The sequence below is a fragment of the Marinobacter sp. B-21 genome (genome assembly GCF_056857895.1).
This window is the reverse complement of sequence record NZ_JBSXNZ010000074.1, coordinates 1-110,526: the sequence shown is the minus strand read 5'-3', so window position 1 is coordinate 110,526 and position 110,526 is coordinate 1. Positions and strand designations below refer to the sequence as shown.

General features: G+C 59.9%; 101 protein-coding genes. 52 read left to right on the top strand and 49 right to left on the bottom strand.

All coding sequences use genetic code 11. The annotated features are described in order from the left end of the window. From AC13C0_RS11580 to AC13C0_RS11570, 3 genes are all read left to right on the top strand, one after another. The coding region (locus AC13C0_RS11580) for a hypothetical protein (RefSeq protein ID WP_482954409.1) at positions 1–181 on the top strand (181 nt) is incomplete at its 5' end. Positions 182–344: 163 nt separating this feature from the next. Continuing rightward, positions 345–1,442 (top strand): efflux RND transporter periplasmic adaptor subunit, encoded by a 1,098-nt coding sequence (locus AC13C0_RS11575; protein WP_117618582.1) that lies wholly within the window; start codon positions 345–347, stop codon positions 1,440–1,442. Beyond that, positions 1,442–4,537: an efflux RND transporter permease subunit gene (locus AC13C0_RS11570; RefSeq protein ID WP_117618583.1), complete on the top strand. Its 3,096-nt coding sequence runs from the start codon at positions 1,442–1,444 to the stop codon at positions 4,535–4,537. Before AC13C0_RS11575 ends, AC13C0_RS11570 begins: the two co-directional genes overlap by 1 nt. Positions 4,538–4,603: 66 nt before the next feature. Here AC13C0_RS11570 and AC13C0_RS11565 read toward each other — a convergent pair whose 3' ends face one another. The 9 genes from AC13C0_RS11565 to AC13C0_RS11525 all read right to left on the bottom strand — a co-directional run bounded on the left by AC13C0_RS11565 (position 4,604) and on the right by AC13C0_RS11525 (position 17,167). Continuing rightward, positions 4,604–5,569 (bottom strand): helix-turn-helix domain-containing protein, encoded by a 966-nt coding sequence (locus AC13C0_RS11565; protein ID WP_482954408.1) that lies wholly within the window; start codon positions 5,567–5,569, stop codon positions 4,604–4,606. A 113-nt stretch (positions 5,570–5,682) separates the two neighbouring features. Continuing rightward, positions 5,683–7,350, bottom strand: coding sequence for a putative bifunctional diguanylate cyclase/phosphodiesterase (locus AC13C0_RS11560; protein WP_482954407.1), 1,668 nt, complete (start codon positions 7,348–7,350; stop codon positions 5,683–5,685). Between the two features lie 258 nt (positions 7,351–7,608). Next, the gene (locus AC13C0_RS11555) at positions 7,609–9,939 is read right to left on the bottom strand and encodes a heavy metal translocating P-type ATPase (protein ID WP_303285896.1); all 2,331 of its coding nucleotides are present in this window, start codon (positions 9,937–9,939) and stop codon (positions 7,609–7,611) included. 76 nt (positions 9,940–10,015) lie between these two features. Then, the gene (locus AC13C0_RS11550) at positions 10,016–10,639 is read right to left on the bottom strand and encodes a hypothetical protein (protein WP_303285899.1); all 624 of its coding nucleotides are present in this window, start codon (positions 10,637–10,639) and stop codon (positions 10,016–10,018) included. 122 nt (positions 10,640–10,761) lie between these two features. Then, entirely contained in the window at positions 10,762–11,172 is a 411-nt protein-coding gene (locus AC13C0_RS11545; RefSeq protein WP_303285901.1) for a diacylglycerol kinase, read from the bottom strand. Between the two features lie 111 nt (positions 11,173–11,283). Next, positions 11,284–11,634 (bottom strand): P-II family nitrogen regulator, encoded by a 351-nt coding sequence (locus tag AC13C0_RS11540; protein WP_303285903.1) that lies wholly within the window; start codon positions 11,632–11,634, stop codon positions 11,284–11,286. After that, positions 11,601–14,693 (bottom strand): efflux RND transporter permease subunit, encoded by a 3,093-nt coding sequence (locus AC13C0_RS11535; protein ID WP_482954406.1) that lies wholly within the window; start codon positions 14,691–14,693, stop codon positions 11,601–11,603. Before AC13C0_RS11535 ends, AC13C0_RS11540 begins: the two co-directional genes overlap by 34 nt. Before the next feature lie 12 nt (positions 14,694–14,705). Continuing rightward, positions 14,706–15,842 (bottom strand): efflux RND transporter periplasmic adaptor subunit, encoded by a 1,137-nt coding sequence (locus tag AC13C0_RS11530; RefSeq protein WP_339750980.1) that lies wholly within the window; start codon positions 15,840–15,842, stop codon positions 14,706–14,708. Positions 15,843–15,874: 32 nt separating this feature from the next. Beyond that, positions 15,875–17,167: a TolC family protein gene (locus AC13C0_RS11525; RefSeq protein ID WP_482954405.1), complete on the bottom strand. Its 1,293-nt coding sequence runs from the start codon at positions 17,165–17,167 to the stop codon at positions 15,875–15,877. A gap of 393 nt (positions 17,168–17,560) precedes the next feature. Between AC13C0_RS11525 and AC13C0_RS11520 the strand changes: the two genes are divergently transcribed. From AC13C0_RS11520 to AC13C0_RS11505, 4 genes are all read left to right on the top strand, one after another. Beyond that, a complete protein-coding gene (locus tag AC13C0_RS11520) occupies positions 17,561–17,875 on the top strand; it encodes a DUF3301 domain-containing protein (RefSeq protein WP_303285908.1) in 315 nt (104 codons plus the stop codon). 139 nt (positions 17,876–18,014) lie between these two features. Beyond that, positions 18,015–18,941, top strand: coding sequence for an esterase/lipase family protein (locus AC13C0_RS11515; protein ID WP_303285909.1), 927 nt, complete (start codon positions 18,015–18,017; stop codon positions 18,939–18,941). Between the two features lie 7 nt (positions 18,942–18,948). Further along, positions 18,949–20,043, top strand: coding sequence for a lipase secretion chaperone (locus AC13C0_RS11510; RefSeq protein WP_303285911.1), 1,095 nt, complete (start codon positions 18,949–18,951; stop codon positions 20,041–20,043). Between the two features lie 79 nt (positions 20,044–20,122). After that, positions 20,123–21,517: a sensor histidine kinase gene (locus AC13C0_RS11505; RefSeq protein WP_303285912.1), complete on the top strand. Its 1,395-nt coding sequence runs from the start codon at positions 20,123–20,125 to the stop codon at positions 21,515–21,517. On the opposite strand, the gene AC13C0_RS11500 is transcribed toward AC13C0_RS11505, so the two are convergent. Next, complete coding sequence (locus tag AC13C0_RS11500; RefSeq protein WP_303285913.1) at positions 21,450–22,109, bottom strand: response regulator transcription factor; 660 nt, start codon at positions 22,107–22,109, stop codon at positions 21,450–21,452. The two genes, AC13C0_RS11505 and AC13C0_RS11500, sit on opposite strands and share 68 nt — an antisense overlap. Positions 22,110–22,318: 209 nt before the next feature. Between AC13C0_RS11500 and AC13C0_RS11495 the strand changes: the two genes are divergently transcribed. The 3 genes from AC13C0_RS11495 (at position 22,319) to AC13C0_RS11485 (ending at position 25,943) form a co-directional block, all read left to right on the top strand. Continuing rightward, positions 22,319–23,641: a substrate-binding domain-containing protein gene (locus AC13C0_RS11495; protein ID WP_482954404.1), complete on the top strand. Its 1,323-nt coding sequence runs from the start codon at positions 22,319–22,321 to the stop codon at positions 23,639–23,641. Between the two features lie 125 nt (positions 23,642–23,766). After that, positions 23,767–25,062: a pyridoxal phosphate-dependent aminotransferase gene (locus AC13C0_RS11490; RefSeq protein ID WP_482954403.1), complete on the top strand. Its 1,296-nt coding sequence runs from the start codon at positions 23,767–23,769 to the stop codon at positions 25,060–25,062. Between the two features lie 56 nt (positions 25,063–25,118). Then, positions 25,119–25,943: an inositol monophosphatase family protein gene (locus tag AC13C0_RS11485; protein WP_482954402.1), complete on the top strand. Its 825-nt coding sequence runs from the start codon at positions 25,119–25,121 to the stop codon at positions 25,941–25,943. A 181-nt stretch (positions 25,944–26,124) separates the two neighbouring features. Here AC13C0_RS11485 and slmA read toward each other — a convergent pair whose 3' ends face one another. The 9 genes from slmA to AC13C0_RS11440 form a co-directional block, all read right to left on the bottom strand. Continuing rightward, a complete protein-coding gene (gene slmA, locus AC13C0_RS11480; protein ID WP_303285921.1) occupies positions 26,125–26,712 on the bottom strand; it encodes a nucleoid occlusion factor SlmA in 588 nt (195 codons plus the stop codon). Between the two features lie 152 nt (positions 26,713–26,864). Then, positions 26,865–27,674, bottom strand: coding sequence for a thiazole synthase (locus tag AC13C0_RS11475; protein WP_482954401.1), 810 nt, complete (start codon positions 27,672–27,674; stop codon positions 26,865–26,867). Between the two features lie 79 nt (positions 27,675–27,753). Further along, positions 27,754–27,954, bottom strand: a complete 201-nt coding sequence (gene thiS / locus AC13C0_RS11470) for a sulfur carrier protein ThiS (protein ID WP_303285923.1) — start codon at positions 27,952–27,954, stop codon at positions 27,754–27,756. A gap of 24 nt (positions 27,955–27,978) precedes the next feature. Continuing rightward, the gene (locus AC13C0_RS11465; protein ID WP_303286137.1) at positions 27,979–28,338 is read right to left on the bottom strand and encodes a DUF423 domain-containing protein; all 360 of its coding nucleotides are present in this window, start codon (positions 28,336–28,338) and stop codon (positions 27,979–27,981) included. Between the two features lie 43 nt (positions 28,339–28,381). Continuing rightward, positions 28,382–29,182, bottom strand: a complete 801-nt coding sequence (locus AC13C0_RS11460) for a symmetrical bis(5'-nucleosyl)-tetraphosphatase (protein ID WP_303285924.1) — start codon at positions 29,180–29,182, stop codon at positions 28,382–28,384. After that, positions 29,175–30,005 (bottom strand): 16S rRNA (adenine(1518)-N(6)/adenine(1519)-N(6))-dimethyltransferase RsmA, encoded by an 831-nt coding sequence (rsmA, locus tag AC13C0_RS11455; RefSeq protein WP_482954400.1) that lies wholly within the window; start codon positions 30,003–30,005, stop codon positions 29,175–29,177. The genes AC13C0_RS11460 and rsmA overlap by 8 nt, the downstream gene beginning before the upstream one ends. Beyond that, complete coding sequence (gene pdxA / locus AC13C0_RS11450; protein WP_482954399.1) at positions 30,002–31,012, bottom strand: 4-hydroxythreonine-4-phosphate dehydrogenase PdxA; 1,011 nt, start codon at positions 31,010–31,012, stop codon at positions 30,002–30,004. The genes rsmA and pdxA overlap by 4 nt, the downstream gene beginning before the upstream one ends. Beyond that, on the bottom strand, positions 31,012–32,352 hold the full coding sequence (locus AC13C0_RS11445; protein WP_482954398.1) for a peptidylprolyl isomerase: 1,341 nt from the start codon (positions 32,350–32,352) through the stop codon (positions 31,012–31,014). The genes pdxA and AC13C0_RS11445 overlap by 1 nt, the downstream gene beginning before the upstream one ends. A 76-nt stretch (positions 32,353–32,428) precedes the next feature. After that, entirely contained in the window at positions 32,429–34,750 is a 2,322-nt protein-coding gene (locus AC13C0_RS11440; protein WP_482954411.1) for an LPS-assembly protein LptD, read from the bottom strand. A gap of 246 nt (positions 34,751–34,996) precedes the next feature. Here AC13C0_RS11440 and AC13C0_RS11435 point away from each other — a divergent pair, with 246 nt between their 5' ends. From AC13C0_RS11435 to AC13C0_RS11425, 3 genes are read left to right on the top strand one after another with little or no spacing between them, the layout of a single operon-like run. Beyond that, complete coding sequence (locus tag AC13C0_RS11435) at positions 34,997–36,037, top strand: aminoglycoside phosphotransferase family protein (RefSeq protein WP_482954397.1); 1,041 nt, start codon at positions 34,997–34,999, stop codon at positions 36,035–36,037. Continuing rightward, a complete protein-coding gene (gene murU / locus AC13C0_RS11430; protein ID WP_482954396.1) occupies positions 36,034–36,732 on the top strand; it encodes an N-acetylmuramate alpha-1-phosphate uridylyltransferase MurU in 699 nt (232 codons plus the stop codon). The genes AC13C0_RS11435 and murU overlap by 4 nt, the downstream gene beginning before the upstream one ends. Continuing rightward, positions 36,719–37,483 carry a DnaJ domain-containing protein gene (locus AC13C0_RS11425; RefSeq protein ID WP_482954395.1) on the top strand — a complete coding sequence of 255 codons (765 nt, stop codon included), beginning with the start codon at positions 36,719–36,721 and terminating at the stop codon, positions 37,481–37,483. Before murU ends, AC13C0_RS11425 begins: the two co-directional genes overlap by 14 nt. Positions 37,484–37,485: 2 nt before the next feature. Here the strand turns inward: AC13C0_RS11425 and AC13C0_RS11420 are convergent, their stop codons facing one another. Next, on the bottom strand, positions 37,486–38,433 hold the full coding sequence (locus AC13C0_RS11420; protein WP_117618599.1) for a DUF3530 family protein: 948 nt from the start codon (positions 38,431–38,433) through the stop codon (positions 37,486–37,488). Between the two features lie 117 nt (positions 38,434–38,550). Here AC13C0_RS11420 and rpe point away from each other — a divergent pair, with 117 nt between their 5' ends. The 6 genes from rpe (at position 38,551) to trpC (ending at position 44,076) form a co-directional block, all read left to right on the top strand. Continuing rightward, positions 38,551–39,237, top strand: coding sequence for a ribulose-phosphate 3-epimerase (gene rpe / locus AC13C0_RS11415; protein ID WP_117618600.1), 687 nt, complete (start codon positions 38,551–38,553; stop codon positions 39,235–39,237). Continuing rightward, positions 39,234–39,923 carry a phosphoglycolate phosphatase gene (locus AC13C0_RS11410; RefSeq protein WP_117618601.1) on the top strand — a complete coding sequence of 230 codons (690 nt, stop codon included), beginning with the start codon at positions 39,234–39,236 and terminating at the stop codon, positions 39,921–39,923. Before rpe ends, AC13C0_RS11410 begins: the two co-directional genes overlap by 4 nt. A gap of 31 nt (positions 39,924–39,954) precedes the next feature. Beyond that, positions 39,955–41,442, top strand: coding sequence for an anthranilate synthase component I (gene trpE / locus AC13C0_RS11405; protein ID WP_117618602.1), 1,488 nt, complete (start codon positions 39,955–39,957; stop codon positions 41,440–41,442). A 16-nt stretch (positions 41,443–41,458) separates the two neighbouring features. Continuing rightward, entirely contained in the window at positions 41,459–42,040 is a 582-nt protein-coding gene (locus AC13C0_RS11400; RefSeq protein WP_117618603.1) for an aminodeoxychorismate/anthranilate synthase component II, read from the top strand. An 11-nt stretch (positions 42,041–42,051) separates the two neighbouring features. Next, a complete protein-coding gene (trpD, locus tag AC13C0_RS11395; RefSeq protein ID WP_117618604.1) occupies positions 42,052–43,080 on the top strand; it encodes an anthranilate phosphoribosyltransferase in 1,029 nt (342 codons plus the stop codon). 174 nt (positions 43,081–43,254) lie between these two features. Beyond that, positions 43,255–44,076 carry an indole-3-glycerol phosphate synthase TrpC gene (gene trpC, locus AC13C0_RS11390; protein WP_482954394.1) on the top strand — a complete coding sequence of 274 codons (822 nt, stop codon included), beginning with the start codon at positions 43,255–43,257 and terminating at the stop codon, positions 44,074–44,076. 149 nt (positions 44,077–44,225) lie between these two features. On the opposite strand, the gene AC13C0_RS11385 is transcribed toward trpC, so the two are convergent. The 3 genes from AC13C0_RS11385 to AC13C0_RS11375 form a co-directional block, all read right to left on the bottom strand. Then, entirely contained in the window at positions 44,226–44,840 is a 615-nt protein-coding gene (locus AC13C0_RS11385; protein WP_482954393.1) for a DUF4202 domain-containing protein, read from the bottom strand. Between the two features lie 99 nt (positions 44,841–44,939). Further along, positions 44,940–45,557 carry a glutathione S-transferase family protein gene (locus AC13C0_RS11380; protein ID WP_117618607.1) on the bottom strand — a complete coding sequence of 206 codons (618 nt, stop codon included), beginning with the start codon at positions 45,555–45,557 and terminating at the stop codon, positions 44,940–44,942. Between the two features lie 93 nt (positions 45,558–45,650). Further along, a complete protein-coding gene (locus AC13C0_RS11375; RefSeq protein WP_117618608.1) occupies positions 45,651–46,385 on the bottom strand; it encodes an alpha/beta fold hydrolase in 735 nt (244 codons plus the stop codon). A gap of 417 nt (positions 46,386–46,802) precedes the next feature. Between AC13C0_RS11375 and AC13C0_RS11370 the strand changes: the two genes are divergently transcribed. The 4 genes from AC13C0_RS11370 (at position 46,803) to AC13C0_RS11355 (ending at position 50,897) form a co-directional block, all read left to right on the top strand. Continuing rightward, positions 46,803–47,771 carry an ABC transporter substrate-binding protein gene (locus AC13C0_RS11370; protein ID WP_117618609.1) on the top strand — a complete coding sequence of 323 codons (969 nt, stop codon included), beginning with the start codon at positions 46,803–46,805 and terminating at the stop codon, positions 47,769–47,771. A 98-nt stretch (positions 47,772–47,869) separates the two neighbouring features. Next, a complete protein-coding gene (locus AC13C0_RS11365; RefSeq protein ID WP_117618610.1) occupies positions 47,870–48,904 on the top strand; it encodes an ABC transporter permease in 1,035 nt (344 codons plus the stop codon). Positions 48,905–48,914: 10 nt separating this feature from the next. Beyond that, on the top strand, positions 48,915–49,973 hold the full coding sequence (locus tag AC13C0_RS11360) for a quaternary amine ABC transporter ATP-binding protein (RefSeq protein WP_117618611.1): 1,059 nt from the start codon (positions 48,915–48,917) through the stop codon (positions 49,971–49,973). A gap of 84 nt (positions 49,974–50,057) precedes the next feature. Continuing rightward, positions 50,058–50,897, top strand: coding sequence for a substrate-binding periplasmic protein (locus AC13C0_RS11355; protein WP_117618612.1), 840 nt, complete (start codon positions 50,058–50,060; stop codon positions 50,895–50,897). Here the strand turns inward: AC13C0_RS11355 and AC13C0_RS11350 are convergent. Continuing rightward, positions 50,873–51,847: an META domain-containing protein gene (locus AC13C0_RS11350; protein WP_227539258.1), complete on the bottom strand. Its 975-nt coding sequence runs from the start codon at positions 51,845–51,847 to the stop codon at positions 50,873–50,875. The genes AC13C0_RS11355 and AC13C0_RS11350 overlap by 25 nt on opposite strands. Positions 51,848–51,991: 144 nt before the next feature. On the opposite strand from AC13C0_RS11350, the gene AC13C0_RS11345 reads away from it, so the two are divergent. The 5 genes from AC13C0_RS11345 to modC all read left to right on the top strand — a co-directional run bounded on the left by AC13C0_RS11345 (position 51,992) and on the right by modC (position 56,405). Beyond that, positions 51,992–52,729 carry a glutathione S-transferase family protein gene (locus AC13C0_RS11345; protein WP_117618614.1) on the top strand — a complete coding sequence of 246 codons (738 nt, stop codon included), beginning with the start codon at positions 51,992–51,994 and terminating at the stop codon, positions 52,727–52,729. 220 nt (positions 52,730–52,949) lie between these two features. Next, positions 52,950–53,882, top strand: a complete 933-nt coding sequence (locus tag AC13C0_RS11340; protein ID WP_117618615.1) for an alpha/beta hydrolase — start codon at positions 52,950–52,952, stop codon at positions 53,880–53,882. Beyond that, positions 53,816–54,625 (top strand): molybdate ABC transporter substrate-binding protein, encoded by an 810-nt coding sequence (gene modA / locus AC13C0_RS11335; RefSeq protein ID WP_117618616.1) that lies wholly within the window; start codon positions 53,816–53,818, stop codon positions 54,623–54,625. Before AC13C0_RS11340 ends, modA begins: the two co-directional genes overlap by 67 nt. 32 nt (positions 54,626–54,657) lie before the next feature. Then, positions 54,658–55,335 carry a molybdate ABC transporter permease subunit gene (gene modB / locus AC13C0_RS11330; RefSeq protein WP_117618617.1) on the top strand — a complete coding sequence of 226 codons (678 nt, stop codon included), beginning with the start codon at positions 54,658–54,660 and terminating at the stop codon, positions 55,333–55,335. Further along, positions 55,332–56,405 (top strand): molybdenum ABC transporter ATP-binding protein, encoded by a 1,074-nt coding sequence (gene modC, locus AC13C0_RS11325; protein WP_341580774.1) that lies wholly within the window; start codon positions 55,332–55,334, stop codon positions 56,403–56,405. The genes modB and modC overlap by 4 nt, the downstream gene beginning before the upstream one ends. Before the next feature lie 23 nt (positions 56,406–56,428). Here modC and crp read toward each other — a convergent pair whose 3' ends face one another. Further along, positions 56,429–57,070 (bottom strand): cAMP-activated global transcriptional regulator CRP, encoded by a 642-nt coding sequence (gene crp, locus AC13C0_RS11320; RefSeq protein WP_007153756.1) that lies wholly within the window; start codon positions 57,068–57,070, stop codon positions 56,429–56,431. Between the two features lie 264 nt (positions 57,071–57,334). Here crp and AC13C0_RS11315 point away from each other — a divergent pair, with 264 nt between their 5' ends. From AC13C0_RS11315 to AC13C0_RS11305, 3 genes are all read left to right on the top strand, one after another. Then, on the top strand, positions 57,335–57,757 hold the full coding sequence (locus AC13C0_RS11315) for an OsmC family protein (RefSeq protein ID WP_117618619.1): 423 nt from the start codon (positions 57,335–57,337) through the stop codon (positions 57,755–57,757). A gap of 260 nt (positions 57,758–58,017) precedes the next feature. Continuing rightward, positions 58,018–58,812 carry an adenosylmethionine decarboxylase gene (gene speD, locus AC13C0_RS11310; protein WP_482954392.1) on the top strand — a complete coding sequence of 265 codons (795 nt, stop codon included), beginning with the start codon at positions 58,018–58,020 and terminating at the stop codon, positions 58,810–58,812. A 136-nt stretch (positions 58,813–58,948) separates the two neighbouring features. Continuing rightward, positions 58,949–59,794 (top strand): pirin family protein, encoded by an 846-nt coding sequence (locus tag AC13C0_RS11305; RefSeq protein ID WP_482954391.1) that lies wholly within the window; start codon positions 58,949–58,951, stop codon positions 59,792–59,794. A 13-nt stretch (positions 59,795–59,807) separates the two neighbouring features. On the opposite strand, the gene AC13C0_RS11300 is transcribed toward AC13C0_RS11305, so the two are convergent. Together AC13C0_RS11300 and AC13C0_RS11295 are read right to left on the bottom strand one after the other, a co-directional pair. Continuing rightward, positions 59,808–60,674, bottom strand: a complete 867-nt coding sequence (locus tag AC13C0_RS11300) for a phosphoribulokinase (protein WP_117618622.1) — start codon at positions 60,672–60,674, stop codon at positions 59,808–59,810. An 18-nt stretch (positions 60,675–60,692) separates the two neighbouring features. Beyond that, on the bottom strand, positions 60,693–64,457 hold the full coding sequence (locus AC13C0_RS11295; protein WP_482954390.1) for a DUF1631 family protein: 3,765 nt from the start codon (positions 64,455–64,457) through the stop codon (positions 60,693–60,695). A gap of 168 nt (positions 64,458–64,625) precedes the next feature. Between AC13C0_RS11295 and AC13C0_RS11290 the strand changes: the two genes are divergently transcribed. Continuing rightward, a complete protein-coding gene (locus AC13C0_RS11290) occupies positions 64,626–65,696 on the top strand; it encodes an aminopeptidase (protein ID WP_117618624.1) in 1,071 nt (356 codons plus the stop codon). On the opposite strand, the gene argA is transcribed toward AC13C0_RS11290, so the two are convergent. From argA to coaBC, 7 genes are all read right to left on the bottom strand, one after another. Continuing rightward, complete coding sequence (gene argA, locus AC13C0_RS11285) at positions 65,670–66,977, bottom strand: amino-acid N-acetyltransferase (RefSeq protein ID WP_117618625.1); 1,308 nt, start codon at positions 66,975–66,977, stop codon at positions 65,670–65,672. The genes AC13C0_RS11290 and argA overlap by 27 nt on opposite strands. 187 nt (positions 66,978–67,164) lie before the next feature. After that, positions 67,165–68,334 (bottom strand): acetylornithine deacetylase, encoded by a 1,170-nt coding sequence (gene argE / locus AC13C0_RS11280; protein ID WP_117618626.1) that lies wholly within the window; start codon positions 68,332–68,334, stop codon positions 67,165–67,167. Positions 68,335–68,360: 26 nt separating this feature from the next. Next, positions 68,361–69,611, bottom strand: a complete 1,251-nt coding sequence (locus AC13C0_RS11275; RefSeq protein WP_482954389.1) for an acetylornithine deacetylase — start codon at positions 69,609–69,611, stop codon at positions 68,361–68,363. 23 nt (positions 69,612–69,634) lie between these two features. Then, positions 69,635–70,531: an acetylglutamate kinase gene (gene argB, locus AC13C0_RS11270; protein WP_117618628.1), complete on the bottom strand. Its 897-nt coding sequence runs from the start codon at positions 70,529–70,531 to the stop codon at positions 69,635–69,637. Positions 70,532–70,590: 59 nt separating this feature from the next. Further along, on the bottom strand, positions 70,591–73,233 hold the full coding sequence (locus AC13C0_RS11265) for a phosphomannomutase/phosphoglucomutase (RefSeq protein ID WP_117618629.1): 2,643 nt from the start codon (positions 73,231–73,233) through the stop codon (positions 70,591–70,593). 95 nt (positions 73,234–73,328) lie between these two features. Next, the gene (gene dut / locus AC13C0_RS11260) at positions 73,329–73,790 is read right to left on the bottom strand and encodes a dUTP diphosphatase (RefSeq protein WP_117618630.1); all 462 of its coding nucleotides are present in this window, start codon (positions 73,788–73,790) and stop codon (positions 73,329–73,331) included. Further along, the gene (gene coaBC / locus AC13C0_RS11255) at positions 73,787–74,989 is read right to left on the bottom strand and encodes a bifunctional phosphopantothenoylcysteine decarboxylase/phosphopantothenate--cysteine ligase CoaBC (RefSeq protein WP_341580777.1); all 1,203 of its coding nucleotides are present in this window, start codon (positions 74,987–74,989) and stop codon (positions 73,787–73,789) included. Before coaBC ends, dut begins: the two co-directional genes overlap by 4 nt. Positions 74,990–75,175: 186 nt before the next feature. Between coaBC and radC the strand changes: the two genes are divergently transcribed. The 3 genes from radC to rpmG all read left to right on the top strand — a co-directional run bounded on the left by radC (position 75,176) and on the right by rpmG (position 76,471). Continuing rightward, a complete protein-coding gene (gene radC / locus AC13C0_RS11250) occupies positions 75,176–75,850 on the top strand; it encodes a RadC family protein (RefSeq protein ID WP_341580778.1) in 675 nt (224 codons plus the stop codon). A gap of 217 nt (positions 75,851–76,067) precedes the next feature. Beyond that, a complete protein-coding gene (rpmB, locus tag AC13C0_RS11245) occupies positions 76,068–76,304 on the top strand; it encodes a 50S ribosomal protein L28 (RefSeq protein ID WP_091988362.1) in 237 nt (78 codons plus the stop codon). An 11-nt stretch (positions 76,305–76,315) separates the two neighbouring features. Beyond that, a complete protein-coding gene (rpmG, locus tag AC13C0_RS11240) occupies positions 76,316–76,471 on the top strand; it encodes a 50S ribosomal protein L33 (protein WP_008173465.1) in 156 nt (51 codons plus the stop codon). 65 nt (positions 76,472–76,536) lie between these two features. On the opposite strand, the gene AC13C0_RS11235 is transcribed toward rpmG, so the two are convergent. The 3 genes from AC13C0_RS11235 to AC13C0_RS11225 all read right to left on the bottom strand — a co-directional run bounded on the left by AC13C0_RS11235 (position 76,537) and on the right by AC13C0_RS11225 (position 78,856). After that, on the bottom strand, positions 76,537–77,397 hold the full coding sequence (locus tag AC13C0_RS11235; protein ID WP_117618633.1) for an endonuclease/exonuclease/phosphatase family protein: 861 nt from the start codon (positions 77,395–77,397) through the stop codon (positions 76,537–76,539). Positions 77,398–77,467: 70 nt separating this feature from the next. Further along, entirely contained in the window at positions 77,468–78,103 is a 636-nt protein-coding gene (locus AC13C0_RS11230) for a thiol:disulfide interchange protein DsbA/DsbL (protein ID WP_117618634.1), read from the bottom strand. A gap of 144 nt (positions 78,104–78,247) precedes the next feature. Then, complete coding sequence (locus AC13C0_RS11225) at positions 78,248–78,856, bottom strand: c-type cytochrome (protein ID WP_117618635.1); 609 nt, start codon at positions 78,854–78,856, stop codon at positions 78,248–78,250. A 177-nt stretch (positions 78,857–79,033) separates the two neighbouring features. Between AC13C0_RS11225 and yihA the strand changes: the two genes are divergently transcribed. Beyond that, entirely contained in the window at positions 79,034–79,681 is a 648-nt protein-coding gene (gene yihA, locus AC13C0_RS11220; RefSeq protein ID WP_117618636.1) for a ribosome biogenesis GTP-binding protein YihA/YsxC, read from the top strand. Positions 79,682–79,869: 188 nt separating this feature from the next. Here the strand turns inward: yihA and AC13C0_RS11215 are convergent, their stop codons facing one another. Next, on the bottom strand, positions 79,870–80,556 hold the full coding sequence (locus AC13C0_RS11215) for a TetR/AcrR family transcriptional regulator (protein ID WP_117618637.1): 687 nt from the start codon (positions 80,554–80,556) through the stop codon (positions 79,870–79,872). 192 nt (positions 80,557–80,748) lie between these two features. Here AC13C0_RS11215 and AC13C0_RS11210 point away from each other — a divergent pair, with 192 nt between their 5' ends. The 3 genes from AC13C0_RS11210 (at position 80,749) to coaD (ending at position 83,440) form a co-directional block, all read left to right on the top strand. After that, positions 80,749–82,194, top strand: a complete 1,446-nt coding sequence (locus tag AC13C0_RS11210; RefSeq protein WP_117618638.1) for a coniferyl aldehyde dehydrogenase — start codon at positions 80,749–80,751, stop codon at positions 82,192–82,194. 36 nt (positions 82,195–82,230) lie between these two features. After that, entirely contained in the window at positions 82,231–82,674 is a 444-nt protein-coding gene (locus AC13C0_RS11205; protein ID WP_227539259.1) for a GMC family oxidoreductase N-terminal domain-containing protein, read from the top strand. A 283-nt stretch (positions 82,675–82,957) separates the two neighbouring features. Then, positions 82,958–83,440: a pantetheine-phosphate adenylyltransferase gene (gene coaD, locus AC13C0_RS11200; protein ID WP_117618639.1), complete on the top strand. Its 483-nt coding sequence runs from the start codon at positions 82,958–82,960 to the stop codon at positions 83,438–83,440. A gap of 50 nt (positions 83,441–83,490) precedes the next feature. Here the strand turns inward: coaD and AC13C0_RS11195 are convergent, their stop codons facing one another. The 5 genes from AC13C0_RS11195 to AC13C0_RS11175 form a co-directional block, all read right to left on the bottom strand. Beyond that, positions 83,491–84,780 carry a DUF945 family protein gene (locus tag AC13C0_RS11195; protein WP_117618640.1) on the bottom strand — a complete coding sequence of 430 codons (1,290 nt, stop codon included), beginning with the start codon at positions 84,778–84,780 and terminating at the stop codon, positions 83,491–83,493. Between the two features lie 22 nt (positions 84,781–84,802). Then, positions 84,803–86,944 (bottom strand): polyphosphate kinase 1, encoded by a 2,142-nt coding sequence (gene ppk1, locus AC13C0_RS11190; protein ID WP_117618641.1) that lies wholly within the window; start codon positions 86,942–86,944, stop codon positions 84,803–84,805. 67 nt (positions 86,945–87,011) lie between these two features. Next, positions 87,012–88,028, bottom strand: a complete 1,017-nt coding sequence (hemB, locus tag AC13C0_RS11185) for a porphobilinogen synthase (protein WP_117618642.1) — start codon at positions 88,026–88,028, stop codon at positions 87,012–87,014. 141 nt (positions 88,029–88,169) lie between these two features. Beyond that, complete coding sequence (locus tag AC13C0_RS11180) at positions 88,170–89,201, bottom strand: lipase secretion chaperone (protein WP_117620358.1); 1,032 nt, start codon at positions 89,199–89,201, stop codon at positions 88,170–88,172. 158 nt (positions 89,202–89,359) lie between these two features. Further along, complete coding sequence (locus tag AC13C0_RS11175) at positions 89,360–89,581, bottom strand: hypothetical protein (RefSeq protein WP_482954410.1); 222 nt, start codon at positions 89,579–89,581, stop codon at positions 89,360–89,362. 272 nt (positions 89,582–89,853) lie between these two features. On the opposite strand from AC13C0_RS11175, the gene AC13C0_RS11170 reads away from it, so the two are divergent. The 4 genes from AC13C0_RS11170 (at position 89,854) to panP (ending at position 94,609) form a co-directional block, all read left to right on the top strand. Then, positions 89,854–90,486 carry a TetR/AcrR family transcriptional regulator gene (locus tag AC13C0_RS11170; protein WP_117618643.1) on the top strand — a complete coding sequence of 211 codons (633 nt, stop codon included), beginning with the start codon at positions 89,854–89,856 and terminating at the stop codon, positions 90,484–90,486. Positions 90,487–90,488: 2 nt separating this feature from the next. Then, entirely contained in the window at positions 90,489–92,189 is a 1,701-nt protein-coding gene (locus AC13C0_RS11165) for an isovaleryl-CoA dehydrogenase (RefSeq protein ID WP_117618644.1), read from the top strand. A gap of 202 nt (positions 92,190–92,391) precedes the next feature. Further along, on the top strand, positions 92,392–92,736 hold the full coding sequence (locus tag AC13C0_RS11160; RefSeq protein ID WP_117620360.1) for a DUF503 domain-containing protein: 345 nt from the start codon (positions 92,392–92,394) through the stop codon (positions 92,734–92,736). A 196-nt stretch (positions 92,737–92,932) separates the two neighbouring features. Then, positions 92,933–94,609 carry a pyridoxal-dependent aspartate 1-decarboxylase PanP gene (gene panP, locus AC13C0_RS11155; protein WP_117618645.1) on the top strand — a complete coding sequence of 559 codons (1,677 nt, stop codon included), beginning with the start codon at positions 92,933–92,935 and terminating at the stop codon, positions 94,607–94,609. A 132-nt stretch (positions 94,610–94,741) separates the two neighbouring features. Here the strand turns inward: panP and AC13C0_RS11150 are convergent, their stop codons facing one another. Both AC13C0_RS11150 and AC13C0_RS11145 read right to left on the bottom strand, forming a co-directional pair. Then, positions 94,742–95,008: a hypothetical protein gene (locus tag AC13C0_RS11150; RefSeq protein ID WP_117618646.1), complete on the bottom strand. Its 267-nt coding sequence runs from the start codon at positions 95,006–95,008 to the stop codon at positions 94,742–94,744. A 95-nt stretch (positions 95,009–95,103) separates the two neighbouring features. After that, complete coding sequence (locus AC13C0_RS11145) at positions 95,104–96,663, bottom strand: inorganic phosphate transporter (protein ID WP_117618647.1); 1,560 nt, start codon at positions 96,661–96,663, stop codon at positions 95,104–95,106. A 210-nt stretch (positions 96,664–96,873) separates the two neighbouring features. Here AC13C0_RS11145 and AC13C0_RS11140 point away from each other — a divergent pair, with 210 nt between their 5' ends. The 3 genes from AC13C0_RS11140 (at position 96,874) to AC13C0_RS11130 (ending at position 101,176) form a co-directional block, all read left to right on the top strand. Next, on the top strand, positions 96,874–97,977 hold the full coding sequence (locus AC13C0_RS11140) for a GGDEF domain-containing protein (RefSeq protein ID WP_117618648.1): 1,104 nt from the start codon (positions 96,874–96,876) through the stop codon (positions 97,975–97,977). A 94-nt stretch (positions 97,978–98,071) separates the two neighbouring features. Then, a complete protein-coding gene (locus AC13C0_RS11135; protein WP_117618649.1) occupies positions 98,072–98,518 on the top strand; it encodes a flavodoxin in 447 nt (148 codons plus the stop codon). Positions 98,519–98,569: 51 nt separating this feature from the next. After that, positions 98,570–101,176 carry an EAL domain-containing protein gene (locus tag AC13C0_RS11130; RefSeq protein WP_341580786.1) on the top strand — a complete coding sequence of 869 codons (2,607 nt, stop codon included), beginning with the start codon at positions 98,570–98,572 and terminating at the stop codon, positions 101,174–101,176. Between the two features lie 8 nt (positions 101,177–101,184). On the opposite strand, the gene AC13C0_RS11125 is transcribed toward AC13C0_RS11130, so the two are convergent. From AC13C0_RS11125 to AC13C0_RS11115, 3 genes are all read right to left on the bottom strand, one after another. Beyond that, positions 101,185–102,039, bottom strand: a complete 855-nt coding sequence (locus tag AC13C0_RS11125; protein ID WP_117618651.1) for an acyl-CoA thioesterase — start codon at positions 102,037–102,039, stop codon at positions 101,185–101,187. A 133-nt stretch (positions 102,040–102,172) separates the two neighbouring features. After that, entirely contained in the window at positions 102,173–103,327 is a 1,155-nt protein-coding gene (locus tag AC13C0_RS11120) for an NAD(P)/FAD-dependent oxidoreductase (protein WP_482954388.1), read from the bottom strand. Between the two features lie 38 nt (positions 103,328–103,365). Next, positions 103,366–103,533: a rubredoxin gene (locus AC13C0_RS11115; RefSeq protein WP_008173532.1), complete on the bottom strand. Its 168-nt coding sequence runs from the start codon at positions 103,531–103,533 to the stop codon at positions 103,366–103,368. Between the two features lie 266 nt (positions 103,534–103,799). On the opposite strand from AC13C0_RS11115, the gene AC13C0_RS11110 reads away from it, so the two are divergent. From AC13C0_RS11110 to phoR, 5 genes are all read left to right on the top strand, one after another. Beyond that, complete coding sequence (locus AC13C0_RS11110) at positions 103,800–104,357, top strand: hypoxanthine-guanine phosphoribosyltransferase (RefSeq protein ID WP_117618653.1); 558 nt, start codon at positions 103,800–103,802, stop codon at positions 104,355–104,357. Beyond that, positions 104,338–104,922 (top strand): chorismate--pyruvate lyase family protein, encoded by a 585-nt coding sequence (locus AC13C0_RS11105; RefSeq protein ID WP_205422178.1) that lies wholly within the window; start codon positions 104,338–104,340, stop codon positions 104,920–104,922. The genes AC13C0_RS11110 and AC13C0_RS11105 overlap by 20 nt, the downstream gene beginning before the upstream one ends. Positions 104,923–104,992: 70 nt before the next feature. Beyond that, positions 104,993–105,880: a 4-hydroxybenzoate octaprenyltransferase gene (gene ubiA, locus AC13C0_RS11100; RefSeq protein WP_117618654.1), complete on the top strand. Its 888-nt coding sequence runs from the start codon at positions 104,993–104,995 to the stop codon at positions 105,878–105,880. A gap of 76 nt (positions 105,881–105,956) precedes the next feature. Then, positions 105,957–106,649, top strand: coding sequence for a phosphate regulon transcriptional regulator PhoB (phoB, locus tag AC13C0_RS11095; protein ID WP_117618655.1), 693 nt, complete (start codon positions 105,957–105,959; stop codon positions 106,647–106,649). A 53-nt stretch (positions 106,650–106,702) separates the two neighbouring features. After that, the gene (gene phoR, locus AC13C0_RS11090; protein ID WP_482954387.1) at positions 106,703–108,022 is read left to right on the top strand and encodes a phosphate regulon sensor histidine kinase PhoR; all 1,320 of its coding nucleotides are present in this window, start codon (positions 106,703–106,705) and stop codon (positions 108,020–108,022) included. On the opposite strand, the gene AC13C0_RS11085 is transcribed toward phoR, so the two are convergent. Beyond that, positions 108,019–108,903, bottom strand: a complete 885-nt coding sequence (locus AC13C0_RS11085; RefSeq protein ID WP_482954386.1) for a response regulator — start codon at positions 108,901–108,903, stop codon at positions 108,019–108,021. The genes phoR and AC13C0_RS11085 overlap by 4 nt on opposite strands. A gap of 230 nt (positions 108,904–109,133) precedes the next feature. On the opposite strand from AC13C0_RS11085, the gene AC13C0_RS11080 reads away from it, so the two are divergent. Then, the gene (locus AC13C0_RS11080) at positions 109,134–110,384 is read left to right on the top strand and encodes a lytic murein transglycosylase (RefSeq protein WP_117618658.1); all 1,251 of its coding nucleotides are present in this window, start codon (positions 109,134–109,136) and stop codon (positions 110,382–110,384) included. Positions 110,385–110,526 lie beyond the last annotated feature (142 nt).

Genomic DNA, 110,526 nt, shown 5'->3' with positions numbered 1-110,526 from the left:
ATTGTCACCTCCGCGGGTTTTTGGTTGTTCTTTTGTTTCAATGGCTTGCGACAAAGAATACCATTTTCCGCTGGAGGTTTCCCTCTCGGTTACTGAATTTTCCTGTTTAATATCAGCTTTTTATGTTTATGGATGGAAACTAGCTAGAAATACTTACAACCCGGTGACAATGGCGACCTGAATTTTGTAGGATGCTATGCTTTGTCAAACATGAATGATTCACGTATTCAATCAGTCCGTCGTCGGGCAATGGATCGGCAAGGGAGCACAGATCGCCAGCCTCCCTGTATATTCACCGATACTTGAATCGCAACGGCCGGACTCAGATTTCCAGGACCTGAACTATGCGCACTGCTTCCCGCTTTCTGATCGTCATCATTTTCCTCGGCGTGGTGTTCGGAGGTATCTTCGGCTACAAGTTCTACCAGTTTGGCCAGATGCAGGAGCAGATGTCCCAGCCCCAGCCGCCCGCCCAGATCTCCGCAACCAAGGCACAGACCGAAAGCTGGACACCCGCCATCAAGGCGGTGGGCAGCATTGAGGCGGTTAACGGCATTGAGGTTGCCAACGAGGTGCCCGGTGTTGTTGAGACCATCAATTTCGAGTCCGGTGACGTGGTTAAACAGGGCGACATATTGATCCGCATCGATGCCGCCATCGATGAGGCGGCCCTGCGCACACGCCGCGCCGAGGCACAACTGGCGGAGCAGGAGTTCAAGCGGGTTTCCGACCTGCTTCCCAGGCGCGCCGTTTCCCAGTCCCAGTACGATGAATCCAAGGCCAACTTCGATGCCGCCCGGGCCCGGGTTAACGAAGCCGAGGCCCAGCTCAGCAAGAAAATCATCCGCGCTCCGTTCGATGGCACCCTCGGCATCCGGATGGTCGACCAGGGCGAATACATTGCCACCGGCACCCCTATTGTCGAGATCAACATGCTTGATCCGATCTATGTGGATTACACCCTGTCTGAGAAAAACCTGCCAAACGCGAAGCCGGGTTATGCGGTGGTCGCCAAAGTGGCGGCGGTGCCCGAACAGGATTTCGAGGGCGCGGTCAGCGCCATCAACACGTCGGTCAACCCGGAGACCCGGACCGTTCGCGTTCGCGCCACCCTGGATAATCCCGAGAGCCTGCTGCGCCCGGGCATGTTTGCAACGGTCCTGACCCGACAACCGGGAGACAATGACGTGGTAACCGTGCCGCGGACCGCAATCTCCTATAACACCTACGGCGACTTCGTGTTTGTTGTTGAGGAAAACGACGAGGGTAATCTGGTCGTCAGCCGACGCACCGTCACCACCGGTGAGACCCGGAACACCCGCGTCGCCGTGCTTTCCGGCCTGGAAGCGGGTGAGACCATTGTCGCCAAGGGACTGCTGCGGCTGCGCGCCGGGCAAAAGGTCGCCATTCAGGACGAAGAGCCGCAGGAGGCACCTGAGTAATGCGCTTCACTGACATTTTTATCCACCGCCCGGTACTGGCGACGGTGGTCAGCCTGCTGATTCTGCTCCTTGGCGCAAGGGCCGCCATGGAAATGGAGATCCGGCAGTATCCGGAACTCGAGAGCACCACTGTGACGGTGACAACCGCCTATCCGGGTGCCAGCTCAGATCTGATCAAGGGCTTTATCACCACCCCCCTGCAACAGGCGATAGCGGAAGCCAGTGGTATCGACTACCTGACCTCCACCAGTTCCCAGGGCATCTCCACCATCGAAGCCAAGATGGTGCTGAACTATGACGCCAATGCGGCCCTGGCGGAGATTCAGGCCAAAGTGGCCAGCCAGCGCAATGTGCTGCCTGCCGAAGCCGAGGACCCGGTGATCACCTCTACCACCGGCGATTCCACGGCGCTGATGTACATTGCCTTCTACAGTACCGAGCTGGCAGTGCCCCAGATCACCGATTACCTGACCCGGGTTGTCCAGCCCCGGCTTCAGGCGCTCTCCGGTGTCGGTAAAGCCGAGCTGCTGGGCCGGAAATTCGCCCTTCGGGTCTGGCTGGACCCCGAACGCCTGGCCGCCGTGGATATGACACCCCCGGAAGTGGTGGCGAGGCTGCGTGCCAACAACTATCAGGCCGCCGTAGGCAACACCAAGGGCACCTACACCGAAATCAGCATGACCAGCGACACCGATGTGGCGGACCCGGACCAGTTCCGGAATCTGGTCATCAAACAGGCCGATGGCACCCAGATCCGCCTGCAGGATATTGCCCGTGTCGAGCTGGGCTCGGAAACCTATGATCAGTTGGCCCTGTACAAAGGGCAGCCAGCCACCTACGTGGCCATTGAACTGGCCCCCGGCGCCAACCCGCTGACCGTCGCAGGCCTGGTAAAGGGCGAACTGCCGGATATCGAGAGCCAGTTACCCTCCGGCCTGAACGTGCGACTGGCCTATGACGCCTCGGACTTCATTGAGGACTCCATCAATGAGGTGATCCAGACGCTGCTGGAGGCCATGATCATCGTTCTGGTGGTGGTATTCCTGTGTCTCGGCTCGGTACGCGCATCCATCGTGCCTTCCGTCGCCGTGCCACTGTCATTGATCGGTGGCGCCTTCATCATGCTGATGTTCGGTTTCTCGCTGAACCTGCTCACCCTGCTGTCCCTGGTGCTGGCCATCGGCCTGGTGGTGGATGACGCCATCATCATGGTTGAGAACGTGCACCGCCACATCGAGCAGGGCGAATCCCGCTTTGAGGCGGCAATCAATGGCGCGCGGGAGATGGCGGTGCCGATCATTGCCATGACCACAACGCTGGTGGCGGTTTATGCCCCCATTGGCTTTATGGGTGGCCTGGTCGGTTCACTGTTCACGGAGTTTGCCTTCACCCTGGCCGGCACCGTTGTCATTTCAGGCATTGTCGCCCTGACACTCTCGCCCATGCTGTCAGGGAAGGTGCTGAAGCCTCACGGTAACTCCGGGAAATTCGAGAGCCTGGTCGAGCGCAGCTTCAACGGCCTGGCGGCGGGTTACAAGTCTGCCCTGAGTTCACTGATGCAGACCAGGTCGGTGGTGGTGTTCTTTGCAATCGTGGTACTTGTGTCCATCTACTTCATGGTAACGATGAGCCAGAACGAACTGGCACCCACCGAGGATCAGGGCATTCTGTTCTATCAGGGCCTCGGGCCCCAGACCTCAACCCTCGACTACCTGCTGGAGCATGGTGATGAAATTCAGGAACGCATGTCTGCCGTTCCGGGGTACAACGAAGACTTCATGATCATCGGCATCACCGGCCCCAACGCGGTATTCGGTGGCTTCAAGATGGCGCCCTGGAGCGAACGGGACATCAGCCAGTTCGAAGCCCAGCCGCTGCTGGACGCTGAGCTGAAAAAGGTAACCGGTCTGCAGACCGCCGTATTCCCGCGGCCGTCCCTGCCTGGCTCCGGTGGCGGGTTGCCCTTCCAGTTCGTGATCACCACGGGCAGCAGTTACGAGCAACTGGACCAGGTGGCCGACGAGATGCTGGGTAAGGCCATGGCCAGTGGCAACTTTATGTTCCTGCAGAAGTCCATCAACTTCGACCGCCCGATTACCCGCATCAATGTGGACCGGGACCGGGTTGCGGATCTGGGTCTGTCGATGCAGGACGTTGGCCAGAGCCTGTCGAGCATGCTGGGAGGCGGTTACATCAACCGGTTCAGTATGGAAGGACGGTCCTATCAGGTTATTCCGCAGGTTGACCAGCAGTTCCGTCTGGACGCCCAGGCGCTCAATGAGTACTACATCCGTGCCGATAACGGTGCACTGGTACCACTGGGGAGTGTCGTGAGCTTCAGCCAGCAGGTTGAGCCGTCAAACCGGACCCAGTTCAATCAGCAGAACTCGCTGACCCTCCAGGGTGTGGTCATGCCCGGCGTTGCCGCCGGTAGCGCCATGGATTTCATGGAACGTACGGCGGAAGAGGTTTTCCCCCAGGGCTTCACGTATGACTACACCGGTCAGAGCCGCCAGCTTGCCACTCAGGGCAGCGCCCTGATGGTGACCTTCTTCCTGTCGCTGCTGGTGATCTACCTGGTTCTGGCGGCCCAGTTCGAGAGCTGGCGCGATCCGTTCATCATTCTGGTCTCGGTACCCATGTCGGTGGCCGGCGCCATGGCGTTTATCGTGCTCGGCTTCGCCACCATGAACATCTACACCCAGGTCGGGCTGATCACGCTGATCGGCGTGGTGTCCAAGAACGGCATCCTGATTGTCGAGTTTGCCAATCAGCTGCAAAAGGAACGTGGGCTGAACAAGTTTGATGCCGTGGTGGAAGCCGCCGCGATCCGTCTGCGGCCGATCATTATGACGTCCCTGGCGCTGATCTTTGCCATGGTGCCCCTGTTGATTGCGATCGGCCCGGGCGCGGAAAGCCGCTTTGCCATTGGCCTGACCATCAGTGCCGGCCTGGGTATCGGCACGCTGTTTACCATCTTCGTACTGCCCGCGTTCTATATCCTGCTGGGGCGGGACCACCATGGTTCGGGAGCCGACGAGTACTCGGACACGTCCGATGGTGACGATAACGGTAAGCCGGCAACGGCTCACTAAATCCGGCAACTGGAAAAACCCCGGCCACCATTCAGTGAGCCGGGTTCTTTATTGCCGTTCCGGAATTCAGTCCAGCGCCGGGGCCGGGGCAGAGACTGGCTTCCGGTGCCGGAGGTTGCGACGCCACTGCACGGTCTCACTGGGCAGCTCTCCAAAATGCTCCCGATAGAGGGCCGCGAACCGGCCAAGGTGAGAGAAACCCTCATCAGCTGCATACCAGGAAATATGGGGCACCTCACACTGGCAGTCCACCAGCCTGCGCCGCACCCTGATCAACCGGTTGCGCTGGTAAAACCGGTAGGGCGTCGTCCCGGTTTCCCGCTTCATCAGGTAGTAGAGGTTTCGCTCGCTGACGCCGGAATGGCTGGCCAGCTCCCGCAGGTTGAAGTCCCAGGCAGGTTCCTGCCGGATTTTTTCGATCATCCGGACTATCCGGCGATCAAGTCCGGGGCGTCCGCGAGGTGGCGCGCCCTCATTGCTCGCCGTCGCCGCCAGTTGTCGGAAGAGGTCATCGGTCAGCTCTCTTGCGTGAGCGTCGTCCCTGAAAAAGGGCGAGTTAAGCAGATACGCCGTGATCAGATCCTGGCAGTCGGCAAGGCGTTTGCCGCCTTCGTCTCTGATCAGGCTGTCCGGAATTCCGGCTGCCGGCCGGAGAATCATGACCCGGCCATTCCGGGGCAGGCGCAGCCTGAACCGGTCTGAGGATCGGGCAGCCGTTAAATGCAGCATGGGCTGCCCCGGCTTGCCCTGCAGAGCGATCTCCGGGTCGCCGGCCAGCGGCAGCAGAAACACCGGATCTGACGCACTCCAGCAAGTGATCTCCATGGCCTGACTGGCCTGGATACAAACCACCCTGCCCAGACCGGACGTCAGTGCCGACAGGGCACCAGCCGTGCCACTGCCTGAGTGCAGCTGACACTCCACACCATCCCAACCAGAGAGCTTTCGCAGGGCGACAAGCCACTCTCCGGGAAACGCCCGGTTGAGTCGCAGATAGGCATCAAGTTCTTGATCGGGTGCTTTGTTTGGCATAAGTTTCGGGAGGAAAGTGGTTTTTACCCACTATCAGGGCAACCCGGGCGTTTCCAGTAGCCAGATGTTGCAAAACCCCCTGAAACCGGCGCTTTTTTTGCCTGTTATTGATGTTAATCAACCAGTGCACTGCCCAATGCCTGCCAGGGCAACGGTCTGGCCATTAGAAATCCCTGTCCCCGGTGGCACTTCAGTTCACGCAACCGGCTGTGCTGATCCTCGCTCTCGATGCCCTCTGCAACCACCTCCAGGCCAAGGGCCTCGGCAATCCCCAGAATCGCCGCGACAATCCGCGAATCCCCGGACTTGCCGCCAAGCCGCCAGGTGAACTGCCGGTCAATCTTGAGCACCTGAACCGGCAGGGTATGAAGGTAAGCCAGTGACGAGTAACCGGTCCCGAAATCATCAATTGCCACACCCACCCCCTGATGACCGAATTCCCGCAGCCGGTTCAGGCATTGCGGGGAAAGGTTCATCAGGTGGGTTTCGGTAATCTCGATTTCCGGCCGCCAGCCTATCCGCCGAATGCGGCAAAAGAGCGGACCAAGCAGCCCCTCCAGACGTGAATCGGTGATCTGACGGGCGGAGATATTGATTGCCAGCCGAAGGTCCCGGGGCAGCAATCCCGGGGAATCCGGGAGGTCGGCGAGGATACAGCGCACCAAATGCCCCGTCAGCTCGTGAATATGACCACGCTGTTCGGCAATAGGGACAAACTCGGCGGGCGAGACAACGCCAAACTCCGGATGCCGCCAGCGCAGCAGCGCCTCCAGTCCCGCGATGCGACCACTGTCAAGCCAATACTGGGGCTGGTAGACCACACTGAATTCTTCCGGAGCGGTTTTCAGGGAAGCCATCAGGGCCTCCGACAGGCGCTGTTCACGCCGGCCCTGCTCCGTAGCCACTTCGCTGTAGAGGCGGTAACAGGCCCGGCCAGCGAGCTTTGCCGTGTACATGGCCCTGTCTGCGTTCTGCAGCAACTCACTGCCTGTTTTGCCGTGCTCCGGATAAACCGCCGCGCCAACAGACGCTGAAAGAAAATACTCACGGTGATCGACCACCATCGGGGCCTGGAAAATGTGGATCATGCGTTGACAGACACCGTCCAGATCGTCCCCGGACTGCAACTCTATAATGGCCGAAAACTCATCGCCCGACAGCCTCGCCACCACGTCACCCCTTCTCAGAACGCTCTGGATACAGTAGGCGGCGTGCTGCAGCACGCGATCCCCGCATTCGTGGCCGTGGAGATCATTAACCGACTTGAAGAAATCAAGATCCACAAACAGCACGGCGAACCGGCGACTGTCACGGGCGCGCTGGGCCACACGGGCCTTGAGGAACTCCTGGAACAGGGCGCGGTTCGGCAGCTCGGTGAGGGGGTCGTAGTAAGCCAGCGAGGCCAGACGCTCGTCGCCCGCCGCCACATCGCCAACATCCGTGAACACACCGGCCCAGAATCGACGATTTCCCCGCTCCACGGGATAGATTGTCAGCCACTGGGGATAAGTCTCACCGCTCTTTCGGCGGTTCCAGATCAGTCCCTCCCAGCGACCGTGTCGCTCAAGGCTTTCCCACATAGCCTGATAGAACTCGGGCGAGTGCAAGCCCGAACTCAGTAACGAAGGTGACTGTCCGAGAACCTCATCTGCCTGGTATCCGGTGACAGCGCGAAACATCCTATTGACGTAGGCGATTCGTGGTTCTGTCGTGGACAGCATGATCGCCCTGGGATGGTTATCCACCAGCGTCCTGAAATCCTGTTGTTGTACTACCTGCATCCGCCGCTTTCTCCTTTCAGCGAACCCTGAACCCGATCCTGACAGTTCAGGCACCAGCTTAAGCTGTATATGTCGCCACCATAGCCACATATTGCAAAAACAGCGGAGTTCAGACCAAAGAACGAGAAAAACTGAGGATTCATTCAATTATTGCAATAACCGGTAACCGGATATCCAAGCGCCCGGGTGCGGTTGATAAACAGACAGATATCGCGACTCAGCCATCAATCATGGTGCCATGCTCTCTTCCCCCAACCGTCACACAGCTCGTTCCGGGTAACCCAGCAGGCGCAGGGCGTTGAACACCACCACCAGCGTCGAGCCCTCATGGACGATGACCGCCGGGCCGATACCCGCTAGGCCAGTAAGTGTTGCAGGGATCAACAGCGCCACGATTCCGAGCGAAAGCCATAAGTTCTGGCGAATGATGTGCCGGGCGGCGCGTGACAGGCCCACGGCGAACGGCAGCTTTGACAGGTCGTCAGCCATCAGGGCGACATCCGCTGTCTCCAGTGCCACGTCGGTACCGGCACCGCCCATGGCGATACCCACCGTGGCGCGCGCCAGCGCCGGCGCGTCGTTGACACCGTCGCCGATCATGGCCACCTGACCTTCGCGCCGCAGCAATTCATCGACCGCTGCAACCTTGTCCTCGGGTAACAGGCTGGCACGCACTTCGTCCAGGCCGACAGCCTGGCCGATGGCCTGACCTACCCGTTCGTTGTCGCCGGTCAGCATGATGGTCTTGCGGATACCCAGGCGGTGCAGTCGCGCCAACATCTCAGCCACACCCTCCCGCGGCGTGTCGGCCAGGGCCAACACGCCCAGAAAACGATCACCGGCCTGAACCACCATGGTGGTCTTACCCTCGGCCTCCAGGCGGCTAACCGTGTCGCGCACCGAGCCAGGAATCGCCACGCCGTCAAACAACTTAAGGTTGCCGATACTGACGGTCTTGCCGTCAAGTTGCGCGCGCACGCCCTTGCCAGTCACGGACTCCACGTCACCGGCCTCTGCCCAGTGCAGGCCCCGCGCCTGCGCGGCGGCGACGATAGCCAGGGCCAGGGGATGACCGCTACGGCTCTCCACCGCCGTCGCGGTCGCGAGCAGCATGGCTTCATCGCCTTCGAAGGCCACCACGTCAGTCACCGCCGGTTCGCCGCGGGTGACAGTGCCGGTCTTGTCGAAAGCGATGGCACGCAGGGTGCCGAGATTCTCCAGGTGCGCGCCGCCCTTGATCAGCACCCCACCGCGCGCTGCGCGCGCCACCCCCGACAGCACCGCCGCCGGCGTAGCGATAGCCAGCGCGCAGGGCGAGGCCGCCACCAGCACCGCCATGGCGCGGTAAAAGGATTCGGCGAACGGAAAACCGAACAACGGCGGTACGGCAATAAGCAAGGCCGCACCGACCAGCACCACGGGTACAAAGATGCGTTCGAAACGCTCGGTGAAGCGCTGGGTCGGCGAGCGCTGGGCGCCCGCTTCGGCGACCAGCTTCACCATACGGCTCAGGGTGCTTTCGCGGGCCAGGCGGGTGACCCGAATCTCCAGGGTCGCCTCACCGTTGACGGTGCCGGCAAACACCGCATCGCCCGCCTGCTTGTCCACGGGCATGGATTCACCGGTAATGGGTGCCTGGTCGACGGCGGAGACGCCGGCCAGCACTTCGCCGTCGGCGGGGATGCGCTGGCCGGGCTTGACGATGACCCGCTCCTCGCGCGCCAGCGCCTCCACCGGCACTTCCTCCTCGCCGCCGTCGCGGCGCACAAGCGCCGTTTTCGGCGCCATCTCCGCCAGCGCCTCGATGGCGCGGCGTGCTCGGCCCATGGCGGTATGTTCCAGTGCATGGCCCAGGCTGAACAGAAACAACAGCAATGCGCCCTCTGCCCAGGCGCCAAGCGCGGCGGCACCGGCGGCGGCGATGATCATCAGGGTGTCGATATCAAAACGGCCCTGGCGCAGACTCTGCCAGGCATCACGCAGCGCGAAGAAGCCGCCTGTGATATAGGCACCGACGAACAGAGCCAAGGACAGTGCGGCGGGTGCCGCCGTAAATTCCAGCAACCAGCCGACGAGCAGTAACAACCCGGCAGCCAGGCTCAGAAGCAGCTCGCGGTGCTCGGCCCACCAACCCGGTGCCTGACCTTTTTCAATCACGCCATAACCCAACGCCCGTATACGTTCCCGCACGGCATCGAGCGAGGTCTTTTCGGTATCGAACTCCAGACGCAGCCGCTCCGCACCGTAACTGACGCTCGCCTCCAGCACGCCGTCCATGCGCTCCAGGGCATGTTCAATCACGGTCGCGCAGGTGGGGCAATCCATGCCGTCTATGCGCAGGCTTTCATGATGATAACGCTTGCCGATCCGGACGCCGGCCGCCTGCACCAGGCTGCGCACCTGACTGACGCTGAACTGCTCGAGATCATAGTGCAGGCACAGGCGCGCCGCACCGTCTTCGTCAACCACATGCGCTTTCGCCAGCCCCTCGGCTTCGAGCAATTCAGTCAGGCGCCCGACACAGGCGTCCCGCTCATCCGGGGCCTCGGGCAAGGCCAGGTCCAAATCCAGGGTCAATTTCTCATTCATATGAACCTCCGGTGCATTCCACCTGCCTCCGTAAGCTGTCGAACGATTGGCCGGTAGCAGATAAACCAAGCGGCCATCAGCGATCCGCCCGGGTTATTAACCGCAGCTCTACCCGTCCGTCTGATCGGCGCGTGAGCGTGAGATCGACAGCTTCCCCGGCGCGCACGAAGCGGTGTTGCTCCGCCTCGGGTGCAGCCGTAATGACCTCTTGGGTGTACCCGGCGGCAGCGAAGCCCTGGGTGTAATACTTCAACACCGCCTCGAATGACGCGCGTCCGCTATAGCGCGCCTCCAGTGTTTTTGCGTCGCGTGCGAAATAGGTGCGCACCAGCCCGGGAAAACGTGGCACCGGGCCGATATCGACGCCGCTGACATCATTGGCCGGAAGCGCCTCGCTTTCTCCCGGCAGCCAACGGTCAAGCTGCTGCTTCACACCCGGCGCCCACTGTTCCACCTCCTTCTTGAGTCCCGGCGCCGACTGTTCGAACTGGGTGATGGCGCCGCCGGCCAGACGTTTGCCCGCCTCGCTCATCGCCGGCGCCTCGGCCCACAGCCAGGACAATAGCGCCATGCCGGCCCAGAACAAAAGTGCGACGAAACCGAGCGCCACCGCGACGAATATCAGCCAGGTGCGGGTGCGAATCGTACACAACCTCGATACGGCCCGCTCCAACGGGATGAATTTGTTCAAATCCTTCATACGTCACACCCCAAAAAGATAACCATGAAACGCCACGCCAACAGTCACGGAAAGCTCCGGACATTGCCCCAAACAACCATAGCGGCGCACCTTTGAATTCTTCCTGCCGCGGTTATCGGGCGTCACCGGCGTATGATTGCCGAAAACAAGTCGGTCCCGGTAAGCAGCTCATACAAGACAATAGTGAGGACAACATACCAGATAAAAATAGCGATAAACGTGGCGCCGGCCGCCATATCCTTGATTTGTTTAATCCTCAGGTCATGGTCCGCTTGTACGTAATCGCACAGGGACTCAATGGCGGTATTAAGCACCTCCGCGACCAGCATCAGGCCGGTCACGGCGAGCACGAACAGAAAATGAAACAGCGTCTCGAACAGCCCAGCCAGCGCAAGAAACATCACTGACAGGACCAGCTTGTAGCGCACACTGAAGTCCTTGAGCACTGCGTTCGAGACGCCCGAGAGGGCGATGCGTATCTTGCGCACGGGATGGTACCCCGTGCCGGCACGGCGCGAATAGGGTTCGCTCATACTGCTTTACCCTCTAAACATGCGGCTTTCACTCACCCGGCCGGAGCGCCTGGCCGCGACCAGGACAAAACCTGGCGCCGGGAGACGCTTCCGCGCCACGGCACCGGCCTTTCAGTGGTCGTCGATGGGCAGCGCCGCCTGGATCTCGCTGATGTAGATCCAGCCCGCCCTGGATTGACCGGTCCTGGCGTTGTCCCGAATGAGGCGCACCGCCTCGGTGGCGCTGCTCTCGTCCTCGCAGACCAGCTCCAGCTTGACCTCGGTGATGATCTCCGCGCCCAGCTCGATGGAGTAGTTACGCTCCTGTTCGTCCAGCGCAGCGAGCATGCCCTTGACGTCAACCACCGACAGATTGGTGTAGCCCGCGCCCCTCAGGGCGCGAACTACGTCGGCGGCGCGATTGCGGTGAATGAAGGCCTTGATCTCTTTCATGGGTTTTTCTCCTTTCTGGATTCGAGCCATTCGTAGATGACCGGCAGTAGTACTAACGTTAGCAGGGTGGAGGTGATGAGCCCGCCCACCACCACGGAGGCCAGCGGCCGTTGGGTCTCAGCGCCCACTCCGGTGGAGAGCAGCATCGGGATCAGGCCGAGGATGGCCACGCTGGCCGTCATCAGCACCGGCCGCAGCCTCATCTCACAGCCGCGGCGCACCGCCTCGGCGACGCTCAGGCCCCTCTCGCGCAGCTCGTTGATGAAGCTCACCAGCACGATACCGTTCAGCATCGCCACACCGAACACGGCAATGAAACCGATGGCCGAGGGGACGGACAGATACTGGCCACTGATGAACAGCGCCACCAGGCCACCAATGGTCGCGAACGGTACGTTGGCGATGATGAGCGTGGCGTATTTCATCGAGTTGAAGGCGGTGTACAGCAACACGAAGATGAAAAAGATGGTCAATGGGACGATGATGGCCAGCCGCTTGAGAGCACGCTGCTGGTTCTCGAAGGCTCCACCCCACTCGATCCAGTAGCCGGGCGGTAGTTTCACCTGCTGCTCGATGGCGGCATTGGCATCTTTCACGAAGCCGTCCACGTCGCGGCCGCGCACGTCCATCTGAATCACCGCGTAGCGTTGTAATTGCTCGCGGCGCACGAAGGAATAGCCCTCCGCCGTGGTCACCTCGGCCACCTTGCCAAGCGGCACGATGGCACCGGCGGCCGTGCGTAACGGGATGTCACGGATGGCCTGTACCGAAGCCTTGGAGGCATCCGCGATACGCGCGGTGATGTCGAAGCGCTTGACGCCATCGATCAGTGTCGACACAGGCTGGTTACCGATGCCGGTGCGCACCACGGTGAACACGTCGTCCGCATTGAGTCCATAGCGGGCCAATGCTTCCCGGTCCACCTTGATACGGATCTGCGGCTTGCCGAGGTTGGCTTCCAGCGCCAGATCGGCCACACCGGGCACCTTGGCGACGGCATTCTTGATCTCGTTACTCAAGCGGTCGAGTTCGCCCAGATCCTCACCGTAGAGTTTGGCGGCCAGGGTAGAGCGCACGCCGGAGATCAGTTCTTCCACCCGCATCTGGATAGGCTGGGTAAAGGCGATGACGGAAGTGGGCACGGTTTTCTCCAGTTCCTCGCGCATGGCCTCGGCCAGTTCCTCGACCGAACGTTCCCGCTCTTCCTTGGGCTTGAGCCCGGTGTAGATCTCCATGTAGTTCACGTCCGCGGTCTCACCCTTCTCGGCGCGGCCGATCATGGCGATGGTGGTTTCGACTTCCGGAAACTCGCCCAACGTCTTTTCGATCTTCTTGGAGATCTCGATGGATTGTTCCAGGGAGGTGGAAGGGATCGAGGTCACCCGCCACATGATGGAGCCCTCCTGCAACTGCGGCATGAACTCCTTGCCCAACAGCGGGAACAGCGCCAGGCTTGCGACCAGCAGCACTATGGCACTGACCACCACGGTCTTCTTGTTGGCCAGCGACCAGGCCAACAGCGGCAGGTAGCCACGCTTGACCCAACGCACCAGCAACGTGTCGCGTTCCTCCTTGGGCTTGAGAATCAACGCCGCCAGCACCGGAATGATCGTGAGCGTCAACAGCAGCGAGCCAGCCATGGCAAAGCTGATGTTGAAAGCCATGGGCTTGAACAACTTGCCTTCCAACCCTTGCAGGCTGAACAGCGGCAGGAACACCACGATAATAATAATGATGGCGAACGTGATGGGATTGGCGACTTCACGCGCTGCTGTCAGCACCGCGGCGCTACGGTCGACCTTTTCGCCCTTCTCGCGCCATTCGGCCATGATGCGGAAGGCGTTTTCGGTCATCACCACCGCACCGTCCACCATCATGCCGATGCCGATCGCCAGCCCCGCCAACGACATCAGGTTGGCCGACAGCCCCATCTGCTCCATAAAAATGAAGGCAATCAGCATAGCCAGCGGCAGCGCCGCGATCACCACAATGGCCGAACGCAGCTCACCGAGGAACAGGAACAACACAATAGCCACCAGAATAGAGCCCTCGATCAGCGCCCGTTCGGCAGTCGAGACAGCCTTCTCCACCAGTTCGGTGCGCTCGTAGACAGGCTCGATCTTCACGTTATCAGGCAACGCCGACTGAGCGATGGCCACTTTTTTCTTGACCTCTTTAACCACGTCAGCAGCGTTGGTACCGATGCGCGCCAGCGTCATACCCAGCACCACCTCTTTACCGTCACGGGTCACGGCGCCGAAACGCAACGCCGGCGCCTGCTCGATCATGGCAATATTGCGCAAGTACACCGGGGTTCCGTCAACCACCTTGACCATGATATTGCCGATATCGCGCTCGTCGGCCACCAGTCCCAGCCCGCGCACCAGGTATTGCTCTGGACCGAGATTGACGTACTGCCCGCCCACCTGGCGGTTATTGGCCTCGATGACGGCCATCACCTCTTTATACCCTAAGCCGTACTTGATCAAACGCAAGGGGTCGATCACCACCTGGAACTGACGCTCCTGTCCGCCCCAGGACATCACGTCATCGACCCCCGGAGCGGTGCGCAGAATCAGCCGTACGGTCCAATCCTGGATAGTACGCAAATCCATATCGCTCAGCCCCCCATTCAACTTCTCATCGGCGCGTTCCACCGTATACCAGAACACCTGGCCCAGACCTGAGGTGTTCGGCCCCATCTCCGGGCGGCCATATTCCTGCGGCATTCGGTTGCTGACTTCCTGCAGCCGCTCCATCACCAGCCGACGGGCGAAATAAATGTCCATATTGTCTTCGAAGTACACCGATACATAGGACAAGCCAAACAGACTGACCGAACGGATTTGGGTCACGCCGGGCAGGCCCGCCATGCCGGACTCCACCGGAAAGGTCAGTAACTGCTCTACGTCCTCGGCGGCCAGACCAGGCGACTCAGTGTAAATATTGACCTGCACCGGCGTTACATCCGGAAACGCGTCGATGGGAATGGTGCTGACCGCCCGCCAGCCCAGAAAACCAACCACCAGAAAAAAAATGATTACCAGAAATTTATAGCGTAACGACGCTTCAACCAGTTTATTCAGCATGATGTAACATCCTTAGTGCCCGTCGCCTTCGCCCATCTGTGATTTAAGCGCCAGGGATTTCAATAAAAACGCACCCTTGACGACAATCTCATCACCCTCGGCCAGCCCGGCTTTGATTTCGGTCCAGCCCGCACGTGTCATCCCGGTCTCCACCGGCTGCGGATGAAGTTCATCGCCCTCAACTTTAAATACCGTGGGCGAGCCCTGCATCAGCAGCACGGATTCCTGTGGAACAGCGACACGTGCCTCGCTATCAGCGGTCTCAATCAACACGTCCGCGTAGTCACCCGGCGACAACTGGCCGGCCTCGTTGTTTACCTCGATACGTACCGCCTTTGTGCGGGTGCCCTCGTCAACGCGTTGATGCAGCTGCACCACCTTGCCGTCCAGCCAGCGTTCGCCATGCACCCTCACTTGCGCACGCGTGCCAACGGTCACCTTCACCGCCTGTTCCGGGCGTAGTTGCGCGTCCACCCAGAGCCGCGAGATATCACTCACCTCGAACAGCACCCGCCCCGGCTCGACCACCTCGCCGATCACGAAGTCGTCACTGATCACCGTGCCGACCTGAGGGCTGAGCAGCTCGAAGGAGCCGGTGGCGCGGGAGGCATCGCCGTCGGCCAGGAGGCGCTCGATCTGCACCTCGGTCATGCCGTACGCGCGCACCGTGGCGTACGCGCGCTGGCGCGCCACCTGGACGGCGACATAGCGCTTATCGGACACCACCTCACGGCCGAGCTTGCGCACGCGGCTCCACTCTCGATCAGCCTCGACGAGCGCACCTTGGGCCCCGGCCATCTCGACGCTGGAGAGTGTCACCAACGGTTGGTCCTTCTCGACCTGCTCACCGAGGCGCGCGTGGCGGGCGACCACCTGGGCACCAATACGCGGCGTCACCTGGGCAGACGCGTAGGCGTTCATGCGCACCTCACCCGGAGCGATGACGGCATCGGACAGCGTGCGCCGCGCGACCCTCTCGGCACGGATTCCCTGCGCCTCCCGCTCGGCCGCCGCCATCTTCAAGGCGCCTCCTTCCTCGTGGCCGCCTGCCTCTCCGGGGCCCTGCTCGGCCAGTGCGACAGAAACCGGCAAACCCAGACCCGCGAGCATCAGGCTTAACAACAGTGCCCGTGTGAACGTTATCTTCATGTTTTGTATCTCCAGAATTCGTGCGTGAAAGTTTAAGGTTCAGCGCGCATCGCGCCGCCAAGCCAGGCATCCACCTGGCCGCTGGCCACCAGCCAGTCAGCCCAGGCCCCCCACAGGCGACCCTGGACCTCCAGGGCATTCATGCGCGTATCAAGCGTCTGGTTGAGCTGTACCAGGTAGTCCGCCGTGCTCATCTCGCCGGACCGCCAGATACGCTCTAGCAGCGCCACCTGGCTACCGAGGCTGGCCTGGCCACTGGCTTGCCAGGCCAGCCAGGCGCCGCGGCTCAGTCGATAGCGCTCGGCGGCGGACAACAACTGCGCCCGCGCCCGGCGATAGACGTCCTGCAGGGACTGTTCAGCTCGCGTCTGTTCGGCATAGGCGGCCTTTACCTCGGCCCTGAAGCTATTGCGGACATACAAGGGAATGCTAAAGGTCAGACCAGTGAGGCCATAGGCATCGCCGTTGCCGTTGCGGAAGGCACGTTCCTGGCCGGCGCGCACGCCGATCGTCGGATCGGGCCGGCGCTCGCGGCTGCGCAAGGTGACGGTGGAGCGGGCGGCGGCGACCCGCGCCTGTTGGGCGCGTAATGCCGGCAGATTCTTGAGCAGCGTGTCCGCATCGACCGTTTGCAACACGGGCAGATCATCCGGTAACAGCGGCCAGTTCCGGCGCGGGTTGCCGGTGATGGCGATGAGGGCCTGCTCTGCGTCGGCCAGATCCGAGGCCATCTGGGACAACTGGAGCGTAGCCTGGGTGTGTGCGAGGCTGGCCAGGTCCAGCTCGACCTGATTGATGTCCCCGGCCTGGCGACGCTGTTCCGCCAAATCCAGAAACCGTCGCATCAGCTCCTGGCGTTGCTGCGCGAGTCGCTGAATGTCTGCGGCGGTGTGATAGCGCCCCAGTGCAGCGAGCAACTCGCCAGCCAGCTGTTGGCGCACGGCCGCATACTCCGTCCGCACGGTATCAAGCTCGGCATCCGCCACTGCGGTGCGCGCTCCGCGTTTGTCGGCCCAGTCGATGGCCTGGCTCAGGCCCAGGGTACCGGTACGGGTCTCGGCCTGCTCGGCATTTAGCTGCAGCTCCGGGTTGTAGAGAGGCCGGCCCGCGCCCCGGGCGCGGGCCTCAGCGGCTTCCACTGCGGCGCGCGCGGCCTGCACGCCGGGGTTCCGCTCCAGCGTCTCGCTAAGCAATTGCCGCAGCACCGGCGAGGTCCGCAGGGTTGTAGGTTCATCTTGCGCTGTGGCCGTGCCAACAGCAGCAAATGACAAGAGTATGCTCAGCAGCCGGACCAGCACCGGCCACTGCATTCGCAGTGTATACATGTATTCGAAATCTCCATTCGACAGACCAAGGTTGTGCGCTCGCATACGCGCGAGGCGTTATAGCAACGGATCATAAGATGGCCGCTGCCCATGCAGCTACCAGTGCGGTCGTGGTGGTGCCGCCCAGCAATAGAACTGGCCAAGCATACTACGACAAGCCAGTCAAACCACCTTTCTTAAGTCAACGCAACTATACAACTGCCTGCCCTTAAAAAGCTTAAAAAGTCCTTAAAAAGCCCGGTTAATTACCTTCCGGTGCCGACATAAAAGCCGGCCCCCTCGAATGAGCGGAAATAGCCGGAAAACACGCAACGATTCCCCGAGCCGATGCGATAAGGTAGTCTGGCGATCAACACTCTGAATAATTGTGCACCGTGGAAGATCGCTGAAACCGTGACTCTTGGAACCCTGTTCTGGCTGTTTGTGGCCGGATTCGCTGTCTGGTACTGGTGGCGCGCCAAAGCCATCAAGGATTTCGTGCTTCAGGCCGCCCACCGCTACTGCAAGCGCATGGATGTCATGCTCCTGGACGACGCCGTATTCCTTCGGGGGCTCTGGTTCAAGCGCGATGACCAGGGCAGGCTCCGGGTATGGCGCAGGTTCCTGTTTGATTTCACCTCCACCGGTGAGGAGCGCTATACCGGCCGGATCATCATGCTCGGCCAGCGTATCCAGCACATGGAGCTGGAGCCTCACCGGTTTTCCTGAGCACTCAGCCATGCCCCGGTTTCATGCCCTCACCCAAATGGGCGATTCCCGCCCGCCCCCTTGGCCCGAATAATCGACAACGCATTGACGACCGTCGGCTTCATAACGCAGCCGTCAACAAAAACAACAGGAGTCAACCATGCGTATCCGATTTACCGCAGCAATCATGCTGGGGCTGGCCATGCTGTCCGCCTCGTTTCTCAGTCACGCCGGTTACACCCAGACCCGCTACCCCATCGTTCTGGTCCATGGCGTTACCGGCTTCAACACCATTGGTGGGCTGGTCAACTACTTCCACACCATTCCCTGGAACCTGGAACGCAGTGGCGCAAAGGTCTATACCGCCAGCGTTTCATTCGTCAACAGCAGTGAGCAACGGGGCCAGCAACTGGCCAACTATGTCAACAGCCTGGGCTATGCCAAGGTCAACCTGATGGCCCACAGTCAGGGTGCCCCCACTTCCCGGGTAACCGCCGCACTGATTCCCCAGCGGATTGCCTCGATCACCTCCATCGACGGCGTCAACAAAGGCTCCAAAGTGGCAGACGTGGTTCGCGGTATTCTTCCGCCCGGCAGCTACGTGGAGGGCGGGGCGGACGCCATTGCCAACGCCCTCGGCGGGCTGATCAACGCCCTGTCCGGCGCCAACAACCCACAAGACGGACTGGCCGCACTGGAGACCCTGACAACGCCCGGCACCACCAGCCTGAACGATGCGCTGGGGTGGAAAGGGGTTAACCGCAACGCCTGCGCCGGCACCAGCGAGGATGTGTGGATTAACGGCAACCGCATCAAATTCTTTTCCTGGACCGGCCGGGGCGTCTGGACCAACGTCTTTGACATCACCGACCCCTTCCTGGGCATTACTGCCCTGGTCTTCGGCAGCGAGCCGAACGACGGGCTGGTCGGCGTCTGTTCGACCATGATGGGTAACGTGATCGGCACCCAGTACGACATGAACCACGTGGACGCCATCAACCATCTGCTGGGCGCCCGGTCCCTGTGGACCAATCCGGTGACGCTCTACCGCACCCAAGCCAACCGCCTGAAAAACCGCGGGCTGTGAGGTGATCATGAAACAGCCCCTCATCGGTTACCGCCGATGGCTGTTTCCCGTTGCCCTGTCGGCCATTCTGGCCGGCAGTGGCCTCTGGTACGGCATAAACTATTACCCGCCTTTGCCAACAGCCGAAGCGCCGCTTTCCAGTGCGGAGCAAGCCGGGCCCGCGCTGCCTTCACCGGCGAGCCTTCCCGCAGCCGCGACAGCGGAGACCCGGGTTCCGCAGGCACGCAACACCACCCCCAGCTCGCTTGGCCCAGACCCCTTCGCGCCTTCCCTGGCCGGCACTGATATCGACGGAGCCCTGCAAGCGGACGCGAACGGTCAACTGGTCATCAACCTGCAGGTCCGTGACTTCTTCGACTATTTCCTCAGTACCGTTGGTGAGGTCTCACCGGAAACGGCCATCCGCCAGATTGAGCGGATGGCCCGGACGCATTTGCCAGAGCCCGCTTCCGGGCAGGCACTGGCACTGCTTGACCAGTACCTGGCTTACAAGCAGGCCTCCCTGACCGTGATGCAAGCGAGCCTGGACCCGGCCCGCCGGGAAGACCCAGCCTATCAGTTGGCAGCGCTGGGCGATGCCCTTGCACAGTTAAAGACACTCCGGCAATCCACCTTCGATGCCGACGTTCACCAGGCCTTCTTCGGGCTTGAGGAAGCCTACAGCGAATACACCCTGGCCACGCTGGCCATCCAGCAACGGGACGACCTGAGCGAGCAAGGCAAGCAGGCATTGGTTGAATGGCACCGGAACCAGCTGCCGACGACTCTGAAAACAACCGAACAAGACCTGCATGCCAGCACCCGCCAGCAACAGGCGCGGGTTGCCGCCATCAACTCCGCCAGTTCACCAGACGCTGCCGGCCAGCAGCTCAGGGAACTGGGCCTGGACCCAGACGGCGCAGAGAGCGTGGTGAAGTACCTCAAACACCGTGAGCGTTTTGATGAGCGCTTTGAAAGCTTTCAGGAGGCGCTGAGTCAGAACGGCTCATCCGGACTGGCCACGCAGGATCTCGCGAACCAAAGAGAAGAACTCTTGCTCCGGCATTTCCCGGACGAGCAGGACCGAACCTGGGCCCGCCTTAAAATGCTCGATAGCAGTTGACAGGAATGTGCTCAGGCTCGCGAAAGCGCGGGCCTGAGCCCGCTACAATCCGGGGACTGGCGCGCCATTGGATACGGTGATGAATACCGAGCAGCTCAGACACCAGCAGGCAACCGGTTTCCCGCGACTGCGCTTTGCACCTGATCTTGAACAGAGTTACCGGAAAACCCGCGCATCGCTGATCCGACAGCGGGCACGGCCCGTTTCCATCGCGGGCCTGATCCTGTTCCTGATCTACGCCGCCATGGATGTGCTGACCCTGCCCGCCGAGCTGGCCCGGGTCACCGTGTCCATCCGGCTGGCTATCACCTGCCCGGTTATCGCCATCGTGGCCTGGCTGGCTTTTCGCCCTGCGCCTTCAGACAGGACCTTTGAGCAACTCTATACACTGGCTTATTTCCTGGGCGGCCTCAGCGTAATTGCAATTATCGGCGTGGCCCGGCACATGGCATTTCCGCTGCCCTACGAGGGTATGATCCTGATTCTGATGTTCGGCTACTTTGCCATGGGGCTGCCGTTCATTAGCGCTTCCCTGGTCTCACTGGCCCTGGTTTTCAGCTATTTCATGACTGAGCTCTGGAGTGGGATGCCAGGCCCTGCCATCATGAGCAATCTGTTTTTCCTGATGACCGCCAACATCATCGGAATGGTGGGTGCCTGGACCAGCGAGTACCGTCACAGGGCCCATTTTCTCGACCGCCAGTTACTGGATCTGATGCACCAGGCGGCCAGGGACGAGAGTCGGCGTAAAACCGAACTCATCACCGCCGCCAGCCATGACCTGCGCCAACCCCTGAATGTGATCGACATAACACTGGAAAACCTCTCGCCGGGTTCCGGGGAGCCTGGCGAAAATCCGGTAATGACCCAGTTAAAAGACACCATCCGGCATCTTCGCCGCCTGCTCGGCACCGTGTTCGACAGCGCCAGACTGAACGAAGGGATGGTGCAGGCGGATATCCGGCAGACGCCGCTGGCACCGATTTTTCGTGACATGGATGATTTCCTGGCCGATTCCCTGGGCAGCCAGGCGGTGGAACTGCAGATCGACCACCACTCCGCTGATCTTCACGTTCTGGCCGATCCGTCCCTTCTGTTGCGGGTGCTCCAGAACCTGGTTTTTAATGCAGTGGAACACAGCGGGGGCAGTACCATTCGCCTTTTTGCGGAAGCCATAGACCAACAGGTGCGTCTGCAGGTCACGGACAACGGCGCGGGGCTGCCACCAGAACTGGAGGGAACCCTGTTTGCACCTTATGTCCGGGGGCAGGGTCCGACTGAACGGCCCGGCCTGGGTCTTGGCCTGACCATCGTTCGGGAATTCGTTGCCCTGATGCACGGAACCTGCGGCGTAGAGACAGAACCCGGCCGGGGCTCGGCGTTCTGGGTACTGCTGCCGGCCCCTGTCACAACCACCCCTGGGAGCGGGCAAGGTTCACGCACTCTGTCCGGTTATGAACGCCAAGCTGTGTGAAAATCGCCTTGAGATGGGTTTTCACGGTGTGCTCGGTGAGGTTGAGACTCTGGCAGATTCGCTTGTTGGGGAAGCCCTGGCCCAGCAGCAGGAGAACGTCCATCTGCCGCGGTGTTAGCGGCAGATCCGGCCCCGCTGACTCAAGACCACCCGGAAAGTAGCTGTCGCCACGGGTCACTGCACGAACCATGCTCACCAGGGCGGACCGCCCGGCAGACTTTGCAAGAAACCCACTTGCGCCCGCCGCTTGTGCTGCCCGCACTGTCGTTTCGTCTTCACTGCTGGAGATAATTACCACCGGGGGTGATGTCCGGTAACTGGCCAGTCGCGGCAGCAACGCCAGGCCCGTCTCACCCTGCAGCGCGATGTCCAGCAGGATCAGCTCGAAGCCATCCTGACGGGCCAGCAGGCTGGCGGCGGCCTCCACCGTTCTGACCGTGGTAACAGACCCTGCCAGCCCTTCCTGCTGGATAAGACCCGCCAACCCTTGAGAAAACAGGACATGATCATCCACCAGCAGCACTCTCGCCAGGGGAAGTGGCTGTGCAGGACGGGCAACGGATTGCTCCGGTTCTGATCTGATGGCATCCATGGGTACGCCTCTCCCGGTGTGTTTATTTTTGTTACCGCGGACACAGCACTATAGGCCAGCCGAACCTTTCACTCCGCGGCCTGATTAACATTTTTACACGAACGCCCCCAATCGCCGGCATTGGGCATTCCGAATGAAATACAAATGTCACATTTCTGAAGCATCCTTATTGGCTCTCAACCACCTGTCTTGGAAAGGTTTTTCTTATAATGCCGAGATTCAAAAGGAAGATTGTCACAGTATCGGGACTCTTGCTGCCGGCCATTCTGGCGTTTCAGACCCAGGCCTATGAGCTGGAAATCCACGGCTCCAATACGGTAGGCGCGACCCTGGCCCCGATGCTGGTCAGAGGGTATCTGGAGGAACACAGTGACAACCGGGTCACATCCATAGGTACTGGTGTGGAAAACGAGCAGGTCTTGCAAGCCCGGATGAACAACAACACGACGGAGGTGCTGGTCGCAGCCCATGGGTCAAGTACCGGTTTCAGGGCGCTGGCCGCCGGACAGGCCGACATCTGGGCCTCGTCCCGCCCGGTAAAGTCGGAAGAAGCACAGCAACTTCAGGCCCGGGCAGACCTCACGGCACTGGAGAGCGAACATGTCATCGCCATTGATGGCCTGGCCATTCTGGTACATCCCTCCAACCCCGTTAGCCAGATGAGCATTGACACCCTTGGCCGGGTATTCTCCGGTCAGATCCGCCGCTGGTCAGAGCTCGGCGGGCCGGACCGGCCAATCCACCTGTACGCGAGGGACCAGCGTTCCGGCACCTGGGATACCTTTAAAACCCTGGTTCTGGGCAAGCAATTCAAACTGGACGAAAAGGCAAAACGTTACGAATCCAACGATCAGCTCTCGGATGATGTCAGCCAGGATCCATCAGGGGTTGGTTTCTCCGGCCTCGCCTCGGTCCGCGACAGCAAGCTCCTGGCTATCTCCGAAGGCAATGCACCGGCACTCCGGCCCAATCAGCTGACCGTGGCAAGCGAGGACTACCCTCTGTCCCGACGGCTCTTCATGTACACAGCCGGTCGTGAAATACCACCTCTGGCGGCCGGACTGATCGAGTTCTCGCTCGGCCAAAAGGGCCAGGCTCTGGTGGCCGAGTCCGGATTCATTTCTCAGAACCCCATCGCCGTAAAGCCAGTATTTGACGATGCGACACCGGAGAGCTTTCGTCGCCTGACCAGCAACTACCAGCGTCTGACGGTCAATTTCCGCTTTTCCGAAGGCCGGACAAAGCTCGACAACAAAGCCCGAAGGGATCTGCAGCGGGTTCAGCAGTACCTGGTGCAACAGGGCCGGTCCGCCGACGACCTGCTACTGATCGGATTTGCCGACACCCAGAGCAACGAGTTGCGGGCCCAGATGATCTCTGAGCTTCGCGCCCTGTCGGTTCGCAAGGCTCTGCAGGAGGTGGATGTCGAAGATGTTGCCTACACCGGCTATGGTCAGTATATGCCCGTTGGCGGCAGTGGCAGCCCTCGCAATGGCCGTGTGGAGGTCTGGATCAAATCCCGACAACCATGACCGGTGATGGCGTCGCCGCCAAAGTATGACCCAGAACTGCGGCAATCACCTATCCGCCGCGGCGTCACAGTTATGTTTGGGTTTTCTATACTAACGGTGTCATTTCCAACCAACAGACAGGGGCAATGGACATCCAAAACGACCACCGTTTCGCGATCAACCTGAACGTTCGGGGCATCCAGCCCTCAGCCACCCTTCGCATCAACGAGCTGAGCAACCAGCTCAAGTCCGAAGGCAAGGACATCATCAAGCTCGGGCTGGGGCAATCGCCCTTCCCGGTTCCTGATCGCGTGGTGGAGGCGCTCAGAGCGCACGCCCACGAAAAGGACTACCTGCCGGTCAAGGGCCTCAAGGGCCTGCGTGAAGCCATTGCCGGCTACATCCAACGCAGTGAGCGCATGCGCTGTACCTGGGAAGACGTTCTGATTGGCCCGGGTTCGAAAGAGCTGCTGTTCATGCTGCAACTGGCCTATTACGGCGATTTGCTGATTCCGCGCCCGAGCTGGGTGTCCTATGCCCCGCAGGCGCGGATCATCGGCCGCTCGGTACACTGGCTGCCGACCCACGCCGAAAATAACTGGCAGCTGACCGCCGAGGAACTGGACATCGTCTGCCGCGACGACCCGTCCCGGCCCCGGATCCTGATCCTGAACTACCCGTCCAATCCGACTGGCTGCACCTACACCGACGACCAGCTGCTGGCCATTGCCAACATCGCCCGCAAATACCGGCTCATACTGCTCTCGGACGAGATCTACGGTGAGGTGCATTTCGAGGGCAGGCACAAATCCATCGCCCGCTACTACCCGGAAGGCACCATCATCAGTACCGGCCTGAGCAAGTGGGCCGGTGCCGGTGGCTGGCGTCTCGGTACCTTTATTTTCCCGCCGGAACTCCGTCCGCTGCAGGATGCCATGGCCATCATCGCCAGCGAAACCTACACCGCCACCAGTGCGCCCGTTCAGCACGCGGCCATCGCTGCGTTCAACGGCGGTGAAGATATTGATGAATACCTCAGGCAGTCCCGCCGGGTTCTGAAAGTGGTGGGCGAATACATGCACCGTCGCCTGAGCGAGATGGGCGCGGTCATCCAGAAGCCGGAGGGCGCCTTCTACCTGTTCCCCGACTTTTCCGGATTCCGGGACCAACTGGCCAGGAAAGATATCAAGACCAGCCAGGCTTTCTGCCAGGCCCTGCTGGAGAATACCGGCGTGGCCATTCTGCCCGCCAGCGATTTCGGCTTCGTACCGGATCACCTGGCGGCCCGTCTGGCCTTTGTGGATTTCGAGGGCGCCGAATCCCTGCAACTGGCGGGCGGCGACGACGCGGATCAGGAACTGGGCGACGACTTCGTCAAACAGGCCTGCCCGCGCCTGGTCAAGGCCATGGACAGGATGGAGCAGTGGCTGAACAGCCTCTGATCCTGCCGTGTTAGACTGGCGCCCTCATTCTCTTACGGGATATCCACGAGGGTGCCATGTCTGATTCTGCTTCCCTGCTCGAGATTACCGACTTTGCCGAAAACCTGTCTCGCGAGGCAGGCGAACTGATCCGCCGCGAGCGTGCAGGCAATGCCTTGCGTACCGACTACAAACACCAGACCGAACTGGTGACCCATGCCGATGTGATGGCCGATGAGTTCATCACCGGCGCTATCCGCAAGCGATTCCCTGGCCATCGCATCCTTTCCGAGGAAACCATGCCGGACCTGAGCCAGGCCGAGGAGCTTGAGACGCCGCTGTGGATCGTGGACCCCATCGACGGCACGGTGAACTACGCCTACGGCCATCCCCAGGTGGCGGTATCGATTGCCTATGCCGAAAAGGGCCGGGTACAGGCCGGGGTTGTGCACGCGCCGTTTTCCGGCGAAACCTTCCGGGCGACCCGTTCAGAAGGCGCCACCCTCAATCATCGTCCTATCCGCCACAGTGGCGCCACGGTTCCCCGGGACTCACTGTTCGCCACCGGTTTTCCGTATACCAAGGACAATCTCGAGCCACTGGTCAAACGCCTGGACGCGATGCTTCACCAGTGCCGGGATCTGCGCCGCATCGGTTCAGCGGCGCTGGACATCTGCTGGGTGGCCTGCGGACGCCTGGACATCTATTACGAAAACGTCAGCCCCTGGGACTTCGCCGCTGCCCGCCTGATCGCCCTGGAAGCCGGCGCCACAGCGGGTCATTTCAGCGAAGTACCGGACGGCTACCCCGCCGACCTCTGGGGCCGGGACATCCTGATTTCGGCACCGGCGGTCTGGGAGCCGGTTCGCGGGATTCTTCGTGCGGCTTCCGGGTATGAGTGAGGTTTCGGAGCCAGTCTCTGTTGTGCAGCCTGCCGGCTTTAGAGGCAGGCATGGAATGGGAGCCTTCTTCCCGGAACCGCTACAAGCACATCCATGTGCTCGTAGCGGTTCTGTGCAGGGCAATCCCACCAATCCCCTGCGCCACAAGCATCAGGCTACGAACCAGAAGCCAACTCGAAGCTTAGCCCCAAACACCTTCAGCAACCAACCCCCAACTCTCGTCGAAGTCGGTCGAAGGCAACCGCGAAAACGAGGACCGGACAAACCGTTGGATTCGGCCTTCCACGAACACCAGGACATAATCCGCCCCCCGGGCGGCACTGGTTCGGGGCCTCAGGCCCTGGCGGATTTCGCCTTCCTTGAGGGTCTGGCGCACCTGGGTTTCCAGGCGTTCGAAAAACTGCGACGCGCGTCTGCGCAGGGCGTCGTTCTCGCCCATCAGGGCATCGCCGGTCAGCACGCAGCACAGACCCGGATTGCGTTCGGCGAACACCAGTACCAGATGCACCAGTTGTTGCAGCCGAACCCGCACATCCTCCTGCTCCTGGAGGATCACCTGGCAGCGTGAGAAAACCGCTTCTTCGGCAAACTCAATCAGCGCCTCGAACATTTTCCGCTTGCTCGGAAAATGACGGTACAGCGCCGCCTCGGTGACGCCCACGGACCGGGCAAGGCCGGCGGTGGTGATGCGGGCTCCCGGGTCGGTCTCCAGGAGTTCCACAAGGGCATGGAGAATCGCCTCACGGCGACTGGGTTTCTGGTCAGTCATGGCAGGACAGCAGCGCTCTGATTTACGTTGTCGGGGCCGGATGAACGCTTCCACCTGACTCCAATTTCAGCCGGGGTCAGATGAACGCTTCCACCTGACTCCAATTTCAGCCGGGGTCAGATGAACGCTTTCATCTGACCCCAATTTCAGCCTTAAAAGAAAGTGCCATCAATCGGCGACGATGCGCTGGCATAGAGTTTCTTGGGCATCCGGCCGGCCAGGTAGGCTTCACGGCCGGCTTCAATAGCCAGGCGCATGGCGTTGGCCATTTTAATCGGGTCCTTGGCCTGGGCGATCGCGGTATTCATCAGCACCCCGTCGCAACCCAGCTCCATGGCAATGGTGGCGTCGGATGCAGTGCCAACGCCGGCGTCGACCAGCACGGGAACGCTGGCATTCTCGACAATCAGGCGGATGTTGTAGCGGTTCTGGATGCCAAGCCCGGAACCAATGGGCGCGCCCAGGGGCATGATTGCAATACACCCCATCTCTTCAAGGCGCTTGGCCAGCAATGGGTCGTCGGAGCAGTAGACCATCACCTTGAAGCCGTCCCGGATCAGTTCCTCGGCCGCCACCAGTGTTTCGGTCATGTTCGGGTAGAGGGTCTTTTCCTCGCCCAGCACTTCCAGTTTCACCAGGTCGTGACCATTGAGGAGTTCCCGGGCCAGCTTGCAGGTGCGCACCGCATCTTTGGCCGTATAGCAACCGGCGGTGTTGGGCAGGATGGTGTAGCGTTCCGGAGAAATCACATCCAGCAGGTTTGGCTCATCCGGGTTCTGGCCCAGGTTGGTCCGGCGAACGGCAACGGTGACAATTTCCGCACCACTGGCCTCAATGGCATGACCGGTTTCCATGAGGTCGCGGTATTTGCCGGTACCCACCAGCAATCGGGACTGGTAAACCCGGCCGGCGATTTCGAGGGATCTGTCTTCGGGAAGCTGGAGTTTGGATGTTTCTGTCATAGTGTTCCTGGGTATCTTGAATTCGGGACGACGGAAACCGTCGGTACCATTGGTTCAATCAGTGGCAAGCGCACTATCGTCAGCCGCCACCAATGGCGTGAACGACTTCCACACGGTCGCCATCGTTCAGGGTAAATTCCGGGTGCCGGCTCCGGGGGACGATGTCCTCATTAACCTCGACAGCCAGCCGTTTGCCGCCGAGGGCCATTTTATCGATCAGCGTGGCAATGGTTGCGCCTGCCGGCAACTCCATCGCATCGCCATTTACCTGAACCTGCATGTGTGCTGCACCTCTGTACATTTATCATTTGTTCCGGCGTAGCGCCGATATTACCAACAGCGCCCAACCAACCATAAAGCACACCCCGCCGAGCGGAGTGACCGGACCAATCCAGCGGATGCCGGTCAGAACCAGCAGGTAAAGGCTGCCACTGAACAGCAGGATTCCAGCCAGATAAAACCCCGCGGCCCAGCGCAGAAGTTTTCTGGACAGGCCCAGCCCGGACAACACCGCTACCAGGACCAGAGCAATGGAATGGTACATCTGATAGCTGACGGCGGTCTGGAAAACTTCAAGACCCCGCTCACTGACCAGGCCGCGCAGGCCATGGGCGCCAAAGGCACCGGCCATCACCGCCAGAAGTGCCAGAAAGCCGCCTGCGATCAGGGGGAACCCTAAAACGCGTCTTTCGCCCCCAGGTACGGGTTCAGCAGTCACAGTGGATCTTTTCCCCGGAATCCAGATTCATCATGGTCAGTGCGCCGCCCCAGACACAGCCGGTATCCAGGCCGATGAACCGATCAACTCCGGTGTTGCCTTCCAATGCGGCCCAGTGCCCGAATACCACACGCGTATCGTCACCACGAGGGTAACGGAACCAGGGGGCAAAGCCTTCCGGCGCACTATCCGCGGATTCCTTGGTGGTCAGCTCCAGTGTGCCGTCCCCGGCAATAAATCGCATGCGGGTGAAATAATTGGTGATAACCCGCCAGCGGTCCATACCCGCCAGGCCTTCATCCCAGCACTCCGGCTGATTGCCATACATGTGGGTGAAGTAGTCTTCCGCCCCATGGCCACGGATCACCTCTTCCACCTCACGGGCACAGCGCATGGCCTGGTCCACAGACCAGATATGGGGCAGACCGGCGTGAGCCATGACCAGGTTGCGGGCCGGATCGTGAATACAGAGAGACTGTTGCCGGAGCCAGTCCACGAGCCGGTCGTAATCCGGCGCTTCGAGGATGTCGGCCAGGGTGTCTTTACGACGGGTCTCATGGCCACCCAGAGCCACCGCCAGCAGATGCAGGTCGTGATTGCCGAGCACCACCTCCGCAGAGGCCCCCAGGCTTTCAATGTATCTCAGGGTTTCCAGTGAGGAAGGGCCCCGGTTGATCAGGTCCCCCGCCACCCACAGACGGTCCCGTGAGGGTGAGAAGTCCACCTTGGCCAGAACATCCCTCAGGCGGTCGTAACAGCCCTGAATATCGCCAATGGCGTAGTCAGTCATTACTTACCTCGCTTGCCGTTTTAGCCACGCCTTTCTCATTCACCAACAGATCGGCAATGGCCACGTAATCGGCCAGGCCCAGGTTTTCAGGGCGCAGGCCGTCGTTGATTCCCAGACTCTGCAGCTGTGCCACTGACACCATACCCCCGAGGGCCTTGCGCAGGGTTTTCCGGCGGGCGTTGAAGGCGGCCCGCACCACGGCCTGCAGGGTGGTCAGATCCCGGGCCGGGTGCGGCAGGGTCTCGTGAGGAACCAGACGGACAATGGCCGAATCCACTTTCGGTGCCGGCCGGAAAGCGCCGGGGCCGACGTCAAATAACGGCTGCACCTTGCAGAAATACTGGGTCATAATGCCCAGGCGCCCGTAATTGTTGTCCCCCGGCACCGCCGCCATCCGCTGCACCACCTCTTTCTGGAGCATGAAGTGCATGTCCTGCACGACACCTGCCTGCCCCAGCAGGTGGAAAATCAATGGCGTGGATATGTTGTACGGCAGGTTACCGATAATCCTCAGGGGCCGGTCAACCATCAGTTGGCTGAAATCAAACTTAAGCGCATCCGCCTCGTGGATCCGGAATTCCGGGTAGTTGAAGAATTTGGTGCGCAGTACCGGAATCAGGTCCCGGTCCAGCTCCACGACCTGGAGCCCTGGGTTCACCGCCAGGATTTCCTCGGTCAGGGCGCCCAGGCCAGGGCCGATTTCGATGATCGAGTCATCCGGCCCGGGGTTAATGGCGCGGATGATGCGCTCGATAACGCCCGGATCGTGCAGGAAGTTCTGGCCAAACCGCTTTCTGGCCTGGTGGCCGGCTTTGTTACTCACAAACGTGTCTCTAGACTGGAAGATTTGCGACAGCGGGCCATTTGCTCACCCACTTTGATGGCCGTATGCAGGCTGCCGGAATCGGCCCGGCCGGTGCCGGCCAGGTCCAGGGCCGTCCCGTGGTCCACGGAAGTGCGCACAATGGGCAGGCCCAGGGTAATATTCACGGCACGCCCGAAACCCTGGAATTTCAGCACCGGCAGCCCCTGATCATGATACATCGCCAGGACGGCATCGGCCTGACCGAGCCAGTGTGGCGTGAACAGGGTATCGGCCGGAAGCGGCCCGGTCAGTGACATACCCTCACCCCGGAGCTTGTCCAGGGTTGGTTCGATAGTTTCAATTTCCTCACGGCCAAGATAACCACCCTCACCGGCATGGGGGTTCAGTCCGGCCACCAGAATCCGCGGTTTTTCGATCCCGAAGAACCGTTTCAGGTCGGCATCGAGAATCCGGGTAACCTGGGACAAACGCTCCGGGGTAATGGCTGCCGAAACGTTCTTGAGCGGTAAGTGGGTGGTTACCAGCGCCACACGCAGCTGCTCGGTGGCGAGCATCATCACCACCCGCCGGACCCCGCACAGTTCCTGCAGAAATTCGGTGTGGCCACTGAATGGGACACCGGCATCATTGATCACCCCTTTGTGAACCGGGGCCGTGACCATGCCATCAAAATCCCCGCCCAGACAGCCGTTACCGGCGATTTCCAGGGTTTTGAGCACATAGGCGCTGCTGGCAGGGTCCGGCCTTCCCGCCTGGTGACTGGCACAACCCTCCACGTGCAGCACGGACACATGGCCCGCCTCCATTCGGGGTGCCTCACCCGGGCGCCAGGGATGCAGCACAACCGGCAAATCCATTTGTCGCGCACGGGCTTCCAGCAGCGGCTGGCTTGCAACCACCACAATTCCGGCCATCCGGATCTCCAGCGCAAGCTGAAGGCACAGCTCCGGACCAATGCCGGCCGGCTCGCCGGCCGTCAGTGCCAGCACCATGGGGTCAGCCATCAGGAAACCGGCTCTTCTTCCGTGGGGGCATCATTGGCGTACTCACCCTTGAACTCGACGAAGGCCTCGCCGCGGATTTCCCGGAGCCAGTTCTGCAATTCGGTCTCGAACTTGCGGCGGTAGATTGCCTGGCGTGCCTCGGTCTCCCGCACTTCAGCACTGATGTCCTTCTGACGGCGCTCCTGAACCTGAAGGATGTGCCAGCCAAACTGGGACCGGAAAGGCCCGCGAAACTCGCCGACATCAGCCTCAATCATGGCCTGCCCAAACGCCGGCACCATCTGGCCCGGGCTCACCCAGCCGAGATTGCCGCCGTCGGAGCCGGAGACCGGGTCATCGGAATACTCCTTAGCCAGGGAGCTGAAATCGGCACCATTCTGAAGCTGTTGGTAGAGATCCCGGATCCTGGCTTCTGCCTGGCTGTCGGTTATCGCTTCGGACGGCCGAACCAGAATATGACGAACGCGATGCTGCTGAATGACCTGCTGCTGCTCACCGCCGCGTTTGCCCATCACCATCACCAGGTGAAAGCCACTGTTGTTTTCCAACACCGGCGAGGGCTCTCCCACAGCCAGATCCGGCACCACCGGAGCGACCAGAGAGGGCAGTTGCCCCTCGGCCCGCCAGCCCATGTCACCACCTTCAAGGGCATTGCTGGCATCGGATTCCGCGACAGCAGCTTCGCGGAAATCGCGCCCTTGTGCAATCTCGCCGCGCAGACGCTCAGCCTTTTCCCGGGCGGCTGCCATTTCAGCGTCATCGGAGGGATTGTCAACGCTAATGAAAATATAGGCCAGCCGATATTCCGCACCGTTGTTTCCGCGGGCTTCCTGGCTCTCCAGATAGTTCTCGACCTCCCGGTCACTCACCCGGACCCGGTTACCCACCTGCCGCTGCTGCACCCGGCTGGTCAGCATTTCCTTGCGGATCTGCTCCCGGGCCTGGTTATAGGTAACCCCTTCCGCTTCCAGTTGCGCTTCAAACTCGGACAAAGCCATGCCGTTGCGCTCGGCAATATTGGCCATGGTTTCGTTCAGTTCGTTATCGCTGATGCGCATGCCGGCCCGTTCCGCCATCTGCATCTGAATCGAGTCGGTGATCAGTTGGTCAAGAACCCGTTCTTCCAGCAACTGTCTCCGCGGCAGTTCGGTACCCTGGGCCCTGAGCCGGCTGGCGATGGTGTTAATCCGGGCCTCCAGCTCGGTCTGGAGAATGACATCCTCATCCACGATGGCCACCACCTGATCCAGCAGTTTTCGCTCTGCCTGCACGGTCAGCGGTGCCAGAACGGCAAGAAGAACCAGTAACGCCTGAACACAATGGCGAAGAGTCGCCTTCATAATCACCTCTGCAAATAGAATATGAGCCTGCACGCCGTTACCGAACTCCCTGACCGGGGCTTAGTCCCGTTCCTGATCAGGGAGTTCCGTAACGGCGACGCTCCCTTTCGTCAAACCCGTAAATCGCCTCGGCAACCCTGGCCGAGGCACCACCACTGCCACCCAGTCCTTTCATCTGAATCTGAAACAGTATGCGCCCCTGAAGCTCCCGGTCGGCAGTCAGGTAATTCTGGTGAACCACCTGAATGCTCCAGCAGCAGTTGTTGTATTCAAGGCCGGCCAGGGACCCCACGGTCCGATTAAGATCCGAATCATAGACCCAGCGGCCGATCAGACTAACACGGTCCGTCACCGGGAAAACCGTCGCAATGTCTGCCTGTTCAATCTCGCCCCGACTGTAAGTGTGCCCCAGACTGGCGAGGTAGCGGTAATCACTGGAATGGAAAATCAGCTGACTTCGGCCTTCCTCGGTATTACCGGTGTCGGGATCCCACAGACCAGATGACCGGATCTCCAGGGTATCAAGCGGGTTGAGCACCACCTCACCCGCCAACGGAGAGCGGCTCCGGGTTCCGCCCCCCTCACCAAACAGGGTTACCTTACGGTCGTCAAAATACTGCACCTGGCCGATACTGAACCTGGCCCGCTCGGCACCGGTTAGCAGGTCATTGAAACGGCTGGTCAGGGCCACGGTCAACTGGTTGGCGTCACCTACCCGATCACCGCCGGTAAAGCGATCCGGCTGAAACAGCTGGTCGAACCGGAAGGTCTGGAGGTCGGTGTCAAAGTCAGGAATGTCATTCTGATCCGCGTTCGCATCGGCCCATACGTAGTACAGCCGGGGCTCAAGGGTCTGGTTGTAGGGCACATCAAACAGACTGCCCTGACGGTCGAAATAAAGCCCATTATCCCACTCGGCAACCGGCACCGTGCGATCAAACGCGCCATCACCGAGATCGTAATCGTCAAGATCATAGCGGGTGTAATCCACGCTCACCGAGGGGCGGCTGAAGCCCCATAACGCCCGCACTGGCATAGCCAGTTCCGGCCGGGCACGGAACCGCTGACCGTTGGCCTGGTCCAGACCAGTCAGTCCTTCGTTATCACGGTAAAAAACGGTGTACTGACTCTCAAGATTTGCTTCCAGGATACCCACGCCCGCCTGTCCCGCGTAAATTATTTCAGGCAACTGGGCATAGGGCTTATCCGCATTGGCGATACTTTCACTGATGGTCTGGTAATCGTTAAGGTAGGCCTCAAAATACTGCTGGTCACTCCGGTAGGTGACCCCCCCCTTTCTTTGCAGGTGGGTTGCCTGGTCAATCTCCAGGTTACGGTTCAGGTCGCTGAAATAGTCCTGGTCACTCACTGCGGAAAAATCACCGTAGCCAGACCAGCCACCGCCGAACACCGCCCTCGTGGTGGCATCCAGAGCCCAGCGCTCACCGGATTCGCCGGGATTCTCGGCCGCAAACTCCGAATCGCTGCCAATGTAGCCCAATTGCAGCGTCGTCTCGCCCAGCGAACTGAGATAGCGGCCCTCGGCCTCGTTGAACAGGCCCCGGCCAGTCATGTACTGAGGCGTGAGCGTGGCGTCATAATGGGGCGCAAGATTCAGATAATAAGGTAGCGCGAGAAAACCTCCGCTACCGGCCGTGGAAGAACCGAACTGGGGATACAGAAAACCGGATTTCCGGCGGTCATCAATAGAAAAACTGGCCCAGGGCCAATAGAAAACCGGCACATCCAGAACTTCGAGGCGAACGTGCCGGGCAGTGCCAAAACCCTCCGCCCGATTCAGCCTGATATCCGAGGCGACAATGGCCCAGTCGTTCTGCCCCGGACCACAGGTGGTCAGTAACCCGTCTTCCATCACGACCTGTTGCTCGCTGAGCCGTGACAGACTGCCGGCCCGGCCACGCATTTCCGGCCCATGGAGCAGAAAAGTGGCGGTATTGACGTCGAGGCGTCCGGTCTCGACGTTGTAATTCGCGCTGTTACCGGTCAGCAGGAAGTCGCTGCCCCGGCTTACCAGAGGCCCCAGAACCGACACCGCCCCCTCGGCCTGGCGGTATCTTGCTTCCGTACCCGTTACCTGGAACTGGCCCTGTCGAATGCGGACATCGCCCTGGAGAAAGAGTTCCTGGTCTATCTCGTAGCGGGCATTCAGGCCACTGGCTTCCAGAGGCTGTTCCGCGTCAACGCCTCCGGCAAATGCACCGCCTGCGCCTTCACCATTGCCGGATGGCAGGTAGCCGCCGTCACAGAACGCGGGCAATGCCAACCGGGTCTTTTCCGGCAGCTCGGCCCTGGGCCGCCAGTCAATCTCCGCCGCCGAGGGGGCCGTTTCAGCATGGCCAGTGGCCCATCCGAGCCCCAGCGTGCCAGCCACCAGCAATAGGCCATACCGGTGCTGCTGCCGGTTTTCCGGCCTCTGCAGAGGGCGTTCTGGACATGGCACAGTAGCTGAATCCTGTTCCGGGTGAATGTGGGGACGGGCAACCTATACAGCGGGCTAGTTTACACGCGCCCTCCGGGGTTGTTAACGGAAACTCCGCTGCAAAACCGTTTTACCCTCTTTATACTCGTCTGCTAACTTTTGCTGTCAGCGACAACTTAATTTACAAGGATCGCAACCCGAGCCATGGACACCCGCCAGCAGTTGCTGACCGACTGGGTCAGACAGTTTCCAGGACTTGAACAGAGCAAACCCGAACCGGTTTCCGGCGACGCCAGTTTTCGCCGCTATTTCCGGGTCTGGCGGCGCGTGGGCCAGGATGAGCACACGCCTTTTATCGTGATGGATGCGCCGCCGGAACACGAGGATTGCGTGCCCTTTGTCGCCATTGCCCGACACTGGCACCGGCACGGCGTGGCGGTTCCGGACCTCGTGCAGGCCGATCTGAAACAGGGCTTTGCGCTGCTGGAGGATTTTGGCGACCAGCTGATGCTCGGGCAACTGAACAATGACTCTGCCGACCGGCTCTACCGGAATGCGATGGATGAGCTGATCCTGATTGCCCGGCAGACCTCGCCTGCCAACTATCCGCTGCCACCCTACGATGTCACGCTGCTTGAGCGGGAAATGGCCCTGTTCCCGGACTGGTTGCTGGAGCAGCAGTTGGGCATAACTCTCGAAAACAGCGACAAAGCCCTGCTGGACACCACATTTTCCATGCTCCGTGAAAGTGCGCTGGCTCAGCCGGAAGTTACCGTCCACCGGGACTATCACTCCCGCAACCTGCTGGTGCGCCCGGGCCAGGCCCGCCCCGGCGTCATCGACTTTCAGGATGCGGTGACCGGACCGGTGACCTACGATGTGGTCTCACTGCTCAAGGATTGCTATATCCAGTGGCCGGAAGATCGCATCTGCGACTGGCTGGAGGTATTTCGCCAAAACAGCCTTGAAGCCGGGCTACACCGGGCAGACCCGGAAACGTTCCGCCAGTGGTTTGAACTGATGGGCATGCAGCGCCACCTGAAGGCAGCCGGGATATTCGCACGGCTGTCCATCCGGGATGGCAAGCACGCCTACCTCAAGGACATTCCCCGCACGGTGCAGTACCTGATTGTGGCCAGCAGCCGCCAGCCGGCGCTGCGCCATTTTCACGAATGGCTCAGCGACCGGGTAATGCCCCTCATCGAGGCCAGTGTCGGCCCGGAACAGGAGCATTCACCTCAGTGAAAGCCATGATTCTCGCCGCTGGCAAAGGTGAACGCATGCGGCCGCTGACGCTGTCCACCCCCAAACCCCTGCTTTACGCCGGAGGTAAACCGCTGATTGTTCACCACCTTGAACACCTGCGCCGGGCGGGATTCCGCGAGGTGATCATCAATCACGCCTGGCTGGGCGACCAGATTGAAGAAACCCTGGGCACTGGCGAGCAGTTTGGCCTGTGCCTGCGTTACTCCCGGGAGGGTGAGCCCCTTGAAACCGCCGGAGGCATCGTCCGCGCACTTCCCCTGGTCACTGCGGGCGAATCCGACTGGTTTGTGGTAATTAATGGCGATATCTGGAGCGACTTCGAACTGACGAAACTCAAACCACCCGAGCAGTCAGACGCACTGCTGGTGGTCACCGACAATCCGCCACACCATCCGGGGGGCGACTTTTGCCTGACGTCACAGGGTGTATTGGCCGAATCCGGCCCTGACAGGTTGACCTTCACCGGCATCAGCCTGTTGCACCGCCGCCTGTTTGAGGGCCTGACGGATCAGGCCGGCAAGCTGGGGCCGGTCCTGCGCAAAGCCATGGGCGAAGGCCACGTGAAGGGCCTCTACCATCCGGGCCAATGGGTGGATGTGGGAACTCCGGAACGACTGAGAGCGCTGGACCGGCAACTTCACAGCGGGGAGCCCGGAAACCATGGCAAGCGGTGACAAACAACCCGTGCTGCCGGCCCGAATGGAAGCCGAATTTTCCAGCCTGATGCGGGAACTCTCAGCGTGCGGCCATCAGGCAACCACCCTGATCGAGCGGGCCCGCTTACCCCGGTGGTGCCGGCGCCCGCTGTTCTTTTTCCTGGGCTACATTGCCAGGGCGGAAGGGCGGGTCACCGAAGCCGACATTGGCTACGCCGAATCGCTGATCAAAGCCATGAGACTGTCGGCTCGCCAGCGCCGGCGCGCCATCAACTGGTTTCAGCAGGGCAAGGCCGCCGGGCAGCTACCCGTTATCCGGGGGCTTGCCCTGAGGCTGTCCCGACGCCTCTGGCCGGCACCGGCACTGAAAACCGCCATCTGCCTGTGTCACGCCAGCCAGCTCAGCGGCCGCCCCGGTAAACTGCGGCGCTACCGCTGCGAGGATGCCATCGACCAGATTGGTCTGCCCGTGGGTGTCAGCGACGACATTTTTGACAGCTACGCCAGCAAGGTCTGGGCTCGACACACAGAAAGCCAATCCAAGCCAATTAGTTACCAGCAGGCGTGCGAACTGCTGGGGGTCACCCGGCGGGATTCACTGAAGGTGATCAAACGGGCCTACCGCAAAAAAGTGTCCGAATGCCATCCGGATAAGCTGGCGCAGCAGCAAGTCAGTACCAGCGAAAAAAATCTGGCCAAGGAACGGCTGCTGAATTATCAGCAGGCCTGGGAACTGATAAAACGGCACCACGCCGCCAGCCGACCATGATTTCACCGGGATTCCAGCCAGGCCGCAACGCGGCTGGCGATAGTATCGCCAAATGCCGCCGACGGCGGGCCGAACCCGGGAATCGGTTGCCGCTGGTAGCCGTCAGCCCCTGCCCGAAGCAGCTTCTCACCGGTACTCCAGCCCGGCTCACCACCGCCTGAGCCTGCCGGATGAAGGTCCAGCAATGCCGTGCCGAGCGAAGTGAGGCGCTCCGGCAAGTCCGCGCGGTCAGAGGGATAAAATTGGGGCGCGACCCAGACCAGGGCCGAGACGCTCGCCCCCTCCAGGATTCGGTTGGTCACATGAATGCTCGCCCGGCCAATACCCATAAGTGCCGGCGCCTCGTAGCCCCGCTCTACCAGCTCCGCCAGTCCTGCCTCCAGGGCCTGGCTGATCCGGTTGCGGTAGCGGGCCTCCAGATCATCCGCATTTTCCGGTGCCATCACGTCAATCATCACCGACTCGGTGGGCGCTTCATCATTCGCCTCCGGTCCCGGGGCACTCACAACTGGTCCCGCCAGCATTCTTTGCAAGGCAGGAGACGGGGCTTCCAGGCCAAGCGTCAGCACCGCCCACCCTCTCGCAGCCAATGCCCTGGCCACCGCTCCCGCCAATCCGGATGCGGCAGTTTCACCTTCATCAGCCAGAACCACCAGGGCACCCTGCGCCGGCAGCCTGGTCTCGGGGTAAAACAGCCCCAACGCGCGCACGCCCTCTTCAAGCTCCAGCCAGACGGCAGCCTCGGGAAATGCCTGACTCAGCCCCCGCTCGCCGATGCCCGTCCAGACCAGGGACCGACTGGCGGAACCGGCGCCTGAGCCCGCCTGCTCTGGCTTGGCGTTCGTCCGCGGGTCTTGACCCTGGGCAAGTGCGGGTGACACAACGGTTACGATCACGGCAATCACAACAAACCACCACAACCGGGGCCGGCAATTCTCGACTCTGAGCACAGATCCTGATCCTTTGACTGCGAAAAAACGCGACTGAGCTGTTAGACTAGCATTCACTTTGAATGTGCGGCAGGGACCGCTGACTACGCCATTATCAATTGTTTTGAGAGAGCCGTCATGAACCCTTACCTGATTGCCCCATCCATCCTGTCCGCCGATTTTGCCCGTCTGGGCGAGGAGGTCGATAACGTGCTGGCTGCCGGCGCCGATATCGTTCACTTCGATGTGATGGACAATCACTACGTACCCAACCTCACGATTGGCCCCACGGTCTGTGAGGCGCTGCGAAAGCACGGGGTGACCGCCCCCATTGACGTGCACCTGATGGTGTCACCGGTGGACGATCTGATCCGCATGTTCATTGACGCCGGTGCCAGTTACATCACCTTTCATCCGGAAGCGACCAATCACATTGACCGTTCATTGCAGCTGATCCGCGATGGCGGCTGCCAGGCCGGCCTGGTGTTTAACCCCGCCACGCCCCTGCACTACATGGACTACGTGATGGACAAGCTGGATATGGTACTGCTGATGTCGGTGAACCCCGGTTTCGGAGGCCAGAAATTCATTCCCGGCACCCTCGACAAGCTGCGGGAAGCCCGCAAGCGTATCGATGCCACCAACTACAATATCCGGCTGGAAATCGACGGGGGCGTCAAAACCGACAATATCCGGGAAATCGCCGAGGCCGGCGCCGACACCTTCGTGGCCGGATCGGCCATTTTCAACACCGGCGACTATCGGGCGACCATCGACGCCATGCGCGAAGAGCTGGAGCAGGCCCGCAAGGTGATCAATCAATGAGTCTTGCGGGGCTGTTCAGTCCGCGCTGGCCTGGCGTTGCCCTGTTTGATCTGGACGGTACGCTGGTGGACAGCGCGCCGGATCTGGCGGCGGCTGTCGATCAGATGCTGGAGCACCTGGGCCGTTCACCGGCCGGTATTGACCGGGTGCGGCAGTGGGTGGGCAACGGCGCGAGCGTACTGGTACGCCGGGCGCTGGCCGGGCAGATAGACTGGCAGCCGGCATGCCCCAAAGACGACGCCCTGTTCAAAGATGCCCTGGCGATTTTTTATCACGCCTACGGCACCATCAATGGTCAGTATTCCGTGGTCTACGCAGGCGTCGAAGCCTGCCTGACCCACCTCAGGAACCAGGGCTGCCGCCTGGGTGTGGTGACCAACAAACCGGAACAGTTTGTGGCGCCTTTGCTGGAACAGATGGGGCTGGATCACTGGTTTGAACTGAGCATTGGCGGTGACACCCTGCCGGTAAAGAAACCGGACCCGGCGCCCCTGCTTCACGCCATGGACGCCCTGGGCGGAACCCGCGGCACCACGGTGATGGTGGGTGACTCCGCCGCCGATGTGAACGCGGCGCTGGCCGCCGGCATACCCTGCGTGGCGGTCCGCTACGGATACAACTTCGGGCCCGCCGTAGACACCCTGGGTGCCGACGCGGTTGTTGATTCGCTCGCCGAGCTTTTGTAAAGATGCAAATCCGATTTCAGGAAACCGCACCATGACACCCGATCAATTCGCCGAGCTCGCCGACGCCGGCTTTAACCGCATCCCCGTGTACCGCGAGGTTCTGGCCGACCTCGACACGCCTCTGAGCACTTATCTCAAACTCGCCAGCGGGCCCTGTTCCTACCTGTTCGAGTCCGTCCAGGGCGGCGAGAAATGGGGCCGTTACTCCATCATCGGCTTGCCCAGCCATGAGGTGCTGAAGGTGTTTGACCACCGGGTCGAGATCAGCCGCGGCGGCGAGATTGTCGAAGCCAAAGAGGTGGACGATCCGCTGGCCTTCGTGGAAGCCTACCAGAGGCGCTTTCACGCTCCGGATCTGGACGAGCTGCCCCGGTTTAACGGCGGCCTGGTGGGCTACTTCGGCTATGACACCGTGCGCTATATCGAAAAGCGCCTGCGCAAGAGCTGTCCGCCCGATCAAATCGGTACGCCGGACATCCTGCTGATGGTGTCCAACGAAATCGTGGTATTCGACAACCTGCGCGGCAAGCTGCACCTGATTGTCCACGCCGATCCGGCTGTTGACGGGGCCTTTACCCAGGCCCAGGCCCGCATTGATGAACTGGAAAACCGCCTGCACCGGCAGACCGCCGATGCCCCCCGCACCCCGGAACACCTGCGCGGCAAGACCGTGGACGAGAGCGACTTCATCTCCGGCTTCAGCCGGGAGAGATTCGAAGCCGCCGTGGACAAGATCAAGGGCTACGTGCTCGACGGCGATGTCATGCAGACCGTCATCTCCCAGCGCATGTCGATCCCGTTCGAGGCGCCACCCCTGAACCTGTACCGGTCCCTGCGGGTGCTGAATCCATCACCGTACATGTACTTCCTGGATCTGGGAGACTTTCATATAGTCGGCTCATCCCCGGAGATCCTGGCCCGGGTGGAAGACGAGGAAGTCACCGTGCGCCCCATCGCCGGCACCCGCAAGCGCGGCGCCACCGATGCCGAAGACAAGGCGCTGGAAGCCGAACTGCTGGCCGACCCGAAAGAAATCGCCGAGCACCTGATGCTGATTGACCTGGGCCGCAATGACGCCGGCCGGGTCTCGGAAACCGGCACCGTTCGGCTGACCGACAAGATGATTGTCGAACGCTATTCCCACGTCATGCACATTGTCTCCAACGTGACCGGCCGACTGAAGGACAACACCAGTTGCCTGGACGTGCTACGGGCCACCCTGCCCGCCGGCACTCTCAGCGGCGCACCCAAAATCCGGGCCATGGAGATCATCGACGAGCTGGAACCGGTCAAACGGGGCGTTTACGGCGGTGCCGTGGGTTACCTGTCCTTCAACGGCAACATGGATACGGCGATTGCCATCCGTACCGCCGTGATCAAGGACAACACCCTGCACATCCAGGCCGGTGCCGGCGTGGTGGCCGATTCGGTGCCCCGTCTTGAGTGGAAGGAAACCATGAACAAGGGCCGTGCGATCTTCCGCGCGGTGGCCATGACCTACAACGATTTCGACCACTGAGGCGGAGGAACGGATTATGTTGCTGATGATCGATAACTACGATTCCTTCACCTACAACGTAGTGCAGTATCTGGCGGAACTGGGCGCGGACGTTCAGGTGCACCGCAACGATGAAATCACCGTTGAGGAAATCGAGGCCCTGAACCCGGAGCGCCTGGTGATTTCCCCGGGCCCCTGCACGCCCAACGAGGCGGGCCTCTCCATGGACGCCATCCGGCACTTTGCCGGCAAGCTGCCGATCCTGGGCATCTGCCTGGGCCACCAGGCCATTGGCCAGGTCTATGGCGGCGACATTATCCGCGCCGGGCGCGTGATGCATGGCAAGGTCTCCCCGGTGTTCCACAAGGATACCGGCGTGTTCCGTGGCCTGAGCAACCCACTGCAGGCGACCCGTTACCACAGCCTGGTGATCGACAAGACCACCCTGCCCGACTGCCTGGAAGTGACCGCCTGGACCCGCAACGACGACGGCTCCATCGAGGAAATCATGGGGGTGCGCCACAAGACGTTGCCGATCGAGGGCGTGCAGTTCCACCCGGAGTCTATTATGACGGAACAGGGTCACGAACTGCTGCGCAACTTTCTGAGAACACACTAAGAGGCCGACACATGGACATGAAAGAAGCTCTCAACCGCATTGCCTCCAACCTGGACCTGTCCCGGGAGGAAATGAAGGACGTGATGCGCATCGTCATGAACGGCGAAGCGACGGACGCCCAGATCGGTGCGTTTCTCATGGGTTTGCGCCTGAAAAGCGAAACCATCGATGAAATCACCGGCGCGACCGAGGTGATGCGCGAGCTGGCCACCAGGGTCACCGTGGACGCCGAGCCGCTGGTGGACATCGTCGGCACCGGCGGCGATGGCGCCAACCTGTTCAATGTCTCCTCTGCCGCATCCTTCGTGGTGGCGGCCGCTGGTGGCTTCGTGGCCAAGCACGGTAACCGTGCCGTATCCTCGAAAAGTGGCAGCGCGGACCTGCTGGAAAAAGTGGGTATCAACCTCAGCATGAACCCCGAGGAAGTGGCCCGCTGTGTGGAGCAGATCGGCGTCGGCTTCATGTTCGCCCCGGCCCATCACGGCGCCATGAAATACGCCATCGGTCCCCGTAAGGAGCTGGGCTGTCGCACCATCTTCAACATCCTCGGCCCGATGACCAACCCGGCAGGCGTTAAACGCCAGCTGATCGGCGTGTTCACCAAAGAGTTGTGCCGTCCCATGGCTGAAGTTCTGCAACGACTCGGCGCCGAGCACATCATGGTTGTTCACTCAAAGGATGGCCTGGACGAAATCAGTCTGGCGAGCGCCACCCACGTGGCGGAACTGAAAAACGGCGAGATCACCGAATACGACACCACCCCGGAGGACCTGGGCATCAAGAGCCAGTCTCTGGTAGGTTTGACGGTCGACACGGCCGAAGATTCCCTGAAGCTAATCAAGGCCGCTTTCGGACGTGGTCATGATGAAATGGCCGAAAAAGCACGGGACCTCATTGCCCTGAATGCCGGTGCGGCCATCTATGTCGCAGGCCTGGCAAGTACAACTAAAGAAGGCGTCGATATGGCCCTCGACGCCATGGGCTCTGGGCTGGCCGCCGGCAAGATGTCGGAGCTGGCTGATTTTTCCCAGTGTTTTTGAGGGCCAGAAATTCCGAAAGGATCTGACCAAGTTTGACGAGCCGGTGCTGGGGGCCTTTCCAAAACTGTCGGTAGCCATGGATGGCTACCGCCAAGCCCTACAGGGACGTACTTGCGGGCGTGTTTTGGAAAGGCCCCCAGCACCGGCTCCAGCACCCAATTCCGCAGGCATGAGATGACTGACAGACATTTGGACAAGACACCCACGATTCTTCTGAATATTGTGGATCGCAAATGGGAAGAAATTGATGAGCGCAAGCCTAAGGTCAGCATCGATGACCTGAAGGCCATGGCTGGAGACCAGCCGGCTGCAAGGGGCTTCGCAAACGCCCTGCGCACGCGAATTGAATCCAGAACCCCTGCGGTCATCGCCGAAATCAAGAAAGCCTCCCCCAGCAAAGGCATCCTCCGTGACCCGTTCGAACCGGAAGTCATTGCCGAAAGCTACGAAAAAGGCGGCGCCGCCTGTCTGTCCGTGCTCACCGACAAAGACTTCTTCCAGGGCCACGAGGGCTACTTGGTTGCCGCCCGCAACGCCTGCAGCCTGCCGGTGATCCGAAAGGACTTCATGGTCGCGCCCTACCAGGTCTACGAAAGCCGGGCCATCGGCGCGGACTGCATCCTGCTGATCGCCGCCTGCCTGACCAAAGACCAGATGCAGGAACTGGAAGGCATCGCCCACGACATCGGTCTGGACGTGCTGGTGGAAGTGCACGACGGCGAGGAACTGGACGATGCGCTGACCCTGAAAACACCCCTGGTCGGCATCAACAACCGCAACCTGCACACCTTCGACGTGTCTCTGGACACCACCTTCGATCTGCACGAACGGATCTCTCAGGACCGGCTGACCATCACCGAAAGCGGCATTATGACCAGAAATGACGTGGGCGCCATGACCTCACGAGGCATTTATGGCTTTTTGGTCGGCGAATCGTTTATGCGGGCTGAAGAGCCTGGTCAGAAGTTGCGAGAGCTGTTTTTTCCAGAAGGCTAACTCTCAAGCCTGAACAGGCCAGTGGGTACGACCTGCCAAAATCGTGCGGAGCCATGGATGGCGGAGCCGAGCGTACAGGGACGTATTCACAGCGTATTTTGGCAGGTCGTACCCGCTGGCCTGTGCACCAAAATATGCAAAAGGCATTATTACCCAGGCTTCGCCAATGCCTCCTGCAAGAGTTCCAGAAGATGGGCAGGCATTCCCTCAGCCAGCTTCAGCGCCGCCTCATGCCCCCGGGGCGACATCTTGCCCCAGGTCCGGCGCACGATGCGTAACCACTTCTCTCGGTCGTACTCTGCTTTCTCCTCGTAGAAATCCGCGAAGTAACGTTCGAGGAAAACCATGCAGGCAACATCCTCCAGCAGCTGGGTATCCTCATCCTGCCGGAGTTCGCGCTTGGTGAGAATCGTCTCCACCCGCTCGCATTCATCCGCAGGGTAGCCGCAGTCCGCCATAACCTCCGCCGCCCGCCGGCCATGCATCCGGCCGCAGGCCTGGCGCCATTGATAGTAGGCCTTGCGGCCCTCCGGGTAGTCCTTGCGGGGCATCGTCCAGCGCTCGATGTGCTGGGCCCGGCAGGCGATCTGCATGCGCTCGGAGGGTTCGGCCTCCAGCTCGAACAGCCAGCGCGTCATGTGCAGGCTGTAGGCATATTCCTTGGGCAGACGCTCATCGCCAAACTGCTCCCGGTTCGGGTCCGCCTGGTTTGCCTGGTCGATGGCTTTAAGCGCGCATTGAAGACGTGAATCCTGGCCTGTCATTATCCTTCCTGAACTTTGTACGGTTTATCGGGTGACCATGTTGGGCGTGCTTCACCAGCGCTTCGGCACGCCGACAGTGAGCCCTGTGAAGCCGGGGGCTCAGGCCTGGGCAGAAGGACGCGCCTTGATGCGGTCATACCAGGCCTGGAGGTTGGCCTGCTCCGGCTTGATACGAATGTTCACCACCCGGGCAAAGGCGAGGGCGGTGAAGGCGTTGATATCCGCAGCCGTGAACCGGCCAAGGCAGATGTATTCCTTGTCCGCCAGGTGCTTATCCAGAAAATGCATGAACTTCTCCACGCTCCTGCCGCATTCCTCGCCCCATTCCTTGACCGGGTTCATCCGGTCCTTGAAGTAGCCGGTGGTGTGCTGGAAACACATGGCGGTGGGCATGAAAAAGTAATATTCGATCCAGCGCAGCCACTGCTCAAGCTGCGCCTTTTCCAGCGGGGTGTCGCCCAGCAGGCTGGGCGTATCCGGATAGCTCTCTTCGAAGTAGCGGCAGATCGCCATGGTTTCGGCAATGCAGGTGCCATCGTCCAGCTCCATCACCGGCACTTTTTTCATGGGATTGCGGGCGACATATTCGGGTGTCAGGTTTTCACCCTTCTGCAGGTCGATCTCGATGAATTCCGCCTTGTCGAGCAGGCCTTTTTCGGCCATGAACATACGCACGCGGCGGGGATTGGGGGCGGTCTTGGTCTCGAAGATTTTCATTGTTATCGGCTCCGTTCCTGATGATGTCTGGCGGTGTAAAAGGTCAAAAGCGAAAGACTGACCGGAAAGAAGAGTTGCGTCAAGCAACCAATGCTATCGGTACAACCAGTTGCGAACCTGCCGGATGATCCACTCCGGCTCATCCAGTGGCAGGTCATGGCCGGCATCGGGGTGCAGTTTCAATGTCCATTGCCAGCGTTCTTCCAGGGCAGCACTGCAACGCCAGTGAACAATGCGGTCACCACGGCTGGCCAGCAACAGGGCATCCGGCAGGGGGCGCTTCTGCCCCGGCAGGTACCGCGCAGCCGCAGCCAGCTGGTTCACGGCATTGCGGGTGCTGACCGGGCGCTGGCGCTGGATGCTATACCACTGTTTCGCCAGGGACAACGGAACCTCATGATTGCAGGTAAGCCTGAGGATGTCCCGCTCCCGGTCAAACAGTTCCTTGCGGCCCAACAACCTTAGAATCCGGAGCCAGGCCCCTGGACGCATCCGTTGCCACGTCGGGCTGAAGCCGGAACTGGTGTTGATCAGGATCAGATTCTGAATTTCACCTTCGGAGACGTTCTGGGCCCAGTCCAGAGCAACCATCCCTCCCATGGAGAGCGCCAGCAGACTGAATGGCTTGGGAATATGACTTACCTGCTCACGCACTTTCTCACGAATACCGGCCACGGAGGCCGGACTGGGATCCCGATAGTGCACACCCGTACCAGGCAGATCGACGGTGTGAAAGTGGTGGTCCGGAAACGTTTCCTGCAGGCGGGCCGGAAAGCCTCCCCAGTGCGCCCGCTCCCGTGTCAGACCCCGCAACAGAATCCAGTGCATGCTATTGAGAATCCCGATACCAGTGCATGATGGCGGCCTCTCTCAGCATGGACTCCTCTTCCCGGGCCGGCAACCAGTTTTCGTGGCAGGAAAACGCCGGCATTTTCACGGTTCACCTATTTGTAGAAGTAATCCCACAAATGATTGCTACAACTTGTTGACGGTCCGCCGGGAGGCAGAACATGTCTCCGGTAAAGACGGATTCAGAATACGCCCTTGTAACTGAGCTGAGGTTCGTTATCCTTATATTTACGTATTAACCGAGACTCACTGATTTGTTCGACCATAACAACGACAATAAAACTGCTGTTTTCCCGATCCTTGCGGATCGCGGCCCCCTTATATCGGAACCTGTATCGGAAATAGCACCGACAACACCCTCAAAGAATCACAAACCCTGAAAAAGGAGAAGTGACTATGCGAAAGCTTACGTCTGCTGCAATACTTTGCGCGCTTTCAATACCCGCCATGGCCCAGGCCGATTGCGGCGAGGTATCCATCACCGAGATGAGCTGGGCTTCCAATACGGTCGTTACCAACGTGGCCAAATTCATTATGGAGCAGGGTTACGGCTGCGACGTGACTATTGTTCCATCCGACACCGTGCCCGCGGTGACCTCGGTTGCCGAAAATGGCGAACCGGACATTGTTACCGAGCTGTGGCTGAACTCGGCGGGCGAAGCCTACCTGCGCCTGGAAGAACAGGGCAAGGTAGAGCGGCTCGGCAAGGTGCTGGATCCAGGCGGCATTGAAGGCTGGTGGATTCCGACCTACCTCGCGGAAAAGAACCCCGAACTCACCACCATCGAAGGCGTGATGGCCAATCCGGAACTGGTGGGAGGCACATTCAACAACTGTCCGGACGGCTGGGGCTGCCGGGTTGTCAGCGATAACCTGATTCGGGCGCTGGACCTGAAAGGGTCCGGCATCAAAGTCTTTAACCACGGTTCTGGTGAAACTCTGGCGTCTTCCATGGCGTCGGCCGTACAGAAGAAAGAGCCCTGGTTCGGCTACTATTGGGGGCCGACCGTGCCTCTGGGCAAGTACGACATGACCCGGGTTGAGCTGGGCGAATACAAGCCCGAAGTGCACACGAAAAACCAGACCGCCAATGCGAAAAATCCGGGCGTTTCCGAATTCCCGGCAGCGACCGTCCTGACGTCGGTAACCAAGGATTTCAAAGAGCGTGAACCGGACGTTGCCGAGATGCTCAGCAAGCTGACGTTCAAAACCTCCACCATGAGCTCGGTTCTGGCATGGATGGACGCCAACAATGCCTCTGGTGAGGAGGCTGCTGTGTATTATCTCAGCAACAACAGTGACGAATGGTCAACCTGGCTGAACGACTCGGCCAGACAACGGCTGGCTAAGATTCTCAACAACTGATCAACCTGCCCCGCCCGGGACATCTTCCCTGACATGTCCCGGGCAGTTTCCCGAGAACCGATCTGATTTCAGACGCGCGCAGGAGAGACTGACCGCCCATGGCAACCTACGATTCCCTGTTTTCATCATTAGGCCTAAAAAAATGGTGCTCGGAAGGCACAAACAACGGCCCCATGTCGATGGCCGATTTGCTGAACAAAACCAGGGGAGAAAGCGCCGAACCAACATCGCTTTGGGAACTGCCGTTCCCATCCATGGATGCACTGAACGAGTCCTGTTCCGCCTTCCCCCAATCCCGGGAACTGACCAAGGGGCTTGAGCAGGGTTTTCTGGCGGTGAAGGACAGCCTAAGCCTGGTGCTCGACCCACTGACCCAGCCACTCAGCTGGTTCCTCGATGGCGCGCTTTACGCCATGCTCAGCACGCCCTGGTGGATTATTATTCCACTGTTGCTGGCGGTTGTTTATGTGGTGACCAAATCCTGGAAGTTGATGCTTTTTGTCGGGGGCAGCATCGTGCTTCTGGCGTTTATTGATCATTACGACTACGCCATGCAAACCCTGGCGATTATTCTTGTCAGCGCTTTTCTCTGTGTGCTGCTCGGGGTGCCGGTCGGCATTGCCATGGCCCGAAGCAATACACTCCAGCGACTGATCATACCGGTGCTGGACATGCTGCAGACGCTGCCGCCATTCGTGTACCTGATCCCACTGATTTTCCTGTTCAGTGTCACCGAATCAAAACTCTACGGCATCGCGATCATCCTCTACGCCATCGTTCCCGTGATCCGGCTGACCAATCTCGGTATACGGCTGGTTGATAAGGACGTCATTGAAGCTGCCGACGCCTTCGGCATGACGCCCCGACAAAAGCTCTACAAGGTCCAGATTCCGCTGGCCCTGCCCAACATCATGGCGGGTGTGAACCAGACCATCATGATGAGCCTTGCCATGGTTGTTATCGCCTCCCTGGTGTCCGCGCCCGGGCTTGGGGTGCTGGTTCTGCGTGGCATACGTAATCTGGAACTGGGCGTTGGTCTGGTATCCGGCCTGGGCATCGTGATCCTGGCGGTCATTCTCGACCGGGTAACCAAGGCATCACTGGCACGTATCAACGTTTCGCAGAAGCAGTGAGGAAAGACCCATGGCAAAAGACATCAAGATTTCGATAAGAAACCTGTTCAAGATCTTCGGCCCCACTCCGGATGTGGCGCTTGAGTATGTTCGCCAGGGCATGAACAAGGCCGATCTGCTGGAGCAGCAGAAACACGTTCTTGGCCTGAGGGACATCAATGTGGATATGCACGATGGCGAAATCACCGTGATCATGGGGCTCTCGGGTTCCGGGAAATCGACTCTGATCCGGCACCTGAACCGCCTGATTGATCCAACCGCTGGCGAGATCCGGGTCGACGGTGAGGACATCATGAACTTTAGCGAAGAACAGCTTCGTCAGCTCCGACGGGAGCGCATGTCCATGGTATTCCAGAAATTCGCCCTGCTTCCCCACAAGACCGTTCTGGAGAACGCGGGGATGGCCAAGGATATCCGCGGCTACACCACATCGGACTTCGAAGCCGATGCCAGGAAATGGCTGGCCCGGGTTGGCCTTGAAGGTAACGAATACCAGTATCCGCACCAGTTGTCTGGCGGCATGCAACAGCGCGTGGGCATTGCCCGGGCGCTGGTTTCCGACGCACCGATCATGCTGATGGACGAAGCTTTTTCAGCGCTGGACCCACTGATCCGTTCAGACATGCAGGACCTGCTGCTGGCACTGCAGGAAGAGCTGAAAAAAACCATCGTGTTCATCACCCACGATCTGGATGAAGCCCTGAAACTGGCCGACCACCTGGTAATTCTCAAGGACGGTGAAATCGTCCAGCAAGGTGATCCACAGGAGATACTGATCAACCCGGGCGATCCGTATATTGTCGACTTCATCAGTGATATTAACCGGGCACGGGTTCTCAGGGTACGTTCAGTGATGGGCCCGCCAGATTCCCGTGAAGCCACCTATGCTGGCGACATCTCGGAGAAAGATAATCTGGAGTCGGTGCTCCTGAAATCCGGCGGCGATATGTCTCTGAATTACCGGGTAATGCGGGACCAGGAGCATGTAGGCACCCTGCACATGAAAGACCTCGCCCTTGCACTGGTACCGACCCCGGCCTCAGAAGACCGGAGTAAAAGCGCAGCCTGAACGCCGCCGCAGGGTTACAAAACCGCTGCCAGGGTCTATGATCAAGGTAAAGCCGACCCCCTTCGGCACACCGGCTTTCCAACCATGTCAAGAGCCCTGGTTCTGTGTTTTACGCTCATCCTGGTCGCCTGCTCACAGTCAGAGGACCCATCAACACTGGTTCCGGAAGTGGCTGCAAAGGCGAGTGAAACTTCCCCGGCGGCCCGCGCAACGCAACCCCGCCAGAAGATCATTATTGGCGCAGATCCGTGGTGCCCCCACAACTGTGAAGCCGGCTCAGACCGTGAGGGTTACATGGTTGATATCGCCAGGGAAGTCTTTGCGCTGGCCGGAGTCGATGTCGAGTACGTCAATATGAGCTGGGCCCGGGCGATTCAGCAGGCCCGTGACGGGTACATTGATGGTGTTGTCGGGGCCTTACACGGCGATGTACCGGATTTTGTCTTCCCGGAGGAGGCTACCGGCCACACGGCGACGGCCCTGTATACCCATCCGGATAACGCCTGGAATTACAGAGGCACAGACTCTCTCAGCGATCTGACCCTGCTGGCCATCAACGGCTATTCCTATTCACCCGAGCTTGATGCCTACATTGCAGAACATCAGGATGATCCCGGAAAGGTCTGGATACTGTCCGGACCGGCTCCCCTCAGCCGGGCAATCGAATTACTGGACAAACACCGTTCGGATGTTTTCCCGGAAGACCGCGAGGTCATGGAGTTGGCACTGCAGCAGCAGGGGAACCCTATAGCCCTGCGGATGACTGATGTGATACACCAAGCCCCGATCTACATCGCGTTCTCTCCGGGGAACCAGGACTCAGAAGAGCTCAGTGACCTTCTTTCAGAAGGGACACGAGCCCTGAAGAAATCCGGGCGGATAGAGCAGATTATGGCCCGCTACGGGCTTACATGGCCGGAGTGAAAAGCCCGAATCGTATCGCCTTCCGGCGTGGACAGACGCAACTCCCCTTTTCGCCCGATTTTCGCTGAGGCGACTCTCCCCAGCAGATTGAGAAAACGATCCTCCTGTCGCATCAGAACGGGCGCACACGCCATCCGGGTTATCGCCATCGGTCCGAAGGCAATCCCTTCACCGCCAAGCTTGTAGCTGCCTGTGTAGCGGTTACACGAGGACCGGCCGGCAATCCGGTTATCCTCAAGAAACTCGATCGTGATTTGCGAACGATCAATGATTCCGCTGCCCGCGAGATTCTCCACGACCCATTCAGCACCTCTGAACAGGCGTTGCGGATCGCCACCACAGCCACTGAACTCCCCGCCATTGACGGCGAGGCGCACCTGCGCCGGATACTGGGCGCCCGACATGCTGTCCTCACAGAGCTGCTGGGCAACGGTCAGAGTAATTGACAGATCATCCAGCGTTGCAACAAATTCCCGGCCGTGCCGGTTGGCGGTCTGCAGCGCCACCGGAATGCGTCGGGTCCTTTCCTCTTCGTAGGGCCTCGTCAGCAAAAGCTCCTGACCCTCAATCGTCACATGCCAGAAAGGTTCGTTGCCCCTGGCCTCGAAAGGCATCTCCAGGCCACCCGGAGGCAGACATTCGGGATAGGTCTGCCCCTGTATGGTCAGGGTTGCTCTCTCACCCTTGTTCCAGAAACGGGTCGTTTCATCTCCCGGAGCAACATACAGAGCACCGGATGCACTCTCCGCTGGCTTCAGCAAAATGCGCCGATCGAGATAGTCTACGCTGATCAGCTTGCTATCCTCAGTGCCGGATACCCCGATCTCGAGCTGCCCGCACGAGTAAACCCCGGAAGCACGCTTACTGCCTTCGGGCAAGGAAGAGCAGGCAGTGGCGGCAAGTCCGGAGGCAGTGACGACAGACAGCATCAAAACTCGTCCTGAGTACATGGTCAGTTCCCTTGAAGACATGAATACAGACGCACAGTTTAAAACCCAACGGTCGCGAAGGCCAACGCCAAGGAATCGCGAGGCAGGGCTTCTTATACGGCGCCGCCGACATTATGCTAAAGGGCCGGATTCAGGAGACAACCCATGGCGCTGAAACTCTACCAATTTGCCATTTCCCATTACTGCGAGAAAATCCGCTGGGCCCTCGATTTTAAAGGGCTCAACTATGAAACCGTCAACCTGCTGCCCGGCCAGCATATAAAAACCGTACGAACACTGACGGGCAAGGCGTCGTCAGTTCCGGTGCTCGACCACGATGGGCAGATCGTTCAGGGCTCGGCCCGGATTCTGGACTATCTCGATGAGACCTTTCCTGAACGGTCGCTAACGCCGGATGATCCGGAATTGCGGAAGCAGGCGCTGGCCTGGGAGCATCGGCTGGATGAAGAGGCCGGGCCCGCCATTCGCTGTTACTCCTACCACCACTTTCTCCAGCGCCCGAAAATCGTTGTGCCCATGCTGGCCGCCGGTACACCGTTCTATAACCGGATACTGCTGAGCCTGACCTTCAGCCGGGTTGACGAAGTCATGCGCCAATGGATGAAGATCAACGAGAAAACCGCTGGGAAGTCCCGGCAGGTCATGGAGGGTCTGCTCAACGAACTGGCCGGCATATACAGCCAACAGGCGTTTCTGGTCGGCGACCGTTTTTCCCGGGCCGATCTGACCGCCGCAGCGCTGTTTGCACCCCTGTTCCAGCCCCCGGAATACCCGGTGCCCTGGCCCAAACCGGGGCGTATTCCGAAAGACATCAAAGCCTGGCTGGACCAGTGGCAACCTCAACTCCAGACACTGGAGAAAATTTACGCTGGTAACCGTTAAGGCAAACTGGCACTGGATGAACGGAGAGCCCCGGAGTACGGCATTACCCGACCGGTGCATTCCACTAACCTGATTGTGCTCTGGACTCACGAATACGTGGACCTGTTCCGCGACATGGCACAGCCAGGCAGATTATTGTCTCACCTCCAGCATTTATGGAAACCGCCGGAGTGGCAACGCCCGGCAACGTACAGGAATAACAAGGACCCGGGAAGGCACGATGAACAAACTCCCACTAAAGCTGAACGCAGCTGACGGCCACATTGTTTCCGGCACTGTGTTTTCCCCTGGCCATCCCCGGGCAGTCCTGGTTATCTCCCACGGTATGGCGGAGCATGCCGGCCGATATGCCGGTTTCGCCGAGTGGCTGTGCCATCACGGCATCGCCGTTGTTAGCTTTGATCACCGCGGCCACGGCCCAACCTGCACACCTGAGCAGCTGGGTCATTACAGCGATCAGAATGGCTGGCCCAAAGTCGTCGAAGACCTGCACCAGATAATCCGCTTTGCCCGGGACCAATATCCGGGCAAGCCCCTGATCCTGTTCGGCCACAGCATGGGCTCGTTCATCGCCCAGAGTTGCGTCCAGCGCCATGGCGACGCAGTGGACACCCTGATCCTCAGCGCCACCAACCGCATTCACCGCCCCGGGCTTCTGGCCTCAGGATTCCTGATCGGCCTGATCAGGCTGTTTCGCGGCCGACGCCATCGCAGCGCGACCATTGCCAGGATGACCTTCGGTAAGTTCAATAAACAGTTCCGCCCCAACCGCACGGACTGCGACTGGCTGAGCCGCGACCCGGAGCAAGTGGACAAATACCTGGCCGATCCGCTTTGCGGGTTCGAATGCACGACGGGGCTGTGGCATGATTTCGTTGAGGGTATGCTGTCCATCAACCCGGCGCTGTGGCGCAAAGACCTGCCGGTTCATCTGTTTGCGGGCACGGAAGATCCGGTCGGAGAAATGGGCCAGGGCATCCGGCACCACTTTCAGGCCATTCGCGAGGCAGGCGTTGAAACGGTCACACTCCGGCTGTTCGAGGGTGGCCGTCATGAAATGCTCAATGAAACCAACTCAGGGGAAGTATGGCAGCATATTTTGCAGTGCACTCCGGTCAACACCCGCTACTCAGAGGCCTCTGTGCCGGCCTGATCGCCCTCTCGCTCACAATGGCATCCGCAGGCAGCCAGGCAGCGATGGTCACCGCCGCGGTCGCGGCCAATTTTACCGGCACCATGGAGAAACTGATCCCCCGGTTTGAGCAACAGACCGGGCACAGGGTCCGTGCGAGCTATGGCTCAACCGGCAAGCTTTATGCTCAGGTTCGTCACGGCGCGCCGTTCGATGTTTTCCTTGCTGCCGACCAGGCCCGGCCGGAACGCCTGGAACGTGAAGGCGACGGCGTTGCGGGCACGCGCTTCACCTACGCCAGAGGGCGGCTGGTGCTCTGGAGCCGGGAAGACAATCTTTTCTCTGACCCGGAATCGTTCCTGGCCTCGGCATCTGGCCCCCGGATCGCTATTGGTAACCCCAGGACAGCCCCCTACGGCATAGCCGCAATGGAAGTGTTCGATCACCTGAATCTGTCAGAAGCCGTCCGGCCCAGGCTGGTCAGTGGCGACTCCATCGCACAGACCTTTCAGTTCGTGGCAACCGGCAACGCCGGCGCCGGCTTTGTGGCGCTGGCGCAGGTCCGTGCATGGAACAAGCCGGGAGGGTCAGTTTGGCTGGTGCCTCAGTCCCTCCACAGCCCGATTACCCAACAGGCTCAGCTACTCAAGCGTGGCAAAGACAATGCGGGAGCGGCCGCCTTTCTTGCGTTCCTCCAGAGCAAAGAGGCCCGGGCAATTATTGAAAAAGACGGCTACGATACGGAACCCATGCCGACAGACTGAGTCGGCCACCCGATTCACCGAACGGAGCATCCATGAGCCCGGAATGGCAGGCCGTCTGGCTGACCCTGAAACTTGCCGGCATCACCACCGCCTTGTTGCTCATAATCGGCACGCCCATTGCCTGGTGGCTCGCCCGCAGCCGTCACTGGTCGCGCCAGCCGATCGCAGCCCTTGTGGCCCTGCCACTGGTTTTGCCGCCGACGGTGCTTGGCTTTTATCTGCTGATACTGCTGGGCCCCGACGGCGCTATTGGTCAGCTGACGGAGAGCCTGGGCATTGGTCTGCTGCCGTTTACCTTCGAAGGCCTGGTGGTGGCTTCAGTCATCTATTCGCTGCCCTTCACCGTGCAGCCACTGCAGAATGCCTTCCTGACCATCAACGACAACCTGCTGGAAGTCGCGGCCACGCTCAGGGCCTCGCCCCGGGATCGCTTCTTCTCGGTGGTCATACCGCTGGCGCGCCCGGGCTTTCTGACGGCGGCCGTGCTCACCTTTGCCCACACCATTGGCGAATTTGGCGTGGTCCTTATGATTGGCGGCAACATTCCCGGTGAAACCAAAGTGCTCTCGGTTGCCATTTTCGACCATGTGGAAGCCCTGGAGTACACCCAGGCTCACTGGCTGTCCGCCGGCATGCTGTTGTTCTCCTTCGTGGTACTGGTCAGCCTTTACTCCCTGAACAACCGGCGGTACCCCGGGGTGGTCCGATGAGCCCCATCCAGGCCCGCTTCCAGTGCCGTTTGGAGAGCTTTCAGCTGTCTGTGGATCTGTCTTTGCCCGCCGGAGGGGTCACCGCCCTGTTTGGCCACTCCGGCTGCGGCAAGACCACCCTGTTGCGATGCATTGCCGGGCTACAGACCTCAGAGGGTTACCTGAATGTCGCGGGCGACTGCTGGCAGGACAGCTCGGGCTCCCGGCCCACGCACCTGCGTCCACTGGCCTATGTGTTCCAGGAAACCAGCCTGTTTCCCCACCTGTCTGTGCGCGGCAACCTGAACTATGGCTACCGGCGTATTCCTCCGGCTGAGCGCCGGATCCATTTCGATCAGGCGGTAAACTGGCTCGGGCTCACGCCTCTGCTGAACCGGATGCCGGCAAAACTTTCCGGCGGTGAACGCCAGCGGGTCGCCATTGCCCGGGCCCTGCTGACCAGCCCCCGGCTGCTGCTGATGGACGAGCCCCTGTCAGCGCTGGACCAGCCCAGCAAGCAGGAGATCATGCCTTATCTTGAGAACCTGCGGGGGAGCCTCGCCATTCCGGTGATCTATGTATCCCATTCAACCGCGGAAGTCGCACGCCTTGCAGATCACATCGTGATGATGGACAACGGCCGGGTCATCGCCGAAGGGCCGCTTCAGGAAACCCTGGCACGGACCGACCAGCCATTCGGCCTTGAAGCGGATGCCGGCGTGATTCTCAACGCAACCGTTGAGCAGGTTGAACCTGAGTGGCATCTATGCCGGGCGGGATTCGATGGTGGTGAGTTGTGGCTGCGCCTGCATGACGGGCTATCGCCAGGAAACCCGGTACGAGTGCAGGTTCTGGCGCGGGACATCAGTATCGCACTGGCGGCGCACCCGGATCAGAGCATTCAGAATCTGGTACCGGCAGTCATTGACGAAATTGCCCGGGAGGTAACACCGGGCACGTCGATGGTTCGTCTTCTGGCGGGGCAGACGCCTTTTCTGGCACGCCTGACAACCCGGTCACTGCATCAGTTAGATCTGGAGGCCGGAAGGAGCGTCTGGATGCAGATCAAGTCCGTGGCGATTGTCGACTGAATCACCACGAGACGCTGTTTGCCTTAGCGGGTTCCGTAAACCACCATGGTCTTGCCCTTGACCCGCACCAGCCCCTGATCTTCGAGGGTTTTCAGGACCCGACCGACCATCTCCCGGGAACAGCCAACAATGCGACCAATTTCCTGGCGGGTGATCTTGATCTGCATGCCATCCGGATGGGTCATGGCATCGGGTTCCTTGCACAGGTCGAGCAATGTCCTCGCCACACGGCCGGTGACATCCAGGAACGCCAGGTCACCCACCTTGCGAGTGGTCTGGCGCAGCCGGGAGGCCATCTGCTCGCCAATGAAGTACAGTACCCGGGGATCCTGCTGGGCAATCTCCCGGAACTTGGTATAGCTGATTTCGGCCACTTCGCATTCGGTCTTGGCCTTCACCCAGGCACTGCGGGAATCCATGTTGTCGAACAAGCCCATCTCACCGAAAAAATCACCGGCGTTAAGATAGGCCATGATCATCTCGCGGCCGTCGTCATCTTCAATGATAACGGTTACCGAGCCTTTGACGATGTAAAACAGGGAGTCACTCTTGTCCCCGGCGTAAATGATCGTACTCTTGGCTGGATAGCGCCGACGATGGCACTGTGACAGGAAGTAATCCAGATGCTTGGTTTTCTGCTCAACCGGTTTGACGATAGTGGCCATAATGCGAGTCGTGCCTCCTCAGATACTGGCGGGTCCCATTGTTTGTTATTCACCCGGCTTTCCGTGCCGGTTCGTTCTTTTTTCTTGCAAAACTGCGCAACTTATAACAAGAAGGCCTGTTGCGGGCAACCGGAAAGAGTATACAACATGTATCCGGGTCCGGCTGCTCCCTCTCGCGGGTTGTGCTAGCATCCGGCCTCATAGGATCGACATCAGCGCTGCGTGTAACACCGGCCAACTGCAATCACAACGGAGAAACACCCCATGAAAGCAACTGTCGACTGGACCGGCAACGCCAGTTTCAAAGTTACCAGTGGCAGTGGCCACAGTGTTCAGCTCGATGGCCCGCCCGATCATGGTGGCCAGAATCTGGGCCCCCGCCCGATGGAGATGCTGCTGATGGGGCTGGGTGGCTGCTCGTCCTTCGATGTCATGAGCATTCTCAACAAAAGCCGACAGGACGTGACGGCCTGCCATGCCGAGCTCGAAGCGGAGCGGGCCGATGCAGTTCCCGCGGTCTTCACCCGGATTCACCTGCACTTCGTGGTCACCGGTAGCCAGTTGAAGGAAAACCTGGTCAAGCGGGCAGTCAGCCTCTCGGCCGAGAAGTATTGCTCGGCATCCATCATGCTCGAAAAGGCCGGTGTTGCAATTACCCACAGTTACGAAATCCGCGAGGCCCAATAGCCCGGCAGGCCGGAGCCCCGGAAATCCGGCTCAGGGTGCTCTGCGGCCCATTCTCCGCAGGCCGGATGCATGGGAAGTTACGGATGCTAAAATGTCATTGCACATACTATTCAACGCCACTTGCGGTGTGCATAATACGCACCCTCTCCGCCGGTCTGCGCAAAAGGTGAACAACCCGGTCAGTAGTCGGTGGCGGCCTCGGCAGAGCATCTAACAGCAGCTCTGCAGTCATTCATCTCCACGATCCGGAGGGGCTGAGCATGGAATCAAAACTCCAGCTGCACGGTTTTAACAACCTGACCAAATCCCTGAGCTTTAACATCTACGACATCTGTTATGCGCAGACCGAAGAGCAACGTGAAGCGTACATCGACTACATCGATGAAATGTATAACGCCGAGCGCCTTACCCAGATCCTGTCTGACGTGGTCAAGATCATCGGTGCCAATATCCTCAATATTGCACGCCAGGATTATGAGCCTCACGGCGCGTCGGTTACCATGCTGATCGCCGAGCACGAACTCACCGGTGGCGAAGAGCCCGACAACGAAGAATCTCCGGGCCCGCTGCCGGATACCATTGTGGCGCACCTGGACAAGAGCCATGTGACGGTTCACACCTACCCGGAAAGCCATCCCCACGATGGCGTAAGCACGTTCCGGGCAGACATCGACGTGTCCACCTGCGGCCTGATTTCGCCGCTAAAGGTGCTGAACTACCTGATCCACAGCTTTGATTCCGATGTGGTCACCGTGGATTACCGTGTCCGTGGCTTCACCCGCGACGTGGACGGCACCAAACACTACATCGATCACGACATCAACTCGATCCAGAACTATCTGACCGAGGACACCCAGAACTCGTATCAGATGATCGACGTGAATGTGTACCAGGAAAACATGTTCCACACCAAGATGATGCTGAAGAATTTCAACCTTGATAACTATGTGTTCGGTGTCAATGCCAGTGACCTTGAGCCACGGGAAGCCCAGTCCATTGAGGATCGCCTGCGCCGGGAAATGCTGGAGATTTTCTACTCCCGCAACGTGGAATAAGTGTTCACCGGTAGCGTCCTGAACAAGGCGCCACCGGTTCTTCAGTTTTTTTGATGTCACCCGCCAGATTTCTGCGTTTTATACTCGCCTCTCCTCCCGATTAAATAGTCACCAGGGCAAACGAGAGGAGGACGCCATGACCCTGCGCTCCCTGAAACAGATTATTCCCGCACTGGAAACATCCGACGGTGCCGGTGTGCGTATCAAACGCTCCATTGGCCAGCGGCAAAATGTTCGCCTGGACCCCTTCCTGATGCTGGACGAGTTCGGCTCAGCCGAGGCGGCGGACTACATTGCCGGCTTTCCGTCCCATCCCCACCGCGGATTTGAGACCGTGACCTACATGATCGAGGGGCACATGCTCCACGAGGATCATCTCGGTAACCGTGGCAATCTGCACAACGGCGGCGTGCAGTGGATGACCGCTGGCCGTGGCATTATTCATTCGGAGATGCCCCAGCAGGAGCAAGGCGTGATGCGCGGCTTCCAGCTCTGGCTGAACCTGCCCGCCGCAGAAAAGATGACCAAGGCCGGTTACCGTGACATCCAGCCCGAAGAGATCCCGGAGATCGGCTTTGAAGGTGGCACGGTGAAGCTGATCGCCGGGGCAATGGTGGTCGATGGCCAATCCCATCACGGGGCGATGCCCGACCGCAGCACCCAACCGGTGTACGCTGACATTTACCTGGCTTCCGGCGGCAGCCTTATCCTGCCGGTTCCGGAGACTCACAACGGCATGCTGTACCTGTACGAGGGGGACGCCCGTCTCGGTGACGCGGACCTGCAGCGCAGTGCCGCCAACATCCTCGGTGACGGGGACGGGATCCATCTCCATGCCGGAACCGCGGGTGCACGCGTGCTGCTGATTGCCGGCAAGCCCATCGGTGAGCCAGTGGTTCAGTATGGTCCGTTCGTGATGAACACCCGGGAAGAAATTGAGCAGGCGCTTCGTGATTACCGGGATGGCCGCCTGACCGCTTAACAGCCGCCGGCGCTCAGGCGAACGGCTTTCGGGCCATCAGCCGCTGGACCATAGGCCTGACAATCAGGTCCATGGCCAGCGGCATTTTTGTGCCCGGAATCACCAGAGTATCGTGGCGTGACAGGCTACTGCCGGAAATCACCTGCAGCAGATACGGAAACTCAACTTCCGAGGGATCCCGGAACCGGATCACCAACATGCTCTCATCTTCGGTGGGTACGTCCCGGACCACGAAGGGATTGGAAGTATCCACCAGCGGAATGCGCTGGAAGTTGATATGAGTGTGGGAAAACTGTGGCACGATGTCGTGAACGTAATCGTCCATGCGGTTGATGATGGTCTCCACAACCGCGTCCTGACTGTATCCGCGCTTATGGGTGTCCCGGTGGATCTTCTGGATCCACTCGAGATTGACGATGGGCACCACCCCGATCAGCAGGTCCACATACTGGGCAATGTTGCAGGTTTCGCTGACCACGCCGCCATGCAGGCCCTCATAAAACAACAGGTCCGTATCCGCAGGTAATGGCCCCCAGGGCGTAAAGGTTCCGGGTTTGTGGCCGGCCGCCACCAGTTTGCGGTCTTCATCGTGCACATACTGTCGGTAACGACCATTACCGGTGTGACCGTAGTCGTAGAACAGCGCTTCCAGCTTGTCGATGTGATTGGCCGCAAGGGCAAAGTGGTTCCGCTCGCCAAACTGCCCCTTGGCCGCCAGCCGGGCCATCTGCTCCCGGTTGTAGCGGTGAAAGCTGTCACCACTGACCATAGCCGCATTCAGGCCTTCACTGGCAAACATCCGGCTGAAAATCTGGCCGGTGGTGGTAGTACCTGCCCCGGATGAGCCGGTAACAGCGATAATCGGGTGGCGTTTTGACATAGGGGCAGCCTGCCGGAATCAGGTGAGGCTGTCGAGCAAACGGGGCTTCTCGACCACAAAGCCCTGGGCGTAATCCACACCCAACTGACGGAGCATATCCAGTACATCCCGCGATTCGACCCGGGAAGCGATCACCTCCCGCTTCATGTAATGGGCCATATCCACCATAGAGCGTACCATCGCGCGGTCGGTTTCGCTGGTCGACAGCTGGCCGGTAAAGGCATTGTCAATCTTGATCAAATCCACCGGCAATGAACGCATGAACTCGAAGGAACTGGGGCCACTGCCAAAGTTACCGAGGCAGAACCGGCATCCGAGTTCCTTCATTTCCAGGATGAAATCCGCCACCGACTGGACATCGTTAATGGCGGAGGCCTCGGTGAGCTCAAACCAGAGCCGCTCGATAGGAGCGTCCTTCTCGCTCAGCTTCTCATAGATAAACTCCAGCAGTGTCTGATCATTCAGGGAGTAGCCGGAAAGGTTGATACACACACCGCCAAAATGCCGCGGGTCCGGGGCCTTCTCCCTGAGCCAGTCGAGCATGTGTCCGACTACCCAGCGGTCCACCGCCTGCATGCGGTCGTAACGCTCGGCCATACGGACAAAGTCCCGGCCGGTAATCAGGTTGCGCTCGTCATCGTACATGCTGATCAGCACTTCGTACTGGGCCGCCATGGATGCATTAGCGTGCAGGGGTATGATTTTCTGGCACCGCAACAGCATGCGCTCTTCATTCAGATTACTGAGGCTGGCCACCTTGGCGGCAATCTGCTCCTGGCGGGCCTGGTCTTCGGCGCCCAGGGCATATTCCGAAACCTTGCCATGGCCCTGCTGCCGGGACCCGGCCAACGCCTGTTCCGAGGCCCGTAACCAGCGTTCGGCACTCACCAGCGCCGGCAGCGTAGGCACCACACCGATATTGGCGGAAAGCCGGTAAACCCGGCCGCCGAAGGTAAACTCGGCTTCTTCGATAGCCTGAATGAGGTTTTTCGCCGCTTCGGTGGCACTTTCCGAGGGCACCAGCATGGCAAACTCGTTCCCTGCAAGCCGGGCCACGGGCATGCCGTCGCCCACATGGCTGCGAAGAAGGTCAGCGACCCGTTTCAGGGTTTCATCACCGGCCTGGTAGCCCGCCGTGTCGTTAAGCAGACGGAAACGGCGAAGATCCAGCCGCACCAGGGACCGCTCATCTTCCCTTCTGGCCAGCTGCTGATCCAGCATGCGTTCGAATTCACGGCGGCCCAGAAGCCTCGTCAGCTCATCGTGGGTGGAGGCCCATGACAGCTGGTCATAAACCTTGCGCACCATCCGGTCGATACTCTCATCCACCAGGGGCCGCTCATACTGGCTGTCCGGCACAATGATGCCTTTGCGCATATGCCGGGCCAAAGCGTCAAGCTCCAGTTCCACCACCCGCATACCCTGGTGATTCACAAACACAAAACGACTGAATCCGCGGGCAATCCAGACCAGCCGGATATACTGCGGTTCCTCCGGTTTTTCCTGATCCCGGAGCCAGTCCCCTGTGCGCAGTTGCTGGGCACGGTTGATCCAGCGCTGCAGGCTGCGTTGTTCGCGGTCAGATACTTTCCTGGTATCGCTCTGGTCCGGCTTTGCCGGCGGGATCTCCACCAGCTCGGGCGATTTATCCGGGCTGCGAACCAGAAACTGCTTGAGCTCGTCCCGGATCTGGGAGGACGGCATGTGATTGCTGGAAATGGAGGCGAGACCATCCTGGATCACCCGCAACAGCTCTGGCAGATTGATGGCGCTGTTGGGATCGGCGGCAAACGAAAGCAGGGAATCGATCACTGCCAGGTAATCCTGCCACAGCTGGCTGTCCGGTCCCTGACGAATCCAGGTCAGCGAGAGCAAATCCCGCCAGCCACCGTCCAGCAGACTCAGCACAGCCTTCGGCACCTTGCGCCCACCCAGCTTCTGATTCAGGACATCGGTCACGGCCTTCTTTGATTCGGCAACCTTCTGGGCGCCCTCTGCGGCGGCTGTCACCCGCTCGACATTTCTGCGATACACCAGATTCTGGCGGTCAATCAGGGTATCCAGCTCCTGAACGGTTTGCTCGAACACTCCGGTGTCCTGCTCGAAATCGGTGGTAATGCGGTGAACAAGCTCATCCACCCGACGCTGGACCACGGGATTAATCCGCCCCCCCTTGACCCCCAACTGGGCCAGACGATTCATTACGCCACGAACGGGGCTGTCCTGGTCGTCGAAAAACGCGGGATCCCGCATGACCACCTTGAGCACCGGCACTTCCAGTTGCCGCATACGCTGCTGGGCATAGTCACTGAGTTTGGGGCTTTCCACCACTGAACGGAAAAACCGGTCAACCACATCCAGTGTGCCCTGCTGCTCCTCGTTCAGCCGGTTATCACCACTTTCCCTGACCTTCTCGACAACCCGCTCCCTGAGCGGCGCCATTTCGTCCCCGGAATCCAGCGGCTGTGCCTGCAGTTGCTGCAGTTCACGCTGCAGTTCTCCGGACGATAGCGGGCGGGCGTTGGGCTGGAATGGCACAGGTTCCGGATCACCCCGCGCCACACGGCTTGCGGTCAGCGTATTGAGCAGGTTCCGTACGGTCGCGAAGGCGGTTTGCGCCGCCTGGGCGTAGCCCCGGAAGTCGCCACCGGGCATACCGGGTTTGCGGCGGGCAGCGTTTTCGGAGGCAGCGGCCTTTTCCGGTTCCGGCTCCGGGGCAGTGGCCGGTTTTTCTTCCGCACGCGGCGGTGCCGGCCTGGCCTGCGCCGGTTTTTCATCGGACTTAACACCGCCCTGTTCGCTCAAGTACTTGCTCAGATCCAGATCCGGCAGGACTCCGTGACGAATCAGGATATTGTTCAGTTCCTTGTAAAGAGGCCCCAGCTGTTGCAGAACAGCCTGTTCAAAAACCCGCAGGCAGACTTTTTCTACCTCACGGGAGGCCTTGAGCTGGTTCAGCCCACTATGGAAAGCCTCACAAACCAGTGACGGCCCGAGGGGGTTGTGATGCCCGGTGGCGTTGGCAATACCCAGGTTGTCGAGGCGCAGCTTCAGCTGGAGCAGCTCGCCCCGATACTGGGTATCCGCCTTGGTGACCATCACCCGGATGGTCAGCCAGTCCTCGAATTCGCCCTTGTCTACCACTGACAGTTCTGAACCGGGAAAGCCTCTGGGCGCCGGTTTGAGGGGAGATTCCAGGCTACGCGCCATCTGGTGCCACATGACGCGCTGACGGGCCTGGATCTGGCCCGATGCGTCCATGTATTCATTGGCCTGCTGATCATTCGGGGCTTTCCGGGCAGCCTGCCTGAGCCCCGCGACCATTTGCACAAAACAGGCATCCATCAGCGGCTCAATAAACTGAATGACCGCTTTGGCAGACTGGTGCAAAACAAACTGGACCCTGTCACTGGGGGCATGCAGGGAGGAGCGGTCCTGATTCCGGGAGCTGCCGCATTGCTGCAGCATGGCATCCACGGCTTCCGGGTTTGGCCGGGTAAAGTTCACCCCCATCGCCCCATCAATACGCCGGACGATGGCGACGTGCAGCTCATGGCGGCGAGCACCATCCAGGCCGCGGAAACGCACGATCAACTCCAGTGGTGTACCGGACGCAAAGGCCCGGTCAAGCTTGCGAGAGGTTTCGTCGGAATAGCGAACAAACAGGCCTTCCGGACAGAAATCTGAAATCTGACACGGCCAGGCCTCACCGGTTCCCAGATCAATCTGGGCAGCAAGCTTGATGGGTTGGCGGGGGCTGCTACGACGTTCTCTTGGATCCATGAGCTACCTGATATCTCGCTAAGCCGGAGTAATTGCCGGACCCACGGTCCGACACCGACTCACGTCCCTGAAACGGCGGCGGATGCCACCTGCTACTATGGGAACCCTGACAGTACTATAGCGACCTGGCCCCCACAGGCAAACCAACACACTATAACATCCTGACCCATGAAACAGCTTAGTCAGATCTATCCACTTTTGCTACTGGTAACACTGCTTAACGGGTGTACGGCCATTGGCTACTATTCCCAGGCGGTCAGTGGTCATATTTCCCTGATGGTCTCAGGGGAACCGGTGGAAGCGGTTATCGCTGACGACAGCACTCCGGCAGGGCTCCGGGACAAACTCGCCGTCTCCCGGCAGGCCCGGGAATTTGCTGCCCAGCGGCTTGCCCTGCCTGTCGGGGATGCGTTCCGTGAATACGTGGACCTTGAACGCTCCTGGGTGGTGGTCAACCTCGTGGCCGCGCCGGAGTTCTCGCTGGAGCCCCATAGCTGGTGTTACCCGATCCTCGGCTGCCAGGCCTACCGGGGGTATTTCCGCCTGAAAGATGCGCAACAGGAGCAGGTCCTGTTCCACGCCCGGGGTTTCGACACCTTCATCGGCGGGGTAACCGCCTATTCCACCCTGGGCTGGTTCGATGACCCCCTCCACACGGGCTTTACCCATTTACCGGAGGATCGGATGGTCGCCCTGATGTTTCATGAAATGGCCCACCGGGTGGTGTACATCCCCGGTGACACGGCCTTTAACGAAAGCTTCGCCACTGCCGTGGAACTGGAAGGGCTGAGACTCTGGTTGTCCGAACAGGGCAAACCCGCCCAATTCCGGCAGGCGCTGGAGCGCCTTTCGCACCGGAACCAGACCCTGGCCCTGGTTCAGGCCTTCAGTAGCCGACTGCAAGCGCTCTACGAACAGCAGGGAAGTGTGCCCGATGACCAGCTACGGGCCCGTAAGGCAGACTTGCTGGAGCAACTGGCGCAGGCCTACCAACAGATCTCAGAAGACTGGCCGGAACCAGGTCCATTCGGCCCGGCGCCGGTGACCCTTAACAATGCCAACCTCGCTCTGTTCCGGCAGTACAACCAGCATGTGCCGGCGTTCCGCCAGCTGCTCCGGGAAACCGGCTACGACTTCGCCGGTTTCTACCGCGCAGTCGACGAATTATCACAGAAACCCGAGCCTCAACGGTCAGAACTGCTCACTGACTTGTCAGAGCGGTTTAAAGAACACCTTTGAGTTCCGCTGGGTGTTGTAGGAAGCCAGCTTGGGCCCGGGCAACGCCTGCACGGTTGACGGCTGGAAGCCACGTTCCCGGAACCAGTGCTCGGTCTGGGTGGTGAGTACAAACAGCTTCCGGATACCCTGGCCCCTGGCCAGTTTCTCAACCATCGCCAGAATCTCATCGCCCCGCCCGGCCCGGCGGTAGGTCGGATCTACCGCAAAGCAGGACAACTCACCGGCGCCCTCATCCGGGTAACTATAGAGGGCAGCACAGCCCACGATAGTGCCGTCGCGCTCGGCCACCACAAACCGGTCGATTTCGGTTTCCAGCATTTCCCGGGAGCGGCGCACCAGAATGCCCTGTTCTTCCAGCGGCTGGATCAGCTCCAGAATGCCGCCAATGTCTTCCACCCTGGCCTGGCGGAACTGCTCATAGTGATCACCACTGACCAGGGTGCCGGAACCGTCCCGGGTAAACAGTTCCTCCAGCAGCGCGCCGTCGTCCACATAACTGATAATGTGCGCCCGTCGCACGCCCTTCACACAGGCATCACAGGCGGCTCTGAGCAGGTCGGCATCGTGACCGGTCACGGCACCGGCAGCAAGCCGCTCGGACGCCTGGCGCGCCGACAGCTCCCGAATCAGGGTGCCATCCTCTTCCTGCAAGCCGGGATCATCAATAAACACAATCAGTTTCTCGGCCTGCAGCGCGGCCGCCACCTGGCTGCCAACATCCTCGTAGGAGAGGTTGAAAGTGTCCCCGGTGGGCGAGTAGCCCATCGGCGGTAACAGCACAATGTGCCCCAGCTCCAGCAATTTCTCGATACCGGCGACATCGACCCGGCGAACCCTGCCGGTATGGCCGAAATCAATACCGTCCAGCACGCCCACCGGCTTGGCGGCCACATAATTGCCACTGGAAACCCGGATGCGGGCATTATGCATGGGGGAATTCACCAGCCCCATGGACAAGTGGCTCTCCAGATAGGCCCTCAGGCCACCGATCGCCTCCATCACCATGCCCAGATGATTCTCGGGCGTAATCCGCAGACTCCGGGCAAACGACGACTCCACACCGGCACCATCCAGGCGCGCCTGGATCTGCGGACGGGCGCCGAAGGCAACGACCAGCCGAACGCCGAGGCTGCTCAGCAAAGCGATGTCATGAACAATGTTGATGAAATTCTCATGCGCAATGGCATCCCCGGGAATGGTCAGCACCACCGTGTGGCCGCGATGAGCATTGATGTAGGGGGATGAGTGGCGGAATCCATGCAGCCAGTCGTTTGATTTCAATGCGAGTACTCCAATCGTTTTCTTTGGGCGGCCTGCAGATCAGTCTGACGAACACTGTCGGGGGCCCGCTCCAGAACCGTGGAGCGCCAGGGATGGCGCGACCGAGCCCTACAGGGACGTATTCACGGGCGTGTTTTGGAGCGGGCCCCCGACAGTGTTCAGCCCCCTATTTGACCCGGACTCCGAGCTAAAGGCAAAACTGCCGGATAAGCCCTTGTAGTACTCTCACCGTCGGCGCCAGCTGGGAAAGCTCGATATATTCGTCTGGCTGGTGCGCCTGATCGATGGAACCAGGCCCCATAACCAGGGTTTCCAGGCCCAGTTTCTGCAGCCAGGGGGCTTCGGTGGCAAAGGCAACGGCATGGGCCGTGTGGCCGGTCAACTGCTCGCAGGCTTTGACCAGGGCGGCATCGGCAGGGGTCTCAAACGGCGGGACACCGTCGAACAGGGGTTCGAACACCATGGACAATTCACGGCGTTCGGCCACCGGCTGGACCTTGCTGAGGATTGCCTGGCGCAGGGTTTCCATATTCATGCCCGGCAGCGGACGCAGATCAAAATGCAGCTCGCACTGGGCGCAGATGCGGTTGGGGTTATCACCGCCGTGGATGCAGCCGAGGTTCAGAGTCGGCACCTGAACCTCGAAGTTGGGGTTCCGGTACTGTGCCTGCCATGTTGACCGGAGAGCCAGCAGCTCGGTCATGGCTTCGTGCATCCCTTCCAGGGCATTTCGGCCCAGGGCCGGATTCGAGGAGTGGCCGGACTGGCCCTCAAACTTCAGGCGCTCCATCATGATGCCCTTGTGCATGCGCACAGGCCTCAGGCTGGTGGGTTCGCCGATGACCGCGTAGCGGGCCCTGGGCTTGCCGGCTTCTGCCAGGGCCCGGGCACCGTTCATGGAGCTTTCCTCGTCGGCGGTCGCCAGAATGATCAGCGGCTGCTTCAGGTCCTCAGCGGCAAAGGCCCGGGCTGCTTCGATTGCCAGCGGAAAGAAGCCTTTCATGTCACAGGTCCCCAGGCCGTACCAGCGATTGTCCCGCTCGGTCAGGGTGAAGGGATCACTCTGCCAACGCTTGTCGTCGAAGGGCACCGTATCCGTGTGCCCGGACAGCACCAGACCACCCGGGCCACTGCCCAGAGTTGCAATCAGGTTGAACTTGCCGGGCGTGCCCGGCACTGGCAGGATCTCCACGGAAAACCCAAGAGCTTCCAGCCACTCAGCCAGGGTTCGTACCACCGGTTCGTTGCTATGATCCCACTCCGCTGAGGCACTGCTGATGGACGGCAGGGATACCAGGCGGGCAAGCATGTCACGAATGCCCGGCACCGCTGAGGTATTGCTATCGGACTGCGACATAGTTTCCTCTCAGATTCCCAATGGACTCATTGTGCACGGCCGCGCCGCCACACTTCAAAGTTGGTAATGACCCGGATCAGCATCGGGTAGGCGACTTCTCCGCCCGCAACCAGCCGGGCCACCTCAAGTTCCTTTTCGCTGACACTTACCAGACGGCCGTCCACAACCTTGTCGTTGGAGAGCGTCACCCTGACCTTATGATCAATCCACTGGTCCGCATTCGCCATATCAGCCACATACCAGCCTTCGACGCCGGTGTTTTCCCGCGGCACGACAGGTGCTACGGCGACGTCTGACGTTTCCGCCATCACTGGTTGGGTTTCCGTGAGATAAACATCAGGGACCCCCGCGCCATTATAGCGCACTGGCCAGCCACGACCGGTCTGCTCCACCTCTTCAGTTCTGACCGGGATACCGAACAAGGCGTCGCCGGGCCGGAGACTCACCGTAAGCTCACCACCTTCCAGTAACCACTGCCGATACAGTGCCTTCAACTGACCACTTGGCTCCAGCCCCCGGGCTTCCAGCCCCGCTACAAGGGCGTCCAGTGAACGCCTGGCCCATTCATCGGGCTTAACGCCTGCCTCACGGGCGCAATAGGCGGCGATGCGGCGCATCAGGCCAGCATCCCGCAGGGTCAGTTGCAGGGGCTCCGTGCCGCTGGATACCGTAATTTCTCCGTCCTGCAAACGGACTCTGGCGGCTGGCCAGTCCAGTTCCAGGCTACCGGTACTGATGGTATTCAGTTCGGCATGAATACGGTCGGGATTCTGGTGCAGAAAGGCTTCGCCAGCCAGACCGGCAATCCCCATCCGGATCAGATCCCCGCTTCCAAGCTGCTGGCGAGGATCCGGGGCACAGGAGAGAACAAACAGGGCCTGCTCGCCTTCACTGTCCACACCCTCCGCAGTGACCCAGTTGCGCAACATGGCGGGGTCCAGGATCAGGCTCAGACCCTCCAGTCTTACAGACCACTGCGCCGGCATTCGGGAGGGGGCGGCGAGGCCGGTCAGCAGGTTGACCGGAGAACCCGCATCAAACTCGGCACGGGCTATGTTCAGGGGCTGGGTCAGTTCAAAATCATGCCAGCTCGCGCCGTTGAGAACCACACGACCTTCCACACCCGAACCGATGCTGCCACGGTGCAGCACTCCAAACTCCGCCAGCGCCTGCCGTGCGCCTGCCATTCGCTGGTCTGCCAACCACCAGACGCCCGTCTTGAACGCGGCAAGGCCGACCAGGGCCAGTATTACCAGCGTCGCTAACAGGCGTCTCATCCGGTAACTCCTTGCCGGGGCCTTCAGTTACGGGAAATCAGGGTGCCGACACCCTCATCGGTGAAGATTTCCAGCAGGCAGGCATGGGCAACCCTGCCGTCGATAATATGGGCCGTGCGCACGCCATTCTCCACCGCACTCAGGGCACACCGGATCTTCGGCAGCATTCCCCCGTGGATGGTGCCATCCTCAATGAGCTCATTGACCTGTTTTGCCGTCAGCCCGGTCAGCACCTTATCGTCCTTGCTCTTCAGCCCGGACACATTGGTAAGCAATATCAGCTTCTCGGCCTTCATGGCTTCCGCCACCTTGCCGGCTACCAGGTCCGCGTTAATGTTGTAGGAAGCACCGTCCGGCCCCACCCCGATGGGCGCGATCACCGGAATCACATTGCTGCGGGTGAGCATATCGATAACATCCACGTTGACACTGGCAACCTCGCCCACATGACCGATATCGATGATTTCCGGGCGTTCCAGTTCCGGAGAACGGTTAACAACTTCAAGCTTCCGCGCCCGGATCAGGTTGGCATCCTTTCCGGTGAGGCCCAATGCGGTACCACCTTGAGCATTAATCAGCGAGACAATTTCCTTGTTCACCTGCCCCCCGAGCACCATTTCCACCACATCCATGGTTTCAGCATCGGTAACCCGCATGCCGTTGACAAACCGGGATTGAATATTCAGGCGCTCCAGCAGCTCCCCGATCTGGGGGCCGCCACCGTGAACCACTATCGGGTTGATGCCCACCAGTTTCATCAGCACCACGTCACGGGCGAAGCTGCTCTTCAGGTCCTCGTTCTCCATGGCGTTGCCGCCGTACTTGATAACAACGGTCTTGCCGGTAAATCTTTGAATATAGGGCAAGCCCCGGCTGAGTACCGAAGCCACCTGCATTGCTGTTTCACGATCCAGCGTCATGTGTATGCCTTGCTAATCCTGAGTTAAAATGACCTGCGAAAACCCGCCGGGGCAGTTGTTCAGAAGTCTGCCACCAGATCCGGCGCCGCCTTCCGCAGCTGTTCCCGGAAGACAGCCTTGATGCGTTCGAGGGCGTCCTCGGTCTCTGCCTCAAAGCGCAGGACCAGAACCGGCGTGGTATTCGATGCCCGGCACAAGCCCCAGCCGTCGGCGTAATCCACCCGAATGCCGTCAATGGTACTGATGTTGCCGTCACCAAAGTCTCCCGCTTCACCGAGACGCGCAATAATCTCGAACTTGGTGCTCTCCGTCACCTCGACATTCAGCTCGGGGGTACTGACATCTTCCGGAAATTCCTCGAAGACTTCATCACTGTGACGGTCTTCGATACCCAGAATTTCAAGCAGGCGAGCGGCCGAGTAGAGGCCGTCATCGAAACCGTACCAGCGTTCCCCGAAGAAGATATGGCCGCTCATTTCACCGGCCAGCAGGGCACCGGTCTCTTTCATTTTGGCTTTCATCAGCGAATGGCCGGATTTCCACATGATCGGCCGGCCGCCGGCTTCGGAAATCACACCCGCCAGCCTGCGGCTGCACTTCACGTCATAGAGCACGTCGGCACCGGGATTCCGGGACACCACATCCCGGGCAAACAGCATCATCAGGCGGTCCGGCCAGATGATCTTGCCGGAATTGGTCACCACACCGATACGGTCGCCATCACCGTCGAAGGCCAGCCCGATATCGGCCCCTTCCGATTTCACCCGGGCGATCAGATCCACCAGGTTCGCCGGCTTACCGGGATCCGGATGGTGATTCGGGAAGTCCCCGTCCACATCGCAATACAGCGGAACCACCTCGCAGCCCAGCTCTTCAATCAGAATGGGCCCGAGCTCACCGGCGATGCCGTTACCGGCATCCACCACCACCTTGAGCGGCGCGGCCACCGCGATGTCACCGACAATCCGGTCCAGGTAGGCACGACGCACATCCTCTGAGGACTGGCTGCCCTGACCGCTGGCGAAGTCGCCGGTCTGAATACGCTGATACAGTTTTTGTATCGCCTCACCAGACAGGGCTTCCCCGCCCAGCATGATTTTCAGGCCATTGTAGTTAGCCGGATTGTGGCTTCCTGTCACCATCACGCCCGAGCCGGTCTGAAGCTCATGAGTGGCAAAATAGAGCACCGGAGTAGGCACGGCACCCACGTGAATCACGTCGCAGCCAGCCGCCATGACGCCCCGGGCAAGCGCATCGGCAAGATCCGGGCTTGAATGGCGGCCGTCGTAACCGATACACAAGCTACCGACGCCACGCTCCCGGGCTTGCGAACCAATGGCACGGCCAATGACCTGGACAATATCCGCCGTCAGCGTGTCACCGACAATGCCCCGTATGTCGTAGGCACGGAAAATATCCCGGGAAATGTCCACCTGCGGCAGAGCCACCTCCTCAACTTCGGGGGTGTCGTCAGAGCCAAAGGCGGTATCGTCGCCGCTGCCAAAGCCCAGAACATCCTCATCGCCGTCCAGCATATCGATATCCGGCATATCTTTGTCCTGAAACAACGGCTCGTCGGCACTGTGCGATGCTCCGGAGCCCGATTTTCCAGCTTTGGCGGGCTTGGGCTTCGCGGCTTCGCCGGCCTTTCCGACCCGTTTGTCGACAACCTGGGACAGCCGATAAAGCACTTCACCCGTGGACGCCACCATGTCCCAGCGAAATGCCGGGAGCTTGACCCGCTCACCGCCAAACACCTTGTGGGCCCACTGAATCAGGGCCGTCACATCCTGACGCAGACCCTTCTGGGCACCACCGAGCAGCACCCAGACAATTATGGCCGCAAGCAACACGGGGACACCCACGAGCGTTACGATCATCACGCTGCTGACCGGAGCCGCCGGCGCTTTCGCCGGAGTGTAGGCCACCGTCCAGTCCGGGTTAATAAGCGTACGGGATTCGCTATTGCCGGACCCACTGCCGTTACTGACCAGCGTGCGGGATGCCCCGGACACTGTCTGAATCAGGGCCAACTTGCCACCGAGATCTGAGTTGACCACCGTCAGCAACGGCTGAATCTGGCCGATGTCGAAGATCATCAGAAGGCTTCCGACAATGGCACTGCTCCTGGGGTTACGAACCGGTGTCGCCATCTGAACAAACCACCGGTTATCCCGGGGGAACGCATCCGGATACAACCTCTGGCCTGTCTCGGCTCGCCGGGCAAGTTCCAGGCCCGAAAAGCCCAGCAACCCGTCACCGTTTGCGGTACGGGGAACCATGCGATAGGGAAACAGATGTACGGCTTCGATTCCGGGCAGGGAATCCGCCAACGCCACTTCGGTTTCGGCAATTTCGTTTCTGCCAATGACAGCCTGGATCACATGCGGTTGCGTGGCGAGGCCATTAACGCTCTTTTGTAACTGATCGAAGTATTGATTCAGGCGCAGGGCTGCCCCGTCGGCTTCCAGCGTCTTCAGCGAGGTAAAGCGATCCGTGGCAGAGGGCTGGACCACCAGAAAATGAACCAATGCCGCCGCGATCACACCCGCCAGAACCACGATAACTGATTGCGTCACCGCCACCGAACTGAGCCGCTTGAGTTTCGGCCCCGCAGCCTTGCCTTTCTCCTTTTTCTCCGTTTTTCTTGCCGGCTTTTCATCAACGGACGCGTCGGTAGCCTTCTTCTTACCCAGCTTCATAGTCCATCCTGCAATTATGATTTTTTCGTCCTGGACAGGGCATTATCCGCAAAGTATAGACGCCGGCGCCTGACTCTGCGTGGCCGGCCTCCCTGTCACCGCGTACCGGTGGAACCAAAACCGCCCTCACCCCGCACACTTTCATCAAATTCGGTGACCACCTCAAAATCCGCCTGAACCACTGGCACGAGCACCAGTTGCGCCAGACGCTCGCCCACGTCCACGGTGAAACAACTGTGCCCACGATTCCAGCAGGAGACCATCAACTCGCCCTGGTAATCCGAGTCAATCAGCCCTACCAGGTTGCCCAGAACAATACCGTGCTTGTGGCCAAGACCGCTTCGCGGCAGGATCATTGCCGCCAGGGACGGATCGGCGATATGAATGGACAGCCCCGTTCCTATCAGTTGCGTATCCCCGGGCTCCAGAGTCAGCGGTTTATCAAGACAGGCACGCAGATCAAGGCCTGCAGAGCCTGCGGTTGCATACTCTGGAAAGGGAATCTGGTTGCCGATGCGATCGTCCAGAATGCGTACCTGAAGATTTTTCCTGCTCATGAAGGATCCTGTTGGTTAAGATGGTCGCCAATCATCGCCACCAGACGCCGGGCAATGTTCGTTTTGCTGTCCGGCCCGATCGACTCATGACCGTCGGGCCAGAACACGGTGACCGCATTATTCTCACTGTTGAACCCCAGGCCGGGGGCCGCCACATCATTGGCCACGATCATATTGAGCTTTTTGCGTTGCATTTTATCGGTGGCGTAGCGTTCCACATCGGTTGTTTCCGCGGCAAAGCCCACGGTAAACGGCGCATCGGTACGCCCGGCAATCGTCGCCAGGGTATCGGGATTGCGCACCAGCGAGAGCGACATGGTGTCACTGGATTTCTTGATCTTGTCACCGGCGCACTTTTCCGGCCGGTAGTCGGCCACCGCCGCGGTGGCAATGAACAGGTCACACCCCTCATCCACCGCCCCGGAGGCTTCCCGCAACATATCCTCTGCCGTTAACACACGGCGCACCTCAACTCCGGCAGGTGCCGGAAGGGTGACCGGACCGCTGATCAGGACCACATGGGCACCCGCCGCGCGGGCCGCGTTGGCCAGGGCATAGCCCATTTTCCCGGAACTGTGGTTACTGATGTACCGGACCGGATCAATGGGTTCGCGAGTGGGGCCTGCAGTGATTACCACCCGCTTGCCGGTCAGTGCCGTACCGTTACCGGCATCCAAAAAACCAAGGATAGCCTCCGGCTCCAGCATCCGCCCGGGACCGGTATCGCCACAGGCTTGTTCCCCCTGGTCTGGCCCCCACAATGCAACCTGCGGGTCCTCCTCGAGCAACCGGACATTTCTCTGGGTACGCGTATTGCTCCACATGGCCTGATTCATGGCCGGCACCACCGCGATGGGGGCCTCGGTTGCGCAACACACGGTGGTGAGCAGGTCATCTGCCATACCCTGGGCAAACCGGGCAATGAAATCCGCGGACGCCGGGGCGATGATCACCTGATCGGCCCATTTGGCCAGCTCAATATGGCCCATGCCCGCTTCTGCCTCTGGATCCAGCAGGGAGGTGCGCACCGGCTCGCCACTGAGCGCCTGGAACGTTAGCGGTGTTACAAAGGCTTCCGCACCGCGGGTCATCACCACCCTGACCTCATGGCCCGCTTTCCTGAACAGGCGCACCAGTTCGGCACTCTTGTAGGCGGCAATACCACCGGTCACTCCCAGAAGGATTCGTCTGGCGGCCATAGAGGCTCCGTTTCCACATAAAAAGAAAGGCTTACTAAGATAGCATGCTCCGGCGGCACCGACAGCCCACAGACAATGAACATACGTTTACCGATTGTTACTTTTTAAAGTAACCTTTGTAACCCTGAGACCGCCGTCTCGGTGCAGGAAGCACCCGATCACAAAACCCAACGCAAGGAAGCCCCTATGACAGATCCCACCTGGCCCACGGACGAACGCCCGAGGGAACGTCTGCTCGCCCATGGCGCGCAAACCCTCTCCGACGCCGAACTGCTCGCTATTTTTTTGCGCACCGGGACCACCGGCATGCCGGTTATGGCGCTGGCCCGCCACCTTGTTGATGAATTCTCCGGGCTTCGGGGCCTGTTGGCCGCATCCCGCCGCCAGTTCTGTGAGGTAAAAGGCCTGGGAACCGCCAAATACGCCCAGGTTCAGGCTGCCATGGAAATGGCCCGCCGGGTCATGGACGAGCCACTTCGCCAGGGGGACCCCCTGCGCTCACCGGAAGACACCCGCCGGTTCCTGACCAGTCGCCTGGGCACCTACCCCCACGAGGTATTTGCCGGTCTGTTCCTGGATAACCGGCACCGGGTCATCCAATACCGGGAACTGTTCCGGGGCACTATCGACGGCGCTGCCGTGTATCCCAGAGAGGTGGTGCGACAGGCCCTGGAGGACAACGCAGCGGCGGTTATTTTCGCACACAACCATCCATCCGGCGTAGCAGAGCCCAGCCAGGCTGACATTTCTCTGACCCGTCGCCTGAAGGAGGCCCTCGGCCTGGTGGATATCAGGGTTCTTGACCATATGGTTGTTGGCCACGGTGAGGTAATATCACTGGCTGAACGGGGGCTGATGTAAGAACAGTGAGCGCGAATACCGGAAAACCGGCCAAATTCCCAACAATTTTTTGCGTTGGGGGGTCAGTTCTGGTATAAAAGCGTCCCTTTCTGGCGGCGTCTGGCGAGCAGCGTTCAGTTTAGAGGCGCGAATGGGAGCGTAACGGCTCCTTAGCAACCAGAGACGCATTTAAAACGAATTCGTATTTTTGAGACCATTGCTCAGGTCGGAGGCAAGTATGTCCAGAGTTTGTCAGGTTACCGGTAAGCGTCCGCTGTCCGGTAACAACGTTTCCCACGCGATGAACCACACTCGTCGTCGTTTTCTGCCGAATCTGCAGAACCATCGTTTCTGGGTTGAGTCCGAGAAGCGCTTCGTGAAGCTGCGCGTATCCACCAAGGGCATGCGCATCATCGACAAAAAAGGCATTGACGCTGTGCTGGCCGATCTTCGCGCCCGCGGCGAGAAATTTTAAGGAGCCGCATCATGCGCGAGAAAATCAAGCTGGTATCTTCAGCAGGCACTGGTCACTTCTACACGACCAAGAAGAACAAGCGTAACACGCCGGAAAAAATCGAGATCAAAAAGTACGATCCGGTTGTCCGTAAGCACGTTGCGTACAAGGAAGCCAAGATCAAGTAACTCCTGATCCGGCATCCAGAAAAGCCCGGCCAATGTGCCGGGCTTTTTTTGTGGACCAACCCCGCTCAGAACTTCTTCAGGTAACCCTCGGGTAACGCCACGTCCATGGCGATAGGCAGGTGATCCGACATCGGATAGCTCACCACCTCCGAGCGCCGGATTTCCAGGGACGGGCTCACCAGAATATGATCCAGGGCCTTCTCGGGTCGCCAACTGGGAAAACTGTGGGCGGTATCCGGCAGAGGCACCAGATTGGTCTCTTTCAGAGGCGTCTGGGTCAGCAACTGTTCAGCGTGGGCGTTCATGTCCCCCATCAGAACCACATGCTGGTAGTCCGCAATCAGCTCCCGGATATAACCCAGTTGTCGCTGCTGGGCTGCCTTACTCAGGGAAAGGTGCATTAACACCAGTACCAGCGGGTCATGTTCGGTTCCATAGCGGGCAATGATGGCCCCACGGCCGGGAATCAGCCCCGGCAGCCTGTGCTCGGTCACATCCAGCGGCCGGTATCGGCTTAGCAGACCATTACTGTGCTGGGCGATCTGGCCGAGATTGCGGTTCAGTTGCTGGTACCAGTAGGGAATGCCCGCGGCCTCTGCCAGATACTGCACCTGATTGATGTAGCCACTGCGCAAACTGCCACCGTCGCATTCCTGCAAGGCGACCACATCGTAGTTGCACAACAGCGACGCAATGTGATCCAGGTTCCCGATACGGTTGCGGTGAGGCAGGAAGTGCTGCCAGCTCCGTGTGAGGTAATGGCGATAAGAGGAGGTATTGATACCCACCTGAATATTGAACGTCAGCAGGCGAATGTGTCGGTGTGGTTCGAATTCCGGCACATGTTCGGTTCCGGAGCAGGCACCCCTGGGGCCGCCGGCCCGCCCCAGAATGCCATTCAACTGCTTTCGGATATGCTTGTACATAATGGCGGTCTCAACCGGCCAGCTGTTCCCGGTATTCGGGCTTCAGTCTCAACTCTCAATAATGAGACACCTATTCGGCGTTGTCGTGCTCTTTGGCAACAAGGTAGTCCAGCACTTCCAGAACAGCTTCATGGCTGCCAGCCATGGACGCAGTGACCCTGTACTTGCCATTTACCAGCATAGTCGGTGTTCCGGTAACCCGCGCACCACGGATTTTGGCCTGGGCCTTCTGCATCAGCGCATTCACGCCAAAGCTTTTGTAATTGGCAAGAAACTCGTCCCGATCCACACCGTACCCTGCGACAAAATCAGCCAGGGCTTCCGGGGTATTCAGCGGACGGCGCTCGCCGGCGAGGGCATCAAACAGGGCATCGTGCACCTTGTCCAGCTCCCCCATGGCCTGCAGGGCATAAAACGCATAGGCGTGGGGTTCCCAGTTCCGTCCGAGGGCGGCCGGAATTTTGACAAAATTGACGTATTCCGGTGCATTGGCCTCCCAGTTCTCAATCAGCGGCTTGAAGTTGTAGCAGTGCGGACAGCCGTACCAGAACACCTCCGCCACCTCGACCCCTGACTGACTGTTTGTAGCCACAGGCGTATCCAGGCGCTCGTAATGCGTACCCTCCTTCCACTCTGCGGCACTGGCGAGGCCAGGGACAGACATAGCCAATAGCAGCAGGAAAACCGCTCTGAAAGATCGAAACATGGGGAATCTCCGGTTATTTGAATGTCGCCAATAAAAGAATTATGACCCAGCGAACCTGATAAGTTCCACACGCCCGCGGTTACGAAATCGAAAGGGACAAAAAACCCCGCACGAGGCGGGGTTTTTTGTCGCAAACCCAACAGATCAGTTAAGACCGGAAATGTAGCTGGAGACCGCTTCGATTTCAGCATCAGTCAGCTTTGACGCTACATCCATCATAATGGCCGCATTGGCACCGGTGCTGCGGGCACCTTCACGGTAGGCCTTGAGCTGCTTCGTCACGTACTCAGCGTTCTGGCCACCCAGAGCCGGATAACCGGCCGGCTCGTTGCCGTTGCCCCGAGGATTATGACAACCGGCACAGGCCGGCACACCCGTGGCCATGTTACCGCCGCGGTATAGTGCCGCCCCCTTGTCAGCCAGCTCGGGGTCCGCCTGGCTGACAACCATGTCCTGTTCGTTAAAGTACGCCGCCAGGTCCTGCAGATCCTGATCGGACATGCTGCCCAGCAGACCGGTCATCTCAGGAATGACCCTCTCGCCTTCCTTGATAGCCACCAACTGGTTATACAGGTACTTTTCGCCCAGACCAGACAGCTTCGGGTAAACGCCCATTACCGGCTTGGCACCGCCCTGGCCATGACAGCCAGCACATACCGCTGCGTTTTGTTCGCCTGCCTGAGAATCTCCTGCCCCGTGCGCCATCGCTACGAGGCCAACGCCAAGAACAACTCCTGCGATCAGTTTTTTCATGCCCGCTCCGCTTCTCTCATCTTTTTAAGGGTATTCTTCGCTATGCAGCCAGCAGGCGCTGAGCACTCAGGCTCAAAACCGGGGCTGCCAGCGGTCACGCACAGCGCGCCGCCCGGAATTGGTGTAGCATTATACATTAATCCCTGATAACTGAAATGCAAAGGAAAGCCAACCACTGTGGACCCTGATCTGACTCAAAAAACCGTCTCTTTTAACAGCGCCCGTTTCCTGGTCAGCGCCTCCCGTCTGGATGAGTGCCCACCGGATATCGGTGCGGAAGTCGCCTTCGCCGGCCGTTCCAACGCCGGCAAATCCAGCGCACTCAACGCCATTACAGTAAACGGCAAACTGGCGAGAACCAGCAAAACCCCTGGCCGCACCCGCCTGATCAACTTCTTCTCCCTCAACCGGGAGCAGTGCCGCCTGGTGGACCTGCCCGGGTATGGTTATGCCAAGGTCTCCAGAGACATGAAGGATGACTGGCAACAGCATCTGGGGCACTACCTGAACGACCGTCGCTGCCTGCGTGGGCTGGTTTTGGTGATGGACATCCGCCACCCGCTGACCGATTTTGACCAAATGATGGTGGAATGGTGCGAGCATAACAACCTTCCGCTGATGATTCTGGCCACCAAGGCCGACAAACTGAAGTTTGGCCAGGCCAAAACCAGCATGATGGGCATCGCCAAAAAGCTTTCAGGGTTTCAGTGTGTGGAACACCTGATCATGTTCTCGGCAACCTCAAAACGAGGCGTCGACGAATGCCAGGAGGCACTGACTGACTGGCTGGAAGATAATGGCACCGATGATGATGTAACGGCCTGAAACAGGACATAAAAAAACCGGCCTGCCAGAAAGCAGACCGGTGAAACGTCAGGGTTTGCGACGTGCTAAAACCTGAGATCGCACTCAGGAGACGCAAGGAATGTCCGAATTCCCAACGTCTTTTCCTTTGAGTATGGTATTCGACGAAAGTTCCAGGCCAGATCATTTTTTGACCAGACCTCCGGGTTTCACTTACACAGTGCCTCGTCCACACCCAGATCATCCCTGTCGTGAAGTGCCGGCCGGTATTTCTCCCTCAGCGCCATCACCCGGTCCCGGTAGGCCGGGGTCAGGTAAGGAATCTCGAGGGTCAGCACCTGGTAGATACCCTGTTTGAGTTCAGTGAGCGTCAGGCTGGCCGACTCCTCCTCCGCATGGGCCGTTTTCAGGAATGCCATCCAGTTAGTGATCACCAGCCACACGTTCAGGGACATGGCCGACCGCAGATCTTCTTCCTGAGGCTCAATGATTCCGGCCTCTGCCAGCTTTTCGAAGATCCGACTGATCGACACCAGACATCGATTGGTAAACTCCCGGTAGTCCTTTCGCAGGCGCTGATCGCTATCCAGCAAGTACTCCAGGTCCCGGTGAAAAAACCGGTAACTCCAGAGGCCGTCGAAAACCGACTCCAGGTAGAAAGTCATATCCTCGAGCGTCATGGCCCGGTCTTCCGGAATATCCAGATAGAAATCCACCAGCTTTTCGTATTCCAGGAAGATCTCGTAAATGATGTCCGACTTGTTGCGGAAGTGGTAATAAAGGTTGCCCGGCGAAATAGCCAGGTGCGCAGCAATATGGTTGGTGGTGATATTGCGCTCACCTCGCTCGTTGAACAGCTCCAGGCTGGAGAGCAGTATCTTGTCTCTTGTCTTCATAGGCCCGTCGGCGTTTGTTGTTGTGCAGCTCACAGATGGCCCGATTCGCCACCTGCCTTCGCTTGACTCACTAGAGTATATACTCTAATAATAGCTCCAGACGCAAATCGCACAATTTTTCGCCAATCGTGCAATGCCAGGAATAACCGGCTGCCGACTGATTCAGGGCGGCACCACAGAGGAGAGATCATCATGGGAGCCACTGTCGTTCAGCTCACCGAGAGCAAGAAACAGATCCAGCACACCCACCGGGTGTTCGAGGAGCAGAAAAAGGCGTTCCGCAACAATCCCATGCCTTCCCTGACCGAACGTCAGGAGAACCTGAAACGCCTCAAGCGGGTACTGCTGAGCAACCAGGACCGTTTGTTGGACGCCATCGACCGCGACTTCAGCTGCCGCTCAAAGGACGAATCACTCATCGCCGAGGTCATGCCCTCCATTCAGGGCATCAATTACACCCTGAAGCACCTCAGTGGCTGGATGAAACCCTCCAAACGACACGTATCCGTGCTGTTCCAACCGGCCAGCAACAAGGTTCACTACCAGCCAAAAGGGGTTGTCGGTGTGATCGTGCCCTGGAACTATCCACTGTATCTGGCTGTGGGGCCTCTGGTCGCTTCCCTGGCAGCGGGCAATCGCACCATGATCAAGATGTCGGAATACACGCCGCACACCTCGGCGCTGTTCAGGGAGCTGATTGAGGCCAGCCTCCCCGGGGACCTGGTTTCGGTTATCAATGGCGAGGCGGATGTGGCGGCGGACTTCTCGTCGCGTCCGTTTGATCACCTGCTGTTTACCGGCTCCACCACCGTGGGCAAGCTGGTCATGCGGGCGGCTGCGGAAAATCTGACCCCGGTCACCCTGGAGCTGGGTGGCAAATCGCCGGCTGTGGTGTCACCGGATGTGCCGATGGAAGATGCCGCCCAGCGCATTGCTTTCGGCAAGGCGTTCAACGCAGGGCAGACCTGCGTGGCGCCGGATTACGTGCTCTGCCCGGCAGACCGGGTTCAGGCCTTTGTCGATGAATTCCGGGCCCGCTTCTCGGAAATGTATCCGAGCCTGCGGGACAACGATGATTACACGGCCATCATCAATGAACGCCAGTACGATCGGCTGCAGGGCTACCTGGATGATGCCCGGGAAAAGGGTGCCGAGCTGTTGGAGGTCAATCCGGCCCGGGAAAACATGAAGGACGGTACCCGCAAGATTCCGCTGACGCTGGCTCTGAAAACCACGCCGGACATGAAACTAATGCAGGATGAGATTTTCGGCCCGATTCTGCCGGTGGTCAGTTACGGCAGCCTGGATGAAGCCATCCATTACATCAATGACCGGCCGCGGCCGCTGGCGCTGTATTTCTTCGGCTATGACAAGACCGAGCAGCAGCATGTTGTGGATAACACCCACTCGGGCGGCATGTGCATCAACGATTCGCTGATGCATGTGGCTCAGGATGATCTGCCGTTTGGTGGCGTCGGGGATTCCGGGATGGGCCATTACCATGGCCGCGAAGGCTTCCTGACCTTCTCCCATCACCGGGCCATTTTCACCAAGCAGAAGTTCAACAGCGGCAAGTTTGTTTATGCGCCCCATGGCACGGCGACACACAAGATGGTTTATAAGTTGTTTATCCGCTAAAACCTTAGTCTGCGTTCCTCGGGGCCGGCCGGCCGCTTGAGTGCGGTCGGCACCCTGGACAACAACGCCCGGCTGTTCCACAGCCTGAGGGCCGACAAACTGGTGATGAACCAGGACCGGATCAGCCACCTCCAGGCTGCTGCCCTGGCCGCCGATGGGGTCACCCCAACCGGCGTGAACGTGACCCTCAGGGCCCGGCACTTCGTGGTCGCGGCGAGTGCCATCGGCTCGCCAGGTCTCTTGTTGAGGTCCTATATCCCGGATCCCCACCAGCGCATTGGCAAAGGTTCCTTCATCCACCCCGTTAACGCCACCGTCGCCCAGATGCCCCAGCAGGTGGACCCGTTCTACGGCGCGCCCCAATCCGTCTACTCGGACGAATTCAACTTCCGCAACGGCTTTGGCGAACACCACCACGTAAGAAATCTCAGCATCCACGACGCCTCGATCTTCCCCACCGGCACAGTAGATCAGCCTTAAGTCCGACAGGCTGCTGGCATTGCTGGCCAATGAGCGCCTAGTTTCCATCGGGGATGCCAGCACGGAGATCGACAGGTCGGCAGGAAGGGCTTATCCGGGAATGTGAGAAGCCAGGGATGGCTTCGCTCAAGCGCACATGGATGTGCTTGTAGCGTTTCCCGGATAAGCCCTTCCTGCCGGCCATACCCGCATAACCAACACGCACCTCCCAAAGCCCTGGAAGCCACCTACAGATGGCGAAAAATTCTGCTATCCTAGGCCCTTGCAAAGAAAGGAGCTGTGCATGCCTAAAGTCGTCTACCCGGGCACCTTCGACCCAATCACCAACGGCCACACCGACCTGATCGAACGGGCCGGCCGCATGTTTGACGAAATCGTCGTTGCCGTCGCCTACAACCCCAAGAAACAGCCGCTTCTGAACCTCGAAGAGCGCTGTGAACTGGTCCGCCGGGCAACCGCGCATCTCCCCAATGTCAGCGTCACCGGCTTCAGCAACCTGCTGGCGGACTTTGTCCGTGAGCAGGGCGCCACCGTGATCCTGCGCGGCCTGCGCGCCGTCTCCGATTTCGAGTATGAATTCCAGTTGGCAGACATGAACCGCCGGCTTGCCCCGGAGGTGGAAAGCGTATTCCTGACACCCGCGAACCACCTGTCCTACATCTCCTCCACCCTGATCCGGGAAATCGCATCCCTGGGCGGCGATGTGTCTGAATTCGTCGATCCAGTGGTAGAGGCTGCCCTGAAACAGAAGTTTGAACGGGCCTGAGGGAACAAAAAAGCCCCGACAACGGGGCTTTTTTGTTCCTGACCCACGATTCAGAGCAGCGGTGGTAATGGAATTTCCACGCCGTTCACATCAACCATCAGATCCTTAACCTGCGCATCCAGCACCAGCCTGTCGCCCTCCTGAACCAGTATACCCTGCTTGATCAGGGGCGCCAGCTGCAGCCGCAGCTCCGGATACGTCTCTGCCAGGGCCAGGGGCAGGCTCAGATTCATGTCGCCGGTCAGGCGCTGCATCACCATCAGCATCTCGGTTTTCTGATCCGCCGTCAGCTCCGGATGGGAAATCCGGGCGCTTCCCGTTACCGCGCCTTCCGGCGTTGTTATATACAACTCCGGAAAACCCACGGAAAAGCCGGCCGCGGCCAAATCCCGTACGGCGGCATTCATCTGCTCCATGGCGGCCATCTGCTGGTCAAACCGGTCCTGATCGCCCGAAGCCTGAGTAACAGCCAGTGCCTGCATCGCCGACAGACTTTCTGTCAGGGCACTCCAGGCTGCCACATCCAGCCCCTCCAAGGCGAATACCAGCCGTTGGGGGCCATAAGCTTCCTCGGAAAGCGCAATATCGGCAACCTCGAAGGCCACACGCGAATCCAGTCGCCCACCATTGTTGACCGACTCACTGCTGCTCTGAACAGAGATGCCGTTCAGAGCAACCGGCTGCTCCTGATCGGGCGTGACAGACACCGATTCGACCACAACCTCTCCGGAGCCAGTCCAGATCTCACCGGAAAGGTGATTCATGGTTTGCTCCATCCGGAAGTCGCTGACACGGACATCCATCTCCGGGCCAGACAACCTCAGCGCGGGCCAGACCACCAGTGCCTCTGCACTGGAGCCCGCGTCACTGATTTCGATCCTCGCCAGCCCGCCGCTGGTGTCAAGGGACTCGCCTGTCCCGGCGTCAGTAACAGACATACCCGGCACTTCGAGCTCAAGGGTCGCGGTACCCCAGAGCCGAGTCTCCAGGGTCAGCCTGGGGTCTTCCACGGGAAACCAGTCCATACCCGGTGCGGACCAACCGTCGGCCGGCTCAAAGTTCATCAGGCTGCCTGTCACCCCATGGGTAACATCCGCCCGGAAAGCCACCCGATTGGACTCACCGGTTTCAGGATTCAACAGGCTGACTGAGCCGCTCAGCTCTGAACCGAGAATGCCCCGGCGATAATCTTCTGTCTCTAACTTCAGGAACGGCTGAGTACTGTTGACCTCTGCCGTTGCCCGCTGCCACTGCTGTTCGGTGACATAACCCACCACCCACGGCAGGCCACCGGCCACAACCAGCACTCCGGCGCCGGCAATCATCCATTTGGCATTCAAAATGCGCTCTCCGTCCGGGACATCAGTTTTTTCCAGTCAACCGTTCCAGCAACACCAGCTGGGACGCCAGGCGCTCCTCACCTTCGGCGGGCTGGTTCTGGATGTAACTGCCGTCCGATTGCAACACCCAGGACTGGCAGTTATCCGCCAGATAGGTATCCAGGTCTTCGCGAACACGGGCCGCCAGGGCCGGGTCGTCCAGGGGAAACGCGGTTTCCACGCGGCTCAGCAGGTTACGCTCCATACCATCCGCGCTTGAGCAGTAAACATCGGGCCGGCCGTTGTTACCGAAGTAATAGACCCGGGTGTGTTCGAGGAAGCGACCAATGATGGATCTTACCCGAATGTTATCGGAAAGGCCCGGTACCTCGGGGCGCAGACAACAGATGCCGCGGATGATCAGATCAATTTTCACGCCCGCCTGGGACGCCCGGTACAGGGCCTTGATCATCTGGATCTCGGTCAGGGCATTGAACTTGATGATAATCCGGCCCTTCTCGCCATAGCCGGCTTCCCGCTCGATCAGGCTGAGCAAACGCGAGTGCAGGGTAAACGGGGAATGAAACAGTTTCTTGATCTTCAGGGCCTTGCCCATGCCTGTCAGTTGCTGAAACAGCTTATTGACGTCATCGCTGATGGATTCGTCACAGGTCATGAAACTGTAATCGGTGTACAGGCGGGCGTTGCCAGCGTGATAGTTACCCGTGCCCAGGTGCACATAGCGCCGCAGCCGGCCTTCCTCCCGGCGTACGATCAGGATCATCTTGGCGTGGGTCTTGTAGCCGACAACGCCATAAACCACGATCACCCCGGCTTCCTGAAGCCGGCTCGCCAGTTCCAGATTTTCTGCCTCACTGAAACGGGCCCGCAACTCAATAACGGCGGTCACTTCCTTGCCGCGCCGGGCGGCATCGGCCAGCGCTTCGACAATTTCGGAATCCGCCCCGGTCCGGTAGAGAGTCTGGCGAATGGCCAGTACCTGGGGATCCTTGGCCGCCTGGCGCAGCAAATCCACCACCGGGCTGAAATTTTCATAGGGATGCAGAAGCAGTATCGGCTGCTTGCGGATGGCGTCAAACATCGAGTCCTTGCTTCGGATCTGCCTGGGAATCGATGGCGAGAAGCCGGAATAGGTCAGGTCCGGCCGATCCACCAGACCACCCACGGCCATCAGCCGAGTCAGGTTCACCGGGCCATGGACCTGGTACAGATCCCGTTCGGTGAGGCCAAACTCGGTCAGCAGGAACTGCACCAGTTCCTGCGGGCAGTTATCCGCCACCTCCAGGCGCACGCCATCACCAAAACGCCGGCTGAGCAGCTCCCCTCGCAGGGCCGAAGCCAGGTCTTCCAGGTCGTCCTCAAGCTCAAGGTCGGCGTTACGGGTGAGCCGGAACTGGTAGCAGCCTTTCACTTCCATGCCAGGGAACAGCTCGTCGGTATGGGCGTGGATCATGGAGGACAGGAACACCAGGTTTTCTCCGCCGTCGCATACATCATCCGGCAGTCGCACCAGGCGCGGCAGCGACCGGGGGGCCGGGACAATCGCCATACCGGTTTCACGGCCAAAAGCATCCTTGCCGTCCAGTTCCACGATAAAGTTCAGGCTCTTGTTGACCAGGCGCGGAAAGGGGTGCGAGGGGTCCAGCCCGATGGGGCTGACAACCGGCAGAATTTCCTCCTCAAAATAGTTACGAACCCATTCGGCCTGCTGCGGGGTCCACTCCCGGCGACGCACGAAATGGATGTTCTGCTGTTCCATTTCAGGAATGAGTACGTTATTGAGAATGTCATACTGTTCATGGATATAGTCATGGGCAACGCGGCTGATTTCCGCCAGTGCCTGGTCCGGCATCATGCCATCGGCGCCAATGGTCTCGCGGCCATACTTCATCTGCTGACGCAGGCCCGCGACACGAATCTCGAAAAATTCATCCATGTTGCTGCTGAAAATACAGCAGAAAATCAGACGATTGATCAGCGGGTGGGTAGTATCCAGAGCCTGTTTGAGCACCCGGTAGTTAAACTGGAGCTGGCTCAGCTCCCGGTTGAAGTAATTTTCACTGGCGTCCAGGTTGACCTCTTCGCCCACCGGGGGAACTTCCACCGGCGCAGGCACACTCAGCTCACCACCCTTTGTCTGATTCTTGACCGTTTCCGCTGTCATGTTTCCTCGGTTTCAGTGTTGCTCACCGCCGCTGTGTTGCACGCCGGCGATTGGTTTGTATCGATTGTCAGCGTTGCCGGTCCCGCATCAGGCGGGCGGCACGCACGGCAAAATAGGTCAGGATCCCGTCGGCGCCAGCCCGACGCATCGACATCAGGCTTTCCATCATCACCGCCTCTTCGTCCAGCCAGCCATTCTGTGCCGCCGCCATGTGCATGGCGTATTCACCGCTGACCTGGTACACAAATGTGGGCACCCGCAGTTCCGTTTTCACCCGGTACACAATATCCAGGTACGGCATACCGGGCTTGATCATCACCATGTCGGCACCTTCGGACAGATCCATCGCCACCTCGTGCAATGCCTCGTCGCTGTTGGCCGGATCCATCTGGTAAGTGGACTTGTTGCCTTTGCCGAGGTTGGCGGCCGAACCCACCGCGTCACGGAAGGGGCCGTAATAGCTGGATGCATACTTGGCAGAATAGGCCAGGATTCGGGTGTTCACATAGCCGGCATTTTCCAGCGCTTGCCGAATGGCGCCAACCCGGCCGTCCATCATGTCCGAGGGGGCGACCACATCGGCACCGGCATCGGCATGGGAAAGCGCCTGATTGACCAGCGCTTCGACGGTCACATCGTTGAGCACATAACCCTCGTTATCAATGATGCCGTCCTGGCCGTGGGTGGTAAACGGGTCCAGCGCCACATCGGTGATCACGCCCAACTCCGGCTGCGCTTTTTTCAGGGCCCTGACAGCCCGCTGGGCCAGGCCGTCAGAATCCCAGGCGCCGGAACCGGACAGGTTCTTTTTCTCCGCGGGCACCACCGGAAACAGGGCAACGGCAGGAATTCCCAGCTCTGCCAGCTCCGCTGCCTGATCGACCAGAAGATCGATACTCAGGCGCTCAACCCCCGGCATGGACGGCACCGGCTCACGCTGGCCCTCGCCTTCCAGCACGAACACCGGATAAATGAGGTTGCCCGGTGTCAGCTGGTTTTCCCGAACCAGCCGGCGGGAAAAATCGCTGGCCCGGTTGCGGCGCAGGCGGGCAGCGGGGAAAGCACGGGGAGTCGGAATCGGCACGGACAACCTCCTGAATGACTGAACAAAACGTCTGATGAATATTCCCGGCGCCGGTCCGGCGCCCTCTGCACCATCATACACGGCCAGCGCCGCCGGTTGCAGGCTCGCCCAGCAGGTTAATCCGATTTGATGACAGGGCGATTACCGGATGGAATCCAGCGCCTCGGCACGGATCCGTTCGGTTTCATTGAAGTGGCGGGCCCTGAGGCGATCCAGCGCCTCTTCCCGCTCCTGTGCCGCCAACCCGGACGACATCAGACGGTTCCGTTCCACGGAGTACACCTGCCAACGCTGGTCCCACTCCTGTTGTTCCTTTTCAAGCTGCGCCAGCCGGTCCGCCGCTTCCGCGCCGAACACCTCCTGCCGCCAGGCCTGCAGTGCCCGGGGATCGCCTGCCAGCTGCTGGCGCACCTGTTCATACTCGGCGAACTGACGGGTTTCTTCCCTGGCCTCGCGGAGCGGTTCCGGCAACGATGATTCGGCCTTGCGCAGGGCTTCGGCCTTCTCTTCAGCCGTCAAGCTCCCGTCCCGGGCAATTTGGCGTTTCTCCATCTGAAAACGGTCTACCGCTTCATCATCGGCGAAAAAGGCCTCTGCGGTAGCGGCATCCAGCCAGGTTCGGCGCAGGGCATGGACCTCAGACATCCGTCGCAGCGTCTCATCCAGGCCAAGGCCAGTCGCATCGCCATAGGCCTGCTCAAGTTCCGAAACGGCCAGCTTGTAATCGAGATAAGCGCCGAGGGTTGCCAGGGCCTGGGATCTCGCTGGTTCCTCAAGCGCCGCCAGGGCGGACTCGATACGGGCCACCAGCTGGTGCAGTGACTCCTCTCCCAGGGCGGAAAGAAAATACTCGAACATCTGGCGCAAATGCGGGGTGGGTATCAAATTGCCTAACCGGTCCGTTCTGGCCCATCCGCCCGGAACAGACGTACCTGCCAGGGAAGCCGGCAAGGTTTCCGGGACAGTAACTGCCGACGACCCGCCAACCAGCTTCGAGGGGGCATTCTGCCCGCCGGAAGCCCCTTGTTCCGCCACCACGACCGTTTGCCCACCCTGATTGAAAGAATTGGCGGGTGGGGTGGTTTCCTGTGAATCGGTGGTGAACAGCCAGAATGCGACAACAACTGCTATTATCACTGACAATGCAACGCAGAATCGGATAAGGGGTTTCATGGCCAAGGGCGGATCCGGAATCATCGGGTGACTGGCGCCTTGCCCCGGTTTAACAGGACAGGATGGTATCGGGCGAGGATAAACCAGGCTGGCAGGTCGTACCGAGACAGGGATCAAAAACAGAGCCGGGGCAGTGCCCCGGCTTGCCTGACCGGCGTTCAGAGGGAGCGGTTGTTGAACCCGACGTCCACCTTGCGCGGGCAATCAGAACGAAAGGTTGTATCGACTTCCTGTATCCTGCCGCCCTGGCTCAGGAAAGCATCAATGTCTGCCTGCAACTGTGCGCGAATCCGTGCACGGCCGGCAATGGAATGGTTGTCATCACTGTCGCTGGTCCAGCTTCCGGACTGCTCCAGGTTGCTTTCGTCGAATTCACTCATCATCTTTTCTCCATCAACGAAAACAGATGGTCGAGTGCTGCGACCCCGCAGGGAACCTCACTCCGTATCGACGAACGACCGCCTGCGGCCTCGTCTTGGCGTCTTTATAATCTGCTTTTTGTGACCACGCCATTGACCGGCAACGACTTTTTTGTAATTTTTTGTAACCATTAATAAGGCAATGAATTAAAAGGTTTAATTTATTATCTATCCAGAGCCTGAAGAATTGACACAAAGAATGAATGATGATTCACTACTTATAGGGAGCCGGAATGGCCTATCGGGAAACGGAGAAAATGCGCCAGCGTAAGGCCGAGGCGCGAAAGCGGATTGTGGAATGCACCTACCGGTGCGTTGCCGAGGGTGGTTTCCGAAGCGCGAGAGTTACCCGTATTGCTGACCTGGCGGGCGTCGCCACGGGAACCATCTACCGGCACTTCGAGTCAAGGGAAGACCTGTTTGCGGAAATATTCCGGCTGGCAACCCAGCGGGAAGTGGACAAGGTTGCCGAAGCACTGGCCACCACAGGAAACGCAGCCGAACGGCTTGAGCGGGCCCTGAGACAGTTCGCCGAACGGGCCCTGAAAGGCCCGATGATGGCTTGGTCACTGATTGCCGAGCCGGTGGATCCGAAAGTTGAAGAGGAGCGGCTGGCGTACCGTAAGGCCTACGCCAGCCTGTTTGAGAAAGCGATCCGGGAAGGCATCGCAGAAAAGTGCATACCGGATCAGGACGCACGCCAGAGCAGTACCTGCCTGGTCGGTGCCATTGCAGAAAGCCTGGTTGGCCCGCTGTCGCCAACCCAGACCAGCCAGACTGCCTGCGCAACAACTGACAACAACGACCCGCTGGTCGATTCCATCATCCGCTTCTGCATACAGGGATTGACCGGCACCAGGAGGTAGCAATGAACGCGCGGCAACCCAGACCCCAGATGCCAACAACCGACCAGGAGGATCGCTACCTGGCCACCACCCACGAGGTCTTCAACCAGCCCCCGGCTCTGGAGAACTATAACCTGTTTGAGCAGGACACTGCTTTGCAGGAAGCCGCTCTCCGAGAGGGTGCCGGAAGCGCAACCGAAGACCTCAAGGCATTCGGCGCCCTGGCCGGCGCCGCCGAAACCATCGACCTGGGCTTTCGCGCCAACGCCAACAAGCCGGTGTTCAATACCCACGACCGTTTCGGCCACCGCATAGACGAAGTGGACTTCCACCCGGCCTACCATGAACTGATGCGGATTGCCTTCGAAAACGGCCTGCACAGCAGCCCCTGGAGCCAGCCCGGCCAGGGCGCTCACGTGGCCCGCGCCGCCAAATACTACATGCACTCCCAGGTGGAAGCGGCCCATTGCTGCCCGGTGACCATGACCTTTGCCGCCATCCCGTCCATCCGGAAACAGCCGGAACTGGCGGCGGACTGGGAAGCCCGGATCCTCGCCAACCGCTATGACCCACGCAACCTGCCGGACAGCCAGAAAACCTCCGTCACCATCGGCATGGCCATGACCGAAAAACAGGGCGGCAGCGATGTCCGGGCCAACAGCACCAGAGCCTACCCGGTGGGTGCCGAAGGCCCCGGCCAGGCCTATGAACTGGTGGGCCATAAATGGTTCGTCTCCGCCCCCATGTGCGACGCCTTCCTGGTGCTGGCCCAGGCACCGGGTGGACTATCCTGCTTCCTGATGCCCCGCTGGCGCCCGGACGGCACCAAGAACCCCTGGCAGGTCCAGCGCCTGAAAAACAAGATGGGCAATATCGCCAACGCCTCCAGCGAAGCCGAACTGCGCGGCGCCCTCGCCTGGATGGTGGGCGAAGAAGGCCGTGGCGTAGCCACCATCATCGAAATGGTCGCCATGACCCGCTTCGACTGCATGATCGGCAGCTCCGCCGGTATGCGCCAGGCGGTGGCCCAGGCCACTCACCACTGCCGCCACCGCAGCGCCTTCGGCAACCGCCTGATCGAACAACCGCTGATGCAGAACGTGCTCGCCGACCTGGCCCTGGAAAGCGAAGCCGCACTGACCTACACCATGCGAATCGCCCGCGCCCTGGACAACCAGGACAAGGAACACGAACGCCTCCTGGCCCGCCTGGCGACACCGGTCGGCAAATACTGGATCTGCAAACGCACCCCGAACCATGCCTACGAAGCCATGGAATGCATCGGCGGCAGCGGCGTGATGGAAGACTGCATCATGCCCCGCCTGTTCCGGGAATCCCCCGTCAACGCCATCTGGGAAGGCAGCGGCAACGTCCAGTGCCTGGACACCCTCCGCGCCCTGCAAAAAGAACCCGAAACCCTCGACGCCTTTTTCAAAGAAGCCGCCGAAGCCAAAGGCGCCGACCGACGCTTCGACCAGTTCCTGGCGCAACTGCAACACGACTTCGCCGACATCAGCGACTTCCAGTACCGCGCCCGCAACCTGGTCGACCGGATGGCCCTGGTCATGCAGGCGTCCCTGCTTCTGCGCCACTCCGACAGAGCCGTAGCCGACGCCTTCTGCGCCTCCCGCCTGCAGTCCGGCGGTGGCATGAACTACGGCAACCTGCCCTCCGGCACCGACCCGGCAGCCATTATCAAACGGGCAACGCCTGTAGTAGGCTAATGTATTTGTTGTCGGCGCTATAACGAACGACGGCCAAGGCAACAGAAGCCTACTGAGAACTATGCGAACCGGTGGGGGTTGGCTTTCCAAAACTGTGCGGAGCCATGGATGGCGGAGCCCAAGCGTCACAGGGATGTGCCGTAAGGAGCGTGTTTTGGAAAGCCAACCCCCGCCGGTTCAGGCACCAAAGTCGGAACCAACCATGTCAGAAGCCCTGAGAAAACTCCTGAGGGAAGGCCAAAAGCCCCAACAGCCAGTAATCACGCCCCACGTAGGCGTCCTGACACTACATTTCCAACTCTACGGCTGCGAAGATCTCAAAGCCAAGCGCAAAGTCTTCACCGCCTTGAAGGCCGTCTGGGGCAAAGAACCCGACCTGGCCGTGGCCGAAACCGCCGATCAGGATGCCCTGGATCGCGCCACCTGGACCATCGCCGCCCTGGGCACCTCCTCCCGGCAGATCACCCAACGCCTCGACCAAGTCGAAAAAGCCATCCAGGAACGGGTGGATGCTGCCATACTGGACATACACCGGGAAATACTCTGACCGGAACACAACACCCCGGGCAGGGGCCATATGTGGCGTAACCTGTCGCCAGGTCGTATACTACGGCCCCTCAGGGATGCCAGTGCGCCTGCCAGGGGCAGGTGACCAGAAACCAATGCCGGACATGAATGCCGGCCGTATCCGCAGGGCATCCGGAACCGGCCCTCCGGATGACCACTGAGTGTGAGTGGCGCCTATGACCGGAAAGAAAAAATCCGCCCAGGCCTCGGTTGAGGCCATGTATCGCGTATTCACGGTGCCCGAGGCGCCGGAATCCACGCTGAGCCGGATTGACCAGAACATCTCCCGCAACCTTACAGGCTTCCTGCAGGAGCACATTGTTGCGGTTGAACGGGACCTGTCGGATGTGGAGAAAGACTTTTCCGATTACAGCATCCCCGAAAAACCCGTCTTCGTGTCTGAACAGGCCCAGTTCCTCCTGGACAAACTGGTCGCCAACTCCGTTCACACCGCCTCCCCGGCCTTTATCGGGCACATGACCTCAGCGCTGCCCTATTTTATGCTGCCGCTGTCCAAGATCATGATTGCCCTGAACCAGAACCTGGTCAAAACCGAAACCTCCAAGGCGTTCACCCCCATGGAGCGCCAAGTCCTCGGCATGATTCACCGACTGGTCTACCAGGAGGACGGCGCCTTCTATCGCAAGTGGATGCACGATCCCCGCCATGCCCTGGGCGCCATGTGCTCCGGCGGCACCGTAGCCAACCTGACCGCCCTCTGGGTAGCCCGCAACCGCGCCTTCCCCGCCGAAGGCAGCTTCCGTGGCCTGCACCAGGAAGGCCTGTTCCGGGCCCTGAAATACTACGGTTACGAGGGCGCTGCCGTCGTGACCTCCCGTCGCGGCCATTACTCCCTGCGCAAGGCCGCCGACGTCCTCGGTCTGGGCCGGGAATCCCTGATTCCGGTGGATACTGACGACGAAAACCGAATCCAGACCGACGCCCTGCGGGACAAATGCCTGGAACTGCAGCGTCAGAAGATCAAGGTCATGGCCATCTGCGGCGTCGCCGGCACCACCGAAACCGGCAACGTCGACCCACTGGATGCCATGGCTGACATCGCCCGGGAATTCGGCGCCCACTTCCATGTAGACGCCGCCTGGGGCGGGCCGACCCTGTTCTCACGCACCTACAAACACCTGCTGCGAGGCATCGAAAAAGCGGACTCCGTCACCTTCGACGCCCACAAACAGCTCTATGTACCCATGGGCGTGGGCCTGGTCGTGTTCCGGGACCCAAGCCTGGCCAGCGCGGTCGAACACCACGCCCAGTACATCATCCGGAAAGGATCCCGGGACCTCGGCAGCACCACCCTCGAAGGCTCCCGGCCCGGCATGTCCATGCTCATCCACTCCGGCCTGAAAATCCTGGCCAGAGAGGGCTACGAGATCCTGATCGACCAGGGCATCGACAAGGCCAAAACCTTTGCGGAAATGATCGAAGCAGAGCCGGATTTCGAGCTGGTCACCCGACCGGAACTGAACATCCTGACTTATCGCTATTGCCCGGGGAACGTTCAGGAAGCACTGGCATGTGCCGATCCATTGCAGGCGGAAAAGCTTAACACCTGCCTGAACCGGATCACCAAGTTCATCCAGAAAACCCAGCGGGAACGGGGCAAGGCGTTCGTCTCACGGACCCGACTGGAACCCGCCCGTTATTTCAACTTCCCCTGCATCGTGTTCCGGGTGGTATTGGCAAACCCGTTGACCACAAAGGACATCCTGGCGGACATATTGGCTGAACAACGGGAACTGTCAGCGGATGAGGGAATCCAGGACGAAATAAACATACTGCATCAGATGGCGGATGCAGTATTGAAACAGGTAACTCCCAACGCCCGGCAAGCATGAAGGCGACTGTAAATGCCAGGTGAGCCGGCTGGGGGACGTTTCAAAAGCTGTGCGGAGCCATGGAGGTGGGTTCAGTCCTAGACCGCAATTGGGCCAGGGCTCTGGCCCAATCGCTCTGAGTTCGGGGCCGGGTCAGTAAAGCGCCTCTTCATCATCCAGAACATCGTGGATGATATCCAGGAACATGCGGTCCGCCTCACTCCAGTTCTCGGGAATCCGGATGGTGGTGTTGGCACTGATTTCCCGGGCAATGATCTCCTCGGCATTCGGCTCACCCCGATGCTTGCGGGCAATCTCCATGGATTTGACCGCAATGGTCGGATCGCTCAACACCTTCTTGATGAATACCCGAAGCTCATCAATCATCTTCGCCTGACGGCTCTCACTCGATGTACTCATACTTCACTCCCCGGACAAATGGATGCTCGGGGGCATAGCCCCCGTACTTTCTGCATAGTATGGCCAAACTGGTCTGTTACAACCAGCCCGACGCATCAGACCAGCAGGCCGCGCAGGGTGAAGAACAGGATGGCCGCCATAATGGCCGAGGCGGGCACGGTGATGATCCAGGCCGCCGCAATCCGCACCAGGTGGGAGCGCTTGACCATTTCTTCCCGGTAAATCTTTTTCAGCCGCTTGCGTTCGGATTTGGACAGCGGCACCTGTTTTTTCTTCTTGGCCTGCTTCAGCAGGTTTTCCATTTCCTCGACAGAGGCGTTGCGAAAGTCGTCGAGGAACGGCTTGAGGCGCTCCTGCTCGGCAGGATCGTGGTGCTCCATGATCTTGTGCAGCTGAGTCACATAGTTGGATTTCAGGTATTCCCGGAGGAATCCAACGCCGAATACACCACCAATCGCGATATGGGTGGAACTGACCGGCAGGCCCAGCTGGGAAGCGAGAATAACGGTGAGTGCGGCAGACAGCGCGATACAGAAGGCCCGGGTCTTGTCCAGTTCGGTAATTTCGCTGCCAACCGTCTTGATCAGGCGCGGGCCAAACAGCATCAGGCCAACGGCAAGGCCGAGAGCACCTACCATCATGACCCATAGCGGAATACTGGCCGAGGTGATCACCGTTCCGGTCGACAGGGCATCGTTAATGGCTGCCAGCGGACCGATGGCGTTTGCCACGTCATTGGCACCATGGGCAAAGCTCAGCAGCGCAGCTGCAAAGATCAGCGGCCAGATAAACAGTGTGTTCACTCCGGTCGAGCTGTTCTCCATGGTTGATGCCAGTCGTCCCACCAGTGCACGCATCACGAAGAACACCACAGCCGCTGCCGCAAGACCGATCAGCGTAGCCTCAAGAAAGTCTACCTTGACGACTTTCTTCACCCCTTTGACCATCAGATAGGTACCGAACGCCCAGGCCATAATAGCCACCAGCCAGGGCACGAAAGTGCGCGCCGCCGGGATGACATCCTTGCGATACAGCACCGTCTTCTTGATCACGAACAGGAACAGCGCCGCCAGGGCACCACCCAGCACCGGTGAGATAACCCAGCTCGCGGCAATCTTGCCCATCACCGCCCAGTCAGCAATGTCCCAGCCGCCGGCAGCAATGCCGGCACCAAGCACGCCGCCAACAATGGAGTGGGTCGTCGATACCGGCGCGCCCATCCAGGTGGCCAGATTCAGCCAGAGCGCGCCGGCCAGCAGGGCCGCTGTCATCAGCCAGACAAAGGCCCGGCCATCTTCCAGGGTTGAGGGATCAATAATGCCGCCTTTGATGGTAGAGACCACATCGCCACCGGCAATGATCGCACCGCCCGCTTCAAAAACAGCAGCAATCACAACCGCCGCGCCCAGTGAAAGGGCCCCGGACCCCACCGCCGGACCAACGTTGTTGGCAACGTCATTGGCGCCGATGTTGATCGCCATGTACCCGCCAATAACCGCGGCGGCCATCAGCAACATGCTGTTCGGCATTCCCTGGCTGAATGATCCGACAGTCAGCCATATTCCAAGCAGGAAAAGCAGGCTGATGCCGACCCTGTATCGTTCCGTGGTAGGGCTGGTAAGGAGGGTATCCAGGAATCCGCTCGAACGGGCCATAACAGATCAGGTCTCGTTTAGTCTGTGAAAAAAGGGGAGCGAGCTTTGCCGCGCCGCAACTATAAAATCTTTGACATGAAATTGAAATAAAACGGTCATATTTCAATCAGGCTAAACACATCACAGACGGGACTGCAAAATTTCACTAACTTCACTCATAATCCGGGCTAAAAGCGTCTAAATTACAAAAACACCAAGAATAAGGCTTGCATGTCCCAACCAACCTCCTCCGGCCAGATCGCCGCCGGCGAACGGGAAGACTTCCAGGTCTCGCGCCTGCTCACCTGGCTGTCGGTCACTGCCATAGCCTTTCTCGTCGGAATCGGCGCCAAGGCCTGGTTCGCAGGCCACACAACCCACGCCTGGGTGCTCTGGTCGTTTATCGGGCTGATCGGCCTGAACATGCTGTATTTTGCCCGCACCGGCGACCAGACAAGGCAGAAAGGCGGGCTGATTGTCATTGTCGGCCTGCTGTTTACCTATCTGATGGCCTCTGGCGGCGAGAGCAATACCGGCCCCCTCTGGTTCTATGTATTTCCGCCCCTGCTGTTCTACCTCACCGACCTGAAAACCGGCACGGCGGTTTTGCTGTTTTGTTACCTCATTGCCGTTGTGGTGTTCCAGTTTCCCGGCCTGCCACTGGTGGCCGCGGAATACAGCATGGACTTCAAGATCCGCTTCTTTGCCACCCTCACCTTCGAATCAATTTTCTGTTTTGTCCTTGAAGCCAGCCGTCTCAAGGCCCGCAATGAGCTGGTGGCGCTTGCCGAAACCCACGAGTATGCGGCGAGAACCGACGAGCTCACCGGGCTGTCCAACCGCCGGGACATGCAAAACCGCCTGGCCATGGAGTTTTCCCGCTACCTGCGCTCCGGGCACCACTTCTCCATTGCCCTGATTGATCTTGACCTGTTCAAGACCATCAACGATCAGTTCGGGCACGATGCCGGTGACGAAGTGCTCCGTGAATTTTCTGCGCTGATGAGAACAGTAATCCGGCAAACCGATGTGGCGGCCCGGTGGGGTGGCGAAGAATTTCTGGTACTCCTCCCCGACACTTCCCTGCTCCAGGCACTGACCCTGGCAGAAAGGCTTCGCTCCAGGGTAGCCAGGCAGCCGTTTCGGTTCAGGGGGCAGAGCCTGCCGGTCACCATCAGTGCCGGCGTCTGTTCTATTGCCAAGGCCGGATCCCTGGACGACCTGCTTAAACAAGCCGATGTAAACCTGTACAGTGCCAAGGAATCCGGCCGCAACCGAATCGCGCCACGAGTGCGCAGTCAGGAGACTGACCCACCAGTTAAGCCCGTGAGTTGAGCCCGTGAGTTGAGCCCGCCAAACGCTCCCGTTATGATCGTGCGCCACCACGGGACCCTATGGTCTGAACCCAGTACACTGAACAGGTAAACCAATGACAGCCATCCGTATTCTGGTGGGCAGCGTCTACGGCGGCGCGCTACTGACAGCCCGGGCAATCAAGAAGGATCTGGAAACCGACGGACATCAGGTCACCTTGCTGGAAAGCGCGGCGCTGGAAGACATCACCTCGAACCATGACCCGCTTCTGGTTTGCACATCCACCACCGGGCAGGGCGAGCTGCCACCGAACCTGCTGCCGTTCTATCTGGATTTGCGGGATCAGCTGCCACAGCAACCGGGCCGACCCTTCGGCGTGATCGTTCTGGGCGACAGCTCCTACGGCGACACCTTCTGCGGCGCCGGTGAACTGATGGAGGAAGCGCTGTACGAGACTTCGGCCCGCAAGGTTGGTGATACCCTGCGCATTGACTCCCTGGAAACCATGGAGCCTGAAGCAGACGCACTGCCCTGGGCCCGGGACTGGCTTAGCCAGATCTGACCGGATTACACAAATTTGCGTAACCGGTCCTGCCACCGACTTGAGCCATTAATGGCGACACGCCATACTCGGAAAGACAACGATATAAAGCGGTACACCGTGGCATCGACACAATGGCTCCGTTTGCTGATAGCACTGACTCTGTTGTCAGGCCTGGCAGCCCCTTCCCAGGGGGCTGAAACATCGTATATCCCGCAGATTGAGTACCTCCGCGTTGACCCGGACAGCACCCTCACCGCCACTGAAGCGCTGGCGTCCGACGACTGGCAAACCCTGAAAGAGGAAAGCCCGAATTTCGGCTACATCAGGGACACGGTCTGGCTCCGGTTTCCCGTTAGCCGCCCGGCAACGATCAATCTTCTGGAAGTCCGCTATTCCCAGCTCGACAGGCTCACTTTCTATCTGCTGGAAAACGGTCGCATTGCAAACCGGGTAGAAACCGGAGACCGGGCTCCCTTTGCGCAACGGCCCATATTATACCGCCATTTCCTGTTTCCCTTTGAACAGAGCATTGCCAGTGAGTACCAGATTCTGCTCGAAGTGAGCACTCAGGGAGCCATGCAGATACCACTCAGACTCTGGAACGCGCAGGCATTCTTCGAGCACGCATCCATCGAAGATCAGCTGCACGCAGTCTATTACGGCATCCTGATCACCGTTATCTTCTTTAATCTGTTCATTTTTTCCGCCTTGCGGGAACCGATGTACCTGCTCTATGTGCTGTCCACGCTCGGCTATCTGCTGGTGATCGGCAGCCTCAATGGCACCTCCTTTCAGCTTATATGGCCGGACAACCCTGCCATACAGAACCAGATGATGCTGCTCTCGGTGCCCTTCGCCATGCTGTTCACCCTGCTGTTCTCCCGCTCGTTTCTGAAACTGCAAGATACCGGCCCTACCCTGGACCGCCTGGTCGTAATTGCCATCGCCCTGAATGCCGTAGCGGCCGCAATCACGTTCTTCGCCGATTACAGCACCGGGAGCCGTCTGACCGTTGCACTGGCCATTCCCAGCTTCCTGCTGCTGACAACCCTTGGCCCCCTGCAGTGGGCCAAGGGTAACCCCCAGGCCAGTTACTACACCCTGGCCTGGGGCGCATTGACGCTCGGCAGTGCCGTCACCGCGGCCAACAAATACGGGCTGCTACCCACTACCTTCCTGACCACCTACGGGATGCAGATTGGCTCGGCGCTGGAGGCCATCCTGCTCACACTGGCTCTGGCGGCGCGGCTGTATCAGCAACGGCAGGAGAAGGTGGAAGCCCGGGAGGCCGAACTCAGAGCCATGGCAGCGCGACGCTCGGCAGAGCTCAAACTGATGGACCACGCCCTGCATAACCCGCTGACCGGTCTCCCCAACCGCAGCAGTTTCGAGATGATGCTGAATGACCTGATGATGCGCGGCCCGGATAAGCGCTATGGCGTTGCGATCATTCACCTGAACAACCTGCAGTCCGTTACCAAGACTCTGGGCCACCGCAACAGCGACCGGATCCTGGAGCTGGCGTCGAAACACTACAATGCCGTTATCCGGGAGCTGCCGGGCGCCATGCCAGTGGAACAGAGCGATCTGCGCAACTTTTTCCTGGCCTCACTGGATCCACAGACCTTTGCGTTTATCGTCGATGCCGATGCCACCGGCTCCGTTCCCCGGTCGATTCTCAAGGGCCTGGACGGCATTCGGTACCCTATCGAGTACCTTGGCATGCAGGTGCCTCTGGACCCGCGACTGGGTGTGGCGATTTTCCCGGAGCATGGCCTGGATGCGAACACGCTGATCCGCCGGGCGGTGATCGCCGAGGGCTCGGACTCGGCCCGGGAACGGGGCATCGCCTATTACAAGCCGGCAAGGGATTCCTACAGCGCTGACCGGCTTACCATGGTTTCGGAGCTGCGGCAGGCACTGGAAAATGATGGGCTGGCGCTTTTCATGCAGCCCAAACAGTCGCTGAGGACCAACCGGATCGTCGGCCTCGAGGCACTGATTCGCTGGCCGGGACGCTCCCAGCCTCTCCGGGCCGACGAACTGGTTACGCTGGCGGAGCAGAGCGGCCTGATCAAACCCCTTACCCGCTGGGTTCTCGAGGAGTCCCTCAAGCTTCGCTCCCGGCTGCTGGATCAGGGCTGGCCACTGACCATCTCCGTCAACATCTCGCCCAACAACCTGCGCGAGCCGGATTTTCCGGCCTTCGTTCAGAAGCTGATGAGCAGTTTTCACAGCCACCAGGGCGCCATCATCCTTGAAGTCACCGAGACCTCCATGATGCAGGACCCGGGCAATTCCCTGAGAGCCCTCAACTCCCTGAGCGCCACCGGCATTCCGATCTCCATCGACGACTTCGGGTCCGGCTACTCATCTCTGTCCTACATCAAGCAGTTACCGGCCAGCGAGGTCAAGATTGACCGGTCGTTGGTCACGGATCTTGCCACCGAGGCCGAAGACCGGGTCATTGTGCAGACCACCATCGATATGTGCCACAGTCTGGGCTACCGGGTAGTTGCAGAAGGCGTGGAGGATCACGGCACGGCGGATCTGCTGCGGGAGATGGGGTGTGACATGATCCAGGGTTACCTGATCACACCACCGCTCCCCTTCGATGAATTGCTGGACTGGCTGAGCCGAAACCACCACCAACCGGACCAGCGAAAACTCGGCTGAGCACCCTGTCAACGCTGACGGATCAGCGCCTCCTGGGTGGTGGAAGCCACCAGCAAACCCTCCTCACTGAAGAAGTTGCCGCGGTTAAAACCACGACCCGCCGAGGCGCTGGGGCTGTCCTTGTCGTACAGCAGCCATTCATCCATCCGGAAATCCCGATGGAACCAGATGGCGTGATCAAGACTGGCGACCTGAAGGTTTTTGCTCATGAAAGTCAGGCCGTGGGGGTTCAGGGAGGTCCCGAGAAACTGGAAATCGGACGCGTAAGTCAGCAGGCAGCGGTGCAGCACCGGATCATCCGGCAACGGCCCCTGAGCGCGGAACCAGCTCTGCTTGTGGGGCGGACGTTTTTCGGGCTTTAGCGGATTTACCGGGTTAACGGGCCGGATCTCGATCGGGCGATCACGGGTCAGGGTTTCGCGCACTCTTTCCGGCACCTGGGGTGCCAGGATCTTGCCCCATTCCTGTTCCGAACGAAGTGATTCCGGGCCCGGCGCGTCAGGCATCTTTAACTGATGCTCAAAGCCCTCTTCAGCCACCTGGAACGACATGGAGCCGGTCAGGATTTCCTTGCCATCCTGGCGAGCAATCACCCTGCGAACGGAGAAACTGCCACCATCCCGGACCCGCTGGACTTCGTAATCGATGGGCATGCTGTGATTGCCGGGGCGCAGAAAATAGGCATGCAGGGAGTGGCACAGACGCCCCTCAACGGTGCGGCTGGCAGCCATCAGCGCCTGGCCGATAACCTGTCCGCCGAACACGTTGGGAAAGCCCAGATCCTCGCTATCGCCCTGAAAGTGATCATCGCCAATGGGCGAAAGGTCCAGCAATTCCACCAGCTTCCTGGTTACCTCAAGCATGCCTGCTCCTGTGATTTCGTTAGCACACGACGGAGTTTTCTACCGCAAGCGGGGAGATTTCGCAATGAAAAGCCGCGAACGGCAGATAAAAACGGCCCCAGAAAACCGGGGGCCGTTCAGTCATTTCGGAGGGTTACCCGTGTATCGGCGGCACTTCCCGGGACAATGCCTGTTTCTCCAACGCAAAGCGACCTGTTACTGCAAACCCGAGGACCTCACCATCCGGACTCTTGAACAGCGCCTTGACGTCAGTGCCGTCCTGCTCCACATCCCAGCTGCCCCGGGCATCCGGAGCCGGCGGGCAGACGGCAGTAGGGCAACAGGGGGTCTTGATCATCACAGGCATGGTGCCATAGCGCACCTCGGTTCGCTCGCCGGTCAGCGTTTTGGCGAGGGCCCGGGCACAGGCCATCAGGGGCAGGACATAGAGCAGAACGTGGCCATCCACCTCGGCACAGTCCCCGAGGGCATAGACGTCCGGCGCCGAGGTTTCCAGAGCACGGTTGACGGTAATGCCACGACCGGTGGCAATGCCTGCCGCCTCGGCCAGCCCGATCCGGGGCCGCAAGCCCACGGCAGACAGCACCAGATCGGCATCCAGAGTCTCGCCATTGGCCAGGCTCAGGGCTACGCCACCGCCTTGCCGGTCGATCCGGTCCACCACGGTGCCGAGGTGGAAGCGGACGCCCAGGTTTTCCAGCTCCTGCTGAACCGCATTGGCGGCAACGTCCGGCAACAGGCCAGGCATCACCACTTCCGAGGGCGCAATCACGTCCACCTCGTAGCCGCCGTTGCGCAGATCATTGGCGAACTCACAACCGATCAGGCCGGCACCCATAATTGCGACCCGCTTGCCGTCGCCAAGGGCCTTGCGAAACTCGCGGTAGTCCATCAGGTCATTGATGGAGAACACGCGCTCCTGACCATCGCCCTCCAGGCTCAGCCGAATGACATCGGCGCCCCAGGCCAGAACCAGCTTGCGGTAGACGAGGCGCTCGTCGCCCAGCACCAGTTCGTGGCCTTGGGTATCAATTCCGGTGACGGTGGTGAAGGTCCTGACCCGCACATTCAGTTGCTCCGCCATGGCCTCCGTTGAAGCCTGAGCCAGCCCCCCGGCATCCTTGCCCTTGGTAAAGCCGGTGGAAAGCATGGGCTTGGAGTAGCTTACGCCGTCATCGGCCGTCACCATGATGACCGGGGTCTCTTTGTCCTGCTTGCGGATTTCCCGCGCCAGTGAGTAGCCGGACAACCCGGTGCCAACGATAACGATGGGGGCCTGTTCAGTCATAACCGCGTTCCTTGTTTAACCAACCGCGCCGGCTGGTATCAGCCAATCTCGATCATCTCAAAGTCTTCCTTGCCGACACCGCAGTCGGGGCAGACCCAGTCTTCCGGCACGTCTTCCCACTTGGTGCCGGGCTCAATGCCATCCTCGGGCCAGCCTTCCGCCTCATCGTAAATCAGACCGCAAACCACGCACTGCCACTTCTTCATAGAACGTCTCCCCATGTCTTTCGGGCGCAATGATAATTGTCCGACAATCTTTCGCGCAAGTGTATTACCCTTGTTAACAGATACGAACAACGGTTGAATCAGGCCATCATACCCATCGCCCCGGAATTGACCAATGCCAATGCCGACACTCGGTTCCGGAGTTTTCCGCCAGTAGCCACACATACCGGCCCGCGAGAACTGACCGCCCCTCCCTTCCGGCGCCCCTCTCCGGTATAATCGCCCGTTTTACGACAGGACCGACCGATATGACCGATACCGTCGCCGAGATGAACCAGGTAATGGCCGAAGCCGACTGCCTGGTCGATGAACAGCAGGTACAGACTGCAATTGGCAAGCTGGCCGACGATATTGCCGACCGCCTGAAAGACAGCAATCCGCTGTTGTTCTGCGTGATGAATGGCGGGCTGATCCTCACCGGGCAGTTACTGCCCCGGCTCCGGTTCCCGGTCCAGGCCGAGTACCTGCACGCCACCCGTTACCGCCAGGAAACCACCGGCGGCATCCTGGAGTGGAAGCTGCAACCCGAAGCCGACATCAACGGCCGCACCATCCTGATTGTGGATGACATCCTGGATGAAGGCACAACCCTGTGCGCCATTGCCGATTACTGCCGGGCCCACGGTGCCAGGGAAGTGCTCACCGCGGTACTGGTCGACAAGAAACACGACCGGAAAGCCCGCCCGGATCTGAAGGCGGATTTTACCGGCCTGGACGTGGAAGACCGTTTCCTGTTCGGTTACGGCATGGACTACAAGGGCTACTGGCGCAACGCGCCCGGCATCTATGCGGTCAAGGGACTCTGATATCAAAAGCCAACTGAGCGATATCAACAGCCACCTGACTATCCCCCCGACGAGCTGGTATCGCTCTCTCACAGCGGCCGGGCTGCGCAATCCCGCGGTGCACGGCCGCGCCCGGTACTGGCTGCAGGTGGAAGGCTCGTTTACCCGGGCCCTGCAGAAACATTGCACCCGGTCATTCCATGTCGAGGTTCGGCGGGAGGGCTTCGACTCGCCGAGCCTGGAAGAATCCCGGCGCCTGGCAATTCCCCCCAGGCAACACGCCTGGATACGGGAAGTCCGGCTGTGCGGTGATGGCGAGCCCTGGGTGCTGGCACGGACCGTCATCCCCCTGAACTGCCTGGAAGGTGAAGGGCGCCGCCTGCTGCACCTGGGCAACAGGCCACTGGGGGCCTATTTGTTCACCAGCCCTCATTGGGAACGGGGCCCGCTGGAAACCGGCCTCTGCAATCCTGTCATTCCCGGCCAGCCAGAGCTGGCCCGGCGCTCCCTGTTCAGTGGCCATAACAGCTCCCTGCTGGTGGGTGAATATTTCCTGCCCGCCCTGCTTCACCGGAACACGCTTTAACCGACCGCCTGCCACTGGCTATAATCCCCTGCACTTGCTGAATTCGCAGAACACCAGACGGACGCACCCCATGTTGCCCGATGCCATGCCAGACCCTATCCAGCGCCGGTTGGCCGACTACGCCAGCCTGCTCAGAATCGACCGCCCGATCGGGACATTGCTCCTGCTCTGGCCTACCTACTGGGCTCTCTGGCTGGCCGGAGAAGGCAGCCCCGGATTTGGCAATGTCATCATTTTCACACTGGGCGTTTTCTTCATGCGCGCCGCCGGTTGCGCCATCAACGATTTCGCCGACCGGGACTGGGACCGGCATGTAAAACGGACCAGGGACCGCCCGCTCACGGCCGGCCGGGTGAAGCCCTGGGAAGCGGTTGCGCTTTTTGCCGGCTTGTGCCTGATTTCATTCCTGATGGTCGTACTGTTCACCAACCCCCTGACCCTTTACCTGTCCTTCGGTGGTGCGCTGCTGGCGCTCATTTACCCGTTCATGAAGCGGTACACCCACCTGCCCCAGCTCTTTCTGGGAGCTGCCTTCTCATGGGCCATTCCCATGGCCTGGGCGGCAGAGGCCGGCGAACTCAGCCAGCTCACCTGGCTGCTATTCACCGCCAACGTACTCTGGACGGTGGCCTACGACACCCTCTATGCCATGGTGGACCGGGACGACGACCTGAAAGTGGGCATCAAGTCCACGGCCATCCTGTTCGGTGATGCCGATAAAGCGATCATTGCCACCCTGCAGGGTATGGTTGTGCTGATCCTGGTCATCGTGGGCCAGCGCGCCGAACTGGGCACATTTTATTATCTGGGCGTGGTGGTCATGGCCTGCCTGTTCGTGTACCACCAGTTCCTGGCCCGGGAACGGGAGCGTGAGGGCTGCTTCAAGGCGTTTCTCAATAACAGCTGGGCCGGGTTCGCGGTGTTTACTGGCCTGGCCATCGATCTGCTGATGCGCTGATCCTGTCATATACTTGTAACACTTGGACGTTGTAATGGGGTAGCAACAAATCAAGGTCTGACACAGGTTAAAGCTCATGACTGGAAAAACTGTCCTGATCGTCGATGATGAGGCGCCGATCCGCGAGATGATCGCCGTGGCCCTCGAAATGGCGGATTATGACTATCTGGAGGCAGCGGACGCCCGGGAAGCCCATGCCCTGATTGTCGACAAACACCCGGATCTCGTGCTCCTGGACTGGATGCTCCCCGGCACCAGTGGCGTGGAGCTGGCCCGTCGCCTGAAAAAGGAAGAGGCGACCGCCGATATTCCCATCATCATGCTCACCGCCAAGGTGGAGGAAGACAACAAGATTCAGGGTCTGGAAGTCGGTGCTGATGACTACATCACCAAGCCGTTCAGCCCGAGGGAACTGGTTGCCCGCCTGAAAGCGGTCCTGCGGCGCGCGACACCGCCCGGCGTGGACAACCCCATTGAAGTGGAAGGCCTGACCCTGGACCCGATCGGCCACCGGGTCACCACCAACGAGGGCGCCCTCACCATGGGCCCGACCGAGTACCGGCTGTTGCAGTTCTTCATGACCCACCAGGAACGGGTATATACTCGCTCCCAGCTTCTGGACCAGGTCTGGGGCGGTAATGTCTATGTCGAGGAACGGACGGTTGATGTCCACATCCGCCGGCTGCGCAAGGCCCTTGGCGACGACTACGACCATCTGATCCAGACGGTTCGGGGAACCGGTTACCGCTTCTCGACCAAAGCCGCGTAAGTAACTCCGGCCAGCTGAGCGTCAGCCCCGGATCGGACACAAGGCAGTTTTTGATGCAACACAACTGGTCTCGGTACCTGCGCTACATCCTCGGCGGACTGCTCGGCTCCACTCTGGTCGGCCTCTACTTCGGCGAGCCTTATTACGGGCTCACTTTCGGACTGGTCATCTATCTCTGGTGGACGCTTGTTCAGGCCCGGCGCCTGTACCAGTGGCTGGCCAACCCCAGCGCCACGGACGAAGCGCCTCAGAGCATCGGGCTGTGGGGCGACATCTTCGACAATCTCCACAAACTGCATCAGACTCATCTGAGAACCCAGGATCGCTTGCGGGCCCAGATAAACCGGGTGCAGGAGTCCACCAACGCCATGCGCGATGGTGTGATCATGACCGACTCCGGGGGTGCCATGGAGTGGTGGAACGGATCAGCCGAATACCTGCTGGGCTTCCGGCGCAACACGGACCGCGGCCAGTACATCCACAACCTGATCCGCACACCCGCCTTCAAGACCTACTTCGATTCCCGGAACTACCGGGAGCCGCTGGAGATCCACTCCCCGGCCAAACCCCATATTCACCTGCAGATACAGATCAGCCTGTTCGGTGACGACGACCGTCTGATCGTCGCCAAGGACGTCACCCGTCTGTTCCAGCTGGAGCAGATGCGCCGGGACTTCGTCGGAAACGTGTCCCATGAGATGCGCACGCCACTGACGGTGATCAGTGGTTACCTGGAAACCCTGGTCGACAACGCCGATGACCTGCCGCCAAAGTGGCGCCGGGCCATTAACACCATGGCCGCCCAGTCGTCCCGGATGGAAGCCCTGATTACGGATCTGATCCTGCTGTCGAAGATTGAAACCGGTGAACAGACGGTGAATGACACCCTCACGGACGTGGACCAGTTGATCAGCCAGATCAGCCACGATGCCCGGGCGCTCAGTGGCGACAAGCAGCACGAGATAAGGGTTCAGGTCGGTGACCACCGGTTACTGAAAGGTGATGAAAGCCAGTTGCGCAGCGCCTTCTCAAACCTGATCTTCAATGCCGTCAAGTACACGCCAGCCGGGGGAAAAATTACCGTATCCTGGTCCACCAACCGGGAAGGCGCGCACCTGTCGGTCAAAGACACCGGAATCGGCATTGATCCGGTGCACATCCCTCGTCTGACGGAACGCTTTTACCGGGCTGATCCAAGCCGGCACAAGGACACCGGAGGCACCGGGCTTGGTCTGGCGATCGTCAAACACGTGCTGCTCAATCACGATGGCAATCTGGAAATACGCAGCCGCATTGGCGATGGCAGCGAATTCATCTGCCACTTCCCCAGGGACAGGCTGGCAGAGCGCGTACCGGAGAAGACCGAAAACTAGCGCTTACCGGCACGGAAGCGGGCGACAAACCGGGACAGATCTTCCAGCTTTTTCGGGTCCTCGTCGACAAAGCGGATGGTCACGCTGACGAAATCGGTGTCCTGGCGCTTGTCTACCGCCTGTAACTGATGCACGTAGCCATTCAGCCGGGCCATCTGGCCCTCACCTGTCTCAATATCAACCACGGCCTGATCAAGAATACCGGGAAATACCTGATCCCGTTTGGCGATCACCCGGACTTCCGTCAGGTTGATGTCCTTGACCACGGATTTCAGGGTACTTCCGGCAAAGCGGATAGAGGCAAGACTCATCGCACCCCGGGCCTGGGCCTGTCTCGGGGTTGCCGGACTCGCCGGCATCAAGGGCGACGACGGGGCCGATTTCTCAGGAGTTACCGGCGCCGTGGCCGGCTCCTGCTTGCGGGTCAGCAAGGCCGCAGATTCCTTGAATGCGTCCGCGGGACTGGCCATGGACTTGCCGCTGTGATCCATGGCGTCCTGCAGTTTTCGCCCCATGACCTTGATAATTTTCCTGCTAAGGCCATCCGGGCTGAACGGCTTGCCGAGGTATTCGGAAACCCCTCCCTTGACCGCTTCAATCACATGATTCTTGTCCCCCCGGCTGGTGATCATGATAAACGGCACTTTCTCGTACTGGGGCTGCTCACGCATCCACTGCAACAGCTCCAGCCCGGACATTTCCGGCATCTCCCAGTCGCATAGCACCAGATCAAATGCCGTCCGGGACATCAGTGACTGAGCCCGCCGGCCGTTCTGGGCATCGATTGTCTCGAATACCGGAAAGCGCTGGCGCACTGTTCGCTTGACCAAATCACGTACAAAGCTGGCGTCGTCCACCACCAGCGCTTTCAGCATTACCATAATTGCGACCTTCCGCTCTCCACCGCCCGGGTTAATGGTCCAACTATAGAACAAAGGCCAACGCCGGAAACCTGCCTGCAACAAAAAGACGACAAATGCGGTTTGCCGGGAACCGGCAGGTTAAAGAATTGTCACCCCTCCTGGCCCCACACAATGTTTCTCCGGCGTGAAAACGCGCTACCATGGGGTCCGGAATTTTCACACCATCATTACCCTGATAGAGGTTCTGTGTGCTGACCACACCTGCAAGGATTCTGCACCCTCGCGGCCTTACCCGCGGCTTACTGGTTTCCGGTTTTTTATCACTTCTGTCACTGCCCACCATCGCCCAGGACAGCGCGGCATCAGCACCGGCCGGTTTTTCCGAATGCAAGGCCCGGCTGCAGGAACAGGCCATTGCCGCCGGAGTCAACAGCAAGACCGCCAGCGAAGTGATGGCCAGGGCTGAACACCTGGACCGGGTAATTGAACTGGACCGCCGGCAACCGGAATTCACTACCACCTTTGCCGATTATCTGAACCGGCGGGTTAACGATGCCCGGGTCAGCAAGGGCCGTGAATTGCTGGAGGAACACCGGGAGCTGCTGGACCGTGTGACCCGGGAAACCGGCGTGCCGGCGCCCTATCTGGTTGCCTTCTGGGGACTGGAAACCAACTTTGGCAGCTATTTCGGCAAAATGCCGGTGCCAAGCTCCCTGACCACCCTGGCCTGCGATCCCCGCCGCAGCACCTTCTTCACCGAACAGCTGATAGCCGCCCTGCGCATCATCGATGAAGGCGCCATACCGGCAGATCAGATGGAAGGCTCCTGGGCCGGCGCCATGGGCCATGTGCAATTCATGCCCACGGTGTTTCTGCAGCACGCAGTGGATGCCGATGGTGACGGGCGCCGGGACCTCTGGAACAGCCTGCCGGATGCCATGATGTCCGCCGGCAGGTTCCTGCAATCCATGAACTGGAACGGCGACTACCGTTGGGGCCGGGAAGTACTTCTGCCCGACAACTTCGACTACTCCCTGGCAGACGGACGGCGACTGCCCCTGGCACAGTGGCGGGAGATGGGCATTACCGATGCGTTCGGCAATGCACTGGCCCGGGAACCCATTGATGCGGCCCTGGTGGTGCCCGCCGGGCACCGGGGCCCTGCCTTTCTCGCCTACGACAACTTCCGGGTGATCATGGGCTGGAACCGATCGGAATTCTACGCCATCGCGGTTGGTTACCTGGCAGACCGGATTGCCGGAGCAGGGATGCTCCAGAACCCGCCGCCGGAGGATGCGCCGGCGCTGTCCCGTGACAACATCATCAGCCTTCAGGAGGCTCTGCAGCAACGGGGTTATGAGCCTGGCAAGCCCGATGGCATTATGGGACCGGCAACCCGCTCTGCCATCCGCCAGTTCCAGGCATCCAGCGGGCTGATCGCCGACGGTTATCCCGGCGAAACCGTGCTGACAAAACTGGGCGTCCTGACCAGTCAGTGATCTAGTGTCCCTTAACAAAAGTTCGTCTTATTATTGAGCTTGTCAGATAGGCGCGCGATTGACTCAATGATTTGATCGGCGGTTTTACGCCAGACAAACGGTTTGGGATCGTCATTATACGTTGCAAGGTAGTCCTTGATTG

Excerpts from the sequence above, each read along its gene's own strand:
- AC13C0_RS11575 (WP_117618582.1), top strand. The coding sequence starts at position 345 with ATGCGCACTGCTTCCCGCTTTCTGATCGTCATCATTTTCCTCGGCGTG.
- AC13C0_RS11570 (WP_117618583.1), top strand. The coding sequence starts at position 1,442 with ATGCGCTTCACTGACATTTTTATCCACCGCCCGGTACTGGCGACGGTG.
- AC13C0_RS11565 (WP_482954408.1), bottom strand. The coding sequence starts at position 5,569 with ATGCCAAACAAAGCACCCGATCAAGAACTTGATGCCTATCTGCGACTC.
- AC13C0_RS11560 (WP_482954407.1), bottom strand. The coding sequence starts at position 7,350 with ATGCAGGTAGTACAACAACAGGATTTCAGGACGCTGGTGGATAACCAT.
- AC13C0_RS11555 (WP_303285896.1), bottom strand. The coding sequence starts at position 9,939 with ATGAATGAGAAATTGACCCTGGATTTGGACCTGGCCTTGCCCGAGGCC.
- AC13C0_RS11550 (WP_303285899.1), bottom strand. The coding sequence starts at position 10,639 with ATGAAGGATTTGAACAAATTCATCCCGTTGGAGCGGGCCGTATCGAGG.
- AC13C0_RS11545 (WP_303285901.1), bottom strand. The coding sequence starts at position 11,172 with ATGAGCGAACCCTATTCGCGCCGTGCCGGCACGGGGTACCATCCCGTG.
- AC13C0_RS11540 (WP_303285903.1), bottom strand. The coding sequence starts at position 11,634 with ATGGCTCGAATCCAGAAAGGAGAAAAACCCATGAAAGAGATCAAGGCC.
- AC13C0_RS11535 (WP_482954406.1), bottom strand. The coding sequence starts at position 14,693 with ATGCTGAATAAACTGGTTGAAGCGTCGTTACGCTATAAATTTCTGGTA.
- AC13C0_RS11530 (WP_339750980.1), bottom strand. The coding sequence starts at position 15,842 with ATGAAGATAACGTTCACACGGGCACTGTTGTTAAGCCTGATGCTCGCG.
- AC13C0_RS11525 (WP_482954405.1), bottom strand. The coding sequence starts at position 17,167 with ATGTATACACTGCGAATGCAGTGGCCGGTGCTGGTCCGGCTGCTGAGC.
- AC13C0_RS11515 (WP_303285909.1), top strand. The coding sequence starts at position 18,015 with ATGCGTATCCGATTTACCGCAGCAATCATGCTGGGGCTGGCCATGCTG.
- AC13C0_RS11510 (WP_303285911.1), top strand. The coding sequence starts at position 18,949 with ATGAAACAGCCCCTCATCGGTTACCGCCGATGGCTGTTTCCCGTTGCC.
- AC13C0_RS11505 (WP_303285912.1), top strand. The coding sequence starts at position 20,123 with ATGAATACCGAGCAGCTCAGACACCAGCAGGCAACCGGTTTCCCGCGA.
- AC13C0_RS11500 (WP_303285913.1), bottom strand. The coding sequence starts at position 22,109 with ATGGATGCCATCAGATCAGAACCGGAGCAATCCGTTGCCCGTCCTGCA.
- AC13C0_RS11495 (WP_482954404.1), top strand. The coding sequence starts at position 22,319 with ATGCCGAGATTCAAAAGGAAGATTGTCACAGTATCGGGACTCTTGCTG.
- AC13C0_RS11490 (WP_482954403.1), top strand. The coding sequence starts at position 23,767 with ATGGACATCCAAAACGACCACCGTTTCGCGATCAACCTGAACGTTCGG.
- AC13C0_RS11485 (WP_482954402.1), top strand. The coding sequence starts at position 25,119 with ATGTCTGATTCTGCTTCCCTGCTCGAGATTACCGACTTTGCCGAAAAC.
- slmA (WP_303285921.1), bottom strand. The coding sequence starts at position 26,712 with ATGACTGACCAGAAACCCAGTCGCCGTGAGGCGATTCTCCATGCCCTT.
- AC13C0_RS11475 (WP_482954401.1), bottom strand. The coding sequence starts at position 27,674 with ATGACAGAAACATCCAAACTCCAGCTTCCCGAAGACAGATCCCTCGAA.
- thiS (WP_303285923.1), bottom strand. The coding sequence starts at position 27,954 with ATGCAGGTTCAGGTAAATGGCGATGCGATGGAGTTGCCGGCAGGCGCA.
- AC13C0_RS11460 (WP_303285924.1), bottom strand. The coding sequence starts at position 29,182 with ATGACTGACTACGCCATTGGCGATATTCAGGGCTGTTACGACCGCCTG.
- pdxA (WP_482954399.1), bottom strand. The coding sequence starts at position 31,012 with ATGGCTGACCCCATGGTGCTGGCACTGACGGCCGGCGAGCCGGCCGGC.
- AC13C0_RS11445 (WP_482954398.1), bottom strand. The coding sequence starts at position 32,352 with ATGAAGGCGACTCTTCGCCATTGTGTTCAGGCGTTACTGGTTCTTCTT.
- AC13C0_RS11435 (WP_482954397.1), top strand. The coding sequence starts at position 34,997 with ATGGACACCCGCCAGCAGTTGCTGACCGACTGGGTCAGACAGTTTCCA.
- AC13C0_RS11425 (WP_482954395.1), top strand. The coding sequence starts at position 36,719 with ATGGCAAGCGGTGACAAACAACCCGTGCTGCCGGCCCGAATGGAAGCC.
- rpe (WP_117618600.1), top strand. The coding sequence starts at position 38,551 with ATGAACCCTTACCTGATTGCCCCATCCATCCTGTCCGCCGATTTTGCC.
- AC13C0_RS11410 (WP_117618601.1), top strand. The coding sequence starts at position 39,234 with ATGAGTCTTGCGGGGCTGTTCAGTCCGCGCTGGCCTGGCGTTGCCCTG.
- trpE (WP_117618602.1), top strand. The coding sequence starts at position 39,955 with ATGACACCCGATCAATTCGCCGAGCTCGCCGACGCCGGCTTTAACCGC.
- AC13C0_RS11400 (WP_117618603.1), top strand. The coding sequence starts at position 41,459 with ATGTTGCTGATGATCGATAACTACGATTCCTTCACCTACAACGTAGTG.
- trpD (WP_117618604.1), top strand. The coding sequence starts at position 42,052 with ATGGACATGAAAGAAGCTCTCAACCGCATTGCCTCCAACCTGGACCTG.
- trpC (WP_482954394.1), top strand. The coding sequence starts at position 43,255 with ATGACTGACAGACATTTGGACAAGACACCCACGATTCTTCTGAATATT.
- AC13C0_RS11385 (WP_482954393.1), bottom strand. The coding sequence starts at position 44,840 with ATGACAGGCCAGGATTCACGTCTTCAATGCGCGCTTAAAGCCATCGAC.
- AC13C0_RS11380 (WP_117618607.1), bottom strand. The coding sequence starts at position 45,557 with ATGAAAATCTTCGAGACCAAGACCGCCCCCAATCCCCGCCGCGTGCGT.
- AC13C0_RS11375 (WP_117618608.1), bottom strand. The coding sequence starts at position 46,385 with ATGCACTGGATTCTGTTGCGGGGTCTGACACGGGAGCGGGCGCACTGG.
- AC13C0_RS11370 (WP_117618609.1), top strand. The coding sequence starts at position 46,803 with ATGCGAAAGCTTACGTCTGCTGCAATACTTTGCGCGCTTTCAATACCC.
- AC13C0_RS11365 (WP_117618610.1), top strand. The coding sequence starts at position 47,870 with ATGGCAACCTACGATTCCCTGTTTTCATCATTAGGCCTAAAAAAATGG.
- AC13C0_RS11360 (WP_117618611.1), top strand. The coding sequence starts at position 48,915 with ATGGCAAAAGACATCAAGATTTCGATAAGAAACCTGTTCAAGATCTTC.
- AC13C0_RS11355 (WP_117618612.1), top strand. The coding sequence starts at position 50,058 with ATGTCAAGAGCCCTGGTTCTGTGTTTTACGCTCATCCTGGTCGCCTGC.
- AC13C0_RS11350 (WP_227539258.1), bottom strand. The coding sequence starts at position 51,847 with ATGTACTCAGGACGAGTTTTGATGCTGTCTGTCGTCACTGCCTCCGGA.
- AC13C0_RS11345 (WP_117618614.1), top strand. The coding sequence starts at position 51,992 with ATGGCGCTGAAACTCTACCAATTTGCCATTTCCCATTACTGCGAGAAA.
- AC13C0_RS11340 (WP_117618615.1), top strand. The coding sequence starts at position 52,950 with ATGAACAAACTCCCACTAAAGCTGAACGCAGCTGACGGCCACATTGTT.
- modA (WP_117618616.1), top strand. The coding sequence starts at position 53,816 with ATGGCAGCATATTTTGCAGTGCACTCCGGTCAACACCCGCTACTCAGA.
- modB (WP_117618617.1), top strand. The coding sequence starts at position 54,658 with ATGAGCCCGGAATGGCAGGCCGTCTGGCTGACCCTGAAACTTGCCGGC.
- modC (WP_341580774.1), top strand. The coding sequence starts at position 55,332 with ATGAGCCCCATCCAGGCCCGCTTCCAGTGCCGTTTGGAGAGCTTTCAG.
- crp (WP_007153756.1), bottom strand. The coding sequence starts at position 57,070 with ATGGCCACTATCGTCAAACCGGTTGAGCAGAAAACCAAGCATCTGGAT.
- AC13C0_RS11315 (WP_117618619.1), top strand. The coding sequence starts at position 57,335 with ATGAAAGCAACTGTCGACTGGACCGGCAACGCCAGTTTCAAAGTTACC.
- speD (WP_482954392.1), top strand. The coding sequence starts at position 58,018 with ATGGAATCAAAACTCCAGCTGCACGGTTTTAACAACCTGACCAAATCC.
- AC13C0_RS11305 (WP_482954391.1), top strand. The coding sequence starts at position 58,949 with ATGACCCTGCGCTCCCTGAAACAGATTATTCCCGCACTGGAAACATCC.
- AC13C0_RS11300 (WP_117618622.1), bottom strand. The coding sequence starts at position 60,674 with ATGTCAAAACGCCACCCGATTATCGCTGTTACCGGCTCATCCGGGGCA.
- AC13C0_RS11295 (WP_482954390.1), bottom strand. The coding sequence starts at position 64,457 with ATGGATCCAAGAGAACGTCGTAGCAGCCCCCGCCAACCCATCAAGCTT.
- AC13C0_RS11290 (WP_117618624.1), top strand. The coding sequence starts at position 64,626 with ATGAAACAGCTTAGTCAGATCTATCCACTTTTGCTACTGGTAACACTG.
- argE (WP_117618626.1), bottom strand. The coding sequence starts at position 68,334 with ATGTCGCAGTCCGATAGCAATACCTCAGCGGTGCCGGGCATTCGTGAC.
- AC13C0_RS11275 (WP_482954389.1), bottom strand. The coding sequence starts at position 69,611 with ATGAGACGCCTGTTAGCGACGCTGGTAATACTGGCCCTGGTCGGCCTT.
- argB (WP_117618628.1), bottom strand. The coding sequence starts at position 70,531 with ATGACGCTGGATCGTGAAACAGCAATGCAGGTGGCTTCGGTACTCAGC.
- AC13C0_RS11265 (WP_117618629.1), bottom strand. The coding sequence starts at position 73,233 with ATGAAGCTGGGTAAGAAGAAGGCTACCGACGCGTCCGTTGATGAAAAG.
- dut (WP_117618630.1), bottom strand. The coding sequence starts at position 73,790 with ATGAGCAGGAAAAATCTTCAGGTACGCATTCTGGACGATCGCATCGGC.
- coaBC (WP_341580777.1), bottom strand. The coding sequence starts at position 74,989 with ATGGCCGCCAGACGAATCCTTCTGGGAGTGACCGGTGGTATTGCCGCC.
- radC (WP_341580778.1), top strand. The coding sequence starts at position 75,176 with ATGACAGATCCCACCTGGCCCACGGACGAACGCCCGAGGGAACGTCTG.
- rpmB (WP_091988362.1), top strand. The coding sequence starts at position 76,068 with ATGTCCAGAGTTTGTCAGGTTACCGGTAAGCGTCCGCTGTCCGGTAAC.
- rpmG (WP_008173465.1), top strand. The coding sequence starts at position 76,316 with ATGCGCGAGAAAATCAAGCTGGTATCTTCAGCAGGCACTGGTCACTTC.
- AC13C0_RS11235 (WP_117618633.1), bottom strand. The coding sequence starts at position 77,397 with ATGTACAAGCATATCCGAAAGCAGTTGAATGGCATTCTGGGGCGGGCC.
- AC13C0_RS11230 (WP_117618634.1), bottom strand. The coding sequence starts at position 78,103 with ATGTTTCGATCTTTCAGAGCGGTTTTCCTGCTGCTATTGGCTATGTCT.
- AC13C0_RS11225 (WP_117618635.1), bottom strand. The coding sequence starts at position 78,856 with ATGAAAAAACTGATCGCAGGAGTTGTTCTTGGCGTTGGCCTCGTAGCG.
- AC13C0_RS11215 (WP_117618637.1), bottom strand. The coding sequence starts at position 80,556 with ATGAAGACAAGAGACAAGATACTGCTCTCCAGCCTGGAGCTGTTCAAC.
- AC13C0_RS11210 (WP_117618638.1), top strand. The coding sequence starts at position 80,749 with ATGGGAGCCACTGTCGTTCAGCTCACCGAGAGCAAGAAACAGATCCAG.
- coaD (WP_117618639.1), top strand. The coding sequence starts at position 82,958 with ATGCCTAAAGTCGTCTACCCGGGCACCTTCGACCCAATCACCAACGGC.
- ppk1 (WP_117618641.1), bottom strand. The coding sequence starts at position 86,944 with ATGACAGCGGAAACGGTCAAGAATCAGACAAAGGGTGGTGAGCTGAGT.
- AC13C0_RS11180 (WP_117620358.1), bottom strand. The coding sequence starts at position 89,201 with ATGAAACCCCTTATCCGATTCTGCGTTGCATTGTCAGTGATAATAGCA.
- AC13C0_RS11175 (WP_482954410.1), bottom strand. The coding sequence starts at position 89,581 with ATGAGTGAATTCGACGAAAGCAACCTGGAGCAGTCCGGAAGCTGGACC.
- AC13C0_RS11170 (WP_117618643.1), top strand. The coding sequence starts at position 89,854 with ATGGCCTATCGGGAAACGGAGAAAATGCGCCAGCGTAAGGCCGAGGCG.
- AC13C0_RS11165 (WP_117618644.1), top strand. The coding sequence starts at position 90,489 with ATGAACGCGCGGCAACCCAGACCCCAGATGCCAACAACCGACCAGGAG.
- AC13C0_RS11160 (WP_117620360.1), top strand. The coding sequence starts at position 92,392 with ATGTCAGAAGCCCTGAGAAAACTCCTGAGGGAAGGCCAAAAGCCCCAA.
- panP (WP_117618645.1), top strand. The coding sequence starts at position 92,933 with ATGACCGGAAAGAAAAAATCCGCCCAGGCCTCGGTTGAGGCCATGTAT.
- AC13C0_RS11150 (WP_117618646.1), bottom strand. The coding sequence starts at position 95,008 with ATGAGTACATCGAGTGAGAGCCGTCAGGCGAAGATGATTGATGAGCTT.
- AC13C0_RS11145 (WP_117618647.1), bottom strand. The coding sequence starts at position 96,663 with ATGGCCCGTTCGAGCGGATTCCTGGATACCCTCCTTACCAGCCCTACC.
- AC13C0_RS11140 (WP_117618648.1), top strand. The coding sequence starts at position 96,874 with ATGTCCCAACCAACCTCCTCCGGCCAGATCGCCGCCGGCGAACGGGAA.
- AC13C0_RS11135 (WP_117618649.1), top strand. The coding sequence starts at position 98,072 with ATGACAGCCATCCGTATTCTGGTGGGCAGCGTCTACGGCGGCGCGCTA.
- AC13C0_RS11130 (WP_341580786.1), top strand. The coding sequence starts at position 98,570 with ATGGCGACACGCCATACTCGGAAAGACAACGATATAAAGCGGTACACC.
- AC13C0_RS11125 (WP_117618651.1), bottom strand. The coding sequence starts at position 102,039 with ATGCTTGAGGTAACCAGGAAGCTGGTGGAATTGCTGGACCTTTCGCCC.
- AC13C0_RS11120 (WP_482954388.1), bottom strand. The coding sequence starts at position 103,327 with ATGACTGAACAGGCCCCCATCGTTATCGTTGGCACCGGGTTGTCCGGC.
- AC13C0_RS11115 (WP_008173532.1), bottom strand. The coding sequence starts at position 103,533 with ATGAAGAAGTGGCAGTGCGTGGTTTGCGGTCTGATTTACGATGAGGCG.
- AC13C0_RS11110 (WP_117618653.1), top strand. The coding sequence starts at position 103,800 with ATGACCGATACCGTCGCCGAGATGAACCAGGTAATGGCCGAAGCCGAC.
- AC13C0_RS11105 (WP_205422178.1), top strand. The coding sequence starts at position 104,338 with ATGCGGTCAAGGGACTCTGATATCAAAAGCCAACTGAGCGATATCAAC.
- ubiA (WP_117618654.1), top strand. The coding sequence starts at position 104,993 with ATGTTGCCCGATGCCATGCCAGACCCTATCCAGCGCCGGTTGGCCGAC.
- phoB (WP_117618655.1), top strand. The coding sequence starts at position 105,957 with ATGACTGGAAAAACTGTCCTGATCGTCGATGATGAGGCGCCGATCCGC.
- phoR (WP_482954387.1), top strand. The coding sequence starts at position 106,703 with ATGCAACACAACTGGTCTCGGTACCTGCGCTACATCCTCGGCGGACTG.
- AC13C0_RS11085 (WP_482954386.1), bottom strand. The coding sequence starts at position 108,903 with ATGGTAATGCTGAAAGCGCTGGTGGTGGACGACGCCAGCTTTGTACGT.